Here is a 115343-nt window from a genome sequence, read left to right as displayed (position 1 = left end):
AAAATTTAGAATACCTTCTTTTAGATAAGAAAAAAGGGGAGATATTTGTCTTTGAACCAAATAAAGAATTTAAATTAGAAATAACTATTTTAGATACTTTTAAATTTGTATCAGAACCAATTACAGATTTAAATGCGTCGCAAATTGGAATTGCTGACCTTAAAACTTTAAAAGACGTTAAAAACTATATTCATGAATCACTGATGCAACAAATTATTAGTGAAGCTTTATTTGAATACGGGTTTCGAGTAATTGATGCTATTAGACAAAGTAACACAGAAATAGAACTTCCAGAAGAATTAATTCAAAGTGATATTGAAGGATTTAACTTCGCCCCTGATTTTGAAGGTAATAAGTATGAAATAGTAAAAAACTCAATTCTCAATTATTTTTGATTTAATTATGTAGCTAAAACATTTGATATGTCAATTACTAATGATGAATTAGATTATGAAATTAAAAGAGTTCAATCATTTATGAATGTACCTAATCAATCACAAATTGATGTTCGTAGAGCAGCTGACGCTGTTTTAATGAAAAAATTAGCTTATAAACTATTAAAAGAACAAAAAAATACTTTCATAAAAACATTTAAAAAATACATTATTTTTAAAGAACAAAAGCAATAAAAAATATCTACTGTTTAAACTTTCAAATTTTTTTGGACAATTGTACCTTCCTCAACCCACCATTTTGCTAAGCCGAAAGGAACTGTTAGGGAAGGTTTTTTATCTTATTCTTTTATACTTATATCAATTTATAAATTCTTTATTTTTTTGATACTTCAGTAAAAATAAATGTCCAATAACAACTATTTTAGTACCAATATAAATACCTTTAAAACTGAACTAATTTTATTAAAAAAATGGTATAAATTATTTATGAAAATAATACATAACTTAGCAAGGCATAAAAACTTGACAAAATACGAATTAAAAAAACAACAATCTTTGAAATTGATTGCTGAAAATATTGAAAAATCTTTATCTTATCTTAGTTTAATTACAAACCTTAGTGTGTTAACTGTAAAAAGATATAAAAAAGCTATAAAAAGTAATCGAGAAATTGTTATCTCTCATAAAAATAAAAACCAACAAAGAAACTGCAAAGTTAGTGATTTAGAAATTGAATTAGAATTTAAAAAATGTTTAAAAACATGTGAATTTATTTTAAACAGCGCTTTAACAAATAACCAACTTACCTTTAAAACTTATTATTATTCTGAATATGGTTCTGATATAAGGGCAAAAATTTCTTACAAAACTTTAGTCAAAAGATTTAACCAATTAGGTTTATTTAATATACATACAACCAAAAGAGGAAGAAGAATTGCAAGATTATCCAAGAAAAAAACTTCACAAGAGATAACATTACTACTAAAAAATTATTATCAACAAATTAAACAAAATGAAAAACAAAGACAAGTTTTGAATCTAAAGAAAAATTTAAATTTCAGTGAAATTGTTGAGATTTATGCACAACTTGAGCCATATTTAAAAAACAATAAACCATTATATCTTTACCATGCAATTGATGTGGCAACAGGAACATTGTTAGCAGTATGATTTGAAGAACAAGAAACAACTTTGGGATATCAAAGGCTCCTAGAAATAGTATTTAAAAAATATGGATTTCCAAAGAAAATTTATACTGATAAAAGAAGATGTTTTTGAGGAAGCGAAAACGCACAAACAATTTTTGAAAAAGTTTTAAATAAAAAAGGAATAGAAGTAATAAGTTCCTCTAATCCCAAGCATAAACCTCATGTGGAAAGATCTTTTAGAACATCATCAGACCAATATCCATTAGTAATTCATGAAAATGGATATAAAGGTCTTGATGACTTAAAGAAAAATAACGAAATATTTCAAAATTATTATAATATCAGGAATAAAAAATTAATTTCTAAGCATAATGTCTTCCAAAAAGAAGGAAAGAAAAACGGCAATTAAGCCGTTGATTTGAGATTAACAGAAAAGTTTTAAATGGTGTTGTGAGATACCAAGGTAAAAACTTAGCTGCCCTTGATATGAATAACAAAAGAATTATGTTTCCATATAATTCTGATGTTGTTTTAGTACACTCTTCGGATGATAACTTGTATTTTAAATATAATTATAAAAAATATTTTGCTAAAGAACCAAACGGAAAATATTTAAGCGCTACAGAAATGTGAGCTCTTGAAAAAGGGGTAGATTATTCTATACCTGCCGTAGGAAAACTAGCATTTATTTATAAACAAACAAATTCATTTTTTAAAACTCTGGAGCTATACATCTCCAAATTTAATAGTGTCTTTGGGAATGTACAAGGTAATAACCTTGAAGCCAATAATATTATGGCTGAGTATTTAGAAATACTTCATACATTACACAGAAGCATCAATGATGAAATTAAAACTGATGCATATTAATTTTAATACTTTTTAGTAAAAATAAAAATAGAAAACACATTAGTGTTTTCTGGCTAGTTTTGCTTACTTTTTAAAAAGTAAGGCCCCCTTGATCGCAATCAAGGGCGGGGGGGGTTAAAAATCTTTTTATTTAAGTTTGTATTTTTCTAGATAGCTAAATTATCTTGATTATTATGTCCTAGTTTTCAATCAATAAAAACATCAAAAATATATAAATTTATCAATTTAGTCTCCAAAGAAATAAAAAAATTTTTTGTTGTGTTTTTGCTGTCTTTTTACAACAAGTTGCACTTAAATATAAAAAATAATTGAAACAAACATTCAAATGTTACAAATTAAAAAACTAGTTCAAAAAAATAGTTATTCTACACTCCAGTGTTACACTTTTTTTAATCCTATTTCATCAATTATGTTCATTGATATTTTATACTAGTCTATCCTTTGCCCTTGTGTAGTAATTTAAAACAATACTATTAATATATAAATAATACATTTTCATATATTAAAGTATATAATTTAATAGATAAATTATGGAGACAGTTTGGATATGCCAGTTTTAAAAATTAAAAGTAAATACGAACGAGATAACAGTGATAAAAGTAATAGTTTCTTAGAATTAGTATTTAATGGATATTCAAATACAATCATTATTGCTTTAACAACTATAATAATCATATTAGTAATTAGTCTTATTTTAATTAAATATTATTCCATTAAAAAAAGTAAACTACCATTTGCACATATATTTAATATTTTGAACAAAAAACTGTGGATTTTTTTGTTCAAAATAAAATAAAACTTAATGAAAACTATTTTAATAATCTTGAGTTAGTATTAAAGAAATATAATAAATTTATTAATGAGGTTTATTTAAAGAAAAAAAGAAAAGTTTCTTTTCTAACAGTTTTAATTATACTATGTATAGTAATTTTAAGTGTTTTTAGCATGATTTTTTTCACAGAAATATCTACTCAATTTTATTTAGTAAGGTTAATTTCAATATTTACCATTGTTATCATTTTGACAACAAATGCTTTTATGCAACTTAAAATGAATAATAATAAGTTTTTTATTGAATCAAATTATTATAAAGAATTGTTAACTTCATGAAAGCAAGTTAATGATAGTTTGCCTGGTACTAGAGAATTTGGCGAAATTTATAAGCATTTCATATATAAGTTTAAAGAAAAAAATATAAAGCTAGTTATTAATCAAGGAAACAAGAAAATAAAACTAAAGGTTAATACTAATTATCAAACATGGGATAAAAGCATTTTCAAAACAAAGGAAGAATGAATTTACTTTTTGAATGTTCTTCCCTGAAATTTAATTAATGATAAAAAGGAACAAAATTATGAAATTTAAGAAAGCATTTATTTCTCATTCTAATATTGTGCCAAATAATGAGGAGATTAAAGTTTTAGATTTAAAATTAGATCAAAAACAAATCTAGATATTTAAAGATGTCATGAGAATAGTTTTTGAAACTCCACAAAGTCAAAACAATGTTAGAAATCTATTATTATCAAAAACTGATAAAAAAACAAATGATTTAAAATTAAAGTTTATAAATAAAGTTATTGATAATATTGCTGCAAAAAAACCTGATTTAAATTTAAAATCACTTTATGGTGATATAGATTTACTTAATAAATATAACTTTAAACTTTCAAAATCCACTAAAAGAAATAATTTTAAGAATTCTAACACTAAACCTAAGGAAAATAAAGTTCCAAAGCAACTTTTGACTTCTTATAATACATTTATAAATGAAGATCGAGGATCTTCAAAAGTTCTTAATTTATTGTTTGAAGAATTACAAAAAACAAATCAGGAATCAAGCAAATTATATGACGCACTTTTAGAAGCTGAAGAAATTTCAAGCAAATACCAAATTGCAATAGTAGCAGTAAATGCTTCATCTCTGCTTTTTGACATAATCGGATTTGCAAAAAAATGAATAGGTTTATTATCTATTCCATCAGGAATAATATCAAATATACTTAGTGATATAAAAGATGGGTATAATACAGAAATTAAATTACTCAGAAAGTCTTTAAATTTGGCTGATTATTTATATCAAACAAACCCAATTGAAAGTAATATTGACAAAATTAAAATAATTATAGATTCGCTAAACGCTTTTATACCTGTAATTAGGACAAATTCAATATTTTGAAGTAAAGCACTTTCTTCAATAAGTAAAAAATGAAGTATATTTGGTTCATTCTATGATTTAAATAGTCTAATTAAATCAGGGTTTTAATTAGATAAAGAATTAAAATCGTTGGAGCGAACTACGGCATTAGTTGCGAACATTAAAAATATTTATGAACAAAACAAAAATAGATGAACTGAGTTTCAAAAACTAAATAAAATAGTTGTTATTTCTGAAACTAGGCAGATTGGTTCATATAGTAATGGTGGTACTGGTGGGACCAACATGTTCTTTAAACGTTTAATTGATGGCAAAATATTTAGCAGAAAGGAAATGCTAGCAATGAGTAAGTTTGAACTTGCTAGTTATAACTTTATTAAGGTTAAAAGAACAGTAATAAAAAATAATAAAACATATACTTATGAATATATAAGGTCTAAAAATAGCAATAAAACGCTTGACGATAATTTAGGGTAAATAATGATTTTTAATTTAATTTATATTACAAATGGATCATTATTTAGTATTTGAATTGTACTAGTGATATTTACTTATATTTATGAAAAAATAAAAGCTAAAAATTTTATTTTAGCGCACACTTATACTATGTTCAAAAATCTAAAATTCGATTCTTTTTTGAATGGCAATCACTAAAAGTTCATGATTGGTACTTTGATGCCTTAGAAAGAATTTTCAAATCTTATAATTTTGAATATAAGAAAATTATAAGATCAACATTATATTTAAAAATATGTTGCTTTATTTTAGGTACTATGCCCCTAATCATAACTAGTTCCTTTGTTAATGCCTCAGTTTGAGACCAAAGACCATATAAAACTATTTTTCTTATATTATCAATTTCTGCTGTAGTATTTGTTAAGTTTTTTTATGTTATTCAAACTATTATACAAAAGAGTAAATATGATACTATTACGGGTTTAAACCTTGCTAAAATTAATGAATGAAGAAAAACAAACAGCAAACTGGATGATAAATATTTAATTACTATTAAACAAACTCAACAACTTTATCGCAGTTTAAATGTTAAAAGCAACAAAATATTTATAACTGAAATAAAAAAACCTTGATACTTTTTTAAAGTTAATCATAATTATTCAAAAACAGGACAAGAATTTTTTTCAACTAAAGAAGAATTTATATATTTTGTGATGCTGTTGCCTTTTGATTATATAAAAATTAATTTTAAAAATATTAATTATAAAAAGTTAAGAAATATGCAATAATTTGGTTTTAAAGCTAAGAAAAAGTCGACATTAAAATATTCACTTTTTGTATGCTATATTTGACTTAATAATTAATTTTATTTAAAATTGTAAATAATTTTTTGCAGATTTTGTCTTATATTATTTTAATACTTTATCTCAAAAGTTAGCAGCAGATTCATAATATCTTTTTTTACAACATTATATTGCATTGTATAATCTTTGTTAATTAAAAGTAACCACCTAGGAAAGTTTTTTTCATAGGTGGTTTAATTAACTATAATCATTAAGCCCTGGTGTGAAAACTTTAATTTGATAGCAATCTCATGAGTGCATTTTATCGATTGCTGCAATATGAGTAGTAGTACGGTGTTCAAAAGCAGCTAAAACTGTTTCATCAAGTGATTCATTTTTATATTTAAAATAAAAATTTAGTTGCTTATCATGTCCTTTAATAGCTTCAAGCGACACCCCAGATTCTTTGGCTACCTGAAAGGTATTAGCGGTAGTATGATCTAGACCATTTATAATTAAAATTTATTTTTGGTTAAAATCTACATCTTTACATTTATCTTTTACTTCATTATACTCTTGAGGTAATTGATTAATATTATTTATTAATTGAAATATTTTATCTCCGTTCTTAATGATATTATATTTTTCCTGCTTTCAACTATTTTATTTAATGATCAACTTCTTTCTGTAGATCATAAAAGAGATTCTAACTCAGACAATTTTTCATTATTATCTGATTCCAATACTTCTATACGTGCAAGGAGTTCTTTATTTTCTTTTTTAAATATCTCACCCATTAATTTGTATTGTATCAGATCAGCATATTTAATAGATTTTTTATCTAAAAGTCGTTCTTTAAATCCTAGAAATGTGTGTGGCTGATGTTTTCGAATTACTTTTGTTGAACTAATCAGCAAATAAAACTTCAGAATAATATGATTGATATGCATCATCATCATTATTCTCTTTAGGCTTATAAAAATATGGATAATTAATAAGGTTTCTATAAGGATCATTTACCTTGCTGGCACATGAAGTTATTATTAAGGGTAAAAGAGTTATTATAAAAGAAGATAAAGTATAAAATACTTTTTTAAATTTACTGTTCATAATATGTTATATAAAATTAATTGCAATATTTTTAAATTTTTATTATATCAATCTATATATTCTTGAGCATTTTGTTAAAAGAATTTTTGTATTGTTGGATAAAAGGTATTTACTGTTATTGCTTTATTTTTGTGAAAGCAAAACATGGTTCAAGTCATAACTGTACTAGAAAACTCTAACTTTAGCGAGGGGTTGAGGGGCTTTATTATATAATTAATTGTAATGGTATTGCATCAGTAAAAAACATTATTTCCTACTCATTTGATCAATGATCAAGAAAAGTTTGAATATAAATATTTTTAGTATATGAAAATATATATCTTGATTTTTTAGATAAAAACTTCCAAAAACTTTTTTATATCTTTATCTCTTACATTTATGTCAGTACAAATATGTACTTCTTTAAATCGTTTGATTATAAATCTTTCAAAATTTTATTTGTTGAAATTTCCAAAAGATTTAATCCATTTTTGTTTTTATAATCTTTGAAAAATTTATTATTAAAAACTTTTTGTACTTGCGCGATTTACTTATTTCTTGAAATATTTTAATATCTAATTTTCAGGAATAAAGGGCTTAAATTTTATGTGTTTCTTTTTGCTTCTTTGGAGTTTAAAACGTATTTTTCTAATTTTTATCTCCTAATCCTTCTATTTTTCACATGGTGTTAATTGTTTTTCTGGCTCTTGTTGTTTTGTATTTTCAGAACATAAATAAAGTCATAGTTTAATTAAAGTACAAATAACGAAAGCTAAAAATTTTTTAATTTTCGTTATTTCTCACAACCTATGTAACAGCGATTAAACCAGGAACTGAATTATCACAAGAATTTTAAGTATACTTATAAATTCTATATCAAATGTTTCATATGTAGAAGTTATATATACAACAATTCGCCATTACTTTCTCCATACTGAGTAAGCATGACAACAACTCATTTACCATTTGGTTTCTTTTTTCAATTATAGGTTATAATCAGAAAATCACTTATTTTTTTACCGTTTTATTACCTCAGATTGGGTTAAAATACTCTCGGATTTATGAGTTAAGTCTTAAATATAACCCTTAGCAATAGTTTTTTCTAGTTCTTTGTTTCCTTTACGCCATGAGAAAAGGAATACAATTAAACTTGATGTTAAAAACGTCACAGCAACTTGTTGTGACGTTATAATTAAGTAAAATTTTAAATTTTTTGTTGTCCTGTGAAAAAGCCATAAACTTGAACTAAACAACATAATAAGGAGCACAAATAAAAACTTAATAAAAAAAAGTTAAAAATATAGAGTATTTTTATACTAAGAATAGTTTAAAACTTTTGTTCATTATGCAAACGATTAGCTTATAAAATGGTATAATATTTTATACTTATATTATGTGTTATGTTAAACTTAAACTAAGTTTTATATTTATTAACTACTTTAAAAGTAGTTAATAAACTTTTTAATTTATATAAAATATATTTATTTTAATGAGGAGAAAGATGAAGAAAAGTCAAGGTAAATGATGAAAAAGTAACAAGAAAACTTTTTGAGCAATTAATGCTTCAACTGTAATAGTTGCTGCAGCGGTGTTTGGTTTATATTGATTTTATGGTGAATTGTCACCTAAAACAAAAACTAAACTCCGATCAAGAGATGAAAATAATAACAATTCAGGAAGTTTGAATAATTCTGCAAGTTCTCCTTCACAAACTACTAATGCAAACGGCGAATTAAAATTAACATCATGAAATATTGCTAATTTTGGTAAAAGTTCAAATAAATTAGGTTTTAGAGTACAAGCGGTAGCTGAGTTAATCGTAAAAGAAAAGGTAAATTTTCTATCAATACAAGAAGTTGGTTATGAAGATTGAGCTGGAGTTGAACGTGTTATAGAGGTTTTAAAAGAAAAATTTAACAAAAATTTCAAATTAGCTAAAAGCCCTGCAGGGCTTTATTCTACAGAAAGACCTAATTCTAAAGAATCTTATGCTATTTTATATAATCCGGATTTATATGAACCATTAGATACTAAAGGTCATAATGCGTTTTACGGTAAGGAAGTTAAATTTACTAGGCCTTTATGGTATTCATATTGAAGTGTTAAAAATACTAATACGAAGTTTTGAATTATTAATGGGCATTTAGATGCTCCAGGTAAATCAACAGCAAAAGGCGTTCAAGAAGAACTGTCACCTACTATTAAAGGTTTAAAATGAACTGGGCAAGGTTCACAGGAAGTTAATGAATTTTTGGACATCCATAATGCCTTTGAAAGTTTGAAAAAATATTATCAAAGTCAAACACTAGAAGATTTAGTAATTTTTAATGGTGATACCAACATTAAAAAAGAAAACACAGTAATTAGCAATAATTACTACGTTAATTTAGGATATAAAACTGGTTATATTAATAATTCTGGTTCTTTTGAGTGGCAAAACAGTTCAATGAGTGAGAAAGCATATGCTAATCCATACGATAAATTTATTGCATATGATCCTAAGAATGAATTTAAGCAAGCTAGTGAACAAGAATTTAAATACGACTTATTAAAGGCATTCCAAAGTCATTTGGAGCGTCAAAAATACCTTGAACTCTACAAAACTGATCGTAATTTATCAAGCACTCAAGGGATAACAGACGGACAAATGGCTTTTAGGATTTCAGACCATACATTTGTACACAGTTATATTAAATTAAATAAAACAAGTTAATTTTGGTAAAAAGTTTGGACTTTGTGCCAAACTTTTTTCATTAAATCTTTCTTCTTTGTCTAAAGGTTGTTCTTTTATTTTAAATAGATTGTATTTATATTATATATTCTCTTTCGTAAAACCTATAGTTTATCGATTCTTGCACATATCGATTATACACTTTTTAAAAAGATAAAATAAGTAGAAATTAGTTAAAAGATGTAAAATACCTTATATTACACTATAAATATAATTATCTTAATCTTCTTTCACTTCTTTTAAGAACCAAGGCAAGCTATAAGTATTTGGATCGTTTAAATGAGCTTTAAAAAGTTGGGAAGCAAGAGAGCGAAAGTTGTTTAATTCTAAAGGATTTTCATTATTTCAATTGATACCAATGAAGTTATATTCCCTTAAATCATAAGAATAACTGATTGAAAAAGTATTATTGCCAAAATAATTTGTAGTTCCTGCAGCTATCAAACCAAAGTAATTAAAAACACCTTGTTTTAAAATATATAAAGCAGAACCACTAGAACCTTGACCTCTATATATATTAGAATAATAATCTTGTCATCCTATTCTAAATACATTGTCACTAATGTATTTAGGTCTTCTGGTGATTGATCCAGATTGCTTATTAAATGGAAAACCTAAATTTGTAGCTTCTCAAATCATTGGAACTGAAACAATTCTTAGTTTAGAAGCAATATCCATACTAATGTTAGGTAGTCTTAAGATTTTTTCAAATCTTAAGACTTGATCCATTAATCCTTTATCTCTTGCTTCCTTAATTTTTTTACTTAAATCTATTGAATATACTATCATGTCATGAGGAGCTCGAATTGAATTTCCATCTTTTGAAACTTGTTGATCAGTTACCCATAGAACATTAATATCATTAAAGGTAAAATGGTGCGAAGCTCAAAGACTTCGATTTCTTTCTAAATCATTATTATTTAAAATTGATCCAAAATGATAATGTCTATTTGTAGATTTTTTCATGAAATTTTCATCAATAACATCTGATCAAGAATTAGCAGCAGCTACTTCAGGAGTCGAATTTTCAACGTGTGCATTAGTAACAAACAAAAAAGTGGCATCATCTGGGCTTTTGTTAGCTTTAGATAAGAAGGAGACCCCCCTATTCTATTATTAATATTTATTTTTGCACTTCGTAGGTAAGCATTTTCGACAACATCTCAATCTCTCCATTCTTCAAGACGCATAAATTCAGCATCTAGTTTATATCCATTATGTAATTCATATGAAACATTTTGGTTAGGTTGATATACATCACGATTTGCTAAATATTTTGCATCTGAATAAAATGTTATTGGTTGATTGAATTGATTGTAATCCATATTATTATAATCAAAACGGTTTTGATTTACATTAAAATCTTCTTTTTCTTCGTCGTTTGTATATTGCACGGTAGCACTTACTGCTGCTGGAAGAATAAGAAATGCTCTCTCTTTTTCAAAAGGTGTTTGGAAATTAGCTTGAACTTCGGGTTCATCAATAATAATTTTGTATGAATTATCTTCCATGAAGATTTTAAATTCAATACCTTTTTGCTCATTTCAAGTTAAACTAACAACATATTTAAAACTTTCTTCAGCTGAAACTTTTGCACTATAAACATATTTAAGAGTTTTAGAAGCAATTAATTCATCTAAATCGACATTAATAGCTGTTCCTTTAGATGTATTTCTTAAACGATTATTTTTATCATTATCATTAATTAAAACGTTAGCTAAGATATTGAATTTAATAATTCTATTTCTTGCATTAGGTTTTAATAAGGTTTGAGCAAGGTATTTTTTAGCAAATGTTCAAGATGCAATATTAGTTCTTTGGTTTAGTTTTCAAAGTAAATCATCTCACATTGGTTCAATTACCCTTTCACGAGTAATTGAGTTAGTTGAATCTTGAATTGTTTTAAGATTGGTGTTAGTTCATCACAAACTATCATATAAATGATTAGTGGAACTTGATTTAAAACCTTTAATTTTAAATCAAGTATTACCATTAATTCAATTATTATTTCGGTTCAAGACTTTAAAACTAATATAAGCTTGATCAAAAGAAATTCGTTTAATAGCATTTATTTTAAATAATGAAACTGGTAATGAGTAATTTAAATAATTAATTTGGTTTTGGGAATTTGCTTTTAACTTAATAACTTGATTTAAAGATTCTATATCTTCATTTCATTGGTCTGCTGTTTTATTTTTTAAGCTTTGGTAATTAATTTCCAAATCACTTAGTTTAATATTATTAACCATGATTTCTGGATAATGATGTTGCTGATAATCATTTACTAGATTAATTAAAGTATATTCTTGGTTATTTGTATATCTTATAGATTGATTTTTCTTATTAATTCAACCTAATTTAAATGACATGCCACGTTTGCCAACGCGTTTTATATCATAATAAATTTTGAAATAATTATCTGTAAGCTTAGTTAAATCTGTTTCATTGACATTAATATCTTTATCATAAATTTTTGCATCTAAAGGTACATAAGCTTCATTATCATAGTTTAGACCTTTAGCTTCTTTGCCATTACTTAAGACCATTAAGTATTCTATCTTAATAAAAGCTTTTTGGTCAATTAGATCTTGAACATTTAGTAAGCGAAAATCAGGAGTTGGAGATGTAGATGAAGTTAATCTAAGACTAAAGTTAGATTCATTGATTGAGTTAATTAAATTAATTGTTTCTTGATCAGGAATAATAGAATTTTGGAAATCGTCAATTTTAAAAATTTCAGTTTTAGGTTTTAAATCAAAAAAGTTAAGAAGTTTAAAGTTTTTTATTGATATTAAATTTAATTCTTGGTTTTTAATTTCGACTTCTTTCCCATCTTTTTTATATCATAAAACTAAATCTGCTTCACCATTATAATCATTGGTGTTCTTAACTTCTTTGATAAAGATTTCAAAGCGACCAAATTTAGGCATAATATATGATTCTTCAAAAGCTTTAATAGCATCTGAAGCTATATACACTTCATGAGTGTTTTTACTGTTTGGGTTAAATTTAAGAGAATTAAAGAAAGTTGTCATATTACCGTTAATAATTTCAAAGATTTTAGCTTTGTTAATTTCATCAACATAGTCTTGGTAATTGCCATTATTATCGAAAAATTCAACTGGTTTAATAGTTGGAATTTTTGCTTTTTTAATAATTTGATTGTTAAATGAAACTGTTAAAGTTGCATATAGTCTATTATCTTTAAATTCAAAATCATCCTTAATTTCGTATTTGAAAAATTTTGCAATAAATTGTGATTGACGTTTAAAGTAAGTTAATTTTTCTGCTAATGGTCTAGCTAAAAAATCTTGAGCTTTAAGCAATTTCAAATCATCATAATTAATATCAAAATTTTGGTCTAAAGTATTGATATTAATTGATTCAACATATGAACTAACATCGTTAGCATAAGTTTTAGTAAAGTTATATTTATAACTAATTTCAGGTTTAGTTTTTAAAGTAACTGTAACTTCAACTAATAAGTTGTTTCAGTTTTTTGGATCTAGCTTAAGATCTGTTATTTGATAATCAACATATTCATTGTCGTGGACATCAAAAAATAGCTTAGTGTTTTCAAAATTATATGAAGCAGAATATGAATATTTTTCTAAATCATATTTAGCACCTAACTCATTAAATTCAAATTTTAGTTTTTCATTAGTTTCTTCTTTGAAATAATCTAATAATGTTTTTGAATCATTTTCATTATTTTCTTTAAGTTTTGTTTCTTGCTCAGTGAATGTAGCTAAAAAAGATTCAAAAGCTTTTATATTTACTTCCATTGAAACTAGAGAAATTTTCTCTAATTTAGCTTCTTTGCTAAATAGTTTTACAAATTTTGCTTTTTGTTTGTAATATTCAAAAACTTGTTTTTGTGAGCCTTTATACCCACTTGAAATATAAGTTTCAATATCTCTAAATTTAATTAAAATTTTATTTCAAATTTCAAGGAAATTACTAAAATCAGTTTCAAAAGCTGTTAATGCATTTTGGTTAAAAGTATTAATTAAATCTGTTAAATCACTTATATTTTGATTTGTAAAATTATATTGATTAACTTTATTAATTAAGTTTTGTTTTGCACTTGCAACTAAATTAGTTTCTAAATAATTAATTTTATCTTCAAGTTCAGAAACACCAGTAATACTATAAACTTGTGAGATTTCATTTTTGAGTTGCTCTTTAGTTGCAGCATAGATATCTGAGTTTTCTACAATATTAGTTAATTGTGTTTTTTTACTATTAACTTCTTGAGGAGTAAGATTATTATTAATAATAAATGAAGTAAGTTGAGCTAAGTTTGTTGCAAGGTTTTGTGAATAACTAGTTAAAGATTCAACTTTTAAATTATTAGTTAAATAGTTTTTAGCAGAACTTGCTCTAGTTGTTAGTTCAGCATTTAGATTTTGATTTGCAAAATTAATAACTTCTTGAAGTTTTGAAGTATTATGATCAATTTGCGAGATTAAAGCTAAAGAATTTATCCCGTGTTTATTGTATAAATTATAAATTTCAGTTTGTAAAAACTGTTTTAGTGAATTATTTTTGAGCTCAAGTTTTTGAGCTTTTTTAATAAAATCATCTAATTCTTTATTTTTTGCTAAGATTGTTGAATTATAAGCTGCAATTTCTTGTTTTGTAGCTTTAATTTCAGCTAAAAGTTCTTGGGTTAAAGTTTCAAAAGAATTATTAGGTGTATTTAATAATTGATCATATTTTTTAAGTTTTTGAACAATTGAATTATATGAATCAAATTTTCAATTAATTTGAGAATATAAATTCTCTGTTTTTAAATTTAAAATTGATAAATATTCAGTAACAAATTCAATTAGTAAATTTGCTTTTGTTTCATCTCAATTATTATTTTGATAATTTGAAAATGTTGATTTTAATACTTCTACTGAACTATTATTAACAGAATTTAAAAAGTTATTTATTTTAGTAATATTAGCATTATTATTTGGGGTTGGGGCTGGTTTTTGTCCTTCATTTGAACATGATAATGCTACAAATGGAATGGTGGTTAAGGGCGCTAAAGCTAATGAGAATTTTTTAATTTTTTGCATAAAACTCCATGGTTTATTTGAATTATAAAGTTATCTATAAATTATACTACCTTTTGATAATCTTATTTTTTGCATTATTTACTTATACTTTATTGTAAGTTTAATAAAAAATAATGTCCTAGCAAGAACATTATTGAAGCTATATAAATTAATTTTCTTTTACTTGTTTTAAGTATCAAGGCATATCATATACATCTGGGCTATTTAAATGAGCCTTAAAAATTTGTGAAGCTGCAGATTTGTAATTTTGTAATGATAATGGGTGTTCATTATCTGGGTTAATACCTAAGAGATTATACTCTCTAAGATCATAGCTATAAAATATACTGTATTCATTTTTTCCAATTCCAAACGTATGACTTGAAGCAGCAGTCATTAGACCAAAATAACTAAGTTTTCCGTCTTTTTCTACATATACTGGTGAACCAGAAGAACCAGGTCCTCCGTAAATATGAGAGTAGTAATCTCTTCAACCAGTTTGGTATGAATTATCTTGAATATTTTTAGGTCTACGAGTAATTGAACCTGAAAGCTTCGTATGTGGGAAACCTAGTGTTGCTGCTTCCCAAATCATTGGAACTGATACTATTCTAAATTTAGAAGGAACATCCATGCTAATATTTGGCATTTTCATTATTCTTTCAATTTTTGATACTATATCCATTTTTCCAGAATTTCTTGCATTTTTTAACTCTTTATTTAAATCAATTGATAATAAGATCATATCATGGGGTTCACGTGTTTTTTTGCCGTCTTTTGATTCTTGAGAGTGTGCTAACCACAATGCTTTAATAGGGATGTTGCCAGCAACGTAATGAGTGGAAGTATACTGTTTATTTCTTTCCAAAGTAGTATTAATAAGCTGGTAAGCTAAAAAGTAATATTTAGCTACATAATCTTTGAGGAAATTCTCACCAATAACGTCATCAAAGGTTCTTGCTGCTTGAGTCTCGACGTGCATGTTAGTTAAGTAGTAGAAAGTAGCATCATTAGGATTATCATTTGTTTTAGCTAAAAATCCACCTGTACCTGAAGTTGAAGCAGAGTATTGGAATGCACGAAGGTATGCATTATCAACAACATTTCAATCTCTTCATTCTTCAAGTCGCATAAATTCAGCATCTAATTTATAACCATTATGCAATTCGTATGGGACATTTTGGTTGGGTTGATATACATCACGATTTGCTAAATATTTTGCATCTGAAAAAATTGTAATAGGTTGGTTAAATTGATTATAATCCATATTGTTATAATCAAATCTATTTTGATTTACATTAAAATCTTCTTTTTCTTCATCATTAGTATATTTTACAGTGATGCTTGCAGCAGCAGGCAAAATAATAAATGCTCTTTCTTTTTCAAAGTCAGTTTTGAAATGATTTTGAACTTCTGGTTCATCAATAATAATTTTGTATGAATTATCTTCCATGAAGATTTTGAATTCAATACCAGTATTTTCATTTCATGTTAAACTCACAACATATTTAAAACTTTCTTGTTCTGAAACAGTTGTTGTATAAACAAATTTTTTTGACTTTGATGCAATTAAGTTATCTAAGTCAACGTTGATATTAATACCATTACTCAAATCTCTAAGGCGATTATTTTTATCTTTATCATTAATTAAAACATTAGCAAGAAGTTTGAATTTAATTTCTCTATTTCTAGCATTTGGTTTTAGTAAAGTTTGTTCTAAATACTTGCGTTTAAAAGTCCATGAAGCAATATTGGTTCTTTGATTTAAATCTCAAAGTAAATCATCTCACATTGGCTCAATTACTCTTTCACGAGTAATTGAGGTTGAAGAATCTTGGATGGTTTTTAAATTATTATTAGTTCATGTAAAACTTTGATATATGTTATTAGTTTTACTTGGTGCAAAGCCTTGGATTTTGTATCAAATATTACCATTTATTCATTGCTCATTACGGCCTTGTATTTTAAAACTAACGAAAGCATGATCGCCTGAAATACGTCTAATAGCACTTATTTTAAATGATGAAACTGGCAATGAATAATTTAAATAATTAATTTGATTTTGTGAATCTGCTTTTAATTTAATAACATTATTTAAACTTTCTAAATCAGTTGCTCATTGATCAGCTGTTTTAGTTTTTAATATTTCATAATTAATTTCTAAATCACTTAATTTAATATTATTTACCATGATCTCAGGATAATGGTGTTGTTGATAATCATTAACTAAGTTAATTAAAGTATATTCTTTACCATTAGTATATCTTATGCTTTGGTTTTTCTTATTAATTCAACCGAGTTTAAATGTCATACCACGTTTGCCAGTACGTTTAACATCATAATAAACGGCAAAGAAATCATCTGTTAAAGGTTTAATATCAGTTGAATTAACTGAGATATTTTTATCGTAATATTTGTTATCTAAAGGAACATATGCTTTATTATCGTGGTTTTCACCTTTATTATCTGAACCATTACCAAAAACCATTAAATATTCCATATTTACAAATGCTTTTTGATCAATCATATCTTGCACATTAAGCATTCTAAAATCTGGAGCTGGATTTGTTGATGAGGTCAATCGTAGAGTAAAGTTTGATTCATTAACTGAGTTAATGATATTAATAATATTTTGTGTCGGTGCTGTTGAATTTTTAAAATCATCAGCAGTGAATACCTCACCTTTAGGTTTTAAATCAAAGAAGTTAAGTAATTTGAAATTACTAATTGAAACTGTTTTATTGTTAGTGGAAGCTGGTTTTTCAACTTCAGTACCATCTTTTTTATATCATAAAACTAATTTTGCACTACCATCTCAATCATTAATATCTCTAACTTCTTTAATAAATAGTTCGTACTTACCATATTTAGGCATAATATATGATTCATTAAATGCCTTAATTGCATCAGAAGCAAGGTAAACTTCATGAGAATTTTTACTCTTATGATTAATCTTTAAGGAATTAAAGAAATCAGAACTACTACCATTGATTATTTTTAAGATTTTGGATTCGTGAAGTTTATCAACGTATTCTTGGTAATTTCCTTCATTATTTCAAAATTCAACTTCTTTGTTAGTTGCTATTTTAGCTTCTTTAATTACTTGGTTATTAAATAAAACTTTTAAAGTTACATATAATTTATTGTCTTTAAATTCAAAATCATTAGAAAATTCATAACGGAAGAATTTTGAAATATATTTAGAACGAGCTCTAAAATATTCTAATTTCTTATCTTTGTCATAAGATAAGAAATCTTGTGATTTTAATTCTTTTAAAGCTTCATAATCTACATTAAAGTTTGCATCTAAGTCACTAATATTAATTGCATTAATAAATGCTGTCACATCTTTTTTATATTCTTTATTAAAGTTATATTTATAACTAATTTCTGGTTTTGATTTTAAAGTAACTGTAACTTCAACTAGTAAATTATTCCAATTAGTTTTATCTAATTCTAAATTAGTTATTTGATAATCAACATATTCATTGTCATGGACGTCAAAGAATAGTTTAGTATTTTCAAAGTTATATGATGCAGAATATGAATATTTTTCTAAATCATATTTTGCAGCCAATTCACTAAATTCAAATTTAAGCTTTCCACCTGTTTCTTCTTTAAAGTAATCTAAAAGAGTTTTTGAATCTGTTTGAGTATTATTTTTAAGAATTTTTTCATGTGTTTCGAAAACTTTTAAAAATTCTTCAAACAACGTAGTATTATTTTTCATTGAAACTAGAGAAATTTTCTCTAGTTTATCATCTTTATCAAAAAGTTTTAGATATTTTGCTTTTTCTTTGTAATAATCTAAAACTTTTTTTGTGATTTTTGATAATCGTTATTGAGATAATTTTCGATAGCATTTAACTTATTATTAAGGTTAGTTCAGATTTCTAGGAATTTATCAAATTCAGTTTCAAAACTATTTAATGCATTTTGCCCGAAAGTATTAATTAAATCAGTTAAATCTTTTTTATTTTGATTGCTTAAATTTGCTTGATTAACTTTATTAATTAATTTTTGCTTTGCATCAACTATTACACTTGTTTCTAAATAGTTAAGTTTTTCTTGTAATTCATAGATTCCTGTAAGAGAATATATTTGTTTAATATTGTTTTTTAACTCTTCTTTAGTTGTAGTTGAAATATCTGAATTTTCAATTAAAGCAGAGAGTTCATCTTTTTTATTTTTTACATATTCAGAAGTTAAATTATTTTGCAAAATAAAACTTGTAATTGCAGAAAAATAATTTTCAAAGTCAATATTAAAGCTCGTTACTTTATCAATAGATAAATTATTATTAACATATTCTTTGGCTTGGTTGATTTTAGTTTGCAATTCTTGATTTTTTTGATTTTCAGCAACGAAATCAGAAACATCTTGCAACTTAGAAAGGTTTTTATCAACATTTTGAACTAATTCTAGAGGGTTATTAATAGTAGTCTTTAAATTAAATAATTTAGAAATATTGTTTTGTAATAAACTACGTACTTTAGAGTTATTTAATTTTATTTTTTGAGCTGCTAAAATAAAATCATCTAATTCTTTATTTTTAGCTAAGATTTCTGAATTATAGTCAGAAATTTCTTTTTTGGTTTTTCTAATTTGAGCTAAAAACTCTGGAGTAAGTTTATCAAAGTTATTATTTAAAGTATTGATAAATTTATCATATTCATCTATTTTAGTTTTAATAATTTCAAAATTTGTTGGTTTAAAATCAATTGTTGAATATAAACTTTGAATTTTAGTGTTTAAAATAGCTAAATATTCAGTTACAAATTCAATTAATAAATCTGCTTTTGTTTCATTAAAATCATTACTTTGATAATTTTTAACATTCGATTTTAAAATTTCCACATAACTATTATTAACTGAATTTAAAAAGTTATTAACTTTAGTAATATTAACATTATTATTTGGGGTTGGGGCTGGTTTTTGTCCTTCATTTGAACATGATAATGCTACAAATGGAATGGTGGTTAAGGGCGCTAAAGCTAATGAGAATTTTTTAATTTTTTGCATAAAACTCCTGTATTTTATAGTTAATTTATTTTTATTTTCTAAGTTTAATTAATTAGTAAATTAATAAAAATAGAAAAAGACAATTATTATTAAATTTTAAAATTAATAAAATAATGTGTATTTATTTTCTACACTATTTTAAAGTTTATCAAAGAAATTGATAGAGTTCAAGAATTAATCTTCTACGACTTTTTTTAAGAATCAAGGCATGTCGTAGGTATCTGGTTGATTTAAGTGAGCCTTAAAAATTTGTGAAGCTACTGATTTAAAGTTATTTAAACTTAGTGGGTGTTGCCCATCAATATTAATTCCCATTAAGTTATATTCTCTTAAGTCATAGCTATAAGCAAGTGTAAATTTACCATCACCCATAAATCCATTTGAACCAGCTGTAATTAGTCCAAAGTAGTTATGTACACCATCCTTTTCAACATATACTGGCGAACCTGAAGAACCACTTCCAGTATAAATATGTGAGTAGTAGTTTCTTCAACCAATAGCAAATGAATTATCTAAAATTCATTTAGCACGACGAGTAATTGATCCAGTAATTTTGTCAATTGGGAATCCTAAAGTTGCAGCTTCTCAAATCATAGGAACTGAAACAATTCTGAATTTAGAAGTTATATCTAAACCAACATTAGGCATTTTCATTAATGTTTCAGTTTTTTTCACCATGTCCATAAGACCACGATTTCTTGCATCTTGTAGTTTTGCATTTAAATCAATTGATAATAAGATCATATCGTGAGGACTACGTGTTTTTGTCCCGTCTTTTGAAATAGGACTGTGAGCTAATCATAAAGGTTTAACTGTTACATTACCATAACGGTGGGTAACTGTTTTATTACGGTTTCTTTCTAAATTATTACCATTTAAAACAAAGGCCATGTTATAGTTTCTTCCCGTTGCTTCTTTTAAGAAAGAATCATCGACAACATTACTTCAATTTGTTGCTGCTAGGTTTTCTACGTGCATGTTAGTCATGTAATAGAAAGTTGCATCATTTGGATTACTATTTGTTTTAGCTAAAAACCCACCTGTACCAATACCACCACCAAAAGCATCTTGAACTGCTCTTAGGTAAGCATTTTCGACAACATCTCAATCTCTCCATTCTTCAAGACGCATAAATTCAGCATCTAGTTTATATCCATTATGTAATTCATATGAAACATTTTGGTTAGGTTGATATACGTTTCTATTTGCTAAATATTTTGCATCTGAATAAAATGTTATTGGTTGATTGAATTGATTGTAATCCATATTATTATAATCAAAACGGTTTTGATTTACATTAAAATCTTCTTTTTCTTCGTCGTTTGTATATTGCACGGTAGCACTTACTGCTGCTGGAAGAATAAGAAATGCTCGCTCTTTTTCAAAAGGTGTTTGGAAATTAGCTTGAACTTCGGGTTCATCAATAATAATTTTGTATGAATTATCTTCCATGAAGATTTTAAATTCAATACCTTTTTGCTCATTTCAAGTTAAACTAACAACATATTTAAAACTTTCTTCAGCTGAAACTTTTGCACTATAAACATATTTAAGAGTTTTAGAAGCAATTAATTCATCTAAATCGACATTAATAGCTGTTCCTTTAGATGTATTTCTTAAACGATTATTTTTATCATTATCATTAATTAAAACGTTAGCTAAGATATTGAATTTAATAATTCTATTTCTTGCATTAGGTTTTAATAAGGTTTGAGCAAGGTATTTTTTAGCAAATGTTCAAGATGCAATATTAGTTCTTTGGTTTAGTTTTCAAAGTAAATCATCTCACATTGGTTCAATTACCCTTTCACGAGTAATTGAGTTAGTTGAATCTTGAATTGTTTTAAGATTTGAATTATGTCAAGTAAAGCTGTCGTATAAATTACTTGTTACAACTGGAGCAAAACCTTTAATTTTATACCAAATATTCCCATTAATTCAAGTATTGTTACGATCTTGTACTTTAAAATTAATGTATGCCTCGTCATAAGAAATACGTTTAATAGCATTTATTTTAAATAATGAAACTGGCAGTGAGTAATTTTGATATTCAATTTCATTTTCAGCATTAGTTTTTAATTTAATAACTTGTTCAAAACCAACTAAATCACCAGCTCATTGTGCCGCTGTTTTAGTTTTTAATGTTTCATAGTCAATTTTTAAATCACTTAATTTAATATTATTAACCATGATTTCTGGATAATGATGTTGCTGATAATCATTTACTAGATTAATTAAAGTATATTCTTGGTTATTTGTATATCTTATAGATTGATTTTTCTTATTAATTCAACCTAATTTAAATGACATGCCACGTTTGCCAACGCGTTTTACATCATAAAAAACTGGGAAGTAGTGATTACGTAATGATCCTGTATCAGTTGTATTGACTTGAATATCTTTATCGTAATATTTTGCACCAGTAGGCACATATGCTTGATTATCAAGATTTTGACCTTTTCGATCAACTCCGTTTCCAATTACCATTAAATATTCCATATTAATAAAAGCTTTTTGGTCAATTAGATCTTGAACATTAATTAATTGAAAATCTGCTGTTTCAGTTCTAGAAGAAGTTAGTCTTGGTAAAATATTTGACTCATTAATTGAGTTCATTACGTTAATCATATCTTGCGGAGGGTTTGTTGCATCTTCAAAATCTTGCGCTGTAAAAATTTCACCTTTAGGTTTTAAATCAAAGAAGTTAAGGAGTTTGAAATTTCCAACTCTTATTGTTTTGCTATAAACTTGAGTTGGGTTTTTAATTTCGACTTCTTTCCCATCTTTTTTATATCATAAAACTAAATCTGCTTCACCATTATAATCATTGATGTTCTTAACTTCTTTGATAAAGATTTCAAAGCGACCAAATTTAGGCATAATATATGATTCTTCAAAAGCTTTAATAGCATCTGAAGCTATATACACTTCATGAGTGTTTTTACTGTTTGGGTTAAATTTAAGAGAATTAAAGAAAGTTGTCATATTACCGTTAATAATTTCAAAGATTTTAGCTTTGTTAATTTCATCAACATAGTCTTGGTAATTGCCATTATTATCGAAAAATTCAACTGGTTTAATAGTTGGAATTTTTGCTTTTTTAATAATTTGATTGTTAAATGAAACTGTTAAAGTTGCATATAGTCTATTATCTTTAAATTCAAAATCATCCTTAATTTCGTATTTGAAAAATTTTGCAATAAATTGTGATTGACGTTTAAAGTAAGTTAATTTTTCTGCTAATGGTCTAGCTAAAAAATCTTGAGCTTTAAGCAATTTCAAATCATCATAATTAATATCAAAATTTTGGTCTAAAGTATTGATATTAATTGATTCAACATATGAACTAACATCGTTAGCATAAGTTTTAGTAAAGTTATATTTATAACTAATTTCAGGTTTAGTTTTTAAAGTAACTGTAACTTCAACTAATAAGTTGTTTCAGTTTTTTGGATCCAGCTTAAGATCTGTTATTTGATAATCAACATATTCATTGTCGTGGACATCAAAAAATAGCTTAGTGTTTTCAAAATTATATGAAGCAGAATATGAATATTTTTCTAAATCATATTTAGCACCTAACTCATTAAATTCAAATTTTAGTTTTTCATTAGTTTCTTCTTTGAAATAATCTAATAATGTTTTTGAATCATTTTCATTATTTTCTTTAAGTTTTGTTTCTTGCTCAGTGAATGTAGCTAAAAAAGATTCAAAAGCTTTTATATTTACTTCCATTGAAACTAGAGAAATTTTCTCTAATTTAGCTTCTTTGCTAAATAGTTTTACAAATTTTGCTTTTTGTTTGTAATATTCAAAAACTTGTTTTTGTGAGCCTTTATACCCACTTGAAATATAAGTTTCAATATCTCTAAATTTAATTAAAATTTTATTTCAAATTTCAAGGAAATTACTAAAATCAGTTTCAAAAGCTGTTAATGCATTTTGGCTAAAAGTATTAATTAAATCTGTTAAATCACTTATATTTTGATTTGTAAAATTATATTGATTAACTTTATTAATTAAGTTTTGTTTTGCACTTGCAACTAAATTAGTTTCTAAATAATTAATTTTATCTTCAAGTTCAGAAACACCAGTAATACTATAAACTTGTGAGATTTCATTTTTGAGTTGCTCTTTAGTTGCAGCATAGATATCTGAGTTTTCTACAATATTAGTTAATTGTGTTTTTTTACTATTAACTTCTTGAGGAGTAAGATTATTATTAATAATAAATGAAGTAAGTTGAGCTAAGTTTGTTGCAAGGTTTTGTGAATAACTAGTTAAAGATTCAACTTTTAAATTATTAGTTAAATAGTTTTTAGCAGAACTTGCTCTAGTTGTTAGTTCAGCATTTAGATTTTGATTTGCAAAATTAATAACTTCTTGAAGTTTTGAAGTATTATGATCAATTTGCGAGATTAAAGCTAAAGAATTTATCCCGTGTTTATTGTATAAATTATAAATTTCAGTTTGTAAAAACTGTTTTAGTGAATTATTTTTGAGCTCAAGTTTTTGAGCTTTTTTAATAAAATCATCTAATTCTTTATTTTTTGCTAAGATTGTTGAATTATAAGCTGCAATTTCTTGTTTTGTAGCTTTAATTTCAGCTAAAAGTTCTTGGGTTAAAGTTTCAAAAGAATTATTAGGTGTATTTAATAATTGATCATATTTTTTAAGTTTTTGAACAATTGAATTATATGAATCAAATTTTCAATTAATTTGAGAATATAAATTCTCTGTTTTTAAATTTAAAATTGATAAATATTCAGTAACAAATTCAATTAGTAAATTTGCTTTTGTTTCATCTCAATTATTATTTTGATAATTTGAAAATGTTGATTTTAATACTTCTACTGAACTATTATTAACAGAATTTAAAAAGTTATTTATTTTAGTAATATTAGCATTATTATTTGGGGTTGGGGCTGGTTTTTGTCCTTCATTTGAACATGATAATGCTACAAATGGAATGGTGGTTAAGGGCGCTAAAGCTAATGAGAATTTTTTAATTTTTTGCATAAAACTCCATAAAAAATTGTGTATTAAAAATAATATTGCAAGAATATTTTTTGTTACATCTATTATTATACTGAAAAATTAGATAAAAATATAGAAAAATTTAATAATATTTACTAGTGCATTTATGGTACAATAATATATATATTTTTTAATAATTTATTCTAAAACATTATACTATATATATTAGGAGTCACAATGAAAAGAAAATTTAACAAATTATTCCTTAGCAGCATGACACTCACCATCTTTTTACCAACATTAGTCTCATGTTCTAAGGATACTGAGTCTAGCAAACCTAAACCTGTACAGCCAGGAGAGTACAGAGAAAATACTGCTTTTACAAATAAATTAGAACCTACAAAACTAGATTCTCCAGTATTAGAACTTGCTAATAGTAATTCAAGTATTTCATACTCAGTTCCTTTGTCACCAGTTTTAAAAGTATGAGCTGGAAGTAAAATTAACCAAAACTCGCTTCCTTCACAAGTAAAAATTATTGATCAAGATAATAAAGCTACATTTGCTAAAGTCACATGATCTTTAGCAAATGAAACAGTTGTTTACAGTGATATGAAAGTTGCAGGAGAAGTAACTTATTCAGGCAAAACTATTCCTGTTAACGCAGTTATCTTACAACAACGCAAAGATTTAGCCAACGAAAATAATTTTGTGCTTCGTGAAGAAGGATTATCAGTTGACCAAGAAAAATCAACTAAAGATGGAGCTAATACTGAAGCTGAAGCAAAAGCTAATTTACTTAAGTTAATTGATCGTAGCGGACAATATGGAGCTAGCGGATCAAGATGAGATAATTGAAAAACTTTTGGTCAAGAGCAAGATAATACACTAGTTTTCCACTGAGATAACCCAACTAAATTGTCTCGTGTGGAAATTAGTTATTGAATTAGAGCTAATCGTGATGGATCAACTGAGAAAATGCCTAAAAATGTTTATATTTGACATTCAAAAGATGGAGAAAATTGAACTAGAGTTTTAAACCAAGACAAAATTAGCGATACTGATTTAGGGCCTATGCAAGTAAATAATGCCAATGGTTGATCAAATGCGGCTTTACCAAAAAGTATTAACTTTGAAGAAGTTGAAACTCAATGATTGAAAATTACTTGAGATCCATCTAAAAATGCCAATGGTCAAAACTATATTTTAGGTATTACTAATATTTACTTTAAAGGTAATAGAACACAGGATTCATTAATTTATAATAAATCAACTTCTATTTACAAACTTGAATATGGAGATCAAGTAATAGATAATTTAGCAAAAGATACAACTATTGAAGTAGATAATTTTAATAGTGAATTAAAAGTATTTTCTAATACTGCATCATATGATATTAATTTAATTCAAGAAAATAGTCAAGAGAAAAAGTATGTAATTGTAGCCTATAATGATTTGGGTGAGTATTCAACATACAATTTAACTCTAAAAGTAAAAGGAGCTTAAGATGAAAATTAAAAAACATCTTAAAAAATCTTTATTATTAACTCCTTCTTTTTTTATACCTTTAGTTATCTCTAATTCTAATGAAATTGATATAAAGATAACTTCTCCACAAAAAAATGAATTAATTAAATATCTACCAGTTCAAAATTTTAGTTATAAAAATCAGTACTTTACAGTTAAAAAAGATATTAATATTGTCTTAGATGAAAAACATTGAAATAACGAGATAGTAAAAGACCTTGAAACATTTTTGAGAAATAAAGCTTTTAATGTCCAATTTACACATAAATTTAATGATGCTAATATTAACCACACTAACATAATATTTGGTATTGGTTCATATGAGGATTTAATTGCTAAATATAATGTTGGCAATCAATTTAGTGAAGATAAAATTGATGAATATTTCATTGAATCAGAAAATGACAAAATTTTTATCCAAGCTAATGATTTTAAAACTTCTTTATATGCATTAAATGATTTAAAAACTATTTTTAATAATTTAGATAACAATACCTTTAAAGATTTTAAAATACATAATTATTTTGATGTTGAAAAAAGGTTAGTTTATGATACAAATAATTCAGATAATCAAGAGCTAGAAGCTAATATAAAAATAGCTGCTACAAATAGATTTAATAAATATGCTTATTTAAATCTTAATGAATTAGATTGAAGGGAAGATTATAATCAAGATGAATTAGATAAAATTAAAGCTAAAACTAGTCTTGCTAAAATGTACAATTTAAACTTTGTCTATACTTTAGATATTTTAAGTATAGAACCAATTAATGATGGACAATATTATGATTTTGATTTAAATATCTTAAAAACTAAAATGCAAAAGTTAATTGATCATGGTGTTGATGATTTTGGTTTTGTAGTTAAAAATACAGTTAATTTTAATTACGAACTATTTACTAAAGTCTTAAATGATTTAAGTGAATGATTAAAGCCTCAAAATAAAGATTTATATTACTTTACTACATTAAATTCAAATACAATTAATAATTCTTTTCAAAACTTATCTAAATACGTTACAGTATTAAATTTTGGTGTCACAAAATATGATAATTTTGATGTAGATTTTATCACAAGATATAATACTAATACCAATAAAAAAGCTGGATTGCTGTTAAATTGACCGCAAGGGGCAAATGAAGGTTTAGTAAATTTAGATTTATTTAATAATTTAAGCATTAACAAAGAAGCATTAACTAAATTTAGTGCATATGCTGTTAGCCTAAGTAATAGTGCAGCTTTAAATAATTATTTATTAAATCACTTAACTTCTGTTTGATTTAAAAATGATGACAATAAAGAACAATTTAATTATGATATTATTAAAAATACACTTGAAGAGAATAATTCAGTTACAGCAAATGCATTTTTAAATATCTCTAAGCATATTGTAAATACTAAAATAACTAACAGTACTTCATCAGTTGACTGAAATACTGAAAGTCAAGATGTCACTGATTTATTTAATTCTATAATCACTAAATATCCTGATAAAAGTTTTACTAACAAGGAAATTAATAATTTTAGAAATTATTTTGAAAACCTAAAACAAGATTTAAATATTTTATTAAACAAACCTAAAGGTTTAATTTTAGTTTTAAAACCATGGCTTGATAAATTATTATTAATCGCTAATATTAACTTAAAAATTAGTGATGTTTTAGAATATATTAAAGCCAATTTAGTTTCAAGAACTAAATTTACTTTAAATGAAGTTATTAGTTTATACCGCCAGTTAGAAAATATTACTTTAGATGGTGATAACCCACTTAATGGTGGAACTAAAGTATTATTACCTAAAACTGAAGAATTAGTAATTATGGTTTTTGGTAGCTCTTTATCTGAAGTTCCTCAAACTACTGAGCCATCACCAAATTCAAGACCAACTAATGCAACATGATATACAGATGGAAGTTTTATTCAAGCTGAATCAGGTAATGTTAGTACAACAGGTGGAAGAGTTCAAAATATTGCTGATTTAAACCCTAATACTGAATGAATTATTAGACATACTCCTGAAAATGCTTTTCCAGAGAATTGAAATTTAACAATTAAATATCCAACTCGAAGAACTATTACTTCAGTATTAGTGGAACAAGGAATTAATAATCCTAATAATAGATTATCTGAATTTAGTATTACCTACTATGATTATAGTTCTAATTCATGAAAAAACTTTGGTTCTCTTCGTTTAAATAATGACAAACGTCATGTAATTGGTGGATATGCGCAAAGTACAGATAAAATTAGAATTCAAAGCCATAAAGCTTTAGATGTTAACTTAAGAATTGGAACTTTTTTAGCTGGTGGTGAAAATGTTGTAAGTCCTAATGAATCTATTAGTGCTTATAGCACTAATTTAGATCTTTCTAATAACCTTGAAAATAACAGCCTAAACTTAATTACAGATAATAATAATACAACTTATGCCCGTTTAACTCATAAAGGTGGTGGAGCAATCCAATCTAATGATTCATTAGATATTCTATTTCCTACTTACAGAGAAGTATCAACAATTCGCTTAATCCAAGAACCAGGTTTATTATTAAACAAATTTAAAGTTCAAAAAATAGTTAATGATACATATACTGATATTATTCCACAAATAACATCAGATATTGAAACAGTTAATATTAATATTCCTGCAAATACTGGCAAAATTAATGGTATTAGACTTGTAGCTATTGAAAATAGCAGTACTGAATGAGGTGTTAAATCTGTTTATTTAGTTGATAAAAAGGAAATCTCAGAAAATTATTTATACCTTTCAAATCAAGCTAAAGCAAGCAATTTTGAAGCTTCATATGAAGCTGGTAATTTTATTTTAAATAACAAAACTCAAAATACTACTAATATTCAATTAGATTCTGGTGAAATATTAGGTTTTGATTTTAAAAAAGTTTTAAATATTACTAAAATTACTTCAAGAATAAGTAATCAAAATATTAAATATTTTGTTTCAAATGACGGGTATAATTGAAATGAAATTAGTGATATTGGTAATTTAACTAGTCCTTTAGAAGCAAGATATTTATCGATAAGAAATTCAGCTAGTGGTGCAACAAGTTTTAATTTCAGTAATTTAGAAGTTTATACTGAAGATCATTCTTTATTTGGTAATGTTGATATTGCTTCAACAGCACAAGTAAAAGATAAAGAAAAAATTAAATCTGAATTTGACAATAATTTTGAAACAAGCAATATTTTTATTAATCCTAGAACTAACCAAACCATTGTTTATGATTTAGGTAGACTCCAAGATATTAATTCTTTAAGACTTTATGCTGCTAATAAATCATTTAATTTCCCAAGAAACATAAAAATTCAATTTTCACCTGATAAATTAGAATGAAAAGATGGTTTTAATATTAAAGAAAATGGTGCTATTAGTAATACAAATAAATTAGAAGATACAATTTATGGATTATTTGATCCAAAACATTCTGATCATAGATATTGGGGAAATGATAATTTAAATCTTCAAGGTATAAGATTTATAAGACTCCAAATTTTAGATAATTATCCACAAAATAGAGATCTTGAAATTAATCAAATAGTAATTAATAATCAAGAACATAAACTTGTTAATGTTGCTAATTACAAATTTAACGGACAAAGTGTAATTAACCTTGTAAATAATAAACAATATACTAATTTAACTGAAATATTTAGAACTAAAAAAGAAGTTGACTCTCTTTCTTTTGAAGTAGACCACAATGTTTTTAACAACAAAAATTTAGTTATTTTTGGTAATAATCCTTCAAGTAGAACTTACATTAAAGCTACCTTAGTTAACACAAATACTGGTCAAAGTCAAGAGATAACTCTTGGTAAATTTGTATTAAACTCAATGTCATTTAGCATACCAATTAGTGCAAACCAAAAACTTGAAAAATTAACCTTTAGTTGAGAAGAAAAAAATCCTAATATTCAAACTCTTAGTTTAGTTGATAAAGGATCTAATTCAAAGGTTGCAACAGCTGAATTAAATAAACTATTATCAAATATTCCTAGTTCATTTGAAAGTTGGTCTGAAACTGATAAAAAAACTTTTAACAGTTTAAGATCGGATGCAATTAACTCTTTAACTTATAATACTTTAACACAAGAAACTATTGATGACTTTAAAAATGAAGTGCAATATTTAAGTAATAAAGGTAATAAATATATTCTTAATACAACTAAACTTAGTGATTTAGTCCAAAACGCTGTAGTTAATGAAAATAATCTTTATACCAGTGATTCTTTTGCCTTTTATACTTATTATTTAGAAAATGCAAAAAATCTTTTAGCTAACAAAGAATTATTAGATGAAGCCAAATATTCATTAACCTTAAGTAATTTAATAAAAGCTCAAAATAACTTAAAATATTCCAATAAAACTAAATCATTATTTTTTGATTTAAATAATAGATATAAAAAATTATCTCGTAATTTATATACTCAAGATTCATTAAAAAAATTAGATGATTTAATTAATTTAAATGCATATTTATTAGAAGGTAATAATTTAGACACTTTAGATGGTGATACCTTAGTGATTATTAATGAAGCTTTAAATTCTTCTTTTGATAATTTAATCCCTACTAATGCAGCAAAGACATATAGTGATTTATCAAATGAACTTGAAAAAGCAAAGCAAATCGAAGAAATTTATAAAGATTTATGAACTGACTCAATTAAGCCGCTCCAAGAAGCAATCAAAACAGCTGAAAGTTATATAAATAATTTTATAAATAATGATTCTATAACTGATAAAGTTTTAATCCAAGCTATAAATGATATTAAAACTAAGAGTTCAGATTTTGAAACAAATAAAAATCAAAAATTAGCTAAGTTAAAACAATTAGTTGACAATGAATTTGTAACTATGAGTCAATACTTTAGCCAAAGTAGTGCTGATGCTTATAAATTAGCATATAATGATGCCAAGGATGCTTATAACAATCAAAAAACTACAAAAGAAACTGTAATTGATAATACTACTAAAATACTAGAGGACGCTAAAAATAACTTAGAAGTTAATTTAGAATATTTCAAATACGTAATTAACTCTGTTGAAAATCAAGCTGTTAAAGAAGCTTTTGAACAAAAAATGAGATCTATATCTAACCAGGATGAAGTCTTAGATTTCTTAAAATTATTTAATTCATATTTAGTTCCTGCTTTTTATAGAGTTTTTGAAGCTAAAAAAGATGAATTTATTAAAGATATTCAAAAATATCAAGATAAAACTTTAGTAAAAGAAGCTACTGAAAAAATTAGCAGAACTTATGATTATGATACTTTTGAACAAGAAAAAGTATCTGTTCTTACACTATTAGAAGAAAGCGAGCAAAGCGAAATAGCTGTATCTAATAGATTGGCTACTAATAGATCAGTTGGGTTAGGACTAGTCTTCTTAACCTTCGGAGTTTTCATAGGTCTTGGAATTGCTTTATACTGATTTAAAATTAAAAAAAGAAATAAATAAAAGTCACTCATCAAACTTTTAGTTTTGAGTGACTTTTTTATAATAAAATAATTCCTTTTTCTTTTAATTCTAGACGGTATTCTTCAGGTCAGTAGCTAGCTTGTACTTCACCAATATGCATTTTTTCTAATAAAAACATACTTACTCTACTTTGACCAATCCCACCACCAATTGTTAAAGGTAAGGTATTTTCAATTATACTTTGATGGTAAGGAGAAAGGCTTTTTACTTCTTCTAAAGTTTTATTGCTTTGACTAACAATTGAATCTTGGTTCACTCTAATACCCATTGAAGAAAGTTCAATTGCTTTGTTGTGTACTTTTGAATAAACTAATAAATCACCATTTAAATTTCAATCATCGTAGTCAAAAGCACGTAATGAATGAATTAAACCTGATTTGAGCTTATGTCCAATTTGATAAATAAATACAGATCCTTTATCTCTTACAATCGCATCTTCTCTTTCACTTAATGAAAGCGAAGGATATAAATCTTCTAATTCTTGGGCAGTAATAAAGAATAAATCTTTTGATAAATTATTTTCTAAACTTGGAAATTCTTTAACTAATAATTCTTTAGTTTGATATAAAACTGAGTAAATCTTCTTTACAGTATTTTGTAAAAATGCAATATTACGATCTTCTTTGTTAATAATTACTTCTCAATCTCATTGGTCAACGTAATATGAATGTGTAAAGTCTAAATCTTCTTCTTTTCTTACTGCATTCATGTCAGTATAAATTCCTTCACGAGGCAAGTAATTATATTGTTTTAGAGCATGACGCTTTCATTTGGCAAGCGAATGAACAATTTCTAAATGAACTTCTGGTTGGTTTTTAGGCGAAAATCCTACTGCTGCCTCACCATTTAAACCATCGTTTAATCCAGTTTCTTTTAATAAGAATAAAGGAGCAGTTGCTCTAGTCAAGTTTAGATTTTCTTGTAATAATGTTTGGAAATATTTCTTTAAGCTTTGAATTGCTTTTTGTGTTTCCTTTATGTTTAATTTACTTTTATACATATTACTATTTTATATGATAAATAATAAATTAAAAACTATTTTTATAAAATACGTTATGCAATATGCATAACGTATTAATATTTACTATTTTAAAGTTTTATTAACAGTTTGTAAGAAATCTTGGTTTGATGTATCATCTAACGTTTGGAATATTTTAATTAATTCTTTAAATTGTGAACGTGATAATTCAGGTTTTACAACTTTTAATATGAGTTTTAAATCACCAGTACGATATTTGTTTTGAACACCCTTTCCGCTAATTTTAACTACTTGACCTGATTCATATGATTTTTTCAGTGTAATAGTTACTTCTCCATATGGTGTAGGAACTTTAACATTGTTTTCAAGCATAATATCAATAAACGATACAGGGAATTCTAAAAATAAGTCATTGCCACGTCTTTCAAAATATTTATGATTGTCTACTTTAATATAAATATATAAATCCCCGGCAGGTCCACCATTAACTCCAGGCTCTCCGTACCCTTGGAGTTTTAATGATGTTCCATCTTCAGTTCCTGGAGCAATTGGAATCTTAACACTTTTATTATTTTTTGTATATTTATGTCCTTTGCAATTACTACATTTTTTAGAAATGATCTTTCCATTTCCTTGACAATTAGAACAAACAACTTGTTCACTCATAACACCAAAAATAGTGCGCGCTTGACGAACTGTATGCCCTTGTCCTTTGCAAGTTTGACAGGTTGTAATATCACTTTGTGATTCAGCTCCTGAACCATTACAATGTAAACAAAGCTCATATTTTGGGAATGTTTCTTTAAGTTCAATTCCCATTAAGCTGTCCATAAATGATATACGTTTAATAATTTTAATATCTGAGCCTCTTGCTGCATAGCTAGCGTTTCTTCGTGTGCCACCAGTAAAGCTACTAAAGAAATCACCAAAGATGTCTCCAAAACCAGCGAAACTTGAAGCATTAAAGTCTTGAGCTCCTGCACCGTTATAACCATTAACTGCTTCATGTCCATATTTATCATATAAATTACGTTTTTCACTATTTGAAAGAACTTCGTATGCTTCATTTAATTCTTGCATTTTTTTATCACTAGTTCCATCCTTTAGCTTGTCAGGGTGATATTTTTTAGCAAGAGAACGATATGCTGTTTTTATTTCTTGATCTGTTGCATTTTTATTAAGTCCTAAAACTTCATAATAATCTCTTTTATTGTTCATGATATCTATTTTAGCACAAAACATATTTTATTGCTAATAAAAAATAAAAAAGAATATTAAGAAAATATTCGGAATATTCAGAATATTTGAATTTGCAAAATGACTCTAGTTACAACTAAAATCAATCCCAAAAATTAGGCATTTTAACTTCTTGGGTTTTTCCCTCATAAGTCACTTTTATAATAGCTTTAGTAGGATCAAATAAACTGCTAAATTCAACATAAAATCCTAATTTATTTCCATTTAGTAACTTTAAACCATTTTTAACATAAGCACTGAATTTAACTTTGTTTGTTCAACCATTAACAGGAACTAACATACCGCCTTTTATAGTATACTTCATAGCTGTTTTAGGTGTGTCAGGGTGAGATAATTCAATTGTTAGTTCTTTGCCCTCTAAATTCGAGTTTAAAGGATTGTTTAATGAAACATATTTATTTCATGTTCCTCTTTTTCAAATTTCATTTTGTTGTCATTTAGTTAATTGAACTTCACCAACTTTTCTATTTTTACCAGCTACTTCAAAATATGAACCATTTCTGTATCCATTAAATGACATAACAATTCTAGTTTTAGATGGATCTCATCTAGTTCCTAAACGTAATTGAAATGTTATATATCCTAATTCATCATCGACTTTATATGTATTTGGAACAATACTAAGATCTGCCTTATTAGAACCTAAGTTTTTAATAAGTTCAGCTTTACTACTATCAACAACATATGATACGTTACCAGTGCTTTGTCCATCTTGTTGAATTGTCATATTTAAGTACATTTTCATATTACCATTTTTTGAAAATTTGTGATTATTAGGAATTACCACTTGGTAAATTGGAACTAACCAGAGTTGATTATCATATGGATATATTTCAGTATATTCATTGGTTGCATAAATGTTCAAATATGGTTTTCCAGTGGCTGGATTAATATTAACCATATGTGAAGTATTTCTATTATTTACTTTTTTCTCATCTAATGGAATAAAAGCAAAATCTTTAACTTTTGATCCAAAAGGATTTTTGATTTCTGGTCTGTAAGTTTCTACACTAGCAGCCAATTTTAATAATTCTTCATGGCTCAATTTTTCTAATGATGTTTGTCTTACAGAGCTTCTACTTTGCCCCACAACTGAACGGCTTTTTGGTTTGAGGGTAATTTGTCTACCACCAAGGCCAATTTCAAATTTAAAGTTTGATGCTGTTCAAGCATATTCTGCTGCAAATTTAACATCCACCGAATATGTCTTTGTAGCTTCATTAAATTTGCCATTTTGAAGTTTAGCACCACTTGCTTTAAAACTAATTGTAATTTCTTCTACTTTATTTGTGTATCCTAAATACATTACATTATCTCCACCACTAACATTTGGATGTTCTAATGTAAAACTAATAAAAGAATACATTGATTTAAGATCTTTTATTTCATTATCTTTTAACTCAAAACTAACATTCACTACATGATATTTTTTACCATTTTCAGTAATAGTTCTTTCAAAATATGCACTATCATTAGTTTGATTTGTATTAGCACTTAGTCCCATAACTGGGAGTGCTATTAATGAGGTAGATAATAAAGTAAAAAATTTTTTTAAACTTTTTTTCATAATTTTATCTCCTTTTGGTAAAGTTAATTTGAAGCTTTACCAGTGTAATTATACTATAATATCCAATCAAAATTTCTTAGCTTCTAGTTTGTTAAATATAAAATATTTTTTATATTTTTATATTTTTAAAAAAAATAAAAAAACAGCGGCTTCCTATTTTCACCTTTAGGCTATCGTCGGCGTAAAGAGGCTTAACTACTGAGTTCGGAATGGATTCAGGTGATCCCTCTTGCTTTAACCACTGATAAAAGTATAACACAAAAAAATAAAAGTCAAAATATTTTTTATTTTTTTGCCATGTGTGTCCAATAACAACTATTTTAGTACCAATATAAATCCCTTTAAAACTGAACTAATTTTATTAAAAAAATGGTATAAATTATTTATGAAAATAATAGATGACTTAGAAAAGCACAAAAACTTGACAAAATACGAATTAAAAAAAACAGCAATCTTTAAAATTGATTGCTAAAAATATTGAAAAATCTTTATCTTATCTTAGTTTAATTACAAACCTTAGTGTGTCAACTGTAAAAAGATATAAAAAAGCTATAAAAAGTAATCAAGAAATTGTTATCTCTCATAAAAATAAAAATCAACAAAGAAACTGTAAAGTTAGTGATTCAGAAATTGAATTAGAGTTTAAAAAATATTTAAAAACATGTAAATTTACTTTAAACAGCGCTTTAACAAATAACTAACTTACCTTTAAAACTTATTATTATTCTGAATATGGTTCTGATATAAGGGAAAAAATTTCTTACAAAACTTTAAAAAAGATAATATTTTAAGCTTAAAATAGTGTCTTAACAAAAGAACACGGTTTTAAATAATAATTTTGTGCATATATGGCATTTTATAAAAAAGAATAATTTAGGATTTTCCAGTCCATAATGGTTATTTTAATTTAAAAATTAACTTAACTAAATTTAAATAAATTTCATACATAATTGGATAAAATACTCAACTGAAAATTCTTTATTAAGCTTAAAGAAATTAAAATTTGTATCATTTTAATATGATGGTAAAATCTCATAACGAGAAAGACATAAAATAGGTAAAGGGTCAGGACCACAAAGTAAAAAAGTTTCCTATTCTAGTTTAATTTCAGAATTTACTAAAGAACTTATATTGTATTACAAGGAAATCGTTTGTCAAAACTTAATTAATAGAAGCGTAAATGATATAAGTGAAATTTAAAATTTTATTAATTTCAAGAATAATAGTACTAAAAGTTAAAATATAAACCTAAAAGCCTTTACAATTTAATTAAACATGCAGATATTATCATCACAGTTTAATAATAAATATAGGAAGATATGCTTACCGCAGACTTGCTAAATACATAACTGAAGTTTACAATATTCATATAAATTCTAGTAAATTATATTAAGAAGTTAAACCAATACACTTTTCAACTCGGCAATAAAAGGCAGTGTGACTAAAAATACAACTATTAAGTATAATGATTTAGTTAAACGAAGCTATAATTAAACTGTACAAACAATTTATGCACAGATATTACTTATATTCTAAACCAAAAGATTTTGTAACTTATGATATTTTGCATCATAAGTACTCAAAACTTGTTTTAGAGAATGTGTAAAAACAAAAAACATTATTATAGAAACAATACACATAAAATCTAAGTCTGCAATAGTGGTTTTTAGTGTTATTATATACATAATAATAAAAGGATAATTAATTACATTGATAGTTATGAAGAACATAATTATACTTGAGAATATCCTCCTAGTTATATAGCGCTGATCCTTATGAAATATTGAACATTTTATTTTTAGGTTTAACATAAACAGTTTGACCTTATTCCAAAGACAAACTAAAAACTAAATATTAGAAAAAATACCTGATAGATAACTCAGGTATTTTTGATTAGAAATTATTTGTTATTACAATTAATTATTGTGTTTTGAAAACTCTTGATATTTATTAATTTTTTTGTGTTTATTTTTTGGTAACGTAATACACATAGTGAATTCACCTTTAATTGAATCTAAGGAACTAAAGTAGTCAATTAAGTTAGAGGGATTATCAATAAGTCAAGTTTCATGAATCTTAGTTAATTCTTTAGCTAAAGATATTTTTATTGAATCATTAAATACACTAAAGAGATCTTGCAATGTGTTTAATAACTTATGTGGTGAAACAAAATAAACATAAGTATGATTAAATTCTTTTATTATTGTTTTAAACTCTTTTATTCTTCGCGAAGTTTTATCTTTAACAAACCCTAGAAATGTAAAATTATTACTAAAACCTGAACCAACAAAAGCTAAAGTTAGTGCACTAACTCCAGGGATAAATTCAAGTGGAACATTTTCTTGTCTTGCTAATTTAATAATGCTAAAGCCAGGATCAGAAACAGCGGGCATACCAGCATCAGAAACAACAGCAATATTTCTTCCTTTTTGAACTAGATCAATTATTTTTTTAGCAACTTTTAATTCTGTAAAAGCATTATTAATAATAAGTTTCTTATTAGTTATTTCGAATTTATCAAGTAATTTTTGGGTAACTCTAGTATCTTCACAAGCTATGATATCAACAAATTTTAAGGTATCTAAAGCTCTAAGAGTTATATCATTTAAATTACCTATAGGAGTTCCTACAATGTAGATTTTAGCCATAAATTTCTCCTAATTTAATCAGTAACACTTGTTTTTGAATCTTAAAATTAGCATTAGTTTTTAAAGATTCAAAAAAACTATTAACATCTTTAACTCAACTTCCTATATTTGGATAAGTATTCCAAAATTCTTTTGATAAATCATTTATAGCAGAAATATATTTATTTTTTACAGTTGTAATATTAATACCTACAACTATACTTTTTAAAATATTTAAAATAAATTTATTTTGAGCTTTATTTTCTTTGTTTAAATCATTATTTAATTCTAAATATAAATAACAAAATTTTAATGGTTTTTTGAGGGTATTTTTTAATATTTTTAAATATTTATCAAATAAATCTTGGTATGTTGCATTTTGATATTCCTCAAACAAAACTTTGTCGTAGTTTGCAAAAAGTTTTGCTATTATTGAAAACGAAGAGTTTGATTGATCCGAATTTTCTTTTATTTCTTGTAATTTTAAAAGTTGAGCTCTAGATAAAATAGTTGGAAGTAATTGTTTGTAATTTTTGGAAAAAATAAAAATTACAACATTCTCTGAAGGTTCCTCGATTTCTTTTAAGATTGTATTTAATGATTCTTTTTGAGTATTTTGCAAATCTTCAATAACAGCAAGTTTGTGCTTGTATTTTTGTTCTAAGGAGTCTAGGTTAACTTTGGAAAAGAAATTTTCCAAAGTTTCCTTTTTTATTTTTTCTCCACTTCCATCTAAGTAATAAACATTGGAAAATAAGTTATTTAAGTCTAATTTTGTTGAAATTATTTCTGGAAGGCTAAGGCCATTTAATGTATAAATTAAACTCAAGATTTCTTTTTTTACATTAAAAATTCTTTTTGTATCAAAAAGGTATAAATGTGCTAATTTGTTATTATGACTAAGTTTTGCTATTTTGCTATAGATATTTTCCATTAGTTTTTAGTTACAAATTCTAAAAATTCAGGAATTGATAAAAGTTTACTAATAATCTCATCGCAAATTTTACTTGGAGATTGTAAAGCATCTATAATAACAAAACGCTTTGGATCTTCTTTAATTAAATGTTTATAACCTTGATAAACTTTGTGGTGGAATTCAAGATTTTCATTTTCTAATCTGTCATTGAATAATCTTGAATTATCTCTACGTTTTTTAGCATCTTCAGGTGTAATATCTAAGAAAATAGTTAGATCAGGAATAGCTCCATCGATAATTAAATTAGTTAAATCTTTGACGAATTTATACCCAAGGCTTCTGGCATAACCTTGGTAAGCATAAAAGCTATCAATATAACGATCGCATAACACGAATTTACCATCTGCTAAAGCAGGTCAAATGACTTTTTCTAAGTGGATTCTACGACTAGTTGAATAAAGCATAGCTTCAGCAATTGGCGATAGATCGCTAGATTTATCTAAGATTATTTCCCTTATTTTTTCAGCTTCAACTAGGTCTTTTCCACCTGGTTCTCTAGTTTCAATAATTTCTTTGTGTGGGAAACGTTCTTTTAATTTTTTGGCAAATTCTTTAACAATTGTAGTTTTACCGCTGCCATCTAATCCTTCAAATGTTATAAACATAATAATCTCCTTTACTTAGGTGTTATTTTACGATTTTCTAACGATAATTTTAAGGTAATTTCATCAATATAATCAACAGAAGAACCTACCGGTAATCCTACAGCTAATTCTGTTAAATTTAAGTTTAATTTTTCTAAAAACTTTCTTAAAACATGCTTAGTTATTTCTCCATCCATATTTGGAGAAATACCAAAAATAACTTCGTCAAAAGTTCTCGCATAAGTAATTAATTCATTAATTAAATTCATTTCTTTGTTAATAATTGTTTCAGATAAAAGTTTTTTACGAAAGACAAAATATTTACCTTTATAAAACTTTGCTTTTTCTATTTTTTGCATAATTTGCAAAGATTCAACAATTAATAATTTATTTTCTCTTGTTTGGTCATTACAAACAGAACATTCATGATTTGCAAACAACGGTGCCGTACACATTTGGCAAAAAAGAATGTCATCTTTTAAAGACTTAAATGAATTAGCTAATAAATTTACTTCTTGCTCAGAAGATTCTAAGATTCAATAAATAATCTTCTCAGCAGTTTTCTTAGTTATACCTGGTAATTTGGTGAGTCTAAGAATTGTTTCATTAATTTTCTCTGAATTAAACATGTTTTAAAATGGCAATCCACCAGGTATTGCTGGTGTCATTTCATCTTGTTCTTTTTTTATTTTATCAATTAATTCATTGAATGCAACAACAAGAAGGTCTTGTAATAAATCTTTGTCATCAGGATCTATTAGGATCTCATCGAGTTCAATGCTTTTGATTTCATTATTTCCTAAAGCTATAATTTTAATTCCTTGTTTTTCAACAACGAATTCCTTAGCAGCTAGTTCTGCTTGTTTATTTTCTAATTCTTTTTGTAAGTTTTTAAATTTCTTTAATAATTCTGGGTTCATAACATTTCCTTTTAAATAAGATTAATTTTTAGGTGTAAAGTAAATTTCTGGCTGAGGTTCTTTAATGTAATCATTAAGTTTATTAGCAGCTTGCAATGCTTTAATTTTAGCAATAAGTTCTTGCTTTTCTTTGTTAGTCAAGAAATAAAGTTTTTTAAAACCACTTTCAAAAATATCATCAATATAATACTGCATATTACTATCTTTGCTTTTTGAGCGAAGTTTGTCCAAATAATTTGCTTCTTCTTGAACAACCATTACAATTGCATGTTCAGTTGCGATTCATATTTTAGCATTTTTTAAAAGTGTTTTTTCTTCATAGTATTGTTTATTTATAGTACTAGAAATTATCTCTGCATCTTGCTTAAGTTTGTTATACTTTTGAGTGTAATCAATGTTTTTAAATTGTTTTTCACGTGAAGAATAAACACAAACACTGATAATATCATCATAGATTTTTTCATCATATACTAATAAAGATGATGTATCAATACTTTTTTGATTTGACTGATTATTTAAATAAAAAAATTCATTGATAAGTTGCTGTGACTCAATTGGCAGATTTGAATTTGTAGTTTCTTGCTTAGATAGCTTATTAATACTTGCTGGAATAAATCTATCATTAAGAAAACTATCTTCACTTGCGGAAGCAAAAAAATCATTAAATTGTGGTTTTGGAGGCTCTGCTATTTGATCTTGTTTAAGTTTTTGCGTTGGAACTGAAGTGATACTTTGTTGTTTTGAAGTTTCAAGATTTTTAACAACAGAGCTAGTTTCTTTTATATTTTCACCAAATGGTACTTGGGGACTAAGTTTATCAACTAATGAAATTAATTCTATTTGCAATAATTCATAGGGGTTTTCATGTTGTTGTATATTAAATAAAATTTTATAAAAATGATCATATAAAACTACAGCATTTTTTGAATTTAAATTAATGCTTAAAATTTGTGACTTTGTAGTTCAATTTAAAAAACTTTCTTCTTTTGTTTTGTAATATAATAATCATTCTTTACTAATGTTCATTAATGCTCTAATTAAATGATTAGCATCTGAGCCATTATTATTAAATTCATTAAGCAAACTAATTAACATATTTAAATCAAGGTTAATAATTGTATTAAGTAGCTTAATATAATTATCAATTGAAGCTAACCCAAAATTAGATTCTAGTGATTTTTGGCTAATATGATTATCATTAAATGAACTAGCTTGGTCAGCTATTGATAAAGCATCTCTCATACCACCAGTAGCTAATAAAGCAATCATTTTTAAAGAGTTCTCTTCATAAGTTATTTTTTCGTTGTCCAAGACTTCTTTCAGATGAGTTATAATGTTTGAATCAGTCATTCTCTTGAAATTATATCTTTGGACCCTTGAAAGAATTGTTAAGGGTATTTTTTGTTGGTCAGTAGTAGCTAAAATAAAGATGCTGTGATGTGGTGGCTCTTCGAGAGTCTTTAATAAAGCATTAAAAGCAAATTTAGTTAACATATGCACCTCATCAATAATATAGATTTTATATTTTGAATTAATTGGAGCTTGTTCAATTTTATCTTTTAATAACCTAATTTCATCAACTCCATTATTTGAAGCTGCATCCATTTCAATGATATCTAAACTTTTATCATTATTAACTAGACATACATCACAAGCTTTGGCTGGATTACCACTATGAATGCAGTTTAAAACTGAAGCAAAAATTTTAGCCAGCGAAGTTTTACCTGTTCCCTTAGGTCCACAAAATAAATAAGCATGACCGACTTTACCAGTTATCAATAAATTCTTCAAACTTTGAACAACGTATTCTTGTCCAACTACTTGTTCAAATGTTTTTGGACGATATTTACGATATAGTGTTTTGTAATTATCCATAGACTAAAAACCCCCTTTATTTTTCAAAAAGTACATTAATAATTATAAATAAAACTAAGCATATAAAACTGCATTTTTTTATTTTTTTTATAATGAAAAAAGAATAAAAAAAGCACAATATTGTGCAAATATTACAACAAATTAAGCAGTAGCTTCTTGTGCTCTTTGTTGTCTTCTTACGTCTCTTGCATGTTCTTTAGCTAATTTTGCTCTTCTTTTTTCAAGACGTAATTTATTTTTTAATCTAACTTCTTTACGCATGTGTATTCCTTTTATAAAATATGTATAAATTTAATTTTATAATAATTTTTTAAAAATTAAAATATTTTTAAAAAATTTATTCCACTCCGTTTTTATTTTTGAAATTTAATTTAATTGGGCAACCATCAAAATTAAAGGTTTGCCTTAATTGATTTTCTAGAAATCTTTGATATGAAAAATGAAGGTATTTCTTATTATTAACAAAAAAAGTAAAAGTTGGTATTTTAGCTAATTCTTTTCTTGCGTAATAAATATTTAAACGACCACCGTTAAATGGCTGAGCTGGCTGAATGCTTTGAGTTTCTAAGATTAACGATGATAATAATGAAGGTTTGATATCTCTTTCTAGATTTTCTTTTACTTCATTGATTTTATCACCTAATTTATTAATTCTTTGGTTAAATTTAGCTGAGATAAAGATTATTGGTACTCAAGGTATGAAGTGAAACTTAGCACGTAGTTGTTTTTCAAATTGGGCCATAGTGTTAGTTTCTTTTTGTATTAAATCTCATTTGTTAACGACAACAATAATTGGTTTGTCATGATCCAGAGCATAGCCAATGATTCTGGAGTCAAAATGAGAGATTTTAGATTGAGTTGCATCAATCACTATTAAAGATAAATCTGATTCAACTAAGGAATTCATAGCTCTAAGTAATGCGTAATGATCTACACTTTCAATTAGCTTTGACTTTTTAGTAATTCCTGCTGTATCAATGATTTTATAATCTATCCCATTAATATTAACGATTGATTTAACGCTATCTCTAGTGGTTCCAGGGATATCTGAAACAATAGATCTATTTTCTTTAGATAAATTGTTGAGAAGCGAACTTTTACCAGCATTGGGCTTACCAATAATTGATAAGCTAAAGAGCTGATTTTGTTCTTTATCACTAAAATCTAAATATTTCATACATGCATCTAAAACATTACCAACACCTTCACCATGTAAGGCAGAAATAGGGAAGATTTCATCAACACCTAAAGCGTATCATCCATAATCAAAATCTTGATTTGATTCAAGTTTATTAGCAACAGCAATAATGGGTTTATTGCTTTTGCGTAAAATATTTATGATAAACATTTCATCATTAGATATCTCGTTTTTACCATCAAAAACAAAGATAATAACATCTGCTTCTTCAATAGCGATTTTAGCTTGAATTTGGATTTGTTCTTGAAAAGGTTTATTTTCAATTTCAATTCCACCTGTATCAATTAATTTAATTTGCTGACCTGATCAAGTAATTGTTTCATATAAACGATCCCTAGTTACACCAGGTTGATCGTATACAATTGATATTTTTTTTCCTATAATTCGATTAAATAAGGTGCTTTTACCAACATTTGGTTTTCCGATAATTGCTACTGTATTTTTCATTAATTACCCTTTTTACTATTAACAATTGTTAATATTTCTGCAATTAATTCTTCAAGTGATAAATTAGAACAATCAATAAAGATTGAATCCTCTGTTTTATGTAATGGATCAATTTCGCGATTCATATCTTGCTCATCACGTTTTTTAATTTCTAATAACACTTCATTGAAATTAACATTATATCCTAATTCTTTATTTTGAGCTAGGCGTCTTCTAGCTCTTTCTTCAGGTGATGCCCAAAGAAAGATTTTAACTTCTGCATGAGGCATAATTTTAAAAGTTGTGTCTCTGCCATCGATAATATAACCTTTGCAATGATTTGTGATCTTTTGAATTTGGTTAACAACAAAATTGCGCACCTGGGGAATTTTAGCCACGTTTGGTGTTACTTGGGAAATATAATCAGCTCGTAGCTTTAATGATACTTCTTGCCCATAAAGTTCAATTTTATCATTATCTAAAAGTTTAATCATCCCATCCTCTAAAGTGGTAATGACATTAGCTGAATCACGAGTATCAATTCCCTTGTCAATAGCATTTTTAGCAATAGCCCTGTAGATACTTCCGCTATTTATAAAGGTATAATTTAGAATTTTAGCAAGTTCTTTTGCTACAGTGGATTTTCCTACACCACTTGGTCCATCAATTGCTATATTTACTTTCATAAAATCTCCTATATATTGTAACATTAAAAACTATAAGTTTTTGATGTTTATTTAAAATAAATTTATAAAAAAATAAAAAGTCGTGAACTTGACTTTTTAAAAAGTGATGCCTAGTAAATGTTTAGCTAAATCATCTAAGGTTATTTTTTCTTTAATTGACTTATTAATTACTTTTACAGCGGTGATTAAATAAACCATAACTATGTTCTTAATATTATTGTCTTGATCAAAAGTTGGTAATTTATTAGGTTGACATAAAACAAAAGAAATTGTTTTTTTAATAATTCTTTTGTACATTAGTTTTTTATTAAAATTAGCAAAAAACTCACTTACTGAAATATATTTATCAAAAACAACATTGTGTCCAATTGAACCTCTTTTACCCGTTCTTAAAATATAGTAACTTTTCTCGGCTTCTTCAAAGTTTATTGTTACTATTTTAGCAAATTCTAATAATTCTTTATTAGTAATTTCTTGATGAACTTTGATTTGTGTTAAATAATAAATTGTCATTAAAGCTGGGAAAATTGCTGAAATGAGAAATAAAAAAGATAGAATTGATTCTTTACTTCTAATTATATTATATTTTGTATCATCAACATTTATTCTTATTCCCTCTTTGTTAGTTGCAAATTCACCAACAATAATTACTTCTACTTGAACTAAAATTAAAACAATTAATGAAAAAATAATAAAAGCAATAAAGAATATCAGAAAATTTAGCATAGTTTTTTTATTAGTTTTAAAAACACTTTCGTTAAAGCTTCATAATCTAAATTTAGCAACAATTTGGGTTGCAAACAAAGCTAAAGCTACAACAAAAAAAATAATAATTGCTGTAAAAACATTATCATTAATATACATAATAACTCCTACTATTTAATATTATAACAAAACAAAGTTATATAATAATATATATTTTAAATTAAAGACATATAATATATAACTATAATTGCAAAGGAGTTAAATGAGCCAAAAGAATAATAAAATCATAGTTACTGGGGCTAAAGAAAATAACTTAAAAAATATTTCTTTAGAAATTCCTAAAAATAAATTAGTAGTTTTTACCGGTCTTAGCGGTAGTGGAAAAAGTTCATTAGCTTTTAACACAATTTACGAAGAAGGAAAAAGACGTTACGTTGACTCGCTTAGTTCGTATTCAAGAACTTTTTTAGGAGGAACAAAAAAACCTAATGTTGAAAAAATTGAAGGTTTAAATCCTTCAATTTCAATTGAACAAAAAACTGTACATAATAATCCTAGGTCTACTGTTGGAACAGTTACTGAAATTTATGATTATTTTAGATTATTATATGCGAGAATTGGTAAAGCATTTTGCCCTACTCATAATTTAGAAATTACCTCACAAACAACCAAAGATATTTTAAATTCAATTTATAAATTTCCCGAAGGTACAAAATTAATTATTTATGCACCATTAGTAGAAAATGAAAAAGGAACACATGTTAATTTACTTGAAAAACTTAAAAATGAAGGATATTTAAGAGTAAAAGTAAATGGTGAAATTTTAAGTTTAAAAGATAAAATTATTTTAGATAAAAATTATAAACATACAATTTATTTAGTGATCCATAGAGTTAGTGTTAAAGAAGATAACTATAATCAAATCTCCGAAGCTATTAACATAGCTACTGAAAAAAGTGGTGGGTTAGTTAAAATTGAAAATGTTGATACTAAAGAACTTCTAACTTTTTCAAAACTGCATGCTTGCATCTATAAAGATTTTTCAATTCCTAAAATTGATACAAGACTTTTTTCATTCAATGCTCCTTTTGGGATGTGTGAGAATTGTAAAGGTTTAGGATTTGAAACTAAAGCGTCATTTGATGCTTTAGTTCCTGAAACTTGAAAAACAATTGAAAATGGAGCATTTAAATATTTTGAAAATATGATTAATACCCCAAATTTAGAATGACAAGAATTTAAAGCCTTATTACATCATTATGAGATTCCTCTTAGTGTTCCTGTTGATGAAATTCCGCAAGGTAAATTAAAATATTTATTATATGGATCAGATGTAGAAATCGAATACACTTTAATTTCTGCTTCAAATACTAAATCGCGTAAAAAACAACACATTGAAGGTATCTTAACTAAGATTGAAAGATTATATTTTCAAACTTCTTCTGAGATGCGCCGGGATTACTTGAAGAAATATATGAGTTCATTTACTTGTCACGTTTGCCAAGGAGCAAGGTTAAACAAAGCAGCTTTAAGTATTAAAATTGATAATAAAAACATTTACGAAATGACTAAATTATCAATTTCTGATGCACTTTTAACTTTTGAAAAATTAATTGAAAATCTTGATGATTATACTAAAACTGTTTCAAATATTATTACCACTGAAATAATTAATCGTTTAACTTTTTTAAACAACGTTGGTTTAGACTATTTAACCTTACACCGAAGCGCGGAAACTTTATCAGGTGGTGAAGCTCAAAGAATTCGTTTAGCTACGCAAATTGGTGCTAATTTAAGTGGAGTTTTATATGTGCTTGATGAACCTTCAATTGGTCTTCATCAAAGGGACAATTTAAAATTAATTGAAACAATGAAGCAAATGGTTGATTTAGGTAATACTTTAATAGTTGTTGAACATGATGAAGATACAATTTATGCTGCTGATCATATAGTTGATATTGGTCCTGGAGCTGGCGAAAATGGTGGTCAAGTTATTGCCCAAGGATCTTTAGAAGACATTGTTAAAGCACCAGACTCAATTACAGGTAAATATTTATCTGGCGAATGGGAAATAAAAATTCCTGCTTCTAGACGTTCAGGTAATGGTAAAACTATTACAATTAAAGGGGCTAAAGAAAATAATTTAAAAAATATTGATGTTACTATTCCATTAGGAAAACTAGTGGGAGTAACTGGAGTTTCAGGAAGCGGTAAAAGTACTTTAATTAACGATATTTTAGTTAATGGGTATCAACAAATGCAAGGAATTGCCGAAGGATTGCACCATAAAAAAGCAGATTTTAAAAACATTGATGGATTAATTAATGTTGATAAACTTGTACAAGTAAATCAAAGTCCAATTGGAAGAACTCCAAGAAGTAACCCAGCAACATATACTGGTGTTTTTGATGATATTAGAGATATTTTTGCTAATGTTGAAGAATCAAGAATTAGAGGTTATACTAAAAGTAGGTTTAGTTTTAATACACCAGGAGGAAGGTGTGAGAAATGTTCTGGGGATGGGTTTTTGATTATAGAGATGCATTTTTTACCTAATGTTTATATACCTTGTGATCAATGTGATAGTAAAAGATATGACAGGGAAACTTTAGAAATTAAATACCAAGATAAAAATATTAGTGATGTTTTACAAATGAGCGTGGATGAAGCAATAATATTTTTTGATTCAAAAGTAAAAATAATTGAAAAACTACTTTTTTTACAAAATGTTGGTTTAGGGTATATAAAACTCGGACAAATGTCTACTACCTTATCTGGTGGCGAAGCTCAAAGAGTAAAATTAGCAACATATTTACAACGTAAACCAACAGGTAAAAGTATTTATGTTTTAGATGAACCAACAACAGGTTTACACACACATGATATAAAGAAATTAATTGAAATACTCAATAGAATTGTAGATAATGGTGATACTGTAATAGTTATTGAACATAATTTAGATGTCATAAAATCATGCGATCATTTGATAGATTTAGGACCAGGCGGAGGGATTCATGGTGGAAAAATAGTTGCTTCTGGAACCCCTGAGCAAGTTGCTAAAAATAGCAATAGTTTCACCGGACAATTTTTAGAAAAAATACTTTTTAAAAAGTAATTTAAACTTAAATAAATTGTTTATAATAATTACATTAAGCGACAAGAAGGTTAAATGAACAAGAAAAAGAAAGTAAGTGTTGCTGAGCTTATTAAATTTTTTGGCTGAAATTTATTGAATAGTTCTGATTCACAAGTTAATTATAATTATATATACCAACCCGCTATTAAGCGTGTTGGTCTTGAATTAGCTGAATTTTTAGCTTATGATAGAATTAAAAACAATGTGATATCTTGAGGAACTAGTGAATCACTTTGATTTCAAAAAATTGGTAAAAGTGCAGCAATTAGAGCAATTGAACATGTTTTTAAACTACAACCCCCTTTAGTTATTTTATCAAGAGGAGTTGCTAAACCTGCTTTAAATTGAATTATAGCTTGTGCTGATAAATATGGAGTACCACTATGCCAAGCTAAAATGAGCTCTTCACTTTTAACAACTAATGTTGGCTCATATTTAAATAACCATTTTTTAGATGAAACACAAGTTCATGCTTGTTTAGTTCTAATTGGTGGAACAGGTGTTTTAATAGTTGGTCAAAGCGGAGTTGGAAAATCAGAGGCAGTTTTAGAATTAATCCAAAGAGGTCATGTCTTTATTAGTGATGATTCAGTTTTAATTGGTGATGGTGGTAATATATTTGTTGGCCGCTCTCCTATGATAACTGAACATATGCTAGAAGTACGTGGAATTGGAATGATTAATGTTAAACATATATATGGAGTAAAATCAGTAGCTAAATCATCAGTAATTGATTTAGTTGTTGAATTAGTCAAAACAGATAAACAATATGAATTTGATCGCTTAGGTTTAGACTTCTTGAAATACCCAATTTTTGGGAGATATATACACAAAATCCAAATCCCAATTAAAGAAGGAGGTTCAGTTGCTTCTTTAATTGAAACAGCCGTAGGATTTTATTTATCAAAACGAGATGGTTTAAATGTTATAAAAGAAATTGAAAAACGGAGGTTAACAGAAAATGAATAATTTAAATGGTCCAAGTTATGTTCCAGATGTCGCCTTTAGAGAAGGAACACCAAGTATTTTAATATCAGTTGGATCTTTTCAATTTTATACATATTCATTAATGATTATGCTAGGTTATTTAACTGCCATCTTTACGATTTTTTACTTCTGAAGAAGAGAAAAAATGCAAATGGAAGTTTTATATGGCTTAATCTTAATTACAATTCCGATGGGAATTATTGGTTCTCGTTTAGGGTTTGTTTTTGAGGAACTAATTTATAGCCCCGAACCTTTTAAAGGTTCGGCCTGGTATGCCATATGAGACGGAGGGTTAAGTATCCAAGGAGGAGTTTTCTTTACAATTATTGCCGATATGACTTATGCTTATACTAAGCGGCATGTTGTTGATATTCGTAAGGCAACTTCAATTATTATTCCAACAATTTTAGTTGGACAATTTGTTGGAAGGTTTGGAAACTACGGTAACCACGAAGTTTATGGAAAGATTGATTGAACTGGAACTAGCTCACTAATTTTTGGCAAGAGTTTTGCTGATAATATGTATATTTCAGATAGCTACAGTGACTCATTAGGGTTGGCTGGGGCATATAGATATCCTTTATTTTTATATGAAGGTTTAGCTAACTTAGTAGGATATTTAATTATTGTTTGAATTTTCAATTTACTTTGAACATTTAAACCTGGTGCGACAGCTGGACTTTATTTATTATGATATGGAGTAGTGCGTCTTGCTTTAGAACCACTAAGACAAGAATCATATTTATTTTACTCAATTATAGCTTTATTATTCGCACTATCAGGGGCATTTATCTTTGTATATTTTGCCTTCTGATCACGTGTAAAGTACACAAAAACAGTTAAATATAAAATATTTAACCATTATGAATATCAAAATTCAGAATATTACTATGCATATGTTAAAATTAGTTCATTTAGTAATATTTTTAAGAAAACATTAACTTATATAGTATTTAAGTAGGTAAGACATGGAAAAACAAACTATTTATGATTTAGTAATCATTGGCGCAGGACCTGCAGGTCTTAATGCCGCTTTATATGCTTCAAGAGCAAATTTAAAAGTTATTTTTGTTGAAAAAGGCGCTCCTGGTGGAAAACTTTCACAAACTAACAAAGTGGAAAATTGAATTGGAACAGAAATTATTGATGGTTGACAATTAGCTACAAACTTTTTAGATCATGCAACTAGTTTTGGTGCTGTTTATAAATATGGTGAAGTCGTTAATATCATCAACAATGGTGATTTTGACAAAGAAGTTAGATTAGCTGATGGTTCATCAGTCTATGGTAAAACAATTTTAATTTCAACTGGAATGAAAAATAGAGAACCAAGCTTTATTAATGGTTACCAAGATTTCTTACACAGAGGAATTAGTTTTTGCGCAATTTGCGATGGCCCATTATTTAAAGATGCTCCAACCCTTGTTTTAGGAGGTGGTAATTCAGCAGTTGAAGAAGGAACATACCTTACAAAAATTGCATCCCACGTATATTTTGTAATTCGTGAAAAAGAATTTACAGCCGAAAAAAAACTTGTTGAAGATTTACACAAAGCTTCAAATATTACCATTTTTAGAGAGTCACAAATTACATCACTAACAGGAACCAATTCACTAGAAAAAGCTGTAATTAAAAGTTTGGTTGATGGCAGAGAACAAACTATTGAAATTGCTTCATTTTTCCCTTATATTGGAATGGAAGCAACAACCGAATTTGCTAAGAATTTAGATATTTTAGATGAAAGAGGTTTTATCTTAACAGACGAAAATATGCAAACTAAAGTTAAAGGAATCTTTGCAGCTGGTGACATTCGCCAAAAAGAAATTCGTCAAATTGTTACAGCGGCAAGTGATGGAGCTATTGCAGCTAAGAAAATTTCTGACTTATTAAATTCACTTTAAGAAGCAAAAAATATGGATTTTAAAATTCCATATTTTTTATTCTTTAACTAATGTTGGGATTATAAAAAAAAAAAAACTTGAAGAACACAATTAGTAGTCTTAAAAATTTTAGTTTTGCGAAGTATATAAATATAATTTATATTATAATTAAATCATACTTATTGATTATATATTTATAATGAAGGGAAAATTATGCTCAAACGTAAACAAAAACTATACTTAATTATTGGATCTAGTGGAATTGTGGCAAGCGGAGTTACAACAACTCTTATTTCACAAACACAATCGCAAAGTGAACCATTTAAATTTAAAATTGATACTGATGCTAAGCCTAATTTTCAAGCTGAGCAAGTAGATCAATCTAAATCACAAATTAGTGCAAGCGACTATAACTTGCCTAAAGTTCAAAACCCGCCAGTTGTTGAACCACCTATTGTAAAAGATCCAGAAACAACAGTCTTTAATCCAATTATCCAAAATCCAGATAAAGAAAAAAAGGAAGAAGATAAAGAATTACCACCTGCAACTAGTGATCCAATCAAAGATCAAGAAACTAAAATTACAAATGAACCGGCTCCAACACCAGTTCCTAATCCTGAGCCTGAAAAAAAGGCTATTAAAATCAAAATTGAGAATATTCAATTTGAAGCTGATGTTGCAACAATTCCAAAACGTCAATATGAACAATCTGATGTAGAAAAAGGAATTACAAACCGTATTCCATATTATGCTGAAATTACTCATGATGTTTTAAATGTGAAAAATGCTTTAACTGAAGAAAACATTGGTAAAACTATTACTGCAGCTCAAAATAAAGCAACTAAGATTGCTGCGGGTATTTCACCATTTGTAGCTTCTCTTAGCGATGATAGAGATATTGAAGCTAAACAAGCGCAAATAAAAAATGATGGAACTGTTTCAGAGCATTTTGGTAATATATGATTTAGATACCACAGGCTTCTTACTTCTAAAGAGAATGTTAAAAAGTACCTGCTTGATTCTGTAACTGATGAACAATTAGATAAATGATGAAATATGAAAGAAACTTTAACATGACCTAGAAGTATTGGAACTGAAACTAGAGAGCTAGGTAAAATGTTAATTCTAATGCATATTGATCCGAAAAAAATTACTAAGATTTCGCAAACTGAAAAAGATAGTTTAGAAAAAGGTTTTATTATTCCAGAATATGGTGGTGATATTAGTGTTAATGAAGCAGGTGAATGAACTTCATCAACTCATGAACCTGTCGTTAACACAGTAACTGCTGAATATAAACGTAACAACCAAGTTTACCGTGTAATGGGTAATAACGATTCATATTGAAGAAACTCAGAAGATATCTTAAAAGGTAAATATGCTAACTGAAATGATAGAGATGTTACTGCACAGTACAGAAGTGAAGGATTAGATATTCCTAATAGTGGAATTAAGATTACTGAATATACTAGACTTGCTAAAGTAGAAAACGCACTAGTAGATCGTGAAAAAACAGTTGTAGTTACAATTGATGTTGTGCAACCTGGTGCATACCAAAAAGCTGAAAAACTAATTAAAGACTTGCAAGCTAAAGGAAAAGATATTACTGGATATCGTTTAATGAATATTGGTAAATCTGGTGCTGATCAAAATATGGATAAAATATTCGCCGCTTTACCAAATAAATTACCGTTACTTGAATTATTCTTTGAGTCTAAAAATACTACAGCGCTTAAATATCTTAAAAACAAAGAAATTGATGAACTATCATTGCTTTCAAATAACAGGTTAAATGTTAATTCGGATGATTGATCAATTAACCCATGAGCTTTAAATAAAGTTGCTTGAGTTAATATGGCCGATTACAATACAACGTTTTCAACAGACCCAAATCAACCTCCATTTTATGCTCGTATTACCTTTGATAACTTAGCATTTGATGCTGAAGATTATACTATTCCTGGAGATTTTACCATTATTAACAATGGTCTTAGAATGGCTTATTGAACAAGAAATAATGAAAGAATTTTCCAAGGGGCTTGAGGTCCAGGACTAAAACCAGATCGTAGTAGTGATGGCAATTCATACCCAATGGGTGTTGATTTCTCAAGGATTCCAGCAATTAAAACATTAAGAGGTTTAGAATTTAATGATGTTAGTGGTAAACAATCATCCAAAAGAATGTTAAATAAAATTAAATTATTTAATGATAGTAATATTTGAACAGTAACAACTACTGACATGAACGAAGCTCAATTTGATGATATTATTGTCAAAAATAATCAATATCCAAAATCAAAAATTACCTTTAGCAACGGAAGAAGCACCCAAAGCATCCGCATTAATGCAACCCAAAGTGTGCAAAACTTAAATTCTAATGGACTAAGACATTTAGCTGCTTTAATTGAATATTCAGATGGAACTTTTAATAGAAATACCCAAATTTTAGTTACTGATGGTGCAGTTGCACTATACAATACACTTAAAAATGCTGGATATAACGTAAGATACGCTAGCACAGAAGACGAATACGAAATCGTCTAAAATAAGGAGACTATACAAATGAAAAAAAGAATTTTATTAAACTTATCTATTAGTGGACTTTTAGTTCCTTTTATAGCAGTAAGTTGTACCTCACAACAAAAACCAATTTCTAATGATCCAGTTGAAGCTTACAAACAAACTCATGCTGATGTTTTAAATAAAACTGAAACTACTGTAAAAGTTACTGATGAACAAAAAGTTACATCAGCTTTAACTGCTTATGAAGGTTTAGCTGCAGATGTTAAAACTTCTTTAACAAGCCAAAAAACTTTACTTGATTTACTTAACAAAAAAATTAGTCAATTAAAACAACAAAACTCAGAAGGTCAAAACAATCAGGATCCTAAACTTCCTCCGTTAAGTGCTGCTGAAATTTCAGCGCTTATTAGTACAGATGATTTATCAAGTTTAGGTACTTTATACTTTATAATAGAGCAAGAAGCTTCTAATGGCCTTAGAATACCACAAAGAGTAAGTGATTTTTCACGAATTTCAATGTCACAGGCATTAAATTCTAATTCAGGGTTTGAGGCAAAAGATCCAAGAATTGGAGCTAGGTTATTAAATGTTAGATTATCTGAAGATAAATCTCACTTAGTTGCATACGTGCAATTTGGTAATGATCAAACTAAGCAGTTTAAATTAACTGGGTTTGCTAGTGAAAATGGTTATGGTGGACAAAGATTAGAAACTGATGATGAGAAAAGTGCTCGTTTAAATCGTGAAACTAATTACGCAGTTAATAAATCAAACTCTGAAAAATATGATTATGATTTAGAAAATATTAAACGATCATTAGAAAGCAATGCTTTAGCAAGAACTTTTTCAACAACTGAAGAAGCAAAAGCTGCTTATAATAAAATAGCTAAAGAATTAAATATGCCTGATTATGATACTGCTTCTAAATTTGGTTTTATAATTCCAAAATATGATGCTAATGGACAAGTAGTAGGTTTAGATGTGCCTACTAGGGGTCCAAGAAGCGTAGTCCACTGATATGACCATTATAAAACTTCTGCACCAAGTCCGCAAAGAAATACTGGACTTGCTCGCAAATTAATTAATGATAATTATGCCGAAGCTGCATTACAATCATATTTATTAACTTTTCGAGCTCCTATTTTTACCAATGATGAATCAGTACAAATTGCACTTGAGAATGCATTAGGAGAGGTAGAGTTTGACATTTATGGTATGGTTAATTTATTAGATGACCAAAATGCTAAAAATGAAATTAAAGCTCGTTTAGATGCTGATAAGGCAAATAATAGCGATGGTAAAAATACACCAGCAGTTGTTAATGCAGTTTTTAATGATATTATTAATAGATTACAAATTACAGCAGGTAGCCAATCAGCAATAGAAGAAATGTGAGAGAAAAAATATACTCCATTTATTAAAGAACATTGAAAAAAACTTTATGATGCTGCAGAAAAAAAAGGCATATTCTCTCAAGATATTTTAAATCGTCTTAAAAACGACATTAACGAAAGAACGGTTAGAGACTATGAGACCTTTGTTAACTATAAGCAAAGATCAAAAGCTAAAGTTGGTAATGCTGGTACAGCTTGAATTTTAGACTATGAAAAGAAGGAAGGTGAAGAATACCCAACTAAATGATATTTTGCAACTAATTACCACGTTATTAATGGTTGAAACGAAAATACAGTTGATACTATTAGAATGGATATTTTAAAGCGCACAAACGAAAAACATATTTTTAATGCAATTAAAGTGTTATCTATTGAAGAAAAATTCAACAAAATTAACGTTAATAAATCAGCCTTTAAACGTATCTTTGATGCCCGTGATGTTTTAACCACTAGCCCATATGAAATTTCTAAAGACCAAAGCGTTAAAGACAAAGAAGAATTTATTGACTTTGCAGTCTTTGAAATTGATTTTAGTAAGTTTACTACAAATGATTTAGATGGTAAAACCCCACAAGAGTTTGCTAAATACTTTACTAATAATTATGCTAACTTAGAAGAGAAATTAAAACTAAAAATACCAACATATGATTATGTAAATAATTTTGATAAAATCAACCAACCTTTATTAGCTAAACCTGGATCACCAGAAGCAACAAAACAATATGATAATTTATATGTTGTTTCATATCCTAAAGCTCGTCAACAAGGTTTTGAAGACTTTTATTTAAATGAACATACTGATGCAGACCAAAAAGCTGTTTTAGCATCTACTCATACTATGTGAACTAATGCTTCATCAACTTGATATGATGTAACCCAATATAATAAAAATGATGAAAAAACTTTAAAACAACTTCAAAAAGGTGGCACACTTTCACATATGCTTAACCTAAGACAATTTAAAGATAAACCAGGAGTATATGATAATTTCCTTGTTGCGCCTAGATCATCAGGTGATAAATTTTTAGAATCAAGTGATGATAAAAAAGAATACGTTAACAGTGGTATTGGAATGTTACTTAAAAACTTTGAAGTTGGTGGTGGTGCCAGTGGTTCTGCAATTAGAAACCAAAATAATGAAATTATGGGTATTTTAACTACTGTTTTCCAACATTCAACTACTTCAGCTGGAGTAGCACTTCGTTCAAATGGTTATGATTATAAAGGTTTATTTGGTACATATAATTTACCTCAATATGATTTAATTCACGGTGGAGGAAAAGACCAAAAAGTTGGCAATTCATACCGTGAGAAATTAAAGACTATGTATGGAGAAAACTTTAAGACAAATTTAATGCCTAATTCAGTAAAAGATGTTCCTGAAACTTATAAATTTAAACAAGGTTCTTAATATTAACAAAAATATCCGCATGCGGATATTTTTGTTTATTTAATTTTTTCATAGTTTTTGTAAATAATTATTTGGAGTTTTTAACTTTTAGGTCTATTTTTTAGGCATAAAAAAATTTTTTTGTGATACACTAGGATCAGTTGTTATGGTATAATAAATCCATAATTTTATTTTAGAAATTATTTTTATTCGCATTGACAATAATAAACAAATTAAATCAAAATTTTATAGAAAGGAATTAAATGTCAACAACAAATCAGTTAGTTAATCATGGTCGTGTTTCTAAAACGAAGAAACAAAATGCACCGGCTTTATCGCTTACATATAACTCATTAATTAAAAAAGCTAAAAAAATGGCTTCACCATTTAAGCGTGGTGTATGTACCCGTGTTGCAACAATGACACCTAAAAAACCTAACTCAGCTTTACGTAAATATGCTCGTGTTAGATTATCAAACCAAATGGAAGTTACAGCTTACATTCCAGGAGAAGGACACAACTTACAAGAGCACTCTGTTGTGCTTATTCGTGGTGGTCGTGTTAAAGACTTACCTGGGGTTAGATACCATATCGTACGTGGAACCCAAGATGCAGCTGGTGTTGCAAAACGTAACCAAGGCCGTAGTTTATATGGTACTAAAAAAGCTAAATAATACTTTAAGTATAATTATTAATTAATTTCAATATAAAATTAAGGAGGACAAAATGTCAAGAAAAAAAACAGCACCAATCCGTGAAGTACTTGCAGATCCAGTTTTTAACTCAGTAGTAGTTACAAAATTAATTAACCAAATTATGCTTGACGGAAAAAAATCAATTGCTCAAGATATTTTATATTCAGCATTTGAACTTATTAAAGAAAAAACAAGTAGAGAACCAATGGAAGTGTTTTTAGAAGCAGTCGAAAACATTACACCGCAATTGGAAATACGTACTAGAAGAATTGGAGGAACAAACTACCAAGTACCTACTGAAGTTACTGCTCGTAGAAAACAAACATTAGCACTTAGATGATTAGTGCAATATGCAAGATTAAGAAACGAAAAAACAATGGATGTTCGTTTAGCAAATGAAATCATCGATGCATCAAAGAAAACAGGTGGAGCAATTAAAAAACGTGAAGACACCCATAAAATGGCTGAAGCTAACCGTGCATTTGCACACTTCAGATGATAGTCTTTTAGTTAAATTTAATTGATATCATGGCTAGAGATTACGATTTAAAAGATTACCGTAATATTGGTATTATGGCCCACATTGATGCAGGTAAAACTACCACAACAGAAAGAATTTTATTCCATACAGGTAAAATCCATAAAATTGGTGAAACACATGATGGTGTTTCGCAAATGGACTGAATGGAACAAGAAAAAGAAAGAGGTATTACTATTACTTCAGCAGCAACTACTGCTTTTTGAAAAGGTAAAAGAATTAATATTATTGATACCCCTGGACACGTTGATTTCACTGTTGAAGTTGAACGTTCATTACGTGTTTTAGATGGAGCCGTCGCTGTTTTAGATGCTCAATCTGGTGTTGAACCTCAAACCGAAACAGTTTGAAGACAAGCAACTAATTATAAAGTTCCACGTATTGTATACGTAAATAAAATGGATAAAGCAGGAGCTGATTTTGCTGCTTCTGTTGCATCTGTAAAACAAAGATTAGGTGGAAATGCAGTAGCAATTCAATGACCTATTGGAGCTGAATCGGACTTTAAAGGGGTTATTGATTTAGTTACAAGACAAGCTTTCACTTATAACGGAGAACCTCAAGAAGAAGAATTCCCAACAGCAATTCCTGCTGACCTAGAAGAAATTGTTGAAATCAAACGTCAAGAATTATTAGAAGCAGTTGCTGCTTTTGATGAAGAATTAATGATGCTTGTTTTAGAAGGACAAGAAGTTGAGGTTGAAGATTTTAAAGTTGCTATTAGAAAAGCAACTTTAACTTCAGAATTTTTCCCAGTAGTTTGTGGAACTTCATTTAAAAACAAAGGTGTTAAGAAAATGATTGATGCTGTTGTTGATTACTTACCTTCACCTTTAGATATTCCTGCAATTAAAGCACATGAAGGAGAAAATGAAGTTAGTGTTGAAGCTAGCGATGAAGGAAACTTTGCTGCTTTAGCTTTTAAAGTTATGAATGACCCTTTTGTTGGTTCATTGACCTTCTTCCGTGTATACCGCGGGGTATTAAACAAAGGAAGCTACGTATTTAACTCGACTAAGGGTGAAAAAGAACGTATTGGCCGTGTATTACAAATGCATGCTAACAGCCGTGTTGAAATTGATGAATGTCGTGCTGGAGATATTGCGGCAGCTGTTGGTCTTAAATACACAACAACTGGTGACACTTTAATTGATGAAAAATCACCAAAAATTGTTCTAGAAAGAATGGTATTCCCAGAACCAGTTATTTCACAAGCTTTAGAGCCTGAATCAAAAGCTGCTACTGAAAAACTTTCATTAGGATTACAAAAACTGGCAGCTGAAGATCCAACTTTTAGAACTTATACAGATGAAGAAACAGGTCAAACAATTATTGCTGGTATGGGTGAATTACACCTTGATATTATTGTAGACCGTCTAAAACGTGAATTTGGTGTTCAAGCTAAAGTTGGAGCTCCTCAAGTTTCATACCGTGAAACAATTACTAAAACAGCTGATGTCGAAGGAAAACACATTAAACAATCTGGTGGTAAAGGACAATACGGGCACGTATGACTTAAATTTGAACCTAACCCAGATGGTGGTTTTGAATTTGTGGATAAAATTGTTGGTGGTAAAATCCCTAAAGAATACATTAAATCAATCCAAAAAGGTCTTGAAGAAAAAATGGCAGCTGGTATTTTAGCTGGATATCAAATGATTGATATTAAAGCTACCTTATTTGATGGTTCATACCACGACGTCGACTCTTCGGAAATGGCTTACAAAATAGCTGCTTCTAAAGCTTTAACTAAAGCTAAAGATCAAATTGGAACAGTATTACTTGAACCAATTATGGATGTTTCAGTTGTTGTTCCTTCAGATCACATGGGAGATGTAATTGGTGATTTATCACGTCGTAGAGGGCTTGTTAATGACCAAGAACAAAGAAATGATGGAGCCGTTGTTGTTAGAGCACAGGTTCCGCTTTCTGAAATGTTTGGCTATTCAACAGAACTTAGATCTATGACTTCAGGTCGTGGAACTTACCAAATGCAATTTGATCATTACGAAAAAACACCTAAAAACATTTCTGATGAAATTATTAAAAGAAGAAACTTACAATCTAAAGACGAGGATTAATTCTTCGAATCAAAATATCTTGCTTTGCAAGATATTTTTTATTAATTAGTTAGACAACATAAAGTTTTCTTAGAAAAATATTTTAAATTGCTTTATTAATATCTATTTAATCTATATAATTAATATATAAAATTTAATAAAGGAATAATGAAATGAAACGAAGTAAATTCTTACTTATATCTACAAATTTAGTAGCAATTTCATCATTTGCAATGATATCATGTGCTAGTGTTGAAAAACCGCAAAAACCAGATCAACCATCTCCACAGCCACAGCCTGATCCATCCGAAATTGCAGTAAATAATTTTAAAACCGCTTATGCAGGAATTTTAAGCAAAAATAAAGATAATATTACCCTAGAAGATGAAAATAGTGTGAATGTTGCTTTAAATGCTTTTTCATTATTAGAGGACAATGTTAAACAATTACTTACTGCAGAAAAAAGTTTATTAGATGATTTGCTTGCTAAAATAGCAGAAATTAAGCAATCTCAAACTAATGAAACTAATTTACCAGGTGAAAATCTTGGAAGCCAAAAGCAGCCAAGCAACAATGATTCAGAGATAAATGATCCAGACACGGACAATGATAAAAATAATCAAAATAATAGTGGCCAAACATCTAGCAGCAAAGAACAAGAAAAAACACCGGTTGATGATCCAGGAACAACCCAACCAGAAAAATCACTTGAACAAGAAAAAGTAGTAATAAATAAATTTCTTCCAATAAGTGAAGGGGAAAGATATTTTTCTTCTTTAAACTCGCAAGAAAAGCAAAAAGAGTTAAATGAATTAAACTATATCTTATATGAAGATCTAAATAAAGTTGAACAAAAATCCTATAATGGTTTATCTTATTTAGAATATAAAGATAAAATAACTGGAATTATCTTTAAAGAATATAGTTATGGTTATAACCAAAGTGGCCCTTTATACTTACTTAATAAAGAAGGTCTTTTACTAATAGCCCATGAATTTAAGCGTAAAATACCATATGGTCAGGAAGTAAGGGATTTAGATTCTATTACTATTAATAACGTATCTGAAATAACTAGTCAATCTCTTGGTCTATATCGTCCACTTGAAAAAAGGATTTATGTTAACGGAACTAACCTAAATAATAAGGGCTTTTCATTATATGAAATGGTTGGTAGTTTAATGCAAACAATCTTTCATGAATATATGCACCATTGAGCCATGTCTTATGCTGAAACAGGGTTAATTGAAGGCAATAAATTAAATGTTACAGACCAAGAGGCAAAAGATATTAACCAAATGAAAACTACTGAACTTTATTATAATCCTGCAGCTAATTTTGGTCATCAAGGTCATTCGCATGGTCAAAGGCAATTTTGAAATTCTTATTTTGTAAGTAATTTTTATAATTTATTAAATTATGATGTATCTCAAAAGGGTTATCTAAGTGATGAAGTTTTAGATAAATTAAATATTAAGAACAAAGAGAATTTATTGTACAACAACTTATCAATCAATGATATGTGACGTTTGGCCAATGAATTAAATACACCAGAACATTTAAAAAATAAATCTCAAAGTCAAACTTTAAGTGTATCACCTAGTGGGGTGTATACTACAAGTATTAACAGGTTAAAATATACTTTTAGCATGACTGAATTAGTTCCTAGAGAATATACTAAGTATGCTTACGAATCATACTTTTCAATTAATGATCTTAATAAATCAGAACAAAGGCATGATGCAAGGCAAAGTACGGTTAATTGATTTGGACTTAGATACTATACTCAAAATCAAAATAATCAATGAATGGTGTTTTTTTATCCAAGTCATAATACCGAAGATTGATCACATACATATTTAAATAATTTTGATTCTTTAACTGCGAGATATTGGTTTGATAAATTGGGTAATGGCTTAGATAATCCAACTAAACATAATGTTGCAATTATGCCTAATTCAGTATTTGAAATAAATGAATTTAGATTTAAAAATGAAGGATCTGAAAGCGAAATAGGTGAATTAGCGCCAGAAAAAACTAGATCTCGATCAAAAGAATTTTATAAATTATTTTTAGATACCATGGGATATGGCAAAACTATTAGCCAAGTATTTTATCGCTCAGATGTAACAGATGGTCAACCAGGATATGGTGCAGGTGTAGTAGGTTGACCAGATAGGCTTAAATTCTCTGGCTTTATTGATGTAAATCATAAAGTTGATGGTTTAGTTATAAAGGATGCCAATGGTGAATATAAACATAGTTTATTAGAATATTCTAATAGTTTTAACTTCTTTGGTCTTCAAAACTTTGATCAAGGCGCTAATTTATATTCTGAAGATGATAAGGGAGAAAAAATAGTTACTCAGGACCGCCAAAAACAAATTAGCAATAGATTATACCCAAATAATATCGGATATAATAATTATTTAAGTTATATTACCAATGACTTCTTAGAAGTTAAAGAAAACTCAGAAGTATACCTTTGAACAGATCTAAATAAAGATGGTAAGGTTACAGAAAATGAGCTAAATTCATCACAAATAACCTTGCCAACTCAACGGCCCGTAACAAACCAAAGAAACACAAATCATAATGTTTCTAACTTTGATAAATTTATAATAAAAAATATTGATGGCAAAACTGTTATTAAAAAACTATAATTATATTTAACTTTAAAATATATTTATATAGTATAATAAAAGATAATTTTCAATATCAAGAAAGGGAAATATGAATTTTTGACATTATCGCAGAAATATAGCAGATTTTAGCAGTTCAAGGCCATTATTTTTATCATTTTTTGTACTCAGCTTATTTGTAATCTTATTTTTATACATTTACCTCAAAAGGGTATATAACTATTTCAATCAAGAAGGCAAAAAATTTATTTTCAAAACACTATCACTTGAAAATTTATTTGTGGCAATTGGTATTTTTACCACAATATATAATTTAATTCGCTTAGGTTTTTTAATTGGAATCGATTATCCTTATAAATGAGAATTATTCCCATTGCATTTATGTAGGTTTTTTAGTTTTACAATCCCTCTTTTATATATATTTAAAAAAGGTCCTAAAATTAATATGGTAAGTATTTTAGCTGTCTTTGGGGCGATATTTGGATTTTTATTTGCTGATTTAGGAGCAGATCCAGTTGCAACCCAAATTGACAGAGAATATAATAATCTTAAAGAAGGAACTAGAGAGTGAAACAATGCTGGTTTTAACTTAGGCTATGACAACGTTCTATTTTGAGATTTTATTTTTGCTCACTCATTTGTTTTAATTATGCCAGTATTTACCCATATTGTATATGGTCCAAAAGCAAAAATAAAATTAAGAAATTTTGTACAAGGGTCAGCCTTGATGCTTGGTATGTTAGTTTTAGTATTAATTGGTAATATCGTGTTATTCCAAGGAATTAAGAATTCTAATAATAGAGTTCAGATCCAATGGACATCTAATTGATTCTATTTAGGTGCTAAAGGAATTAATACTTTAGGTAAACTATCTAAATGACCATTTTCTCCAATTATCTTTGGGCTTGCTGGTGTATTAGTCAATATCCTTGGTTATATTTTTTATATGTTTATGTCAAGTATTGACTTTGAATTTAATAAATACTATATGCCTAATAAAGTAACACGTAAAAGATTTAAGGATGTTTGAAATGAACTAAAAACTCCTTGAAAAAAAGTTTTAAATTTTAGAATTGAGGAATAGGCAACAAGAACAATAAATACGCAGACAAAGAATATTCGGACATTTACGAATATTCTTTTTATATAATGAAAGAGTTTTATAACAAAAGTTAAGCTCAAAATGACCAAAGATTAATTTAAAAAATTAACATATTAAAACCTTACAAAAAAAGTTAACATCCAATGTTAATTTTTTTGTAAGGTTTTAATCATCAACGACTTTATTTTTTCTTTTTTCTTGTATAATTATTTGGATTTAAAGCCAAAATTAAACAATTCAAAAAAAATATTATTTTTACGGGCATAAATATGAAAATTAATAAAAATAAATTTAAAAAAATCTCAAAATATAGTGTATTTAACTTAGCTGTTTTTGCATTACCAATTAACTTTGGTTTTACTACCGTGCAGTTAAACACAAATTTATATACTAATGGATTATTAAATAATAGTAAAATTGAAGATGTAAATATTACTAATTCATTAATTTTAAGAAAATCAAAGGAACTAGAAACACAACAGATCAATTACGGGGTTAATAGATTTAACGTTTTTGGTTCGTTTTCAATTGATCTTGTTTAATCCTTGACCAAAACCTTGGATGAAATATTGGGAACCCAAATACCTATTAAATTTAAGATAATATCGGTGCATTATCAATTGCTCATGATAAAAAATTGCAAATAATTATTTATTTAAATTAATAGATAAATTTTTCCAAGAAAACAAAATTGAATATATAAAAATTTATAATTTTAATACTGGGGTTTACTTCGATGATTTTATAAAAGGGAGTTACCAAAAAACAAACATTGCGACAAAAAGCGTAAATGATAATAGATATAGACATACTGATTTTGAGAGTCAATGAGAAAATGATAGATTGTTCTCATTTGTTGTATTAGATAAAACTACTAGAACAAAGCATTTTAAAAAATATATTGATAAAAAAATAAATGTTGGAGTATTAGAACCTGGTGCGGCTGAAACACATTCTAAAGCTTTTGAATGAAACCGCAAGCATGGCAATCCAATTTGGTGAAGGAACCACTGGTTTTTCTATGAAAGTTGATCTTGCCATGCAACCCAGGTTTAGGAGTTAATTGCTGGGAAAAATATTAATTGGAAATGTCACATGCAAGTTTTTGCATGTGACATTTCCAATTAATAGATTTTCTAATTTTTACATGAGATAGTATTATTTATATACAAAATCCATATATAAATCATCAGGGCTAGTTGCATCACTTTTATCAATAATTAAAAAGTATGTTTTAAATCAATTATTGCTACCTACCGCAGTATTTGAAGCATAAATAGCATCATTGTGTAATATATAAAAATTATATTTATCATTATATGAAAATGAAATCTTTAATTTTTTTGCATCTTTATCAAAAATTAAGTCGTTTATATTTAACTTCTTTTCTCTATTGTCAGACCTAGCAAAAATTTGAGAATTATAGTTATTTAAAATTAATAAATCTTGTTTATTAAAATCAATATTATTTAGAAGCTCATTAAATTCGCTTGTAATTTGTGTTTTTTCAGAGTAGTAAGTAGGGTTTTTGGTTTGTAATAATTTTATAAAACCTTCTTCGCTTTTAATTAAATATGTTGTTTTAGTAATATTTTTAGTAATTCATTTAGGTGTTGAATTTGGATAGTTTGAATAATCAATATAATTAAAATAACTATAAGCAATTCCAGTTGCATCATAATATTTGCTTTCTTGATGCTCTGGATATAAAAGTTTATGTTGCTGATATTTTTGCTTATCTTCTTCAGTTACTCTGTCTAAATCAACTCAAAAAAGAATTGGGGAATAACCTTCCTTAGTTCACACTTTTTTAGTAGTATTTCAATATGTATGTACTCCAATGCGTGATAATCTGTTAATCTTTTCGCGCTCAATAAAATAAATGGATATGAGTGTTAATGGAATGGCAAGTAATCCAAAACCAAATAGACTATATTTTAAGATTCTTTTTTTGGTCTTCTGTAACATAAGTTATTGCCACTTCAACATTTTTGCGGGTTGTTTTATAAGTATAAGCTTCGAAAGTATATAACCCTGAATACGGAGCAACAAACTCAACAACTTCCGCGTTTCTATCACCATTAATTCCAGAGACAAGAACATTACCGTCTTTCGTCTTTACCATAAAATCAATATCAGTAGAGTCATTTGAACCATTATATAAAAATGCTAATGTAGCGCGAACTTTTTCGCCGGCACTAAAGTATACTTTTCTTGAGTTTTGCCCAACATCAGGATTTTTATCTGTTTTCTTTAAAACTATTAAAGAGCGCATTGCTTCTTGAATTTTATCATATTGAGGAATACCATAACCAGTTTCTGGTGTATATATGCTTTGTATTTCCTTTGGTCTTCTTGAACCACTAATTAATGCAGATTTAAAAATTATCGAGTCAGAACCTAAATCAAAATGTCACTTATATTTTTGTTTCAACATACCAGCAATTGTACTAATTACTGGAGCAGAAAAACTAGTTCCTATATTTGTATAGCCTCTTGTTACCCAGTTTCCATTATTATCTTTATATTTATTTCTATCTGTAAAACGATAATAACCACCAGGAGCTACAACAGAAATAAAGTTTTTATTATTTCCAATTTGACTATATCCTGATTTTTTCTCAAGATTATAATTATCAGTAGCTCCTATGATTATGCTATTTTTTGATAGTTGAACACCATCAATTTCTTTTTTTCCTTTGTCAAAACCATTACCAGCGGAAAATATATTAATTAATTCAGGATTATTAAATATTAAATTATCCAAATAATTATATAAACCTCTATTTCAGGCAAGTCCTGTCGAATCTAATGACCAACTATTATTTACAATGTTAGTATGCCCTAACAAGTAATTTAATTCACCCGTAATACCGGTCCAAAATAAATTTAATTCTACAGAAATAATACCAAGTGTTTGATTAATTCCCTTTTTTCCTGCTATCAATTCAGCAACCTGAGTAGCATGCCTAGATCAACTTTCATAATAAAACAGTTCATTACGCCAAGAAACACCGTTTCCATATTTTTTATTTCAAGTAAAAGCATCAGAATCTGTTTCGACAACTCCGCCAGATTCTAGTACACCAATATTTACTTTGCTATTAATATAATTATTAAAGTGTTCCTTACGAGTTTTTTTATCTAAACCTAAAAAAGAAAAAAGCCATTCATTATCATATTCATGCTCAAAATGAGAGTAATCTTGCCTAGGACTAACATATGCTTGGCCTTTGGTAATTTTTCCATTTTCTTTTTGTATCTTAAAATTATCATAATATGTATTTGTATTAAAAGAATAAATATTAGTGTACTCAATATTATTATCTTTGAAAAAATTAAGTACCAGGTCATTTAATTTATTGTTATCGATGCTTTTTATATATGCAATTGATAAAACACCACTAAATTCATGATATAATATAGGAACATCTTTTCCTGTATTATGATTAATAAATTTAGTTATTTTATCCAATTGTGTTTGTGTTAAACGCACAAAGATTTCAAGGCGATTAGCTCCCAAATTAATAGTTCTACCTTCATCAGATTCCTCGGCCTGTGCTTTAACATACGCACTATTTAAATTTATATATTGGATTTTTTTATTATTATTTTCCGCTATTAACAGCTTGTTTGAACTTACACTCACTAGCGGTAAAATCGTTAGCACACTAGTAGCACCAAAAAATATATTTCTAACTTTTTTAAACATAAAACCTCTTTAAAACCTAGTTAGCATTAATAATTATTAGTATAAATTATTCAACTAACTAATATTCATTTTTTCTTTTTTTTGGTAGATCTTTTCACTCGAAAATAGTGAAGTAATACCTTACAGACTAAAAAAATTTTGTTATTTCCTTATATAAAAATTATAATACTATTTTAAAAATTTAAAAATCTTTATGAGAACATGTCTAATGTGTCCAATGACAACTATTTAGGCCCATATGTAAATCCCTACGAAAATGAACTAATTTAATTAAAATATGGTATAAATTATTTATGAGAATCAAACATAACATAGATAAGTAAAAAATATTAATTGGAAATGTCACATGCAAAAAACTTGCATGTGACATTTCCAATTAATAAGTTTATATTATTGGTGATTTTTTAAAAACTATTCCTATAGCTATAACTAGCTCGCAAGACTATGATAAGTTTAAAGAAGAACTAAATAAATATGGAACTGAAGACGAAGATGTCTCAAGTGTTTTTGGTTTTAAAACCGATTATACTCATGAAGATTTTATTAATAAACGTAAAAATGAAAGTGTAGTTACAACCACATCTATAAACATTGATAACAATCCAAGATTTAATTTAGGAGTTGCTTTTGATTACAGGGGTTCTGACAACTATCATTTGTATAATTTAGTCGGACTTTCAAAAGACATAATTTTCTCACATTTCAAAGAATACGTAAATAAGAAGCCAATTAAAGTTGGTATTTTAGAGGCTAAAGGTGTAATTAATAATGATTTATCACCTTTTTACTGGAACAAAAAATATGGAAATGGAGCTCACTGGAGAAATGAATTTTTCTATACAGAATCATATAGCAATCATGCTAATAATGTGGGTGAAATTTTAGTTGGACAAAAGGGAATAAATCCCACTGCTACTTTATGAAGTGTTGAATTAAACACACGTTGAAATGGACTAGCTGGGGAAATGAATTTTTTTCCTAGGACAAGGTGTAAAAATAGTAAACAACAGTTGAGGTGTATTTGATCCAAAAAATAATAAGGAAAGTCAAGTATATAATAATGATTCACATTATTTTGATGAATTAATTAAGTCAAAGCCAGAACTTGTTAATTTCATATCAGCTGGTAATAATTTTGAAACTTGAAAAAAAGATGGAAAACTTATAGAGGCTTATGAGCCATTAGCAGGCATTGCTTTATCTAAAAATAGTATAGTTATTGGTGCTATTAATAATGACTATTTACAAACTAAAACAAATTATAGTCAAATAGGTAGCGATAAAAATTATATAACCGCCGTTACATCTGGTGGATCTTATAATTTTTCAACTAGAACCGACGATGACTTCTTTTCAGGAAGCGGTACAAGTTTTTCAACTCCAGTCATTACTGCTTTAACATCAATGGTTATACAAAGAAATCCATATTGATTTAATTTAGGGCATGATTCAATAATTGCTAAATCTGCAATAATTTCAGGTTCTGTAAAACCAAGATACACAAATGCTGTTTATACAAATGAAACAGGGTTTGGAATACCTCAGTTTGAATTTGTAGATCAAGCTGTTAAAAATCTTAAATACCATAAAAAAACGGGACCTAAATTTACTACAAACCATAGCATCTATTTAAATAAAGGAGATACAATTAGAGCAAATATTTCATGATTAGCAGAAGTAAAAAATAAGCAAAATATAGTTGATTTTGATTTAAAAGTTTACGATCCAAGTAATACTTTATTAACATCTTCTATTTTAGGAGAGAGAAACACTGAAACAGTAGAATTTACAGCTCAAAAAAAGCGGATATTATAATTTTAATCTTTTAAGATATGATAGCAATGATATAAAAAGGGATTTAGCATTTACTTATGCAATTAAAAGACCAAAAAACTAAATTTAAAAGATTATTTTATTCTTTAATTATTCCTTGTTTTACTCTTATTCCAATATCAGCTATTTCATGTTCTAATTTAACAAGCGACCCTTACTCCTCTGAATCAAAAACTGATGATGGTCAAAGACTTGTGAGATTTCATTATCCTAACAGGTCTGTGCATATAGATAGTGCTTTGTGATCTAGTGTTAATTATGATAGATTAGTCGAAAGTTCATCTTTTGATGACGCTTTTAAAAATGAACATGCAGAAGTTATAAAAAAGCATAATGATGCTTATAATAAATATCTAAACCTATAACAAATTATGACGAAAAAGATAGAGCCCAAAAGAGCGCAAAGTTATCCGAAGCCCGAAAAGAGGTTATTGATAAATGGCAAGAAAAAAATATAAAATTAAATAAAAATAAGATTTTTAGTTTAATTAATTCGGATCATGAGCTAACTTCCGATAAATATAAGGACATTAAAGATATTTTTAAAAACACCGATTTTAGTAAAACTACTATTTTAGTTGTCAATGGGTTGAACTATCACACTGGAAGCATTAATGAGGTTGTAAAAGGTTCTGGATATTGAATTAAAAAAGTTAATATCCTTGATAGAAACATAAACCTTGAATATAAATTAGTAGAAATTCAAGCAAAAGGATCAGGTAGAGGTGTAGCTAGTCAGGCACTAAGCACAACATCAACAATACACTATATAGTTATTAATAAGTTAGATTCTTTAGATAATTATAACTTTACTTTTAATATCCCCAAAGATAGCAATATCTAATATTTTATAATACTAAAAAGTTAACACTACTACATGTTAACTTTTTATTTGCATTTAAAAAATTGAATAATAAAATTTAGTTACATATTATGTTTTAGTAATATATTTTATATTTATGTTAATTTTTGTTTAGTTTTCATGTAAAAATATTAACACTTAATAACTTTTATGTATATTATGTAGCCATAAAAAAATTTTTTTATGATACACTAGGATCAGTTGTTATGGTATAATAAAATCATAATTTTATTTTTGTAATTGTAAAATTATATTTATTTATATTAACAACATTAACAAATTAAAATATATAAAGAAAGGAATCACAATGTCAACAACAAATCAGTTAGTTAATCATGGTCGTGTTTCTAAAACGAAGAAACAAAATGCACCGGCTTTATCGCTTACATATAACTCATTAATTAAAAAAGCTAAAAAAATGGCTTCACCATTTAAGCGTGGTGTATGTACCCGTGTTGCAACAATGACACCTAAAAAACCTAACTCAGCTTTACGTAAATATGCTCGTGTTAGATTATCAAACCAAATGGAAGTTACAGCTTACATTCCAGGAGAAGGACACAACTTACAAGAGCACTCTGTTGTGCTTATTCGTGGTGGTCGTGTTAAAGACTTACCTGGGGTTAGATACCATATCGTACGTGGAACCCAAGATGCAGCTGGTGTTGCAAAACGTAACCAAGGCCGTAGTTTATATGGTACTAAAAAAGCTAAATAATACTTTAAGTATAATTATTAATTAATTTCAATATAAAATTAAGGAGGACAAAATGTCAAGAAAAAAATCAGCACCAATCCGTGAAGTACTTGCAGATCCAGTTTTTAACTCAGTAGTAGTTACAAAATTAATTAACCAAATTATGCTTGACGGAAAAAAATCAATTGCTCAAGATATTTTATATTCAGCATTTGAACTTATTAAAGAAAAAACAAGTAGAGAACCAATGGAAGTGTTTTTAGAAGCAGTCGAAAACATTACACCGCAATTGGAAATACGTACTAGAAGAATTGGAGGAACAAACTACCAAGTACCTACTGAAGTTACTGCTCGTAGAAAACAAACATTAGCACTTAGATGATTAGTGCAATATGCAAGATTAAGAAACGAAAAAACAATGGATGTTCGTTTAGCAAATGAAATCATCGATGCATCAAAGAAAACAGGTGGAGCAATTAAAAAACGTGAAGACACCCATAAAATGGCTGAAGCTAACCGTGCATTTGCACACTTCAGATGATAGTCTTTTAGTTAAATTTAATTGATATCATGGCTAGAGATTACGATTTAAAAGATTACCGTAATATTGGTATTATGGCCCACATTGATGCAGGTAAAACTACCACAACAGAAAGAATTTTATTCCATACAGGTAAAATCCATAAAATTGGTGAAACACATGATGGTGTTTCGCAAATGGACTGAATGGAACAAGAAAAAGAAAGAGGTATTACTATTACTTCAGCAGCAACTACTGCTTTTTGAAAAGGTAAAAGAATTAATATTATTGATACCCCTGGACACGTTGATTTCACTGTTGAAGTTGAACGTTCATTACGTGTTTTAGATGGAGCCGTCGCTGTTTTAGATGCTCAATCTGGTGTTGAACCTCAAACCGAAACAGTTTGAAGACAAGCAACTAATTATAAAGTTCCACGTATTGTATACGTAAATAAAATGGATAAAGCAGGAGCTGATTTTGCTGCTTCTGTTGCATCTGTAAAACAAAGATTAGGTGGAAATGCAGTAGCAATTCAATGACCTATTGGAGCTGAATCGGACTTTAAAGGAGTTATTGATTTAGTTACAAGACAAGCTTATACATATAATGGTGAGCCTCAAGAAGAAGAGTTTCCAACAGCAATTCCTGCAGACTTAGAAGAAATTGTTGAAATCAAACGTCAAGAATTATTAGAAGCAGTTGCTGCTTTTGATGAAGAATTAATGATGGCTGTTTTAGAAGGCCAAGAAGTAGAACTTGATGCCTTTAAAGCTGCTATTAGAAAAGCAACTTTAACTTCTGAATTTTTCCCAGTAGTTTGTGGAACTTCATTTAAAAACAAAGGTGTTAAGAAAATGATTGATGCAGTTGTTGATTATTTACCTTCACCTTTAGATATCCCTGCTATTCGAGCACACGAAGGAGAAAATGAAGTTAGAGTTGAAGCTAGCGATGAAGGAAACTTTGCTGCTTTAGCTTTTAAAGTTATGAATGACCCTTTTGTTGGTTCATTAACCTTCTTCCGTGTATACCGTGGGGTATTAAACAAAGGAAGCTACGTATTTAACTCGACTAAGGGTGAAAAAGAACGTATTGGCCGTGTATTACAAATGCATGCTAACAGCCGTGTTGAAATTGATGAATGTCGTGCTGGAGATATTGCGGCAGCTGTTGGTCTTAAATACACAACAACTGGTGACACTTTAATTGATGAAAAATCACCAAAAATTGTTCTAGAAAGAATGGTATTCCCAGAACCAGTTATTTCACAAGCTTTAGAGCCTGAATCAAAAGCTGCTACTGAAAAACTTTCATTAGGATTACAAAAACTGGCAGCTGAAGATCCAACTTTTAGAACTTATACAGATGAAGAAACAGGTCAAACAATTATTGCTGGTATGGGTGAATTACACCTTGATATTATTGTAGACCGTCTAAAACGTGAATTTGGTGTTCAAGCTAAAGTTGGAGCTCCTCAAGTTTCATACCGTGAAACAATTACTAAAACAGCTGATGTCGAAGGAAAACACATTAAACAATCTGGTGGTAAAGGACAATACGGGCACGTATGACTTAAATTTGAACCTAACCCAGATGGTGGTTTTGAATTTGTGGATAAAATTGTTGGTGGTAAAATCCCTAAAGAATACATTAAATCAATCCAAAAAGGTCTTGAAGAAAAAATGGCAGCTGGTATTTTAGCTGGATATCAAATGATTGATATTAAAGCTACCTTATTTGATGGTTCATACCACGACGTCGACTCTTCGGAAATGGCTTACAAAATAGCTGCTTCTAAAGCTTTAACTAAAGCTAAAGATCAAATTGGAACAGTATTACTTGAACCAATTATGGATGTTTCAGTTGTTGTTCCTTCAGATCACATGGGAGATGTAATTGGTGATTTATCACGTCGTAGAGGGATTGTTAATGACCAAGAACAAAGAAATGATGGAGCCGTTGTTGTTAGAGCACAGGTTCCGCTTTCTGAAATGTTTGGCTATTCAACAGAACTTAGATCTATGACTTCAGGTCGTGGAACTTACCAAATGCAATTTGATCATTACGAAAAAACACCTAAAAACATTTCTGATGAAATTATTAAAAGAAGAAACTTACAATCTAAAGACGAGGATTAATTCTTCGAATCAAAATATCTTGCTTTGCAAGATATTTTTTATTAATTAGTTAGACAACATAAAGTTTTCTTAGAAAAATATTTTAAATTGCTTTATTAATATCTATTTAATCTATATAATTAATATATAAAATTTAATAAAGGAATAATGAAATGAAACGAAGTAAATTCTTACTTATATCTACAAATTTAGTAGCAATTTCATCATTTGCAATGATATCATGTGCTAGTGTTGAAAAACCGCAAAAACCAGATCAACCATCTCCACAGCCACAGCCTGATCCATCCGAAATTGCTGTAAATAATTTTAAAACCGCTTATGCAGGAATTTTAAGCAAAAATAAAGATAATATTACCCTAGAAGATGAAAATAGTGTGAATGTTGCTTTAAATGCTTTTTCATTATTAGAGGACAATGTTAAACAATTACTTACTGCAGAAAAAAGTTTATTAGATGATTTGCTTGCTAAAATAGCAGAAATTAAGCAATCTCAAACTAATGAAACTAATTTACCAGGTGAAAATCTTGGAAGCCAAAAGCAGCCAAGCAACAATGATTCAGAGATAAATGATCCAGACACGGACAATGATAAAAATAATCAAAATAATAGTGGCCAAACATCTAGCAGCAAAGAACAAGAAAAAACACCGGTTGATGATCCAGGAACAACCCAACCAGAAAAATCACTTGAACAAGAAAAAGTAGTAATAAATAAATTTCTTCCAATAAGTGAAGGGGAAAGATATTTTTCTTCTTTAAACTCGCAAGAAAAGCAAAAAGAGTTAAATGAATTAAACTATATCTTATATGAAGATCTAAATAAAGTTGAACAAAAATCCTATAATGGTTTATCTTATTTAGAATATAAAGATAAAATAACTGGAATTATCTTTAAAGAATATAGTTATGGATATAACCAAAGTGGTCCTCTATACTTACTTAATAAAGAAGGTCTTTTACTTATAGCCCATGAATTTAAGCATAAAATACCATATGGGCAAGAAGTAAAGGATCTGGACTCTATTACTATTAATAACGTAGCAGAAATAACAAGTCATCTCTTGGTCTATATCGTCCACTTGAAAAAAGGATTTATGTTAACGGAACAAACTTAAATAATAAAGGTTTTTCGTTATATGAAATAGTTGGTAGCTTAATGCAAACAATCTTCCACGAATATATGCACCATTGATCCATGACCTATGCTGAAACATGATTAATTGAAGGCAATAAATTAAATGTTACAGACCAAGAAGCAAAAGGTATTAACCAAATGAAAACTACTGAACTTTATTATAATCCTGCAGCTAATTTTGGTCATCAAGGACATTCACATGGCCAAAGGCAATTTTGAAATTCTTATTTTGTAAGTAATTTTTACAATTTATTAAGTTATGATGTACCGCAAAAGGGTTATCTAAGTGATGAAGTTTTAGATAAATTAAATATTAAAAACAAAGAGAATTTATTGTACAACAACTTATCAATCAATGATATGTGACGTTTAGCCAATGAATTAAATACACCAGAACATTTAAAAAATAAATCTCAAAGTCAAACTTTAAGTGTGTCACCTAGTGGGGTGTATACTACAAGTATTAACAGGTTAAAATATACTTTTAGCATGACTGAATTAGTTCCTAGAGAATATACTAAGTATGCTTACGAATCATACTTTTCAATTAATGATCTTAATAAATCAGAACAAAGGCATGATGCAAGGCAAAGTACGGTTAATTGATTTGGACTTAGATACTATACTCAAAATCAAAATAATCAATGAATGGTGTTTTTTTATCCAAGTCATAATACCGAAGATTGATCACATACATATTTAAATAATTTTGATTCTTTAACTGCGAGATATTGGTTTGATAAATTGGGTAATGGCTTAGATAATCCAACTAAACATAATGTTGCAATTATGCCTAATTCAGTATTTGAAATAAATGAATTTAGATTTAAAAATGAAGGATCTGAAAGCGAAATAGGTGAATTAGCGCCAGAAAAAACTAGATCTCGATCAAAAGAATTTTATAAATTATTTTTAGATACCATGGGATATGGCAAAACTATTAGCCAAGTATTTTATCGCTCAGATGTAACAGATGGTCAACCAGGATATGGTGCAGGTGTAGTAGGTTGACCAGATAGGCTTAAATTCTCTGCCTTTATTGATGCAAATCATAAAGTTGATGGTTTAGTTATAAAGGATGCTAATGGTGAATATAAACATAGTTTATTGGAATATTCTAATAGTTTTAACTTCTTTGGTCTTCAAAACTTTGATCAAGGCGCTAATTTATATTCTGAAGATGATAAGGGAGAAAAAATAGTTACTGAGGACCGCCAAAAACAAATTAGCAATAGATTATACCCAAATAATATCGGATATAATAATTATTTAAGTTATATTACTAAGGATTTTTTAGAAGTGAAAGAAAACTCAGAAGTATACCTTTGAACAGATCTAAATAAAGATGGCAAGGTTACAGAAAATGAGTTAAATTCATCACAAATAACCTTGCCAACTCAACGGCCTGTAACAAACCAAAGAAACACAAATCATAATGTTTCTAACTTTGATAAATTTATAATAAAAAATATTGATGGTAAAACAATTGTTAAAAAACTATATTAATTAGAAATGTCACATGCAAAAAACTTGCATGTGACATTGTTTTTGTCTGCCTTGTAATAAAATAGTTGTATTAATAAATTTTAAAAAATGAAAGGAAACTTTAAAATTATATGAAAAATTTAGAAAAATATATTTGTGTTTTTGACAAATATCGAAAAGAAAATAAATATCAACATTTTAAAATTGAAGAGGATCACAACACTATTTTGAAAATGCAAGGAGCACTTGAGACGCAACGAAAATTACGAACAAGCCAAATCGATCTAGAACAACTTTATAATATTTTACAAGAACTTTCTGAAGGCTTCTCAATCCAAGAAGTAGCTAAGATTTTTGATAGAGACATTCGAAGCATAAAAAGTAAAATCGAAATTATTACAAATCGCAGACCATTGAGTTTAGATAAACACAATCGCTATGTTTGTCCTAAGTGCTTAAAAAGAGTAATGAGTGTTAAAACTCTTAATTTTGCGAAGCTATACGAACATTTATTAGGCTATTCATTTTCGCGACTCTTTTTTTTAAGTGATGCAATTAAAGAGAAATGAAAGGCCTACAGAAAGTATTGGTATAGTGAACTTAATACATACAATAAAAATAGAAATAAAAAGAATTTAGTTCAAAAAGAAGTTAAGAAATCAGTTACATACCTTGTCAATTCTTTTAAAAAAAAATATCACCTGATGAATTTGCTCCCTCACCTAGTACAATTTATAAAATAATTAAAAAATACCCTTATTTCCTTGAATTTGACCACATTGTCAAAAAATCTGAAGGAAAATATGGAACACGGAAGCAAAAACAAACCAAACCTAAAACATTAAAATATGCAACAGAAATTTCAAAACGTCCAGATTATATTAATGATCGCTTAGAACATGGTCATTTTGAATTAGACACAGTTATTGGAAAAATCAATGATACATATTGTATTGTAACCATAATTGAACGGCAAACCAGAATGTCTTATGCTATGCTCTCAAAACGTAACTCCAAAGCTATAAAACAAACTCTTCTCAAACTAATCAAGAAACATAGCTTAGACATTAAAACTTTAACAGTTGATAATGGTAGTGAAAATGTCTTATTACACCATGTCATTCCAACTGAAAGATTATTTAAATGCCAACCATATAGTTCATGACAAAAAGGTTCAATAGAAAATATGCACCGCTTAATTAGGTATTACATTCCCAAAGGAAAAAGCTTTGATAAATACTCTCAGCATGGAATTGATTATATGATGGATAAAATAAATAACTACCGACAAGTTGTACGGCAATATAAGATAACCTAAAAATTTTTTAAATCCCCCGCCCTTGATTGCAATCAAGGGGGCCTTACTTTTGAAAAAGTAAGCAAAACCGACGAGAAAACACTAGTGTGTTTTCTGTTTTAGCATACATTTTTTATGTAAAATTTATGTTAAAATTAAAAGACAATTATTTTGTTAATATCTCGCATGTGACTTTTCCAAAAAACAGTTGATAAAAATGAGTTTTTTATATTGACTCTTTCTATCTTTTGTGTTATAATATCATTTACAGCACTTATTGGCCTAAGTGCTCCAAACCCTAGTAAGCCTATAGCAGGGCTGCTAACTAAGGATAAGAATATTAGTTTTTTTAATGTTTTTTTTCATATTAAATTAAATTTTCCTCGCTTCATTTTTCACTATTTAACAATTAAAATTGTTTTAATTTTTTTGTGCTTGTAAATTTAAATATACATAGCACCTTTTTATTATAACATAATTATATACAGGAAAATAACAAAATTATTTTTAGTTTGCAATGTACTATTTCACTGGTTTAAAGCCATACAGAAAGCTAACATGAAAATGTTAGCTTTCTGTATGGCTTTACTTTTTTTAACTATTTCTTCTTTTGATTCTAAAAACTTTTTTTAAGCTAAATTTTCATAAATTTCTATGTAGTCCATCTTTGTTCATTTAGTATCATTTTCTATAATTTAATTATTAAAACGTTTTACGATAATATATTTTAACTTTTAATCTTCAAGCATTATATATTCTGCTTGCTTAATTACATCTTTAATTGCCAATATTTGATATTGGGGAGGATAATTATATTTCTTTAAGCATTCTTTAATTTTAATCCTCATTTGTGAGCGTGTAGATTCTTTTGCTGCTCAGTCGGTTAGTGCATATTCTTCGACAACCTCTTTGAGTTCTCTAGCAATAAGGATTAATGTATCATCACCAAGTAATTCTTGAGCATTTTTATCCCGTGCTAGTGCATCATAAAAAGCTCTTTCACGTCCAAATACCCCTAGTTTTTGTGCCTCATATTCATCAGCAACCATTTCACTAGCAAAATCGGTCAGTTGCAAAATTGTTAAAGCGGGTGTAAAACTTGCACCACGGCCATGGTATTCTTCAAGAATCCTTCTAAGCCTTTTTGAATATTCTTGCGATTTAAAATAATTGTGTTTACGAGATTCAGCAATTGCTCTTTCTAGTAATTTTTTCACTATTTCGACAAAGATGTGGGGAGGATTACTTTTGCGAAGTTGATCAATTTTCTCTTTTGACAATAATTCAATTGCATTAAAATCCGATTTTTGTTCTGCTGTTAATGATCTTACTTCATCACCTTTAATAGCTTCCGCGAGTAACTGTGATACATGTTCATTCATCTCTTTGGTAGATACAATACCTGGTTTGTTACGAAGTTTTAAAATATAACTTCGTATAGCTAGATAATAAAGAATCTCTTTTCTTTCTTGTTTAGTAACAATTCCGGCACAAACCACAAACGCTTGTTTTAAAGAAAATGATAAATCAAACATAAAGGGATCTTCACGTCTTGTTTTATCTTCTAGGATAAATTGTGCACCTTCTTGAATTGCACGAAATCTAGTTAAAGAATCATTAGCTCAAAATTTATCTTTTGGTATTTTATAAAACCATTCATTAAGGATGCTTAATTTTTCTTTGATTACGTTATAAATTTCATTCTTAATATCTTGTATGTTATTTTCTTTATCACGAATAGTATATTGATCTAAGGCTTCTTCTAATGCACTATTTAAGCCAATATAATCAACAATTAAACCAGAGGATTTTCCAGGATAAACTCTGTTTACCCTGGCAATTGCTTGCATTAGGTTGTATGATTTTAAACGTTTAATAAAATACATAACTTCTAAGTCTGGTACATCAAAACCAGTTAATCACATATCACAAACAATTGCAATTTTGTATCTAGAAGTATCTTTTTTAAATTCATCACCCAATTCTTTACGTAATGCATTATTACCAAATAATTTACGTAGCTCTTCTGGGTCTTTGTTTGATTCAGTAACAACTAAGATAGCGCTATCTTTGTATGCTGGATATTCAGAGATTATTTCTTTATATAGTTTAGATGCAGCAATTCTAGTTTGACAAATAATCATTGCTTTGCCGTTAATAATTCCCTTACGGTTTTCATAATGTTCGATAATATCACTTGCAAAAACTTTAATCATGTCATGGTCTTCCAGTATTTGTTTGATCTTAGACATTTCATTTTTTGAACGTTCGATGGATTTTGTATCTGCTTGTTGTGTATTTTCTAAATCTTTGTAATATTGATCTATTTCTTTGAGTACTTCATCATTAGTTCAAACTTTAGCTAAACGTGATTCATAATACAATTTAACTGTTGAACCATCAATTATTGATTGAGTCATATCATACGCATCAATTATTTCGCCAAAAATATCTGTTGTTTGTTTTGTTTTAGTTGATACAGGAGTTCCTGTAAAACCAATAAACGTTGCATTAGGTAGAGCATCTCTAATATATTTCTCTACACCATATTTAAAAATGGCTTCCATTTCTTCTGTTTCAGCATTTTTTTCATATGAAACAGTTTCATAAATTCCGTAGTGGCCACGGTGAGCTTCATCAGCCATAACAATAATATTATTGCGCTCATTTTTTGGTAAGTGTTCTTTATCAAATTTAGCAATGGTACTTAAAATGATCCCGCCCTGTTTAATATTTGAGAGTTTTTTAACTAGATCTTCGCGTGAACTAGCTATTACTGGCTCACATTTTAAATAATCTTTAGCACTAAAAAATGTTTTATATAATTGAATATCTAAATCAATTCGATCTGTTAATAAAACAATTGTAGGAACATTAAGTTCTTTTTCAATTAGTAATTTATGTGCAAGCATCACCATTGAAAAAGATTTTCCACTGCCTTGTGTATGTCAGATAATACCAGCTTTACCATTTCCGTTTGGTTTAACTGTTTTTATAATTGAATTGAGTGCTTTATTAACACCAAAATATTGGTGGTATTGGGCCATAATTTTAATTGGCTTATCATTTTTATCAATTATGTAAAAAATGTTATTTTTGATAATGTCGATAAGCCTGTTTTTATCAAATAAACCATTGATAAAAACATCGATTTTATTAATATAATCATCATTATAACCTTTTTCACCCGAGACACTCTTTCATTCATTGTAGCGATCTATTTTTGATGTTAAAGTCCCAACTTTTGTATCAATACCGTCTGAAATAACTAAAAAAGAATTGTAATTAAATAAAGTTGGAATATCATACCTATAACCATCATGTTCTGAATTAGAACCAAGCTGAGCATAAGCATGTTCTAAAGTTGCTTCTTGAGCATCTTCATTAAATGATTTTAATTCCATAACAATTAAAGGTATTCCATTAATATAAATGATAACATCAGGAATCCTCATTTTCTGTCCCTCTTGGAATTTAACTTGGTTTGCAACTTGAAAAGTATTATTCTCAGGGTTAGTAAAGTCGACAAATCTAATCAAAGGATTTACTAAAAAATCCTTTGATTCAATTGTAATACCATCAACCAATATTTTATGAAAAGCATAGTTCCTTTCAAATAATGAAGGATTATCAAGGTTTTTAATAGAATTTATAGCTTCCTGAATGACATTATGATCATTAATTTTATTAATCTTTATTAATGAATCTCTTAATAAAGATTCATTAATAAAATCATCCAAATTGCGAGTTTGGATTCAATGATCATTATCAATAGTTATCCATTGATAACCTTTTTGTTCAAGTAAAGATATAATGCTTATTTCAATGTCTTTTTCTTTTAGCATAAATGTAACTTTCTATATTATTTAGTGTAAGTAAAATTATATTTTTTAATGTTATAGGATTAGGTTATTTTTGTATTAAATAGTTCTTATCTATTATATCAAAAAGAAGAGTAATTTTATGCATTGGGAAGTGTATATAATATCTTAATAGTTAACACTATCGGTAGTGTGGATGATTTGATAGAGAAAAAGCAAGAAATAATATTAAAAATCAAAGAATATCGCAGAATTAAATTCATGAAATACGCTTCATTATCTAATTTAGAAGAAGATATTTTAGAACACATCGAATTAGAAAATGGTTCCCAACCACCTAAGGAGCAACATGTATATGAACTTATGCCAGGATATGTAAGATTTGTCCAGAACAGAGATTATAGCTCAGATGTACATCTTACATATATTCCAATCTCAAAAAGAAATCATTTATGCAGTATTTCTGATATTATGATGGATAAATATGGAGATGCAGGGGCCATTAGATATGGTATTGTAGGAGCATTTAATGTTGCTTTGTTTAAAATTATTCCTAAAAATTTTTACGAAATAGAATATATTAGAGATTTTCTATCACAAAAGAAAATAAAAGACTTGTTATATTTATCATCGCAAGCATCAACTAGACCATCTTTAAATGAAAAAACATTTATTGGTATAAAAATGCCATTATTAAGTAAGGATATATTATTTAAATATCAGGAAAGTATGGAAAATATTTTAAATATAGAATTAAAAATTAAAAACGAGATTGAAAAATTAAAGCAAATAAAACAACATTTATTAAATAAGTACTTCTAGTTAGTTAACACTATCGGTAGTGTGGATGATTTGATAGAGAAAAAGCAAGAAATAATATTAAAAATCAAAGAATATCGCAGAATTAAATTCATGAAATACGCTTCATTATCTAATTTAGAAGAAGATATTTTAGAACACATCGAATTAGAAAATGGTTCCCAACCACCTAAGGAGCAACATGTATATGAACTTATGCCAGGATATGTAAGATTTGTCCAGAACAGAGATTATAGCTCAGATGTACATCTTACATATATTCCAATCTCAAAAAGAAATCATTTATGCAGTATTTCTGATATTATGATGGATAAATATGGAGATGCAGGGGCCATTAGATATGGTATTGTAGGAGCATTTAATGTTGCTTTGTTTAAAATTATTCCTAAAAATTTTTACGAAATAGAATATATTAGAGATTTTCTATCACAAAAGAAAATAAAAGACTTGTTATATTTATCATCGCAAGCATCAACTAGACCATCTTTAAATGAAAAAACATTTATTGGTATAAAAATGCCATTATTAAGTAAGGATATATTATTTAAATATCAGGAAAGTATGGAAAATATTTTAAATATAGAATTAAAAATTAAAAACGAGATTGAAAAATTAAAGCAAATAAAACAACATTTATTAAATAAGTACTTCTAGTTAGTTAACACTATCGGTAGTGTTGATGATTTGATAGAATTTAACAACAGAATTATTGATAAATTAAGCATTTATAGTGACTTAATTTATAAAGATTATTTAAACAGAGCACATAACAATCTTAGTGCAAAATTAGGTGATTATTCCGAAATAAAAACAGGAAAGATAAATGTTAATTCAGCTGTTGAAAACGGAAAATACCCATTTTTTACTTGTGGTAGTGAATGTTTATATATTGATGATTATGCGTACAATTGTAAAGCAATAATTATATCTGGGAATGGTGTCATCTCATGTAAATACTATGACGGAAAATTTAATGCATATCAAAGAACCTATGTGCTAACACCTAAAAAATATTTTTACTTATTCCAAAAAGCGTGCGAATTTGAGACGAATAACTTAAATATCAATTCATCGGGTTCAGTCATAAAATTTATTACTAAATCAATGATCGAACAAATATCAATTACATTAAATGATTATTCTATAATAACTGATGATAGAATCGCTAGAATTTATAACTTAATATCAAAATATAAACAAAAGAATATTGTATTACAAAAAATAAAACAACATTTATTAAATAAATACTTCTAGTTAATTAACAGCATTGTTAATGTTGATAATTTGAATGAAATCAAGAAATTATATCCCCTAACTAATATAGTTCAATTTCAAAAAGGTTTTGAGGTTGGTTCATCTAAATATAGTGAAACTAAAAACCCTGGACAAATCAATTACATTAGAGTTGGTGATTTAAAATCTTTAGGAAATACATTTGTTGATACTTTGAATAATTACACATATGCAGATTTTGAAGATATACTTGTAACTTTTGATGGAGCACCAGGGAGAAATAATATAGATCTAGTTGGAGCATATTCTTCTGGTATAGATAAACTTATTTGTCTTAATGAAGATAAAGGCCTAGTCTTTTTTGAAATAAATAGCAAAATTAATAAACAAATAATTGATATTCATACATATGGAACAACAATAAAGCATGCTTCAAAATCAATAAATTTCTTAGTTTATGCTAATGTAGACCATAAAGAAAACAAATATTAAACTCATATTTCAAGCAAATAATTCAAAATAAAAAGAAGATTAACATTTTAAAACAAATAAAAGCTAATCTTCTAAATAAATACTTTTAAATTTACCAGTCAACAATTTTATCAACAATAGCTTGTTGTTCTTCACTGGTTTTTCTCAGATATATCCTTGTTGTTTCTATTGATTCATGTCCCATGAGATCTGCAAGCAAGGATATATCTTTTCTTTTTTCTAAAAAGTTTTTTGCAAATCTATGGCGAAATGAATGCGGATAAACAACATTTAAATTCATTTTGTATTTTTTAGCTAAAACCTTTAATTGATGTGATAGACCTCTGGTGGTTATTTGTTTCTTTGTTTTATTAAGAAACAAATAACCAGTATCCCTATCAACTGAATCATAATACTCAATGGCTTTTATGCGTAATTTCTTAGGTATAAAAATTCTCCTTATTTTACCTGATTTAGTATATAAATCTATATAACCTCGTTTTAAATGTTCATATTTAAATTGGATAAGTTCTGAAACCCTAGCTCCTGTTGCTCCTAAAAATCTTACAATAAAATATCATTCATAATTTTGATCTTTAAGTAATTTGTTTTTTAAGAATTCATAATCTGCATCACTAATGACATTCTCAAGATAACTTGTTTGTTGCAATTTAATAAATTTTAGTTTTAGTTTTTCTTTGTTAATATATTCAAGGTATTTGTTAATACCTTGAATTCTTAAATTTACTGTTTTTCCTTTATAGTTATCAACTAAAAGAGCTTTAAAAGCTAATAGGTTTTGTTTAGTAATTTCATCAAAATATTTGAAGTACAAATCTAAAGAAAATTGATATGAATCAATTGTATTTTTTGATAAATTTTGATGAAGTAAAAACGTTTTAAAATCTTTCATTTGGTACCTCCACTATTGAAGGTACCAAATTTTAAAAATATTTATTTAATAATTGTTGTTTTATTTGTTTGAGTTTATTTATTTTTTGTCTTAGTAAAGATAGTTCATAAATAAATGATTTATATTTTTTATCATATTCTTCAATCTGATTTTCATATAATTTTGGTACCAGTATTTTTAGGAATGTTTCGTTATTAATTCCAGCCATAGTTGTCCCTACTGAATTTAAATCTCTTTGAGTATTAAAATCGTCTGAAATAATTATTGCTGATAATAGTGAAATTGGTAATTTAGTAGATTCACTAATACCTAAAAAACCAGTTGAAAAAATTGTATTTTTAACAAGATCTAAATCATAACTTGTTACAATTATTTTTTTACTTGAATCTTTCATTTTGGCAAACCAAACACTATTTTTGATAGGTTTCATATTTGCTCTTGATGGTTTATTTTCATATGTAATTAAATCACCACCTGATATAGTATTTATACCATCCACTTTCGAAGTATCAATATAAATTTTTGTATTATCAAATTTATCAATGCCAGATTTTATTATTTGTGGATCATAGTATTTGATAAAGGTTTTTTCTCTAAATTGCTTTAATGATGCTGATAAGATCTTACATATTATCTTAATTCTTCCTTGATAATTCTCAATCAAATCATCCACACTACCGATAGTGTTAACTATGTGTTGTTGGGTATTGATGGGCGGTAGTACCAATTCCAGTTCATTCAGATTTTTTCTTGTTAATCTAGGAACTGCAGAACCCTCTCTGTGAACATTTAAGTTTTTTGTTAATAATCAATAATATAAATATCTAGGAATAACTTTTGTAACATCTATTTTAGTATAAAATAACGTATTAACAGTTCAAAAAGGTTTATTAATATAAAAAGGTGTTGCAATTGTACCTACTCTTCCAATTAATACTGATTCTTTGTCATATAGATATTTAGAAGAATACCCAATTATTCCTCCAGACCCTAAAATTGGTATTTCACTTGAATCAACTTCAACATTTTTTTGATCTTTTCCATAACAAATTTCTAATATTTCTTTTAGTTTCATATTATGAGAACTTATAAAATTAAAGAGATTGCACAAATTATTAATGGTTCAACTCCATCTACTAAAAATAAAGCATATTGAAATGGTAATATTGTTTGAATAACTCCATCAGATTTATCATCATTTAATGGCAAATATATTTATACATCCAATAAATTAATTACTAAAGAAGGTTATGATAGTTGTTCAACTACACTAGTTCCTAAAGGCACTGTTTTGCTTTCATCAAAAGCATCAATTGGCTATTTAGCTATTGCAGGGGTTGAACTTTGCACAAGCCAAGGATTTAAATCGTTGGTATGTAATCCAGCACTAATCAATAATGAATATATGTATTACTGACTTTCAACGAAAATCAAATTTTTCAATTCAATATCTAGTGGTGCTGTTATGAAGGAATTAACTACAGATATATTAGAAAACATCAACATAGAATTACCAAATTTCAATACCCAACAACACATAGTTAACATTCGAGGTATATAATGATTTATCAATTAAAAGATTTAGCAATAATTAGCAGAGGATCTCAACCATTCCCTGTTAGTAAATATCTTTCTAATACTGGATACCCTTGGTTAAAAATCGCTGACTTTAAACTTGGAGATAGAGTAGTTAATAATACACATGAATTTATAAAACATGAGGGTATTAATAAAACTAAACTTGTCCCTAAGGGTACTTTAGTTGTTTCAAGTTCTGGGACTCTAGGAATACCAATTTTTACTGGATCACAAATGTGTCTATATTCTGGTTTTATATATTTTGAAAAACTTTCAGATAAAATAATGCCCTTATATCTTTTTTATTATTTACTAAAACTAAGGCAAACACTCCAAACAAAAGGGACTGGTGCTGCTATTAAGCACTTGCAAATTAAAACATTTGAAAACTTAAAAATAGACCTACCATCTATTGATAATCAAATTCACATAGTTAACACTATCTTATTTAATCTCTTCTTCTAAAATCTCTTTAACTTTTTCTTCTAGTTCCATGCCCTCCTTCATTAGTTTTAATAATTCAGCAGATGCAACTTTTAGCTGTTCTTTAATCTCTTCTGGAGATAATTTATTTGATTCATCTGCTCCTACATATCGCCCAGGATTTAAACTATAATCCTGGGCAATTATTTCATCCAGTGTTGCTTTCTTACAAAAACCTGGAAGATCTATTAAAGTATTAGACTTAAAGTCTTTATAGGCTTTAAGGATTTTGTTTATATCGTCATCTTCTAATACTCTAATTTTACGAGAAATTAGTTTACCCATTTCATCAGCATTAACAAATAAAATATCTTTATTTGTTTTATCTTTATTTAAGATTCAACATTGCACTGAAATGCTGACATTAGCAAACAATTTATTAGGTAAAGCTAAGATTGCATCAATTTTACCAGATTCAATCATAGCTTTACGAATTTTATAATCATCTTGGGTATTAGACGTTGTTGCTCCATTAGGCATTAAGATTGCTGCTTTTCCTTTTGGAGAGAGCTTTGCATACATTAATGATAATCAAGCATAATTACCGTTTTTTTCAGATGGTTTACCAAAGACTCAACGTGGATCTCCTTGCAGCGAAGGTTTTCAAAACTCTTTTAAGTTGTATGGTGGATTAGCAATAATATAATCTGCTCGTAATGATTTATGTAAATCGTCAGTAAATGTATCACCATTACGCTCACCAAGGTTTCCTTCAAGGCCTCGTATTGCCAAATTCATTTTAGCCATTTTTCAGGTTCCAGGATTAGATTCTTGACCAAAGATTGAAATGTTATCAATCTTACCTTGGTGTTCTTTAACAAACTTAGAACATTGTACAAACATTCCACCTGAGCCACAACAAGGATCGTAAACTCTACCTTTATAAGGTTCTAAAATGTCAACCATTAATTGAACTACTGATTTAGGGGTAAAAAATTCACCACCTTTAGTTGGAATATATTTAGCAAAAGCACCAACATAATATTCATATACTTGCCCAAAAAAGTCACCATCAGCGTCTTCCATATTTAAATTATTAGTAAAAAAATCAACTAATTCACCCAAAGCAGTTTTATCTAAATCGCTTTTTGAATATGTTTTTGGTAATATACCCTTTAATTGATTATTAATTTTCTCAAGTAAGATAAATGCATTATCAATTACTTGACCTAAATTATCTTGTTTGGAATGTGAAGCTACATAGGTTCACAATGATTCTTTAGGAACAATAAAAACGTGTTCAGCTGTATAATAATCTTCATCTTCTTCGCGTCCATCATTATACTTAATTAATTCATTATATTTTGCGGTATATTTATCGCTAACGTATTTTAAAAATACTAGTCCTAAAACAATATTCTTATAATCAGCAGGATCGACTTTATCTCTAAGTTTTTCTGCTGCTTTCCATAAGATATCTTCGTTTATTATTTGTGACATATGAAATTACCTCCTTTTATAATATTTTATATATTATACATTAACAGTTAAGTTATCTAAATATTACATAACTAATTTTTAATATTAAAAAGCAATTTTTTAAAACTCGCAGAGAAGTTAACTAGTAAACATTATCTATTCTGTAGGGCTTTAAATTTATCTTTCAAATTTTTTTATTTCATATACAAGATTAAATTCAATTAAACACAAATATCATAAAAAATGATATAATAAAATTGCCTAATGTATTCGTAAGGCAAATTAGTTAATTTATTGATTATGTAAACAATATTTAAAAAGGAGTATGTTTATGAACATAAAAAAATTTAATAAGAATTTTATTAAATGTTTTTTGGAAAAGTCACATGCGAGATATTAACAAAATAATTGTCTTTTAATTTTAACATAAATTTTACATAAAAAATGTATGCTAAAACAGAAAACACACTAGTGTTTTCTCGTCGGTTTTGCTTACTTTTTCAAAAGTAAGGCCCCCTTGATTGCAATCAAGGGCGGGGGATTTAAAAAATTTTTAGGTTATCTTATATTGCCGTACAACTTGTCGGTAGTTATTTATTTTATCCATCATATAATCAATTCCATGCTGAGAGTATTTATCAAAGCTTTTTCCTTTGGGAATGTAATACCTAATTAAGCGGTGCATATTTTCTATTGAACCTTTTTGTCATGAACTATATGGTTGGCATTTAAATAATCTTTCAGTTGGAATGACATGGTGTAATAAGACATTTTCACTACCATTATCAACTGTTAAAGTTTTAATGTTTAAGTTGTGTTTCTTGATTAGTTAGAGAAGAGTTTGTTTTATAGCTTTGGAGTTACGTTTTGAGAGCATAGCATAAGACATTCTGGTTTGCCGTTCAATTATGGTTACAATACAATATGTATCATTGATTTTTCCAATAACGGTGTCTAATTCAAAATGACCATGTTCTAAGCGATCATTAATATAATCTGGACGTTTTGAAATTTCTGTTGCATATTTTAATGTTTTAGGTTTGGTTTGTTTTTGCTTCCGTGTTCCATATTTTCCTTCAGATTTTTTGACAATGTGGTCAAATTCAAGGAAATAAGGGTATTTTTTAATTATTTTATAAATTGTACTAGGTGAGGCAGCAAATTCATCAGGTGATATTTTTTTAAAAGAATTGACAAGGTATGTAACTGATTTCTTAACTTCTTTTTGAACTAAATTCTTTTTATTTCTATTTTTATTGTATGTATTAAGTTCACTATACCAATACTTTCTGTAGGCCTTTCATTTCTCTTTAATTGCATCACTTACAAAAAAGAGTCGCGAAAATGAATAGCCTAATAAATGTTCGTATAGCTTCGCAAAATTAAGAGTTTTAACGCTCATTACTCTTTTTAAGCACTTAGGACAAACATAGCGATTGTGTTTATCTAAACTCAATGGTCTGCGATTTGTAATAATTTCGATTTTACTTTTTATGCTTCGAATGTCTCTATCAAAATCTTAGCTACTTCTTGGATTGAGAAGCCTTCAGAAAGTTCTTGTAAAATATTATAAAGTTGTTCTAGATCGATTTGGCTTGTTCGTAATTTTCGCTGCGTCTCAAGTGCTCCTTGCATTTTCAAAATAGTATTGTGATTCTCTTCAATTTTAAAATGTTGATATTTATTTTCTTTTCGATATTTGTCAAAAACACAAATATATTTTCTAAATTTTTCATATAATTTTAAAGTTTCCTTTCATTTTTTAAAATTTATTAATACAACTATTTTATTACAAGGCAGACAAAAACAATGTCACATGCAAAAAACTTGCATGTGACATTTCTAATTAATAATTTTTATCAACACAGGGTTCAGATAGTGAACAATTTAATATAAATTTTGGAGTTAATAGACTAGATATTTTTAGTTCAATAACTGATGAAAAAGTAACTTTATTACACGATGAACTTAAAAAAAAGTTTAACTTTGAGTTTATGGTGAAATATGATGAATACACATCAGTTCTATCGATTGCACAACATAAAGAAGTAGACTCAAAGAGTTTATTGACGTTTACTACAGATTTTTTAACTAAAAATAACATTGAATTTAATAAGATTTATGACTTTAATACCAATGTTTACTATGAAGACTTTGTGAAAATTCGAACGTTACAAAATGATAAGTTATCACTTGAAGATTTAAATATTTATGATAGTAGATACTATAATTCAGATTGATCTAGAGAGAATGTTAATGAATATTTATTTGCCTCGGTTGGACTTGACAAAGAAACTAGATCTAGGCATTTTAATAGTTTTATAAACAACAAGTTAAGCGTTGGTGTCCTTGAGCCTGGTGTTGTAGAAAGTCATTTTCCCACTTTTGAGTGAAATCGTAAGTATGGAAATGGGATTTGGTGACGTAATGAATGATTTTTCAATGAAAAACATACTCGACATTCGACACAAGTATCTGAATTAATAGCTGGTAAAAAAGGAATTATGCCTACATTGGGAATTGTTTCTGTTCAAGTTGCTATTAATTGAAATGGCATTTCTGGGGAGATGAATTACCTATTAAGGCACACAAATATTGTTAATAATAGTTGATCATTAGGGTTTATAAAAAAACTTAGAAAAGTGGACCCTCAAATGCTTAAATATAATTGGCTGTCAAAATATTTAGATGATTTAATTTATAATAATAAGGAATTAATAAATATAGTTGCCGCAAGTAACTATTATGATTACGGCCTAAAAACATTATTTAGCAATGGCTTGTCTAGAAATAGCATTATTGTAGGTGCAACTGCTAATGAAAACCTTGAAAAGAAATCTTATTATAGCCAAATTGGTAATGATCTAAATTACGTTTCCGTTGTCACTCCAGGAGGTAACTATTGGTTCTCTGATAGAACTCAGTATTATGATGAGGACGGAAATTTAGTAACTGCTGGTTACAATAATAATGGAACAAGTTTTTCGGCACCCGTTGTAACGGCAATTGCTGGAATGTTAAAACAAAAATACCCTCATAAATTTGATCTTGGATCTGACTCAATCATCTTCAAATCTGCACTAATAACAGGATCAAGAAAACCTGCTGGTGTAAATTCAATTTACACTGCAGAAACAGGATATGAAATACCACAATATAATAAAATTGAAGAAGCAATGCAATCTTTAATTGTCATTAAAAATATTAATAAGAATAATCCGCCCTATCTAAATTCTCGACGTGTGTATTTTAATAAAGGTGATAAGATAAGAGCTTCTCTAGTTTTTTTACATGATAGATTAGGAGATAAAACGGACATAGACTTTAAAATCAAAAGCCAGTCTTGGTATCAATTGGCTATTTCTAATTTTGGTAGTAGAAACGTTGAAGTAATTGAGTTTACTGCTCCATCAGATGGTTATTATACACTGGAAGCATATCCATATAAAATGGAATAAAAAACACAGAAGTTGCAATAACATATGTGAAACAAAACTAAGAAAAAAAGTTTATAAAGTACTCTCTTGTTATTTTTCCCCTAGTTGTTTTACCTGCATCATTACTCGGAGTTTACTTTTATGAAGTTAAAACAATTGAAAAATCTCGTTTAATTTCTGAAAACTCGTATTGAAACTATGATAAAAACGCTTGAACTAAAGAAGGTGTAAGTCCAAGATTATTTGTTATAGATGAAGATAAAATCTTAGATAATGATAAGGAAAGTTATTCTAGATGAAAAGAAAATGTGCAAGAAAATGAATTTAATTATCTTTCTAGTGATATTGCATATAAATATTTTAATAAAAGTAATTATGATCATTTAAATAAACTAAAGTGACAAACTGATAATTTAAAAGTAACCAGCTACTTAATAAAAAATCAAGATCAATTTATTCATTTATTACAAAAACACAATCCAAAAAAATACCAAAATAAAGAAAAGATAATTAAGGAACATAATGAATTATTAGAAAAAGTAAATTTTGATACCCAAGATATTGTAATTTTAAATAATTATTTATATAAAAAAATTTCAGTATCAGATAACAAAGGAAAAGGTTTAAATATCAAAAATTTTTCTTTTGATAAACAAACACACCAACTTAACATTAAATTTAATTTTAATAATAGCTATCGATTTTTCTTATTCCATTCAGATATGAAATTAGGAGGAAATACATCAGTTGGTGCAGGCGATTGGTTTAAAACTTATTTTTTAATTATTGATAAAAAAAAATATCCAAAATATAGACGATTTAAACATAAATTTCGAATACGAATAGTATATTATAATATTAAAAACAAACGATGGTAGCAAATAGAAAAACAATATTCAGATAATTCTGAATATTGTTTTTCTTTACTTTTTTCAATCATACCATTTGCAAAACAAAAGTAGTGCTTTAGAAAGATTTTGATCTTATTATTTTATAATAATATCAGTTTACAAATTCCTTGATTTTTTGGATAATAAATCTAGACAGAGAATTTACATGAAAATATTAACTTTTCTGTCAGACTTTATAACAAATGGCTTTTTAATCCTTAATTTTCAAATTTAAAATTTCTTTCCAAGGTGTTTTTAGTCCATGCCAAACAGCTTTAAATTTTTTACGTGATACTTTATTTGGTATATAGTGTTTATTAAAGTCAAAGTCAATACTTGACATAAAAATATAAAAGATATAACCAAGCATATTAACTAATACACCAGCAAGTCCAAAGATAATTGGAGAAAATGGCCATTGAGATAATTTGCCTAAAGTATTAATTCCTTTAGCTCCTAAGTAGAATCAGTTAGAAGTTCATTGGATCTTTACAATATTATTTGAATTCTTAATTCCATTGTATAATGCTACATTGCCAATTAAGACTAAAACTAACATACCAAGCATCATAACAGATCCTTGTACAAAATTTCTCAATTTTATTTTTGCTTTTTTACCATATACTATATGAGTAAATACTGGCATAATTAAAACAAATGAATGTGCAAAGATAAAATCTCAAAATAAAACGTTGTCATAGCCTAAGTTAAAACCAGCATTATTTCATTCCCTTGTTCCTTCTTTAAGATTATTGTATTCTCTATCAATTTGGGTGGCTACTGGATCAGCCCCTAAATCAGCAAATAAAAATCCAAATATCGCTCCAAAGACAGCTAAAATACTTATCATATTAATTTTATGTCCTTTTTTAAATATATATAAAAGAGGAATACTGAAACTAAAGAATCTACACAAATGTAGGGGGAATAATTCTCATATATAAGGGTAATCAACCCCAATTAAAAATCCTAAACGAATTAAGTTATATACTGTGGTAAATATCCCAATTACCACAAATAAATTTTCTAAACTTAAAGTTTTAAAAATAAACTTCTTTCCTTCTTTGTTAAAGTAGTTATATACTCTTTTGCGATAAATATATAAAAATAAAATAACAAATAATGAAAGAACGAAAAATGATAAAAATAATGGTTTTGAACTACTAAAATCAACTACGTTTCGCCTATAATGTCAAAAATTCATCTTTTCCTTTCATAATATTGATAAATAAAGTTTTGCTTAAAACTTTCCTTATTATACTATATAAACATTATTTAAATAAAAAAATAATTAAAGTTTTTTCACAAATCTATACCTATAAAAGTATAAAAACTTTAACCATTAATAAAGGAAAGAAAAAATATCTTGCAAGCAAGATATTTTATGAATTTTAGTCTTCGTCTTTAGATTGTAAGTTTCTTCTTTTAATAATTTCGTCAGAAATGTTTTTAGGTGTTTTTTCGTAGTGATCAAATTGCATTTGGTAAGTTCCACGACCTGAAGTCATAGATCTAAGTTCTGTTGAATAACCAAACATTTCTGAAAGTGGAACTTGTGCTCTAACAACAACAGCTCCATCGTTTCTTTGTTCTTGGTCATTAACAAGCCCTCTACGACGTGATAAATCACCAATTACATCTCCCATGTGATCTGATGGAACAACAACTGAAACATCCATAATTGGTTCAAGTAATACTGTTCCAATTTGATCTTTAGCTTTAGTTAAAGCTTTAGAAGCAGCTATTTTGTAAGCCATTTCTGAAGAGTCGACGTCGTGGTATGAACCATCAAATAAGGTAGCTTTAATATCAATCATTTGATATCCAGCTAAAATACCAGCTGCCATTTTTTCTTCAAGACCCTTTTGGATTGATTTAATGTATTCTTTAGGGATTTTACCACCAACAATTTTATCCACAAATTCAAAACCACCATCTGGGTTAGGTTCAAATTTAAGTCATACGTGCCCGTATTGTCCTTTACCACCAGATTGTTTAATGTGTTTTCCTTCCACATCAGCTGTTTTAGTAATTGTTTCACGGTATGAAACTTGAGGAGCTCCAACTTTAACTTGAACACCAAATTCACGTTTTAGACGGTCTACAATAATATCAAGGTGTAATTCACCCATACCAGCAATAATTGTTTGACCTGTTTCTTCATCTGTATAAGTTCTAAAAGTTGGATCTTCAGCTGCTAGTTTTTGTAATCCTAATGAAAGTTTTTCAGTAGCAGCTTTTGATTCAGGCTCTAAAGCTTGTGAAATAACTGGTTCTGGGAATACCATTCTTTCTAGAACAATTTTTGGTGATTTTTCATCTATTAACGTATCACCTGTTGTGGTGTATTTAAGACCAACAGCTGCTGCAATATCTCCAGCACGACACTCATCAATTTCAACTCTACTGTTAGCATGCATTTGTAATACACGGCCAATACGTTCTTTTTCACCTTTAGTTGAATTAAATACATAACTTCCTTTGTTTAATACTCCACGGTATACACGGAAGAAAGTTAATGAACCAACAAATGGGTCATTCATAACTTTGAAAGCTAAAGCAGCAAAATTTCCTTCATCACTAGCTTCAACGCTTATTTCATTTTCTCCTTCATGTGCTTTAATTGCAGGAATATCTAAAGGTGAAGGTAAGTAATCAACAACAGCATCAATCATTTTCTTAACACCTTTGTTTTTAAATGAAGTTCCACAAACTACTGGGAAAAATTCTGAAGTTAAAGTTGCTTTTCTAATAGCAACTTTAAAATCTTCAACCTCAACTTCTTGTCCTTCTAAAACAAGCATCATTAATTCTTCATCAAAAGCAGCAACTGCTTCTAATAATTCTTGACGTTTGATTTCAACAATTTCTTCTAGGTCAGCAGGAATTGCTGTTGGGAATTCTTCTTCTTGAGGTTCTCCGTTATAAGTGAAAGATTGTCTTGTAACTAAATCAATAACCCCTTTAAAGTCCGATTCAGCTCCAATAGGTCATTGAATTGCTACTGCATTTCCACCTAATCTTTGTTTTACAGATGCAACAGAAGCAGCAAAATCAGCTCCTGCTTTATCCATTTTATTTACGTATACAATACGTGGAACTTTATAATTAGTTGCTTGTCTTCAAACTGTTTCGGTTTGAGGTTCAACACCAGATTGAGCATCTAAAACAGCGACGGCTCCATCTAAAACACGTAATGAACGTTCAACTTCAACAGTGAAATCAACGTGTCCAGGGGTATCAATAATATTAATTCTTTTACCTTTTCAAAAAGCAGTAGTTGCTGCTGAAGTAATAGTAATACCTCTTTCTTTTTCTTGTTCCATTCAGTCCATTTGCGAAACACCATCATGTGTTTCACCAATTTTATGGATTTTACCTGTATGGAATAAAATTCTTTCTGTTGTGGTAGTTTTACCTGCATCAATGTGGGCCATAATACCAATATTACGGTAATCTTTTAAATCGTAATCTCTAGCCATGATATCAATTAAATTTAACTAAAAGACTATCATCTGAAGTGTGCAAATGCACGGTTAGCTTCAGCCATTTTATGGGTGTCTTCACGTTTTTTAATTGCTCCACCTGTTTTCTTTGATGCATCGATGATTTCATTTGCTAAACGAACATCCATTGTTTTTTCGTTTCTTAATCTTGCATACTGCACTAATCATCTAAGTGCTAATGTTTGTTTTCTACGTACAGGAACTTCAGTAGGTACTTGGTAGTTTGTTCCACCGATTCTTCTGGTACGAATTTCTAGTTGTGGAGTAATGTTTTCAACTGCTTCTAAAAACACTTCCATTGGTTCTCTACTTGTTTTTTCTTTAATAAGTTCAAATGCTGAATATAAAATATCTTGAGCAATTGATTTTTTTCCGTCAAGCATAATTTGGTTAATTAATTTTGTAACTACTACTGAGTTAAAAACTGGATCTGCAAGTACTTCACGGATTGGTGCTGATTTTTTTCTTGACATTTTGTCCTCCTTGATTTTATATTGAAATTAATTAATAATTATACTTAAAGTATTATTTAGCTTTTTTAGTACCATATAAACTACGGCCTTGGTTACGTTTTGCAACACCAGCTGCATCTTGGGTTCCACGTACGATATGGTATCTAACCCCAGGTAAGTCTTTAACACGACCACCACGAATAAGCACAACAGAGTGCTCTTGTAAGTTGTGTCCTTCTCCTGGAATGTAAGCTGTAACTTCCATTTGGTTTGATAATCTAACACGAGCATATTTACGTAAAGCTGAGTTAGGTTTTTTAGGTGTCATTGTTGCAACACGGGTACATACACCACGCTTAAATGGTGAAGCCATTTTTTTAGCTTTTTTAATTAATGAGTTATATGTTAACGATAAAGCCGGTGCATTTTGTTTCTTCGTTTTAGAAACACGACCATGATTAACTAACTGATTTGTTGTTGACATTGTGATTCCTTTCTTTATATATTTTAATTTGTTAATGTTGTTAATATAAATAAATATAATTTTACAATTACAAAAATAAAATTATGATTTTATTATACCATAACAACTGATCCTAGTGTATCATAAAAAAATTTTTTATGGCTACATAATATACATAAAAGTTATTAAGTGTTAATATTTTTACATGAAAACTAAACAAAAATTAACATAAATATAAAATATATTACTAAAACATAATATGTAACTAAATTTTATTATTCAATTTTTTAAATGCAAATAAAAAGTTAACATGTAGTAGTGTTAACTTTTTAGTATTATAAAATATTAGATATTGCTATCTTTGGGGATATTAAAAGTAAAATTATAATTATCTAAAGAATCTAACTTATTAATAACTATATAGTGTATTGTTGATGTTGTGCTTAGTGCCTGACTAGCTACACCTCTACCTGATCCTTTTGCTTGAATTTCTACTAATTTATATTCAAGGTTTATGTTTCTATCAAGGATATTAACTTTTTTAATTCAATATCCAGAACCTTTTACAACCTCATTAATGCTTCCAGTGTGATAGTTCAACCCATTGACAACTAAAATAGTATTTTTACTAAAATCGGTGTTTTTAAAAATTTCTTTAATGTCCTTATATTTATCGGAAGTTAGCTCATGATCCGAATTAATTAAACTAAAAATCTTATTTTTATTTAATTTTATATTTTTTTCTTGCCATTTATCAATAACCTCTTTTCGGGCTTCGGATAACTTTGCGCTCTTTTGGGCTCTATCTTTTTCGTCATAATTTGTTATAGGTTTATGATATTCATTATAAGCATCATTATGCTTTTTTATAACTTCTGCATGTTCATTTTTAAAAGCGTCATCAAAAGATGAACTTTCGACTAATCTATCATAATTAACACTAGATCACAAAGCACTATCTATATGCACAGACCTGTTAGGATAATGAAATCTCACAAGTCTTTGACCATCATCAGTTTTTGATTCAGAGGAGTAAGGGTCGCTTGTTAAATTAGAACATGAAATAGCTGATATTGGAATAAGAGTAAAACAAGGAATAATTAAAGAATAAAATAATCTTTTAAATTTAGTTTTTTGGTCTTTTAATTGCATAAGTAAATGCTAAATCCCTTTTTATATCATTGCTATCATATCTTAAAAGATTAAAATTATAATATCCACTTTTTTGAGCTGTAAATTCTACTGTTTCTGTGTTTCTCTCACCTAAAATAGAAGATGTTAATAAAGTATTACTTGGATCGTAAACTTTTAAATCAAAATCAACTATATTTTGCTTATTTCTTACTTCTGCTAATCATGAAATATTTGCTCTAATTGTATCTCCTTTATTTAAATAGATGCTATGGTTTGTAGTAAATTTAGGCCCCGTTTTTTTATGGTATTTAAGATTTTTAACAGCTTGATCCACAAATTCAAACTGAGGTATTCCAAACCCTGTTTCATTTGTATAAACAGCATTTGTGTATCTTGGTTTTACAGAACCTGAAATTATTGCAGATTTAGCAATTATTGAATCATGCCCTAAATTAAATCAATATGGATTTCTTTGTATAACCATTGATGTTAAAGCAGTAATGACTGGAGTTGAAAAACTTGTACCGCTTCCTGAAAAGAAGTCATCATCGGTTCTAGTTGAAAAATTATAAGATCCACCAGATGTAACGGCGGTTATATAATTTTTATCGCTACCTATTTGACTATAATTTGTTTTAGTTTGTAAATAGTCATTATTAATAGCACCAATAACTATACTATTTTTAGATAAAGCAATGCCTGCTAATGGCTCATAAGCCTCTATAAGTTTTCCATCTTTTTTTCAAGTTTCAAAATTATTACCAGCTGATATGAAATTAACAAGTTCTGGGTTTGACTTAATTAATTCATCAAAATAATGTGAATCATTATTATATACTTGACTTTCCTTATTATTTTTTGGATCAAATACACCTCAACTGTTGTTTACTATTTTTACACCTTGTCCTAGGAAAAAATTCATTTCCCCAGCTAGTCCATTTCAACGTGTGTTTAATTCAACACTTCATAAAGTAGCAGTGGGATTTATTCCCTTTTGTCCAACTAAAATTTCACCCACATTATTAGCATGATTGCTATATGATTCTGTATAGAAAAATTCATTTCTCCAGTGAGCTCCATTTCCATATTTTTTGTTCCAGTAAAAAGGTGATAAATCATTATTAATTACACCTTTAGCCTCTAAAATACCAACTTTAATTGGGTTCTTATTTACGTATTCTTTGAAATGTGAGAAAATTATGTCTTTTGAAAGTCCGACTAAATTATACAAATGATAGTTGTCAGAACCCCTGTAATCAAAAGCAACTCCTAAATTAAATCTTGGATTGTTATCAGTATTTATCGATGTGGTTGTAACTACACTTTCATTTTTACGTTTATTAATAAAATCTTCATGAGTATAATCGGTTTTAAAACCAAAAACACTTGAGACATCTTCGTCTTCAGTTCCATATTTATTTAGTTCTTCTTTAAACTTATCATAGTCTTGCGAGTTAGTTATAGCTATAGAAATAGTTTTTAAAAAATCACCAATAATATAAACTAAATTTTCTTTCTTGGTTTTTAAGTATTTTTCTGCTATAATTTTAATCTTGTCTTTGAGATCTGAATCTGTAGAACCTTTAAAAATAATATCAAAGCGCTTAACTCCTACAGCTTTTTGAATATTAATTGCATCTTGAGAATTACTAATTATTGAGTTATTGGTAATTTCATAAAATTTTGAATTTTCATAAGTATTTAAATTGTTTATTAGAGTTTTGTTATTCTGACCCATAATAACCATAGTTGTAGCAGAACTCATGGCTAAAATAGAAAAGAATAAATATTTAAGTTTTTTTTGCTTCATAGGCCTCCTTAATGTTTAAAAAGATATATTTACATAATAATTTGGAATTGCTTCCCGCAATAATATTAACATAAATTTATTTATACGTTAGCAAAAAATTTGTTTTTTGGAAAAGTCACATGCGAGATATTAACAAAATAATTGTCTTTTAATTTTAACATAAATTTTACATAAAAAATGTATGCTAAAACAGAAAACACACTAGTGTTTTCTCGTCGGTTTTGCTTACTTTTTCAAAAGTAAGGCCCCCTTGATTGCAATCAAGGGCGGGGGATTTAAAAAATTTTTAGGTTATCTTATATTGCCGTACAACTTGTCGGTAGTTATTTATTTTATCCATCATATAATCAATTCCATGCTGAGAGTATTTATCAAAGCTTTTTCCTTTGGGAATGTAATACCTAATTAAGCGGTGCATATTTTCTATTGAACCTTTTTGTCATGAACTATATGGTTGGCATTTAAATAATCTTTCAGTTGGAATGACATGGTGTAATAAGACATTTTCACTACCATTATCAACTGTTAAAGTTTTAATGTCTAAGTTGTGTTTCTTGATTAGTTTGAGAAGAGTTTGTTTTATAGCTTTGGAGTTACGTTTTGAGAGCATAGCATAAGACATTCTGGTTTGCCGCTCAATTATGGTTACAATACAATATGTATCATTGATTTTTCCAATAACTGTGTCTAATTCAAAATGACCATGTTCTAAGCGATCATTAATATAATCTGGACGTTTTGAAATTTCTGTTGCATATTTTAATGTTTTAGGTTTGGTTTGTTTTTGCTTCCGTGTTCCATATTTTCCTTCAGATTTTTTGACAATGTGGTCAAATTCAAGGAAATAAGGGTATTTTTTAATTATTTTATAAATTGTACTAGGTGAGGGAGCAAATTCATCAGGTGATATTTTTTTTAAAAGAATTGACAAGGTATGTAACTGATTTCTTAACTTCTTTTTGAACTAAATTTTTTTTATTTATATTTTTATTGTATGTATTAAGTTCACTATACCAATACTTTCTGTAGGCCTTTCATTTCTCTTTAATTGCATCACTTACAAAAAAGAGTCGCGAAAATGAATAGCCTAATAAATGTTCGTATAGCTTCGCAAAATTAAGAGTTTTAACACTCATTACTCTTTTTAAGCACTTAGGACAAACATAGCGATTGTGTTTATCTAAACTCAATGGTCTGCGATTTGTAATAATTTTGATTTTACTTTTTATGCTTCGAATGTCTCTATCAAAAATCTTAGCTACTTCTTGGATTGAGAAGCCTTCAGAAAGTTCTTGTAAAATATTATAAAGTTGTTCTAGATCGATTTGGCTTGTTCGTAATTTTCGTTGCGTCTCAAGTGCTCCTTGCATTTTCAAAATAGTGTTGTGATTCTCTTCAATTTTAAAATGTTGATATTCATTTTCTTTTCGATATTTGTCAAAAACACAAATATATTTTTCTAAATTTTTCATATAATTTTAAGGTTTCCTTTCATTTTTTAAAATTTATTAATACAACTATTTTATATTTTATTACAAGGCAGACAAAAACAATGTCACATGCAAAAAACTTGCATGTGACATTTCTAATTAATAATTTTTATCAACACAGGGTTCAGATAGTGAACAATCTAATATAAATTTTGGAGTTAATAGACTAGATATTTTTAGTTCAATAACTGATGAAAAAGTAACTTTATTACACGATGAACTTAAAAAAAAGTTTAACTTTGAGTTTATGGTGAAATATGATGAATACACATCAGTTCTATCGATTGCACAACATAAAGAAGTAGACTCAAAGAGTTTATTGACGTTTACTACAGATTTTTTAACTAAAAATAACATTGAATTTAATAAGATTTATGACTTTAATACCAATGTTTACTATGAAGACTTTGTGAAAATTCGAACGTTACAAAATGATAAGTTATCACTTGAAGATTTAAATATTTATGATAGTAGATACTATAATTCAGATTGATCTAGAGAGAATGTTAATGAATATTTATTTGCCTCGGTTGGACTTGACAAAGAAACTAGATCTAGGCATTTTAATAGTTTTATAAACAACAAGTTAAGCGTTGGTGTCCTTGAGTCTGGTGTTGTAGAAAGTCATTTTCCCACTTTTGAGTGAAATCGTAAGTATGGAAATGGGATTTGGTGACGTAATGAATGATTTTTCAATGAAAAACATACTCGACATTCGACACAAGTTGCTGAATTAATAGCTGGTAAAAAAGGAATTATGCCTACATTGGGAATTGTTTCTGTTCAAGTTGCTATTAATTGAAATGGCATTTCTGGGGAGATGAATTACCTATTAAGGCACACAAATATTGTTAATAATAGTTGATCACTAGGGTTTATAAAAAAACTTAGAAAAGTGGACCCTCAAATGCTTAAATATAATTGGCTGTCAAAATATTTAGATGATTTAATTTATAATAATAAGGAATTAATAAATATAGTTGCCGCAAGTAACTATTAGGATTACGGCCTAAAAACATTATTTAGCAATGGCTTGTCTAGAAATAGCATTATTGTAGGTGCAACTGCTAATGAAAACCTTGAAAAGAAATCTTATTATAGCCAAATTGGTAATGATCTAAATTACGTTTCCGTTGTCACTCCAGGAGGTAACTATTGGTTCTCTGATAGAACTCAGTATTATGATGAGGACGGAAATTTAGTAACTGCTGGTTACAATAATAATGGAACAAGTTTTTCGGCACCCGTTGTTACGGCAATTGCTGGAATGTTAAAACAAAAATATAAATCATATTTTGATCAAGGCTCTGATTCAATTATCTTTAAATCTGCACTTATAACTGGTTCAAGAAAACCTTCCGGTGTAAATTCAATTTACACTGCAGAAACAGGATATGGAATACCTCAGTATAAAAAAATAGAACAAGCTATGCAATCATTAATTATATTGCCTAAAACTGATAAAAGCAATGATTTATCAAAAAACACTCGCCAGGTATACTTAACTAAAGGCGATAAAATACGCGCTTCATTAGCATTTTTATACAATGGTTCAAATGACAAAACTGATATTGATTTTAGAATTAAAGATTCAAATGGTAATATTATTGCTTCTTCTAATTCTTCGAATAAAAATGTTGAAGTTGTCGAATTTAATGTTCCAAATTCAGGTTTTTATATATTCGAAGCGTATAGGTATTCTACAAATAAAAACCCTGTGGAAGTAGCTATTACATATGTGAAAGTAGAAAACTAAAACTATGAAAAAAACAACAAAGAAAATCATTAAGTATACTGTTTGTTTTCAGTTTGTTTATTATTCGCAACTTCGGCCACAATGTTTGGATTATATAAAAAAGAAGAGAAGGAAAGAGATGAATTAGCTAAGATTTACCGTCATGAGTTTTGGAATGATAAGAAAGATGTTTACACATTTGAAGGTGTTGGTGCTTATTTATTTGAAAGAGATATAGATAGACAACCAGAGCCTAGAGGTTCTGAAGAAGAAGGGGGTCGCAAACAAGGTGTATCAAAGTATTCAATTTACTTTAATTACACCAAACGCGATTATGAAACAAATTGGTATGGTTTTGATCCAACAAATATTAAAGATACAACATTTATTATTAATAGTAAAGAAGAATTTATTAATTTATTATTAAAAAACCAACCTGATCATTGAAATAGTAAAGATATAAATTCGCAGTTTGGTGAATTCTTAAATCAAATTGATTTTAGTTCAAAGAGTTTAATTTTGCTAAATAATTATGTGCAATTTGCTCACCCCAACTCTGATAAACGTCGTGCAGCATACAATATCAAAGAATTTAACCTCAACAAAGAAAAAAATCATTTGTTAATTAAATGGGAATTTAGAGATAATAATAGAAAATGAATTTTTAACTGGGATCAGGATGAATTGTTAAATTTACCTGCAATTGGCTGAGGAGATTGATTTAAGAGTATCTTTTTGGTTGTTGATAAATTAGGAAATATGTCTCATAACTCACTAAATATAGAAATGAAATATTCTATTGATAAATAGTAATTATTTGTTTGTGGTTTGAATGTTATAAACACCACCGACATAAATATTTATATTTTGGTATATCATAATATCATAGGAAAAATTGTAGCAAACCCCATAAGTTTTACCCATTTTCTTGGTTTAACTTATGGGGTTTATCATAAAATAACGTATTCTTTTCTAATTCTTACTTTTGACTGTTATAGAAGATTTATTCTTTATTTCCAATTTATTGATATTTAAATTTTCGTATCAAGTTTTATTTAATACATGGTTTTTACCACTAGGATGATAAAAAATTCTTTAGTTCCTTGATCATAAATAAATCCTTTTTTATTGCTTTATTGCATTTTCTTATCTGTTATAATAATTAAATGGAAATATATATACGTAACACAAATTATAATTTTAAAAAAACAACCATACTTCATGGATTTTTAAAAGTATTATGTTTAATTTTACTAGTTTTAATTATTTTAATATTAAATAAAACATACATACCTTTTAATATCCATTTATCAATTAATAAATTAAATCAACATATAATTTTTTGAGGTTTATTAATACCTTTATATATTGCTGTTTTAACAATAAGAATTTATTATTTTTGAATTGAATGGCAAATGTGACACCAAATTAAAGATAAAATTAAGTATGAACAAAATGGCATATTTAATTTTACTTTATTAAAATTATCTTTATTTGTACCTTTATTAGATATTTACCGTTTTTTCTTTCTATTTTCATTATTTAAAGAAGGAGAGTTTTATATTTGCAATTGAAAAGAAGGATCTAAACGTAATAACTTAAAATTTTCCGTTTATGATATTGCACTTGGAGCAATTTTAATGTCGCTGTTTTTTATAGTAACTGCATTAAAAAATTTTACTCCATTAAAGGTTATTTCATTATCAACAGAATATATCTTTTATATTATATTTACCATTTTCTTTGGTAAATATAAAGGTGCTTTTTTCTCATTTTTAGCAGACTTTTTTAGTTTACTACTTTCAGGACAAATAGCATTATACCATGAAGCTTATGCAATAGTTCCAATTGTAGTTTCATTTTCAATTGGTTTTATTTTAGACATGTTTAAGAAAAACAAGAAACATGTTTTCATCTTCATGGAGATTTTTATGTTGCTATCTTTTGGATTATTAGTTTATACATTTTTAGTAAATGTTAATGATCCAAAAGGATTAAGAATTTCATCTACTTTTGGAATTAGTAGATTAAGTGTGGGTGTTTTTGCAACATTACTTACTTTAACACTTGGAATGTTTGGGTTATTTAATTTATCAGTATATTTATATTTTAAATCCAAAACCCCTGGTAAACAACAAAGCTATTTATATTTATCGTTAACGATCTTTTTAGTTATCTTTACCATTGTTTTAGCCCGTTGGATTTGAGGGCCTATTGCCTTTATTCAATATGCTAATAGATATTTGGGAAGAAGTTATAATTTACAAGACCGTTATGTGATTGTTATGACACCAATTGTCTTAAGATCTGTTATCGCCTTGCCAATATATATATTAGTATTAAATATTATTATTCCAGTACTCTTTAAACTAAAGAAAACTATAGTGCGAAGTGATTATAAAATTACATATTAATTTTATAATTTGAAGTTTTGTTATATAATATATTAGATTTTTCAAACAATAGAAAAAGGGGGTCTTATATGGCTAATATTAAATCTAAAATGAAAAGCATCGTTAAGATGGAACAAGCTCGTGTAAAAAATTCAGCTATGAAATCTAGAGTTAAAACAGCAATTCGTAAAGCTAGAGAAGCTGTTTTAGCTAACGATGAAAAAGCAGCCTTATTAGTAGCAAACGCACACCACGTAATTGCTAAAGCTGTAGCTAAAGGAGTGTTCCATGCTAATAAAGGAGCAAGAAAACACTCACGTTTAGATCAATTTGTTAACAAAACAAAAGCTAACAATGCTTAGTAGAATGATTTATTCTATTTAAATACAGCCTATACGCTGTATTTTTTAATTTAAAATAATATAAACCCGGGCCTAAAAGTTGCCCGGGTTTATTAATTTTCTTTAACTTCTTTAAAAAAATATGGCAAGCTATAAGTACTAGGATCATTTAAGTGTGCTTTTAGAATTTGTGAAGCAGCAGATTTATAGTTATGTAGAGTTAAAGGATTTTCTGCTCCGTAATTGACACCTAATAAGTTATATTCCCTTAAATCATAAGTATATGCAATACTAAAATGTCCATCACCAATTGAACCATTAGTTCCAGCAGTAATTAAACCTAAATAATTGTGGGTACCATCTTTTGTAACATATACGGGACTTCCTGAAGATCCTCCGCCAGTGTAAATATGTGAATAATAATTTCTTCATCCTACTGAAAATGAATTATCAGAAGTTCATTTTGGCCTTCTTGTAATATGTCCGTTTATATAGTGAAAAGGGAATCCTAAAGTTGCAGCTTCTCAAATCATAGGAACTGAAACAATTCTGAATTTAGAAGCTATATCTAAACCAACATTAGGCATTTTCATTAATGTTTCAGTTTTTTTGACCATATCCATATGACCATGATTTCTAGCTTCTTGTAGTTTTGCATTTAAATCAACTGATAATAATATCATATCGTGAGGACTACGTTCTTTAGAACCGTCTTTTGAAACTGGTGCATCTGCTAATCATAATGGTTTAACTTTAATATCATGATATTGGTGAGTGTCTTTATAATCCCTCGCTCTTTCAATATCATTATTATTTAAGATAAAAGACATATTATAATTTCTTCCCCCGGTTGCTTGTTTTAAAAATTTATTATCAATAACATGTGATCAGTTTCTAGCTGCAGCTTTTTCTATATGCATATTAGTCATATAGAAAAAAGTTGCATCATTTGGATTATTATTTACCTTACCTAATAAACCTCCAGTACCAAAATTACCACCAAAATCATCTTGAACTGCTCTTAGGTAAGCATTTTCGACAACATCTCAATCTCTCCATTCTTCAAGACGCATAAATTCAGCATCTAGTTTATATCCATTATGTAATTGATATGAAACATTTTGGTTAGGTTGATATACATCACGATTTGCTAAATATTTTGCATCTGAATAAAATGTTATTGGTTGATTGAATTGATTGTAATCCATATTATTATAATCAAAACGGTTTTGATTTACATTAAAATCTTCTTTTTCTTCGTCGTTTGTATATTGCACGGTAGCACTTACTGCTGCTGGAAGAATAAGAAATGCTCGCTCTTTTTCAAAAGGTGTTTGGAAATTAGCTTGAACTTCGGGTTCATCAATAATAATTTTGTATGAATTATCTTCCATGAAGATTTTAAATTCAATACCTTTTTGCTCATTTCAAGTTAAACTAACAACATATTTAAAACTTTCTTCAGCTGAAACTTTTGCACTATAAACATATTTAAGAGTTTTAGAAGCAATTAATTCATCTAAATCGACATTAATAGCTGTTCCTTTAGATGTATTTCTTAAACGATTATTTTTATCATTATCATTAATTAAAACGTTAGCTAAGATATTGAATTTAATAATTCTATTTCTTGCATTAGGTTTTAATAAGGTTTGAGCAAGGTATTTTTTAGCAAATGTTCAAGATGCAATATTAGTTCTTTGGTTTAGTTTTCAAAGTAAATCATCTCACATTGGTTCAATTACCCTTTCACGAGTAATTGAGTTAGTTGAATCTTGAATTGTTTTAAGATTGGTGTTAGTTCATCACAAACTATCATATAAATGATTAGTGGAACTTGATTTAAAACCTTTAATTTTAAATCAAGTATTACCATTAATTCAATTATTATTTCGGTTCAAGACTTTAAAACTAATATAAGCTTGATCAAAAGAAATTCGTTTAATAGCATTTATTTTAAATAATGAAACTGGTAATGAGTAATTTAAATAATTAATTTGGTTTTGGGAATTTGCTTTTAACTTAATAACTTGATTTAAAGATTCTATATCTTCATTTCATTGGTCTGCTGTTTTATTTTTTAAGCTTTGGTAATTAATTTCCAAATCACTTAGTTTAATATTATTAACCATGATTTCTGGATAATGATGTTGCTGATAATCATTTACTAGATTAATTAAAGTATATTCTTGGTTATTTGTATATCTTATAGATTGATTTTTCTTATTAATTCAACCTAATTTAAATGACATGCCACGTTTGCCAACGCGTTTTATATCATAATAAATTTTGAAATAATTATCTGTAAGCTTAGTTAAATCTGTTTCATTGACATTAATATCTTTATCATAAATTTTTGCATCTAAAGGTACATAAGCTTCATTATCATAGTTTAGACCTTTAGCTTCTTTGCCATTACTTAAGACCATTAAGTATTCTATCTTAATAAAAGCTTTTTGGTCAATTAGATCTTGAACATTTAGTAAGCGAAAATCAGGAGTTGGAGATGTAGATGAAGTTAATCTAAGACTAAAGTTAGATTCATTGATTGAGTTAATTAAATTAATTGTTTCTTGATCAGGAATAATAGAATTTTGGAAATCGTCAATTTTAAAAATTTCAGTTTTAGGTTTTAAATCAAAAAAGTTAAGAAGTTTAAAGTTTTTTATTGATATTAAATTTAATTCTTGGTTTTTAATTTCGACTTCTTTCCCATCTTTTTTATATCATAAAACTAAATCTGCTTCACCATTATAATCATTGGTGTTCTTAACTTCTTTGATAAAGATTTCAAAGCGACCAAATTTAGGCATAATATATGATTCTTCAAAAGCTTTAATAGCATCTGAAGCTATATACACTTCATGAGTGTTTTTACTGTTTGGGTTAAATTTAAGAGAATTAAAGAAAGTTGTCATATTACCGTTAATAATTTCAAAGATTTTAGCTTTGTTAATTTCATCAACATAGTCTTGGTAATTGCCATTATTATCGAAAAATTCAACTGGTTTAATAGTTGGAATTTTTGCTTTTTTAATAATTTGATTGTTAAATGAAACTGTTAAAGTTGCATATAGTCTATTATCTTTAAATTCAAAATCATCCTTAATTTCGTATTTGAAAAATTTTGCAATAAATTGTGATTGACGTTTAAAGTAAGTTAATTTTTCTGCTAATGGTCTAGCTAAAAAATCTTGAGCTTTAAGCAATTTCAAATCATCATAATTAATATCAAAATTTTGGTCTAAAGTATTGATATTAATTGATTCAACATATGAACTAACATCGTTAGCATAAGTTTTAGTAAAGTTATATTTATAACTAATTTCAGGTTTAGTTTTTAAAGTAACTGTAACTTCAACTAATAAGTTGTTTCAGTTTTTTGGATCTAGCTTAAGATCTGTTATTTGATAATCAACATATTCATTGTCGTGGACATCAAAAAATAGCTTAGTGTTTTCAAAATTATATGAAGCAGAATATGAATATTTTTCTAAATCATATTTAGCACCTAAGTCATTAAATTCAAATTTTAGTTTTTCATTAGTTTCTTCTTTGAAATAATCTAATAATGTTTTTGAATCATTTTCATTATTTTCTTTAAGTTTTGTTTCTTGCTCAGTGAATGTAGCTAAAAAAGATTCAAAAGCTTTTATATTTACTTCCATTGAAACTAGAGAAATTTTCTCTAATTTAGCTTCTTTGCTAAATAGTTTTACAAATTTTGCTTTTTGTTTGTAATATTCAAAAACTTGTTTTTGTGAGCCTTTATACCCACTTGAAATATAAGTTTCAATATCTCTAAATTTAATTAAAATTTTATTTCAAATTTCAAGGAAATTACTAAAATCAGTTTCAAAAGCTGTTAATGCATTTTGGTTAAAAGTATTAATTAAATCTGTTAAATCACTTATATTTTGATTTGTAAAATTATATTGATTAACTTTATTAATTAAGTTTTGTTTTGCACTTGCAACTAAATTAGTTTCTAAATAATTAATTTTATCTTCAAGTTCAGAAACACCAGTAATACTATAAACTTGTGAGATTTCATTTTTGAGTTGCTCTTTAGTTGCAGCATAGATATCTGAGTTTTCTACAATATTAGTTAATTGTGTTTTTTTACTATTAACTTCTTGAGGAGTAAGATTATTATTAATAATAAATGAAGTAAGTTGAGCTAAGTTTGTTGCAAGGTTTTGTGAATAACTAGTTAAAGATTCAACTTTTAAATTATTAGTTAAATAGTTTTTAGCAGAACTTGCTCTAGTTGTTAGTTCAGCATTTAGATTTTGATTTGCAAAATTAATAACTTCTTGAAGTTTTGAAGTATTATGATCAATTTGCGAGATTAAAGCTAAAGAATTTATCCCGTGTTTATTGTATAAATTATAAATTTCAGTTTGTAAAAACTGTTTTAGTGAATTATTTTTGAGCTCAAGTTTTTGAGCTTTTTTAATAAAATCATCTAATTCTTTATTTTTTGCTAAGATTGTTGAATTATAAGCTGCAATTTCTTGTTTTGTAGCTTTAATTTCAGCTAAAAGTTCTTGGGTTAAAGTTTCAAAAGAATTATTAGGTGTATTTAATAATTGATCATATTTTTTAAGTTTTTGAACAATTGAATTATATGAATCAAATTTTCAATTAATTTGAGAATATAAATTCTCTGTTTTTAAATTTAAAATTGATAAATATTCAGTAACAAATTCAATTAGTAAATTTGCTTTTGTTTCATCTCAATTATTATTTTGATAATTTGAAAATGTTGATTTTAATACTTCTACTGAACTATTATTAACAGAATTTAAAAAGTTATTTATTTTAGTAATATTAGCATTATTATTTGGGGTTGGGGCTGGTTTTTGTCCTTCATTTGAACATGATAATGCTACAAATGGAATGGTGGTTAAGGGCGCTAAAGCTAATGAGAATTTTTTAATTTTTTGCATAAAACTCCATGGTTTATTTGAATTATAAAGTTATCTATAAATTATACTACCTTTTGATAATCTTATTTTTTGCATTATTTACTTATACTTTATTGTAAGTTTAATAAAAAATAATGTCCTAGCAAGAACATTATTGAAGCTATATAAATTAATCTTCTTTTACTTGTTTTAAGTATCAAGGCATATCATATACATCTGGGCTATTTAAATGAGCCTTAAAAATTTGTGAAGCTGCAGATTTGTAATTTTGTAATGATAATGGGTGTTCATTATCTGGGTTAATACCTAAGAGATTATACTCTCTAAGATCATAGCTATAAAATATACTGTATTCATTTTTTCCAATTCCAAACGTATGACTTGAAGCAGCAGTCATTAGACCAAAATAACTAAGTTTTCCGTCTTTTTCTACATATACTGGTGAACCAGAAGAACCAGGTCCTCCGTAAATATGAGAGTAGTAATCTCTTCAACCAGTTTGGTATGAATTATCTTGAATATTTTTAGGTCTACGAGTAATTGAACCTGAAAGCTTCGTATGTGGGAAACCTAGTGTTGCTGCTTCCCAAATCATTGGAACTGATACTATTCTAAATTTAGAAGGAACATCCATGCTAATATTTGGCATTTTCATTATTCTTTCAATTTTTGATACTATATCCATTTTTCCAGAATTTCTTGCATTTTTTAACTCTTTATTTAAATCAATTGATAATAAGATCATATCATGGGGTTCACGTGTTTTTTTGCCGTCTTTTGATTCTTGAGAGTGTGCTAACCACAATGCTTTAATAGGGATGTTGCCAGCAACGTAATGAGTGGAAGTATACTGTTTATTTCTTTCCAAAGTAGTATTAATAAGCTGGTAAGCTAAAAAGTAATATTTAGCTACATAATCTTTGAGGAAATTCTCACCAATAACGTCATCAAAGGTTCTTGCTGCTTGAGTCTCGACGTGCATGTTAGTTAAGTAGTAGAAAGTAGCATCATTAGGATTATCATTTGTTTTAGCTAAAAATCCACCTGTACCTGAAGTTGAAGCAGAGTATTGGAATGCACGAAGGTATGCATTATCAACAACATTTCAATCTCTTCATTCTTCAAGTCGCATAAATTCAGCATCTAATTTATAACCATTATGCAATTCGTATGGGACATTTTGGTTGGGTTGATATACATCACGATTTGCTAAATATTTTGCATCTGAAAAAATTGTAATAGGTTGGTTAAATTGATTATAATCCATATTGTTATAATCAAATCTATTTTGATTTACATTAAAATCTTCTTTTTCTTCATCATTAGTATATTTTACAGTGATGCTTGCAGCAGCAGGCAAAATAATAAATGCTCTTTCTTTTTCAAAGTCAGTTTTGAAATGATTTTGAACTTCTGGTTCATCAATAATAATTTTGTATGAATTATCTTCCATGAAGATTTTGAATTCAATACCAGTATTTTCATTTCATGTTAAACTCACAACATATTTAAAACTTTCTTGTTCTGAAACAGTTGTTGTATAAACAAATTTTTTTGACTTTGATGCAATTAAGTTATCTAAGTCAACGTTGATATTAATACCATTACTCAAATCTCTAAGGCGATTATTTTTATCTTTATCATTAATTAAAACATTAGCAAGAAGTTTGAATTTAATTTCTCTATTTCTAGCATTTGGTTTTAGTAAAGTTTGTTCTAAATACTTGCGTTTAAAAGTCCATGAAGCAATATTGGTTCTTTGATTTAAATCTCAAAGTAAATCATCTCACATTGGCTCAATTACTCTTTCACGAGTAATTGAGGTTGAAGAATCTTGGATGGTTTTTAAATTATTATTAGTTCATGTAAAACTTTGATATATGTTATTAGTTTTACTTGGTGCAAAGCCTTGGATTTTGTATCAAATATTACCATTTATTCATTGCTCATTACGGCCTTGTATTTTAAAACTAACGAAAGCATGATCGCCTGAAATACGTCTAATAGCACTTATTTTAAATGATGAAACTGGCAATGAATAATTTAAATAATTAATTTGATTTTGTGAATCTGCTTTTAATTTAATAACATTATTTAAACTTTCTAAATCAGTTGCTCATTGATCAGCTGTTTTAGTTTTTAATATTTCATAATTAATTTCTAAATCACTTAATTTAATATTATTTACCATGATCTCAGGATAATGGTGTTGTTGATAATCATTAACTAAGTTAATTAAAGTATATTCTTTACCATTAGTATATCTTATGCTTTGGTTTTTCTTATTAATTCAACCGAGTTTAAATGTCATACCACGTTTGCCAGTACGTTTAACATCATAATAAACGGCAAAGAAATCATCTGTTAAAGGTTTAATATCAGTTGAATTAACTGAGATATTTTTATCGTAATATTTGTTATCTAAAGGAACATATGCTTTATTATCGTGGTTTTCACCTTTATTATCTGAACCATTACCAAAAACCATTAAATATTCCATATTTACAAATGCTTTTTGATCAATCATATCTTGCACATTAAGCATTCTAAAATCTGGAGCTGGATTTGTTGATGAGGTCAATCGTAGAGTAAAGTTTGATTCATTAACTGAGTTAATGATATTAATAATATTTTGTGTCGGTGCTGTTGAATTTTTAAAATCATCAGCAGTGAATACCTCACCTTTAGGTTTTAAATCAAAGAAGTTAAGTAATTTGAAATTACTAATTGAAACTGTTTTATTGTTAGTGGAAGCTGGTTTTTCAACTTCAGTACCATCTTTTTTATATCATAAAACTAATTTTGCACTACCATCTCAATCATTAATATCTCTAACTTCTTTAATAAATAGTTCGTACTTACCATATTTAGGCATAATATATGATTCATTAAATGCCTTAATTGCATCAGAAGCAAGGTAAACTTCATGAGAATTTTTACTCTTATGATTAATCTTTAAGGAATTAAAGAAATCAGAACTACTACCATTGATTATTTTTAAGATTTTGGATTCGTGAAGTTTATCAACGTATTCTTGGTAATTTCCTTCATTATTTCAAAATTCAACTTCTTTGTTAGTTGCTATTTTAGCTTCTTTAATTACTTGGTTATTAAATAAAACTTTTAAAGTTACATATAATTTATTGTCTTTAAATTCAAAATCATTAGAAAATTCATAACGGAAGAATTTTGAAATATATTTAGAACGAGCTCTAAAATATTCTAATTTCTTATCTTTGTCATAAGATAAGAAATCTTGTGATTTTAATTCTTTTAAAGCTTCATAATCTACATTAAAGTTTGCATCTAAGTCACTAATATTAATTGCATTAATAAATGCTGTCACATCTTTTTTATATTCTTTATTAAAGTTATATTTATAACTAATTTCTGGTTTTGATTTTAAAGTAACTGTAACTTCAACTAGTAAATTATTCCAATTAGTTTTATCTAATTCTAAATTAGTTATTTGATAATCAACATATTCATTGTCATGGACGTCAAAGAATAGTTTAGTATTTTCAAAGTTATATGATGCAGAATATGAATATTTTTCTAAATCATATTTTGCAGCCAATTCACTAAATTCAAATTTAAGCTTTCCACCTGTTTCTTCTTTAAAGTAATCTAAAAGAGTTTTTGAATCTGTTTGAGTATTATTTTTAAGAATTTTTTCATGTGTTTCGAAAACTTTTAAAAATTCTTCAAACAACGTAGTATTATTTTTCATTGAAACTAGAGAAATTTTCTCTAGTTTATCATCTTTATCAAAAAGTTTTAGATATTTTGCTTTTTCTTTGTAATAATCTAAAACTTTTTTTTGTGATTTTTGATAATCGTTATTGAGATAATTTTCGATAGCATTTAACTTATTATTAAGGTTAGTTCAGATTTCTAGGAATTTATCAAATTCAGTTTCAAAACTATTTAATGCATTTTGCCCGAAAGTATTAATTAAATCAGTTAAATCTTTTTTATTTTGATTGCTTAAATTTGCTTGATTAACTTTATTAATTAATTTTTGCTTTGCATCAACTATTACACTTGTTTCTAAATAGTTAAGTTTTTCTTGTAATTCATAGATTCCTGTAAGAGAATATATTTGTTTAATATTGTTTTTTAACTCTTCTTTAGTTGTAGTTGAAATATCTGAATTTTCAATTAAAGCAGAGAGTTCATCTTTTTTATTTTTTACATATTCAGAAGTTAAATTATTTTGCAAAATAAAACTTGTAATTGCAGAAAAATAATTTTCAAAGTCAATATTAAAGCTCGTTACTTTATCAATAGATAAATTATTATTAACATATTCTTTGGCTTGGTTGATTTTAGTTTGCAATTCTTGATTTTTTTGATTTTCAGCAACGAAATCAGAAACATCTTGCAACTTAGAAAGGTTTTTATCAACATTTTGAACTAATTCTAGAGGGTTATTAATAGTAGTCTTTAAATTAAATAATTTAGAAATATTGTTTTGTAATAAACTACGTACTTTAGAGTT

At 27.5% G+C, this 115343-nt stretch carries 86 protein-coding genes and 1 rRNA gene (2 of these 87 running past the window's edge); 48 read left to right on the top strand and 39 right to left on the bottom strand.

Annotated elements, in window-relative coordinates:
* From EXC44_RS02115 to EXC44_RS02085, 7 genes are all read left to right on the top strand, one after another.
* A protein-coding gene (locus tag EXC44_RS02115) for a trigger factor-related chaperone (RefSeq protein WP_129621542.1) crosses the window boundary here: on the top strand, positions 1 to 629 show its 3' portion. The gene continues 526 nt to the left of window position 1, outside the view; the window shows 629 of its 1155 coding nt (coding positions 527-1155); the start codon falls outside the window, past its left edge; it ends in the stop codon at positions 627 to 629.
* 252 nt (positions 630 to 881) lie between these two features.
* Positions 882 to 1952: a hypothetical protein gene (locus EXC44_RS03995; RefSeq protein WP_223213749.1), complete on the top strand. Its 1071-nt coding sequence runs from the start codon at positions 882 to 884 to the stop codon at positions 1950 to 1952.
* A gap of 41 nt (positions 1953 to 1993) precedes the next feature.
* On the top strand, positions 1994 to 2413 hold the full coding sequence (locus tag EXC44_RS02105) for a hypothetical protein (RefSeq protein ID WP_129621540.1): 420 nt from the start codon (positions 1994 to 1996) through the stop codon (positions 2411 to 2413).
* Positions 2414 to 3451: 1038 nt separating this feature from the next.
* Complete coding sequence (locus EXC44_RS02100) at positions 3452 to 3778, top strand: hypothetical protein (RefSeq protein ID WP_129621538.1); 327 nt, start codon at positions 3452 to 3454, stop codon at positions 3776 to 3778.
* A 103-nt stretch (positions 3779 to 3881) separates the two neighbouring features.
* Complete coding sequence (locus EXC44_RS02095; protein WP_129621536.1) at positions 3882 to 4679, top strand: hypothetical protein; 798 nt, start codon at positions 3882 to 3884, stop codon at positions 4677 to 4679.
* 21 nt (positions 4680 to 4700) lie between these two features.
* On the top strand, positions 4701 to 5048 hold the full coding sequence (locus tag EXC44_RS02090; RefSeq protein WP_129621534.1) for a hypothetical protein: 348 nt from the start codon (positions 4701 to 4703) through the stop codon (positions 5046 to 5048).
* 296 nt (positions 5049 to 5344) lie between these two features.
* Complete coding sequence (locus EXC44_RS02085) at positions 5345 to 5815, top strand: hypothetical protein (RefSeq protein WP_129621532.1); 471 nt, start codon at positions 5345 to 5347, stop codon at positions 5813 to 5815.
* A 252-nt stretch (positions 5816 to 6067) separates the two neighbouring features.
* Here the strand turns inward: EXC44_RS02085 and EXC44_RS02080 are convergent, their stop codons facing one another.
* Both EXC44_RS02080 and EXC44_RS02075 read right to left on the bottom strand, forming a co-directional pair.
* A complete protein-coding gene (locus EXC44_RS02080; protein WP_129621530.1) occupies positions 6068 to 6265 on the bottom strand; it encodes a hypothetical protein in 198 nt (65 codons plus the stop codon).
* 146 nt (positions 6266 to 6411) lie between these two features.
* Positions 6412 to 6825 (bottom strand): hypothetical protein, encoded by a 414-nt coding sequence (locus tag EXC44_RS02075; protein ID WP_129621528.1) that lies wholly within the window; start codon positions 6823 to 6825, stop codon positions 6412 to 6414.
* Positions 6826 to 8399: 1574 nt separating this feature from the next.
* Between EXC44_RS02075 and EXC44_RS02070 the strand changes: the two genes are divergently transcribed.
* Entirely contained in the window at positions 8400 to 9611 is a 1212-nt protein-coding gene (locus EXC44_RS02070) for an MnuA family membrane nuclease (RefSeq protein WP_129621526.1), read from the top strand.
* 237 nt (positions 9612 to 9848) lie between these two features.
* Here the strand turns inward: EXC44_RS02070 and EXC44_RS02065 are convergent, their stop codons facing one another.
* The 5 genes from EXC44_RS02065 to EXC44_RS02045 all read right to left on the bottom strand — a co-directional run bounded on the left by EXC44_RS02065 (position 9849) and on the right by EXC44_RS02045 (position 24718).
* Positions 9849 to 10682, bottom strand: coding sequence for a hypothetical protein (locus tag EXC44_RS02065; protein WP_129621524.1), 834 nt, complete (start codon positions 10680 to 10682; stop codon positions 9849 to 9851).
* Positions 10637 to 14698, bottom strand: a complete 4062-nt coding sequence (locus EXC44_RS02060; RefSeq protein WP_129621522.1) for an MGA_1079 family surface serine endopeptidase — start codon at positions 14696 to 14698, stop codon at positions 10637 to 10639. The genes EXC44_RS02065 and EXC44_RS02060 overlap by 46 nt, the downstream gene beginning before the upstream one ends.
* Positions 14699 to 14846: 148 nt before the next feature.
* A complete protein-coding gene (locus tag EXC44_RS02055; RefSeq protein ID WP_129621520.1) occupies positions 14847 to 18407 on the bottom strand; it encodes an MGA_1079 family surface serine endopeptidase in 3561 nt (1186 codons plus the stop codon).
* 77 nt (positions 18408 to 18484) lie between these two features.
* On the bottom strand, positions 18485 to 19699 hold the full coding sequence (locus EXC44_RS02050) for a coiled-coil domain-containing protein (RefSeq protein WP_129621518.1): 1215 nt from the start codon (positions 19697 to 19699) through the stop codon (positions 18485 to 18487).
* A 174-nt stretch (positions 19700 to 19873) separates the two neighbouring features.
* Positions 19874 to 24718, bottom strand: a complete 4845-nt coding sequence (locus EXC44_RS02045) for an MGA_1079 family surface serine endopeptidase (protein WP_129621516.1) — start codon at positions 24716 to 24718, stop codon at positions 19874 to 19876.
* 195 nt (positions 24719 to 24913) lie between these two features.
* On the opposite strand from EXC44_RS02045, the gene EXC44_RS02040 reads away from it, so the two are divergent.
* Positions 24914 to 26182, top strand: a complete 1269-nt coding sequence (locus EXC44_RS02040; protein ID WP_129621514.1) for a hypothetical protein — start codon at positions 24914 to 24916, stop codon at positions 26180 to 26182.
* 1 nt (position 26183) lies between these two features.
* Positions 26184 to 31676, top strand: coding sequence for a hypothetical protein (locus tag EXC44_RS02035; RefSeq protein ID WP_129621512.1), 5493 nt, complete (start codon positions 26184 to 26186; stop codon positions 31674 to 31676).
* Between the two features lie 37 nt (positions 31677 to 31713).
* On the opposite strand, the gene asnA is transcribed toward EXC44_RS02035, so the two are convergent.
* The 4 genes from asnA to rrf all read right to left on the bottom strand — a co-directional run bounded on the left by asnA (position 31714) and on the right by rrf (position 35746).
* Positions 31714 to 32697 carry an aspartate--ammonia ligase gene (gene asnA, locus EXC44_RS02030; RefSeq protein ID WP_129621510.1) on the bottom strand — a complete coding sequence of 328 codons (984 nt, stop codon included), beginning with the start codon at positions 32695 to 32697 and terminating at the stop codon, positions 31714 to 31716.
* A gap of 84 nt (positions 32698 to 32781) precedes the next feature.
* Positions 32782 to 33894 (bottom strand): molecular chaperone DnaJ, encoded by a 1113-nt coding sequence (gene dnaJ, locus EXC44_RS02025; RefSeq protein ID WP_129621508.1) that lies wholly within the window; start codon positions 33892 to 33894, stop codon positions 32782 to 32784.
* Positions 33895 to 34009: 115 nt separating this feature from the next.
* The gene (locus EXC44_RS02020) at positions 34010 to 35500 is read right to left on the bottom strand and encodes a hypothetical protein (protein WP_129621506.1); all 1491 of its coding nucleotides are present in this window, start codon (positions 35498 to 35500) and stop codon (positions 34010 to 34012) included.
* A gap of 140 nt (positions 35501 to 35640) precedes the next feature.
* Positions 35641 to 35746 (bottom strand): 5S ribosomal RNA (gene rrf, locus EXC44_RS02015).
* Between the two features lie 215 nt (positions 35747 to 35961).
* On the opposite strand from rrf, the gene EXC44_RS02010 reads away from it, so the two are divergent.
* Entirely contained in the window at positions 35962 to 36201 is a 240-nt protein-coding gene (locus EXC44_RS02010) for a hypothetical protein (RefSeq protein ID WP_129621504.1), read from the top strand.
* Positions 36202 to 37416: 1215 nt separating this feature from the next.
* On the opposite strand, the gene rsmI is transcribed toward EXC44_RS02010, so the two are convergent.
* The 9 genes from rsmI to EXC44_RS01965 all read right to left on the bottom strand — a co-directional run bounded on the left by rsmI (position 37417) and on the right by EXC44_RS01965 (position 45656).
* Positions 37417 to 38148 carry a 16S rRNA (cytidine(1402)-2'-O)-methyltransferase gene (gene rsmI / locus EXC44_RS02005; RefSeq protein WP_129621502.1) on the bottom strand — a complete coding sequence of 244 codons (732 nt, stop codon included), beginning with the start codon at positions 38146 to 38148 and terminating at the stop codon, positions 37417 to 37419.
* Positions 38141 to 39061, bottom strand: a complete 921-nt coding sequence (locus EXC44_RS02000) for a DNA polymerase III subunit delta (RefSeq protein ID WP_129621500.1) — start codon at positions 39059 to 39061, stop codon at positions 38141 to 38143. Before EXC44_RS02000 ends, rsmI begins: the two co-directional genes overlap by 8 nt.
* Complete coding sequence (gene tmk, locus EXC44_RS01995) at positions 39061 to 39708, bottom strand: dTMP kinase (protein WP_129621498.1); 648 nt, start codon at positions 39706 to 39708, stop codon at positions 39061 to 39063. The genes EXC44_RS02000 and tmk overlap by 1 nt, the downstream gene beginning before the upstream one ends.
* Before the next feature lie 11 nt (positions 39709 to 39719).
* Positions 39720 to 40316: a recombination protein RecR gene (locus EXC44_RS01990; RefSeq protein WP_129621496.1), complete on the bottom strand. Its 597-nt coding sequence runs from the start codon at positions 40314 to 40316 to the stop codon at positions 39720 to 39722.
* Positions 40317 to 40319: 3 nt separating this feature from the next.
* Positions 40320 to 40607: a YbaB/EbfC family nucleoid-associated protein gene (locus EXC44_RS01985; RefSeq protein ID WP_129621494.1), complete on the bottom strand. Its 288-nt coding sequence runs from the start codon at positions 40605 to 40607 to the stop codon at positions 40320 to 40322.
* Between the two features lie 21 nt (positions 40608 to 40628).
* Positions 40629 to 42482 carry a DNA polymerase III subunit gamma/tau gene (gene dnaX, locus EXC44_RS01980; RefSeq protein ID WP_129621492.1) on the bottom strand — a complete coding sequence of 618 codons (1854 nt, stop codon included), beginning with the start codon at positions 42480 to 42482 and terminating at the stop codon, positions 40629 to 40631.
* 337 nt (positions 42483 to 42819) lie between these two features.
* Positions 42820 to 44127 carry a ribosome biogenesis GTPase Der gene (gene der / locus EXC44_RS01975; protein WP_120160555.1) on the bottom strand — a complete coding sequence of 436 codons (1308 nt, stop codon included), beginning with the start codon at positions 44125 to 44127 and terminating at the stop codon, positions 42820 to 42822.
* Positions 44127 to 44792 (bottom strand): (d)CMP kinase, encoded by a 666-nt coding sequence (gene cmk, locus EXC44_RS01970; RefSeq protein ID WP_129621490.1) that lies wholly within the window; start codon positions 44790 to 44792, stop codon positions 44127 to 44129. The genes der and cmk overlap by 1 nt, the downstream gene beginning before the upstream one ends.
* 96 nt (positions 44793 to 44888) lie before the next feature.
* On the bottom strand, positions 44889 to 45656 hold the full coding sequence (locus EXC44_RS01965; protein WP_129621488.1) for a hypothetical protein: 768 nt from the start codon (positions 45654 to 45656) through the stop codon (positions 44889 to 44891).
* A gap of 103 nt (positions 45657 to 45759) precedes the next feature.
* On the opposite strand from EXC44_RS01965, the gene uvrA reads away from it, so the two are divergent.
* The 13 genes from uvrA (at position 45760) to EXC44_RS01900 (ending at position 64897) form a co-directional block, all read left to right on the top strand.
* Positions 45760 to 48612, top strand: a complete 2853-nt coding sequence (gene uvrA / locus EXC44_RS01960) for an excinuclease ABC subunit UvrA (RefSeq protein ID WP_129621486.1) — start codon at positions 45760 to 45762, stop codon at positions 48610 to 48612.
* 54 nt (positions 48613 to 48666) lie between these two features.
* Positions 48667 to 49602 (top strand): HPr(Ser) kinase/phosphatase, encoded by a 936-nt coding sequence (gene hprK / locus EXC44_RS01955; RefSeq protein ID WP_129621484.1) that lies wholly within the window; start codon positions 48667 to 48669, stop codon positions 49600 to 49602.
* Positions 49595 to 50581 (top strand): prolipoprotein diacylglyceryl transferase, encoded by a 987-nt coding sequence (lgt, locus tag EXC44_RS01950; RefSeq protein ID WP_120160547.1) that lies wholly within the window; start codon positions 49595 to 49597, stop codon positions 50579 to 50581. Before hprK ends, lgt begins: the two co-directional genes overlap by 8 nt.
* A 7-nt stretch (positions 50582 to 50588) precedes the next feature.
* Positions 50589 to 51521 carry an NAD(P)/FAD-dependent oxidoreductase gene (locus EXC44_RS01945; RefSeq protein ID WP_129621482.1) on the top strand — a complete coding sequence of 311 codons (933 nt, stop codon included), beginning with the start codon at positions 50589 to 50591 and terminating at the stop codon, positions 51519 to 51521.
* 192 nt (positions 51522 to 51713) lie between these two features.
* On the top strand, positions 51714 to 54044 hold the full coding sequence (locus EXC44_RS01940) for a putative immunoglobulin-blocking virulence protein (RefSeq protein WP_129621480.1): 2331 nt from the start codon (positions 51714 to 51716) through the stop codon (positions 54042 to 54044).
* An 18-nt stretch (positions 54045 to 54062) separates the two neighbouring features.
* Positions 54063 to 56828: an Ig-specific serine endopeptidase MIP gene (gene mip, locus EXC44_RS01935; RefSeq protein ID WP_129621478.1), complete on the top strand. Its 2766-nt coding sequence runs from the start codon at positions 54063 to 54065 to the stop codon at positions 56826 to 56828.
* A 242-nt stretch (positions 56829 to 57070) separates the two neighbouring features.
* Entirely contained in the window at positions 57071 to 57481 is a 411-nt protein-coding gene (gene rpsL, locus EXC44_RS01930) for a 30S ribosomal protein S12 (RefSeq protein WP_099309117.1), read from the top strand.
* 52 nt (positions 57482 to 57533) lie between these two features.
* Positions 57534 to 58004 (top strand): 30S ribosomal protein S7, encoded by a 471-nt coding sequence (gene rpsG / locus EXC44_RS01925; RefSeq protein ID WP_129621476.1) that lies wholly within the window; start codon positions 57534 to 57536, stop codon positions 58002 to 58004.
* Between the two features lie 26 nt (positions 58005 to 58030).
* Positions 58031 to 60121, top strand: coding sequence for an elongation factor G (gene fusA, locus EXC44_RS01920; protein WP_129621474.1), 2091 nt, complete (start codon positions 58031 to 58033; stop codon positions 60119 to 60121).
* Between the two features lie 152 nt (positions 60122 to 60273).
* Complete coding sequence (locus tag EXC44_RS01915; RefSeq protein ID WP_129621472.1) at positions 60274 to 62760, top strand: MYPU_1760 family metalloprotease; 2487 nt, start codon at positions 60274 to 60276, stop codon at positions 62758 to 62760.
* Between the two features lie 70 nt (positions 62761 to 62830).
* A complete protein-coding gene (locus EXC44_RS01910) occupies positions 62831 to 63823 on the top strand; it encodes a TMEM164 family acyltransferase (protein ID WP_129621470.1) in 993 nt (330 codons plus the stop codon).
* Positions 63824 to 64110: 287 nt separating this feature from the next.
* Positions 64111 to 64383, top strand: coding sequence for a hypothetical protein (locus EXC44_RS01905; RefSeq protein ID WP_120160532.1), 273 nt, complete (start codon positions 64111 to 64113; stop codon positions 64381 to 64383).
* Between the two features lie 301 nt (positions 64384 to 64684).
* Positions 64685 to 64897 (top strand): hypothetical protein, encoded by a 213-nt coding sequence (locus tag EXC44_RS01900; RefSeq protein ID WP_129621468.1) that lies wholly within the window; start codon positions 64685 to 64687, stop codon positions 64895 to 64897.
* Between the two features lie 102 nt (positions 64898 to 64999).
* Here EXC44_RS01900 and EXC44_RS01895 read toward each other — a convergent pair whose 3' ends face one another.
* Entirely contained in the window at positions 65000 to 65809 is an 810-nt protein-coding gene (locus tag EXC44_RS01895) for a hypothetical protein (protein WP_120160527.1), read from the bottom strand.
* A complete protein-coding gene (locus tag EXC44_RS01890) occupies positions 65772 to 67553 on the bottom strand; it encodes a S8 family serine peptidase (protein WP_129621466.1) in 1782 nt (593 codons plus the stop codon). Before EXC44_RS01890 ends, EXC44_RS01895 begins: the two co-directional genes overlap by 38 nt.
* A 656-nt stretch (positions 67554 to 68209) precedes the next feature.
* On the opposite strand from EXC44_RS01890, the gene EXC44_RS01885 reads away from it, so the two are divergent.
* The 11 genes from EXC44_RS01885 to EXC44_RS01835 all read left to right on the top strand — a co-directional run bounded on the left by EXC44_RS01885 (position 68210) and on the right by EXC44_RS01835 (position 77544).
* On the top strand, positions 68210 to 68590 hold the full coding sequence (locus EXC44_RS01885) for a hypothetical protein (protein ID WP_129621464.1): 381 nt from the start codon (positions 68210 to 68212) through the stop codon (positions 68588 to 68590).
* Positions 68511 to 69368: a S8 family serine peptidase gene (locus EXC44_RS01880; protein ID WP_129621462.1), complete on the top strand. Its 858-nt coding sequence runs from the start codon at positions 68511 to 68513 to the stop codon at positions 69366 to 69368. The genes EXC44_RS01885 and EXC44_RS01880 overlap by 80 nt, the downstream gene beginning before the upstream one ends.
* A 56-nt stretch (positions 69369 to 69424) precedes the next feature.
* A complete protein-coding gene (locus EXC44_RS01875; protein WP_129621460.1) occupies positions 69425 to 69751 on the top strand; it encodes a hypothetical protein in 327 nt (108 codons plus the stop codon).
* Positions 69752 to 69975: 224 nt separating this feature from the next.
* A complete protein-coding gene (locus EXC44_RS01870) occupies positions 69976 to 70230 on the top strand; it encodes a hypothetical protein (protein WP_129621458.1) in 255 nt (84 codons plus the stop codon).
* Between the two features lie 325 nt (positions 70231 to 70555).
* Positions 70556 to 70966 carry a 30S ribosomal protein S12 gene (rpsL, locus tag EXC44_RS01865; RefSeq protein WP_099309117.1) on the top strand — a complete coding sequence of 137 codons (411 nt, stop codon included), beginning with the start codon at positions 70556 to 70558 and terminating at the stop codon, positions 70964 to 70966.
* Between the two features lie 52 nt (positions 70967 to 71018).
* Positions 71019 to 71489 carry a 30S ribosomal protein S7 gene (gene rpsG / locus EXC44_RS01860; protein WP_129621456.1) on the top strand — a complete coding sequence of 157 codons (471 nt, stop codon included), beginning with the start codon at positions 71019 to 71021 and terminating at the stop codon, positions 71487 to 71489.
* Between the two features lie 26 nt (positions 71490 to 71515).
* Complete coding sequence (gene fusA, locus EXC44_RS01855) at positions 71516 to 73606, top strand: elongation factor G (protein WP_129621454.1); 2091 nt, start codon at positions 71516 to 71518, stop codon at positions 73604 to 73606.
* Positions 73607 to 73758: 152 nt separating this feature from the next.
* Complete coding sequence (locus EXC44_RS01850; RefSeq protein ID WP_129621452.1) at positions 73759 to 74721, top strand: hypothetical protein; 963 nt, start codon at positions 73759 to 73761, stop codon at positions 74719 to 74721.
* The gene (locus EXC44_RS01845; RefSeq protein ID WP_408634242.1) at positions 74697 to 76247 is read left to right on the top strand and encodes an MYPU_1760 family metalloprotease; all 1551 of its coding nucleotides are present in this window, start codon (positions 74697 to 74699) and stop codon (positions 76245 to 76247) included. Before EXC44_RS01850 ends, EXC44_RS01845 begins: the two co-directional genes overlap by 25 nt.
* A 110-nt stretch (positions 76248 to 76357) precedes the next feature.
* Positions 76358 to 76969 (top strand): hypothetical protein, encoded by a 612-nt coding sequence (locus EXC44_RS01840; RefSeq protein ID WP_129621448.1) that lies wholly within the window; start codon positions 76358 to 76360, stop codon positions 76967 to 76969.
* The gene (locus EXC44_RS01835; protein WP_129621446.1) at positions 76921 to 77544 is read left to right on the top strand and encodes an IS30 family transposase; all 624 of its coding nucleotides are present in this window, start codon (positions 76921 to 76923) and stop codon (positions 77542 to 77544) included. Before EXC44_RS01840 ends, EXC44_RS01835 begins: the two co-directional genes overlap by 49 nt.
* A gap of 713 nt (positions 77545 to 78257) precedes the next feature.
* On the opposite strand, the gene EXC44_RS01830 is transcribed toward EXC44_RS01835, so the two are convergent.
* Complete coding sequence (locus EXC44_RS01830) at positions 78258 to 81368, bottom strand: type I restriction endonuclease subunit R (RefSeq protein ID WP_129621444.1); 3111 nt, start codon at positions 81366 to 81368, stop codon at positions 78258 to 78260.
* A 168-nt stretch (positions 81369 to 81536) separates the two neighbouring features.
* On the opposite strand from EXC44_RS01830, the gene EXC44_RS01825 reads away from it, so the two are divergent.
* The 4 genes from EXC44_RS01825 to EXC44_RS01810 are packed head-to-tail and all read left to right on the top strand — an operon-like array spanning position 81537 to position 83888.
* Positions 81537 to 82166 carry a restriction endonuclease subunit S domain-containing protein gene (locus EXC44_RS01825; RefSeq protein ID WP_129621440.1) on the top strand — a complete coding sequence of 210 codons (630 nt, stop codon included), beginning with the start codon at positions 81537 to 81539 and terminating at the stop codon, positions 82164 to 82166.
* 21 nt (positions 82167 to 82187) lie between these two features.
* Positions 82188 to 82817, top strand: a complete 630-nt coding sequence (locus tag EXC44_RS01820) for a restriction endonuclease subunit S domain-containing protein (protein WP_129621440.1) — start codon at positions 82188 to 82190, stop codon at positions 82815 to 82817.
* A gap of 30 nt (positions 82818 to 82847) precedes the next feature.
* Positions 82848 to 83417, top strand: a complete 570-nt coding sequence (locus EXC44_RS01815) for a restriction endonuclease subunit S (protein WP_165001841.1) — start codon at positions 82848 to 82850, stop codon at positions 83415 to 83417.
* 30 nt (positions 83418 to 83447) lie between these two features.
* Positions 83448 to 83888 (top strand): restriction endonuclease subunit S domain-containing protein, encoded by a 441-nt coding sequence (locus EXC44_RS01810; protein WP_129621436.1) that lies wholly within the window; start codon positions 83448 to 83450, stop codon positions 83886 to 83888.
* A gap of 91 nt (positions 83889 to 83979) precedes the next feature.
* Here EXC44_RS01810 and EXC44_RS01805 read toward each other — a convergent pair whose 3' ends face one another.
* Both EXC44_RS01805 and EXC44_RS01800 read right to left on the bottom strand, forming a co-directional pair.
* Entirely contained in the window at positions 83980 to 84780 is an 801-nt protein-coding gene (locus EXC44_RS01805; RefSeq protein ID WP_129621434.1) for a tyrosine-type recombinase/integrase, read from the bottom strand.
* 31 nt (positions 84781 to 84811) lie between these two features.
* Positions 84812 to 85855, bottom strand: coding sequence for a restriction endonuclease subunit S (locus EXC44_RS01800; RefSeq protein ID WP_129621432.1), 1044 nt, complete (start codon positions 85853 to 85855; stop codon positions 84812 to 84814).
* 3 nt (positions 85856 to 85858) lie between these two features.
* Here EXC44_RS01800 and EXC44_RS01795 point away from each other — a divergent pair, with 3 nt between their 5' ends.
* Complete coding sequence (locus EXC44_RS01795) at positions 85859 to 86341, top strand: restriction endonuclease subunit S (protein WP_129621430.1); 483 nt, start codon at positions 85859 to 85861, stop codon at positions 86339 to 86341.
* Positions 86341 to 86823: a restriction endonuclease subunit S gene (locus EXC44_RS01790; RefSeq protein ID WP_129621428.1), complete on the top strand. Its 483-nt coding sequence runs from the start codon at positions 86341 to 86343 to the stop codon at positions 86821 to 86823. The genes EXC44_RS01795 and EXC44_RS01790 overlap by 1 nt, the downstream gene beginning before the upstream one ends.
* Here EXC44_RS01790 and EXC44_RS01785 read toward each other — a convergent pair.
* The 4 genes from EXC44_RS01785 to EXC44_RS01775 form a co-directional block, all read right to left on the bottom strand.
* Positions 86803 to 88281, bottom strand: a complete 1479-nt coding sequence (locus EXC44_RS01785) for a type I restriction-modification system subunit M (protein ID WP_129621426.1) — start codon at positions 88279 to 88281, stop codon at positions 86803 to 86805. The two genes, EXC44_RS01790 and EXC44_RS01785, sit on opposite strands and share 21 nt — an antisense overlap.
* Before the next feature lie 532 nt (positions 88282 to 88813).
* Positions 88814 to 88945 carry a hypothetical protein gene (locus EXC44_RS04045; RefSeq protein ID WP_268811780.1) on the bottom strand — a complete coding sequence of 44 codons (132 nt, stop codon included), beginning with the start codon at positions 88943 to 88945 and terminating at the stop codon, positions 88814 to 88816.
* A 144-nt stretch (positions 88946 to 89089) separates the two neighbouring features.
* The gene (locus EXC44_RS01780; protein ID WP_129621425.1) at positions 89090 to 89662 is read right to left on the bottom strand and encodes a hypothetical protein; all 573 of its coding nucleotides are present in this window, start codon (positions 89660 to 89662) and stop codon (positions 89090 to 89092) included.
* Positions 89663 to 89751: 89 nt separating this feature from the next.
* Positions 89752 to 90078, bottom strand: a complete 327-nt coding sequence (locus tag EXC44_RS01775) for a hypothetical protein (RefSeq protein WP_129621423.1) — start codon at positions 90076 to 90078, stop codon at positions 89752 to 89754.
* Positions 90079 to 90254: 176 nt separating this feature from the next.
* Here EXC44_RS01775 and EXC44_RS01770 point away from each other — a divergent pair, with 176 nt between their 5' ends.
* Together EXC44_RS01770 and EXC44_RS01765 are read left to right on the top strand one after the other, a co-directional pair.
* A complete protein-coding gene (locus EXC44_RS01770; protein WP_129621421.1) occupies positions 90255 to 91718 on the top strand; it encodes a S8 family serine peptidase in 1464 nt (487 codons plus the stop codon).
* A gap of 287 nt (positions 91719 to 92005) precedes the next feature.
* The gene (locus EXC44_RS01765) at positions 92006 to 92575 is read left to right on the top strand and encodes a hypothetical protein (RefSeq protein ID WP_129621418.1); all 570 of its coding nucleotides are present in this window, start codon (positions 92006 to 92008) and stop codon (positions 92573 to 92575) included.
* A 223-nt stretch (positions 92576 to 92798) separates the two neighbouring features.
* Here EXC44_RS01765 and EXC44_RS01760 read toward each other — a convergent pair whose 3' ends face one another.
* The 8 genes from EXC44_RS01760 to EXC44_RS01725 form a co-directional block, all read right to left on the bottom strand.
* The gene (locus EXC44_RS01760; protein ID WP_129621416.1) at positions 92799 to 93791 is read right to left on the bottom strand and encodes a TMEM164 family acyltransferase; all 993 of its coding nucleotides are present in this window, start codon (positions 93789 to 93791) and stop codon (positions 92799 to 92801) included.
* Positions 93792 to 93978: 187 nt separating this feature from the next.
* Positions 93979 to 96069 (bottom strand): elongation factor G, encoded by a 2091-nt coding sequence (gene fusA / locus EXC44_RS01755; protein ID WP_129621414.1) that lies wholly within the window; start codon positions 96067 to 96069, stop codon positions 93979 to 93981.
* Positions 96070 to 96095: 26 nt separating this feature from the next.
* Positions 96096 to 96566, bottom strand: a complete 471-nt coding sequence (gene rpsG / locus EXC44_RS01750; RefSeq protein WP_129621412.1) for a 30S ribosomal protein S7 — start codon at positions 96564 to 96566, stop codon at positions 96096 to 96098.
* A gap of 52 nt (positions 96567 to 96618) precedes the next feature.
* Positions 96619 to 97029: a 30S ribosomal protein S12 gene (rpsL, locus tag EXC44_RS01745; RefSeq protein ID WP_099309117.1), complete on the bottom strand. Its 411-nt coding sequence runs from the start codon at positions 97027 to 97029 to the stop codon at positions 96619 to 96621.
* Positions 97030 to 97353: 324 nt separating this feature from the next.
* Entirely contained in the window at positions 97354 to 98160 is an 807-nt protein-coding gene (locus tag EXC44_RS01740) for a hypothetical protein (protein WP_129621410.1), read from the bottom strand.
* Positions 98135 to 99952 carry a S8 family serine peptidase gene (locus EXC44_RS01735; protein ID WP_129621408.1) on the bottom strand — a complete coding sequence of 606 codons (1818 nt, stop codon included), beginning with the start codon at positions 99950 to 99952 and terminating at the stop codon, positions 98135 to 98137. Before EXC44_RS01735 ends, EXC44_RS01740 begins: the two co-directional genes overlap by 26 nt.
* 286 nt (positions 99953 to 100238) lie before the next feature.
* Positions 100239 to 100883 (bottom strand): IS30 family transposase, encoded by a 645-nt coding sequence (locus EXC44_RS01730; protein WP_165001840.1) that lies wholly within the window; start codon positions 100881 to 100883, stop codon positions 100239 to 100241.
* A complete protein-coding gene (locus EXC44_RS01725; RefSeq protein ID WP_129621404.1) occupies positions 100831 to 101424 on the bottom strand; it encodes a hypothetical protein in 594 nt (197 codons plus the stop codon). The genes EXC44_RS01730 and EXC44_RS01725 overlap by 53 nt, the downstream gene beginning before the upstream one ends.
* Before the next feature lie 265 nt (positions 101425 to 101689).
* Between EXC44_RS01725 and EXC44_RS01720 the strand changes: the two genes are divergently transcribed.
* From EXC44_RS01720 to rpsT, 5 genes are all read left to right on the top strand, one after another.
* Complete coding sequence (locus tag EXC44_RS01720; RefSeq protein WP_129621402.1) at positions 101690 to 102442, top strand: S8/S53 family peptidase; 753 nt, start codon at positions 101690 to 101692, stop codon at positions 102440 to 102442.
* A gap of 33 nt (positions 102443 to 102475) precedes the next feature.
* Positions 102476 to 103198, top strand: coding sequence for a S8 family serine peptidase (locus tag EXC44_RS01715; protein ID WP_165001839.1), 723 nt, complete (start codon positions 102476 to 102478; stop codon positions 103196 to 103198).
* A gap of 81 nt (positions 103199 to 103279) precedes the next feature.
* Positions 103280 to 103987 carry a hypothetical protein gene (locus EXC44_RS01710; protein ID WP_129621398.1) on the top strand — a complete coding sequence of 236 codons (708 nt, stop codon included), beginning with the start codon at positions 103280 to 103282 and terminating at the stop codon, positions 103985 to 103987.
* Between the two features lie 605 nt (positions 103988 to 104592).
* Entirely contained in the window at positions 104593 to 105591 is a 999-nt protein-coding gene (locus tag EXC44_RS01705) for an ECF transporter S component (protein WP_120160499.1), read from the top strand.
* A gap of 68 nt (positions 105592 to 105659) precedes the next feature.
* The gene (gene rpsT / locus EXC44_RS01700; RefSeq protein ID WP_129621394.1) at positions 105660 to 105932 is read left to right on the top strand and encodes a 30S ribosomal protein S20; all 273 of its coding nucleotides are present in this window, start codon (positions 105660 to 105662) and stop codon (positions 105930 to 105932) included.
* A 92-nt stretch (positions 105933 to 106024) separates the two neighbouring features.
* Here the strand turns inward: rpsT and EXC44_RS01695 are convergent, their stop codons facing one another.
* The gene (locus EXC44_RS01695; RefSeq protein WP_129621391.1) at positions 106025 to 110863 is read right to left on the bottom strand and encodes an MGA_1079 family surface serine endopeptidase; all 4839 of its coding nucleotides are present in this window, start codon (positions 110861 to 110863) and stop codon (positions 106025 to 106027) included.
* 148 nt (positions 110864 to 111011) lie between these two features.
* Positions 111012 to 115343 carry the 3' portion of an MGA_1079 family surface serine endopeptidase gene (locus tag EXC44_RS01690; protein ID WP_129621388.1) on the bottom strand. It continues 522 nt past the right edge of the window, so only the last 4332 of its 4854 coding nucleotides appear in the window; its start codon lies beyond the right edge, outside the window — the gene reads right to left on this strand; it ends in the stop codon at positions 111012 to 111014.

It is taken from the genome of Mycoplasmopsis bovirhinis (assembly GCF_900660515.1).
GTDB lineage: Bacteria > Bacillota_I > Bacilli_A > Mycoplasmatales > Metamycoplasmataceae > Mycoplasmopsis > Mycoplasmopsis bovirhinis.
This window is presented reverse-complemented; position numbering and strand designations above follow the sequence as displayed.